Genomic DNA, 115,343 nt, shown 5'->3' with positions numbered 1-115,343 from the left:
ACTGCCGACCCTTTTACATGCTCCGGCAGTTGCAGCATGACTTTACCGCCAGCGACCTGTTCAAAAGTCTTCATTCACTCCTCACCGGCTGCAAGCCGATTCTTTCGCAAGACCACAAACACAGTGTCTCAGGTCTCGCGAGCATCGTTAAAACCGGCGAGAGCTTGGCTCTTCGCGAAGGCCCAAGTGGAGGGGATGCGCAGCCGCGACATCGATGTAGATGCAGCAAGCCATATGCACGTAGCAAGGGCAGCTCTGAAGGGAACAGCAATTCAGATTACGCCTCTATGTTCGTGCTTCATCGAGTTTTGCCGGCAGCTTGGTGCCATGAACGCGGTCAGAGAAGACAAGCACGCCATCTCGTCGATCTACGCGGCTTGGTCACTCTAAGTTCTCATAGCGAAGACGGATCTACTTTCTACGATCGACCAGGCGATGGCGGCACTCAAAGAAGCTCGCAAGGAGCTTGCCTCAACATCACGAAAGAGAACTGTACCGACGCTGAGCAAGGGCACCCCGAAGAGGGCTGGAATCCAAGTATGTGTTGATCTGCACTACACCGCGGCTGACGAAGACTGGAAAAAATTTCCGTATAACCAGCTTTACATCCGAGCTTCGTGTGCATATTTGTAGCAAAAAGGGTTGAAGCGCTGTCATGACACCTAGTAGTTGTACTGCAAACTGCAAAGCGCTGCCTATGATTGAATCGATATCGATCACGACCGCTGAGTGCGCCTCCTCGCTGTCCTCGATCAAAATGAAACGCTGCGATGATGGCACCGTTCCAATCGTCGCATCATTTATGCGGTCCCACCAGCAAGGAACTTCAGAAATGTCTCGATGGGGGTTGATCAGAGAGCATCCTATGTCCTTCCCGCGGATGCCGGTGAGAAGTCCACCGCTCTTCTGGCTAAGTATTGGCGTCAGCGTTGGCTAACCAAGAGAAGCGACAGTGGTTCAGTGCTTGCGAACCTGGCCACGAATCGGCTGTCATAATCGATCCTGCATGGCGCCCAGATCGTCCTTCCTGACGATTCTAGTCACCTCCGCGCGAACGGGATATCTGATCAACGACACTGAAGCAAATCCCCAAAAGTGACATAACTGCACCGGCGGTCCTACCAGTAGCAGACTTCGAGCGGGTATATACGCGTCGGGCATGGGGCATAGAAAGTAATAAGGCCAAAGGCAATGTCATTGAAGAAGATGATTGTGATCGCGGCCAGGCGAACCCACAAAGGAGTTCCTAGCTTCAATATCGCACTGAAGATGCTGGCGAAGAACACCAAGACTTTGAGATCGGCAAAGTTCGTGGAGAAGCCGCGCCGGAAAGCCTGGCGGGAACTGGAATGCACCTCCACTGCGTTGGTGGCGCGTATGGCCATCGGCACTCGAGCATAGCGGTAGGAGTGAACTCCGATATATAGGAGGTAAAGCCCTCTGCCCATTTCGAGCGCACGATAAAGCCAAGCGACCCTTGCCAGAAGAGCGCCCATGCCAAAGACCGCTGCAATAGCCCAGACAAGAACCCCGTGCCTAGGCCCAAAACGTGAAGAAGCGTTACCCGTCGTGGATTGCATGTCGATGTTTGGATGACGGACACGAAGGCGGGCCCAGGACTGGCCACTGCCAGAAGGTGACACCGCGAGTGTGAGGAGTGCCAGAAGATCTACCCAAGGTTCTCCTAAACCGATAGAACGGGCTTGCGTTTGATCGGCGCGGCAAAGGAAGCCGGCTAGATCTCACGAGTGATGAACCTAGCCAACATTGATGGTTCCTTTGCGCAGAAGAACGTTGCCGTAGGGACGCTTCTCGCCCGTGATGACGATGGCGTATGCACCTTTCGCACGGTCCTTGAAGTCCGCCGAAGATATTGGAACAAGCTTCATGCCGGCATCTTCCAAATCGACGATTGCCTGTTGAAATTCCAGGAAGATGGGTTGTTCGTTCATGGGGTCAGACTTGGCGATCATTCGCCAGCAGCCTTCAGGGTCTTTCCGTTCAAGTGGCAGGACCGAGAGAACAGCCCGTAACGCTGCAGGCGCAGAGATACCGTCCATCCGAATGATGTTCGGCTGCCCTGCATCCGACGCATAATTTGCGTCCACAATAGCAATCTCGTGGCGGTGTCCCATGGAACTCAACACGTGCAGGAGCTGCGGGGAGAGAAGTGAGTCGATTCCTTTAAGCATGATTTCTCCTTAATCCTGTCATACGCTCAGCCTTCTCCACGTTCGAGAAGGGAGCAAAGCTGGTCGAACACTCCCGGGGCACCGGCAATAACCCGATTCCCTTTCAGCAAGGCATCACCAACGAGGTAAGCGTTCACCTTGCCTCCGGCTGCTTCAATGATCGCTATGGCACCCAGGCAGTCCCAGGAATGCATGTGCGGCTCTACGTGCCCTAGGAGACGACCAGCCCCGACGTATACCAGTGACAACGCTCCAGATCCACTACGATAAAACATGCCATTTCCAGCCAGGAGTTTCGTCAGGGAGTCAAAAAGGAAGCTATGCGGAGATCGAGGCGAAAAGCCGATGCTGACCAGACCCGCGGAGAAATCAGTGCCCGTACTAGGCCGGATGGGAACATCGTTGACGTAGGCTGGGAAACCTTTGCCTCCGGTGAACAGCTCGTCGTGCGGAGGATTATAGATAAGGCCAAATTGGAGAACCCCGCTCCATACGAATGCAATCGAGACGCACCAGTTTGGCATTCCGGAGAGAAAGGGCTGCGTTCCATCAATTGGGTCAATGACCCAGGTGCCGCTTGCGTGATTGAGATCCGTCAACCCGCTCTCCTCACCGAAGAACGCGTCATCCGGAAAGTGCATGGCGAACTTCTCACGGATGAGCTTCTCCGTGTTCACGTCAGCCTCGCTGACCAGATCGTGCGAGCCCTTGCTCTTGACTGTAAGTTTCCCGATTTCGCGGAAGTAGTCGTTGGCAAGAGTACCCGCTTCCCGAATGACTTGTCGGGCCATGTCGAAGCGCTGGCTGATTGCTGCATTTGGGGCTAAGGACGGCACCAGGTTGGACATCAAAAACTCTCTTTCTAAAAAACGCACCCTGAGACGGTCATGAAGTGACGAACACTGTGCGTCTGTTGGTATCAAGTAGGTGGTACGAACCCCCACTCTTCTTTAAGAGGTCAGAACAATTGATCCAGTCACCGTCCGCGCTGCAAGTGCTTCGTGGGCTCGGTTGGCTTCGGCGAGCGAGAAAGTCGAGATTTCGATTTCACCGAAAACATTGGATTCAAGCGCTTGGAATAAATCTGACGAAGCGAGCTCCAGAATGTGACGATTGTGAATCACCTGGGCTGTACTGTACTTCGTGAAGGTAATCGACCGCGACGCGAGTAGCTCTTTGTCGACCGCAATGGAGCCGGATGCATTGCCGATGTGAACGATCGCAGCTCCATCACGGAGAGTCTCAACAGATTTTGCGAAATTCGGTCCTCCAACCAACTCGAAGCTGACGTCCACGCCCCGACCTTGCGTAAGGTGAGCCACCTTCGAAACCCATTTCGGATCGTTCGCATCGAGTACATGGGGGATACCCCGTTGAGTCAGGGCTGCTGCTTTGGAGGGAGATCCTACGAGAGCGATTACGAGGGCACCCAGTGCCTTTGCCCAAGTGGCCACCAGTAGCCCAACGCCTCCTGCGGCTCCGTTAACGAGGACGGTCTCACCCGGAACAACTTGATGGATCTGCTTCACCGCTGACCATGCTGTGAGACCTTTGGCCATCAGTGCTGCTGCCGTAATGGCGGAAACGGACTGAGGAAGTCGCACAAGCAGATCTGCCTGCACGAGACGCTGATCGGTGTAGGCACCGGGCGCGAACCAATATGCCACACGATCACCCACGTTGAAGCCACGCGTGGCCTCACCAATGGCCTCGACAATACCTGCGCCCTCAACACCCATGTCAAAGGGCAGCGGCATCTTGATCGTTCCGTCGCGAAACATTGTGTCGACGAAGTTGACGCCGCTTGCTTCTTGTTTGATTCGGATCTGCGAAGGGCCCGGTGCTGAGACTTCAACTTCTTCGTAATGCATAACGGAAGGTGGACCCTGTTCAAAGATGCGTACGCGGTGTGCCATGGAGAACTCCTAAATACAAGGTGATCGTGCGAAGAAGCGCTACGAGGAAGAATGGTGTGACAACAAAGAAGTCGATACGCTACGGGAGCGCAAGAACGCTCTACGCGATCTGTCCGCCATCCACGTTGAGCGTTGCGCCGGTGATGTACGTCGCGTCCGGTCCCGCCAGGAAGGCGACTGCAGCCGCGATTTCCGCAGGTTGGCCATAGCGCCCGAGAGCGGTCATTCCCTTCAGAACGTCCGCAAACGGGCCTGCATCCGGGTTCATCTCCGTCTCGATCGCACCCGGCTGAATCACGTTCACCGTAATGCCACGCGAACCAAGGTCCCTTGCCCAACCTCGCGTGTAGGCCGCGACCGCTGCTTTGCCGCCCACGTAATCCGCCAGACCCGGAAAGGCGATGTGCGTAGCCCCAGTCGTACCGATGGAGATGATACGGCCGCCCTGTGCGAGCAAAGGGGCCCCGGCTCGCACCGCGGCGACCACACCGCCGACGTTGATCCGGTTCTGGCGGTCGAGTGCCTCCGTGTCCGCTGCGGGATCGTCGACCTTGCCGGCAACAAAGACACCGGCACTATTGACCAGAACGTCCAAGTGGCCAAATTCCTTGTGGGTCGCCTTAACTAGCTCCGCTACTTGAGCAGGGTCGCCTTGGTCCGCCTGAAAGGCAATCGCCTTCACTCCCGTTGCTTTCAGCTTCTCGACGAGAGCTTGTGCTCGTTCGCTCGACTTCTCATAACTGATCGCAACATCTGCACCTTCGAAAGCCAGCCGTTCCGCGATCGCCGCCCCGATGCCCCTTGATCCGCCCGTAACCAACGCCGCTTTACCTGCCAATCGCTTTTGCATTTTGCTGCTCCTGTTACCTCGTGTCGTCGTTGCCGTTGCATGCTTCCGATCCAAGCTGCGTGAGGAAGGGAAAATCTAGTCAGCTATCAGCGCTTGGGTACCTGGCGACCACCCGCCGATCTGCTGCATCAGCTTCAGCAGATTGCCCACACCCCAGTGATCTGTGATTTGCCCGTTCTGCACGCGCATCACGTCTACTGTCTCGAAATCAATCTTGCGGTGCGTGGGAGCGACGCCAAGAAAGTCCCCTTCGTGCGTACCGTGGTAGGTCTTGTAGGTCGTCACGGTGTCGCCATCCGCAAGCTGCCAGTGAATCACCGCATGAAAGTCTGGAAATGCCTCCCGCAAGTATCCATACAATTTGCGGACTCCAGCTTTGTCCGGCGTCGTTCCCGGCTGTGTCGTGTGATCTACAAAGCCATCAGCGAACAGCTCGTCGAAGACATCGAACTTGCCTTGACCCTGCACTTCATCCGTGTTCCGCCGTATCACGGCTTTCGCCGCTTCTGATATTGCATTCCCAGTCATCACCATCTCCTTATTCCAGCCAGGTATTCAGGCTTCGTGCGTGACGCGGGACTGGAAGAGACCCGCGAAGGCCAATCGGGCATTAAAAAAAGTGAGCGGCCACAGGACCACAACGATGAGGGACCGAGGCAGGCCGCTGTGATCCATACACGCGTTTAGCGGAATCTTCAAAGGCATATCGATATCGACTCTATCGTTTCCGATATAATGGATGCTGCATGTACTGGGTGAGGATTCAGAAAAGATGAGAAGTAAACCTTCAACGCCGCTTCACACCTGGCTAGTCTGGATGCTTGCGAGCCGCTCGGTCGGATCGTATGCGTTAGGCAAGATTGAGGAGGCTGGACTAGGCGAATCCGATTTCCGGGTGCTGGAAGTGCTACTGCACAAGGGGCCGACTCCTGTGAACACAATCGGACCGAAGGTCAATCTCAATCCTGGTTCGGTCAGTGTCGCGGTGGATCGACTGTACAAGAAGGGCTTGGTGAGCCGGGTTGAGGATACTCACGACAGGCGTGTTCGCATCGTTTCCCTTACAGAAGTGGGAGCGGCACTCATAAAGCCGATCTTTCAAAGTCATATCAAGGTGATGGATGAAGTCTTTTCAGAACTAGAGCCTTCAGAGTTGGGAACTCTGGAAGCTCTGCTGCGACGTGTCGGAAAACATGCACAGAAACTACGCTCAGGGCATAACCGGGGTTGATCGTGTCGGCCCGGAAGTGTGGGCCACTCGCCCGGACACATCAAATGATGTTCATTGTCTCGGTGGGGTATACCTCACCGAGACAGTGAACAGCCTCCCTCCGAATCCCGTATCGGAAGGGTTGAAAACTCCTTTGTGGCACGACTAATGGCGCGGGTCAAAGAGCTTAGTGTTACGAGAAGAGCGGCGAAATCGGCTAGAGCTGAGAAAGCGGTGAAGCCGACTAAGTCCGCAAGGTCGGCTTAGGCGGGAAGTCCGCTCAACCTGCAAAAGGGCAGTGCGTCGAGTACATCCGCGTGAGCACTCTGGATCAGCGAGAAGATCGAAGGTTCTACGTACACGATGAGCGGCCGAAGTTTCTGAGGGTGCTCCGGAGAGAGCAGCACCCTCAGAGCTAGGAACAAGCTGCGCTCAAGTTTGTAGCTTCCACGCCGGTGGAAAAGAATGTGCCGATTTCTCGAATGTGGAGCTTATCGCGATTGGAGCGAGCAAGGGCCGGTTAGAGCACGTGGGGACGGCCGTGTGGCGGCCTGAACCCGAGACCCAGCTCGGATGGTAGAGAAAAGTGGAAAGATCGCGCACGACGCCTGATCGAGACCTGGGCGGTAGCAAACACAGAACAGGAGTGTAAACAGCCATTCCAGTTGATCTCGAGGGTAGTTGTTGCATGACTACCTCAGGTCAACTTGCGATTTTCCAGCCTTAGAACTGAGCAAAATGGATCAGCTTGCATGGCACGCTCATGCGACGCTTTTCGAAGAGCGCAGGTCCGGATCAAATGGAGAGCTCCTCCCACCATCAAATCTCCCGCACAAGAGACGAGGAACCATCAATGCTGACGCAAGATGAGGCAGTAGAAAGCGAAGCAAGTCCCTCGCGGAACGAACCCACCACAGAAGTCGTCGCGACTGATCGACCACCTCTCTTTGGCTTTGATGTGAGCTTGTCTACCGCTATTGCTTCTGACGGTATAGTCCGACCAAAGTCCGTTAGCATCACGGGGCCGCTCACGCGGGATCTGTTGGATAAGATGAACCGGTATTGGAGGGCGGCCAACTACCTCTGCATAGGCCAGATCTATCTCCACCGCAATCCTCTCCTGCGTGAACCGCTCAGTGCAGACCACATCAAACCCCGGCTGCTCGGGCACTGGGGAACCTCACCAGCCCAAAACATGCTTTACATCCACCTGAACCGCCTGATCAAAGAGCGTGACGCGAACGTCATCTACATCGCTGGTCCCGGGCATGGTGGACCATCTCTGAATGCAAGCTCTTACCTCGAAGGTTCATATACCGAGGTTCATCCGGAGATCACAACCGACGAGAACGGCATGCGTCTTCTCTTTAGGAAGTTCTCGACACCCGGTGGGGTCCCAAGCCACTGCGGACCGCACGTCCCGAATTCAATGCATGAAGGCGGCGAGCTTGGTTATTCGCTTGTACATGCCTTTGGGGCAGCCTTTGACAATCCCGATCTCATTGTTGCCTGCGTGATCGGTGATGGAGAATCCGAGACCTGCCCGCTTGAAGGAAGCTGGAAAGGTGTTAACTTCCTCAATCCCGTTCGGGACGGTGCCGTACTTCCCATTCTCCATCTGAATGGCTTCAAGATCTCTGGTCCGACGGTGCAGGCACGAACCAGCGATTCGGATCTGAAGGCGCTCTACACGGGACGCGGTTACAAGCCTTTTTTTGTGGAAGGTGATGATCCCGAGACGGTTCATCAGCGTCTGGCCGCCGTTCTGGACGACTGTTACGAGGAGATCCGTGCGATTCAGCAGGAAGCGCGAAAGAGTGGGTTCAAGAAGCAGCCGGTATGGCCCATGATCGTGATGCGGACGCCCAAGGGCTGGACCTGCCCCAAAGAGGTGGATGGCGTGCCGATCGAAGGAACGTTCCGAGCCCATCAGGTCCCGCTCGCAACCGTTCGCGAGAATCCTGAACATCTCAAGATCCTCGAAGCCTGGATGAAGAGCTACAAGTCTGAAGAGCTATTCGATGAAAACGGGACCTTGATTAAAGAACTGGCGGAACTCGCACCCTTGGGGAACCGTAGAATGGGCGGCAATCCGCATGTGAACGGCGGACGCCTTCTGACGGCGCTCGATCTCCCGAATTACTCGGATTATGCCCTAGAAATCCCCGGACCCGGCGAGGTGATAGCGGAAGCACCCAGGAAACTAGGCGACTACTTTGCAGATGTATTCCGCATGAATCCGGAAAACTTCCGCATGTTCTGTCCCGATGAGACAGATTCGAACCGTCTCGGTTCAGTGCTTCAGGCCACCAAACGCTGCTTCATGGCCGAGACTGTCTCCATCGACGACGAACTCAGCCCAGACGGTCGACTTATGGAGGTGCTCAGTGAACACCTCTGCCAGGGATGGCTAGAGGGCTATCTGCTCACCGGCCGGCATGGCATGTGGTCGTCCTACGAAGCCTTTGCACAGGTGGTCGATTCCATGCTCACCCAGCACGCCAAGTGGCTGGAGCAGTGCAACGAGTTTCCGTGGCGCCGTCCGCTGGCTTCGCTTAACGTGCTGCTTACAAGCCATGCATGGCGCAACGATCACAACGGATTCAGCCATCAGGCGACCGGTTTCGTGGACAACGCGTTAGCTCGTCGGAAAGAGACGATCCGCGTTTACTATCCGCCAGACAGCAACTGTCTTCTGAGCGTCTTCGACCATTGCATGCGCAGCCGAAACTACGTCAACATCGTCACCTGCGGCAAGCAGCCTCAGCTTCAGTGGCTGAACATCGATGAGGCCCGTGAACACTGTTCGCGGGGTGCATCCACCTGGAAGTTCGCCACCAACGATATCGGTGAGCCCGACGTTGTGCTCGCGTGCGCGGGTGATGTCCCGACTATAGAGACCTGTGCCGCGTCATGGCTGCTGCAGAAGTACATCCCAGGCATAAAGGTACGGGTCGTCAATGTGGTCGACCTCACCTCACTCATGATGCCCGACGATCATCCACACGGCATGGACAACATGAGTTTCAACGCTTTATTCACAGAAACGGCCCATGTCGTCTTCGCCTTCCATAACAATCGGTGGCTCATCCACAGCATGGTGCATGGGCGGGCAAATGAAGGTCGTTTCCACGTGCGTGGTTACATGGACCGCGGAACTACCACCACGCCGTTCGATATGGTTGTTCTCAATGAGATGAGCCGTTATCACCTTGCAATCGAGGCCTTAAAGCACGTTCCTCGCTTGCGTTTGGAGGCGTCGGACGTGATTGATCTGTTCACCCGGAAGCTCTTTGAGCACGATGCCTACATTCGACAGCACCTTGAGGACATGCCGGAGATCAGAAATTGGCATTGGACATCGAATTTTATCGATCCAACAACTCCGCCCGCGCTCGCTAAGGGGCATCCTCGTGCAGGTCTATTTACAAACAGCTAGCCAGGTGCTCACCACTTGCCAGGCAGGTACTCGATGAAAGCTGCCGTTTACGATCCAAAGCTCAAGACACCGGGCCATCTGGTTGCCATCGTAGACGTTCCCGCACCGGAGGTGACACCCGGGCATGTACTTCTTCGGGTGCTTGCTTGTGGCGTTTGTCGGACTGACCTGCACATCGTCGAGGGTGACCTGCCCTCACTGTCTCCAACGATCATTCCTGGACACCAGATTGTGGGAGAGATCGTAGGCGGAGCTACTGACCGAAGTCCCCACGGAACACGAGTCGGGGTTTCTTGGGTGGGTGGCGTGGATGGTTCTTGTTGGTATTGCCTGAACGGTATGGAGAATCTTTGTGACCATCCTGTCTTTACGGGATACACCGTAAACGGGGGCTATGCTGATTTCGTATCCGTTCGGGAGGACTTTACCTTTGCATTGCCGGACGGGTTGAGCGAGGCGGAGGTAGCCCCGCTGCTTTGTGCGGGGATCATCGGCTTTCGGAGTTTACGTGTTGCGGGAGTGAAAGCAGGTGAGGCAGTCGGGCTTTTTGGCTTCGGCAGCTCAGCAGCCCTGGCGATCCGGCTCCTGCGATTTTGGAAGTGTCGGGTATACGTAGTAACTAGAGGGAAAGCACACCGAGACGCCGCTGCAGCGTTGGGTGCGACCTGGGTGGGAGACGAAGATGAAGTTCCTCCCGCGCTGCTGGATCGGGCGATTACTTTTGCTCTCAGTGGCAAAGTTGTAATCAGTGCCCTGAGCTGTCTTCGGAAGGGTGGTGTTCTTGCCGTAAACGCGATCCATCTGGACCACATGCCGGCTTTCGACTACGACACGCTTCTGTGGGGAGAGAGGCAGATCCGCAGTGTTGCGAATATGACTCGCGAGGATGCGCGCGACTTCATTGAACTTGCTCAGCAGCTCCAGTTTCGGCCGCAGGTAACGATCTTCTCGCTCAAGGATGCGAACAAAGCACTCCTGGCACTAAAGAACGAGGATGAATCTGGTTCGATCGTAATCGTTCCTTAGTCTCCGTCCGAGATGAGAACCTGCTCCATGAGAGCAGCGAGAGACTCTTGGTCTGTAGGACCGTCGTACCGCTCTCCGTTGAGAAAGAAGCTTGGCGTTCCGTTGACGCCACTCCGAATACCACCGGCAAAATCGGCATCGATTCTCTTCTTTGTCATGTCGCTCGAACGCGCTCGTTTGAGGTCCGAGCCTGACAAATCGAGCTTCAGGATCAGAGCCTCGAACAAACCATCGTCCAAGCTCTCCTGATTTTCGAAGAGTAGATCATGCATCTCCCAGAACCTACCCCGACTTCCAGCGAACTCCGCCACCTCGGCCGCAGGCTGTGCCCATGGGTGGATCTCCCGCAATGGAAAGTTACGGAAGACGAAAGACATCTGGCTGCCAAAATGAGCTTGCAAACGCTTGATGATTGTCTGAACTTCACCGCATGCCGGGCATTCATAGTCGCCATATTCGACGAGACTGCACGCTGCATCCGGGTTGCCCTGAATGTGATCATGTTTCGTGACGGCAATGGAAAGCTTGCTCATAGTTCTCCTATTTCGGTAGTTCTTCGAGCGCTTTCAGGATGCCATCCGCACCTGGATTCACGGCTACTGGAGAGCAATAGCTCCATGTGATAAGACCGTCCTTGTCAAGTACAAAAAGAGCGCGTTCGCAAACCCCGTCAGCTTCCCGGTAAGCCCCATAGGCGCGGGCCGTCAGGCCCTTCGGTTCGAAATCGGAGAGTAAGGGAAAGTGCAGATGCTTATGCTTGGCGAAGGCATCATGGCACCATGCACCATCAACTGAAATGGCGACAAGCTCGGCGTCATACGTGCGCAACTCGGGTAAGATCTCGTTGAAGACGCTGAGTTCGTCCCCGCATATCGGGCTCCAGTCAGCGGGATAGAACGCAAGCACAACAGGCTTTCCCCGTAGTTCGCTTAGTGAAAGCTTCTGGTCCGGTGTGACATGAAGACTGAAGTTCGGTGCTTTAGTTCCAGCCGTGAGGATGGGCATATGTCTCCATTGCGTGTGTTCTGCGTCCGTGAACCGCAAACCGCGGGGCCCGCGTCTATCTGTTCGCTCTAAACGACAACGATCATATGCCGCTTTGCAATGGCTTCGATCTCGGGTGCAGTTAAAGCTGACAGGTCGGCGTTCTCCGTGGCAATGACGTGCCTTGAGATGTCTGGGTGGTTTTCTCTCAAGTACCCCTCGAGATGGTCCACGGCGCTGCTTGTGCCAGTTCCATGTCCTATCAGGACAATCTCGTTCGCTGGCAGGAGCTCTTTCGCGACTTCCTCATAGAACGACTTCTCCTCCGGGACACGCTCTCCTTTATAGTGGGCTTCCTTCTTGTGAACTAGGTGATGGTGAAAGCCGAACGGATCGTAGGGCCGCACAGTCTCCTCCGCTTCTGGAACTTTCGCACTCTTGTCCTGGTAAACATGCGCTGCGTGGTGATGGATGACCACCACCATCCGACAGGGCTGCTGAGCTTCACTACGCGACAGGGTCGGACCAGCCTCCCGCAGGAACTGTCTTAACCGTGCGACTTCTTCGACCCCTAGCTCGTGCGCGTGTGGAGGTGTGAAAAAGGCTCGTTGAGAACCCACTGTGAAGACGAACTCGTCGCTGTCGTGAGGCTCCACAGCGCCCAGCTGTCCGATGAGATTGATAGTGTCATGCCAGCTCACATTTCGAGGCAGCTTGCCGGTGAGAAGGTTTGTGTGGAGCTGATCAAGATTATGGTGGAGATGTGTACTCATATCCTCAGCATGGCCCTTGCGGCAAGTCAAAGCTGTATCCCTTTGCTCATCTATCGTCGTGATTACGTGATGCTGAGACGCCTAAAGATCGGCACCTTCAGGAAGTTCAGAACGAAAAAGAAGAGTGTGGCTGCCAGGAGCTCTGAGGCTAGAACGGAAAGTGAGAGGGAGGACATCTCGATGCCTCGATTGGCAAGAACCGAGATGAACAACATATCCGCTGCTGACGACATCACGAGCCACTTCGTTGGCAGAAGTCCCCAGACATGTTGCCGGTCACGCACCGCGTATGTGATTGCCTGGCTCCCATAGACGATGGCGATCACGCAGAACGTACGCAGGTGATGGATGTCCAGGTGCATTCTGTACTTGCCCACAGCAAGGGTGGCTACGCAAAACGCAAAAAAACCAAGTCCGAAGAGAGCTCCTGCTGCCGTAATCTTTCCGATATCCCAGGAGTTCGGGGTTCCGGAGGGTCTCACACGATCTGTTGCGAATGCCATGGAGAGGAAGTCGCCCGTGATCATGACGATTACCATGAGCAGCGGAGTGATGACAGCCTGCCCGGTCATCAGGAGACCGATGGCCAAGAACAGAAGCTGCGCAATCTTCTTAGTCGTGGATCTTAGCGTGTAGCTCAGGATGCGTTGGAAGATGACTCTCCCGGTCTTAATGGAGGCCACGATGCCGCTAAGTCCCGCCTCCGTAAGCACCACTCCTGCGGCTGACTTCGCAACGTCCGTAGCGGTGGAAACCGCAATCCCGATCTGCGCCTGTCGCAGTGCCGGCGCGTCGTTTGCTCCGTCACCACACATGCCGACCGTACGTCCAGCTTTCTGGAATGCCTGAACGAGTTCGAACTTGCCCTCAGGGAGAATACTCGCGAAGATGGAATAGTCTTCTGGCTTGACGCTTCCTGGAATTGGGCCAGCCGGGCAGGTAGGGCCATGGAGTCCAACCTCGCCCGCGACGATGGCCGCTGTTTCCGGTGCGTCGCCGGTGACCATCACCGTTCGCACCCCAAGAGTCTTCAGTTCGGAGATGAGGGACGCTGAATCTTCGCGCGGCGGATCGCTCAAGGCGACTAGGCCTGCTAGCCTCAAAGCGTCAGGTGGACCAAACGCTACCGCCAGCACTCGAAACCCTTTCTTCTCGAGCCCATCCGCGGCGGCCGCTGCCTCGGTATCGGGCGCGGCCAGAGCAGCGACCGTGCCGAACGCGCCTTTGACGATCTGCACGGCTTTCCCATGGGCGTCGGTCGCGCGTGCCCCCGAGGTCTTTCTGGCAGGATCGAAGGGTGTAAAGCTCACCAGTCTGGGATCATCGGAGGCTGGTTTCTTATCGGATGCGGCACGGATCGCAGCGTCGACCGAGTCTTGCCCACCTACAGAACTCGCGAGGGCCGCAAGCCCAAGGACCTGCTCTTCACGGAAGCCATTGAGTAAAAAGACGCTTGTGACAGAAAGCTGATTGGCTGTGAGCGTACCGGTCTTGTCCACACACAACACATCGATCGTTCCGGCCTCATCCACGGCCGACAAGCGCGTTGGCAAGACACCTAGCTTTGCGAGGTCGCGTGCCCCTATGGCTGAAGAGAGCGTGAAGGTGGCCGGCAGCCCTACCGGGATAGCTGCCAGGACGGCAGTGAGGAAAAGCGGGATGATCTCACTCCAGGGCATCGAGTGCGCGAGAGCATAGGCACCCATCAGAAGGATCACCGCACCGTTGAAATAGGCGAGGTTTCGCACGATCTTCAGGACAGCCTTCTGCTGAGAGCTGACGACGTGAGCCGTCCGCACCAGCTCGGCTGTCTGCCCGAACTTGGTTCGAGTACCCGTTGCTGTCACCCTGGCTGTGGCTTCTCCTCGCTTAACGAGTGCGCCAGAGAACGTATTTGCCCCGGCACCAGCTTCCACTGGTAGAGATTCACCCGTCAGCATGGATTGATCCAGCAGAACCGAACCGTCGAGGATATATACGTCCGCTGCGACCACCCCGCCGAGCGAGAGTTTGACCCGATCTCCGACAACCAACTGTGTCGCAGGGATGAGTTTCCATACACCGTCACGTTGGACCGAGGCGTTGAGCGCCAGCCGGGACTTCAGCGCATTGAGTGTCGCCTGCGCGCGGCCTTCCTGCACAAATGCCAACACGGCATTGAATACGAGCAGCGCTCCGATGATTCCTGCCTCTACATACTTGTGCAGCACAAGTTGCAAAACCATCGAGGCTTCAAGGAGCCAGGGAACGGGAGCCCAGAATTTCGAAAGAGCATTGCGAAGTAAGTGCACCGAAGTATCGGGCATAGCATTCGGTCCGTCATGGTTGAGCACAGCGGCGGCATTTGTACTGGATAGTCCTGTATCCGTCTCATCAGCACCTGGCGAACAGATGGCTGCGCTCTCTTTTTCGACGGCCGGTGAAGCGTCTAGGGTGTCGCTGCTTGCCATGGGCTCCTTTGTGCGGGCTTCCTGATGAAGCGCAGCCGCGCATCGACGTGAAGGCACGTTCTTCGAGCTTTGCATTCATGTCCTGGCATTACTGTGTCATTTTGCACATTCCTGCGGGGAGGAACGGTTGAGCTGACGGCCGATTGTGCAGCGCGTTTGAACGCTGATTTGCCAGCGCAAGGTAAGTATTCTGCTCGTTCTTCCAGGCCTAAAAGGCCGCTACCCCTGAGCAAATCTGACCAATTTGAAATGACTGGCAGTGGAATACTCCAGCCAAGGCCATCACTCTGGCTGAGATCTTGTCTGCCTCATGCTCGCATCTCCGCACAAACTTCTTGTGCCTTCGACTGTGAAGTGCGCCGCTCGCTATTCAACTTCCGAAGTTAGGACACAACTCCCACCTCGCAGGAACTGGAGATTTCATCATGGCTACAGAGCTCATCGAAGAGACAACACCGAATGGATTTGCTCAGCCGATTCGCGGCACAGAAGGTGCACCAATCCTTGGACCGTCGAATCATCAACGGGAAGCGCAGAGCCCTGGACGTCTGACGCCTCCGATAACAGATCACGGTTCTGTCCCTAACCTGAAATGGACGTTCGCCGACAGTCACAACAAGCTTGAAGAAGGTGGCTGGGCGCGCCAAACAACGATTCGTGAGATGTCGGTAGCGGTGGAACTCGCCTGCGTGAACATGCGGCTTGAGGCCGGCGTGATTCGGGAAATGCACTGGCACAAACCCGCCGAATGGGGCTTCATGATCAAAGGCAACGCACGTGTGACGTGCGTTGATGAAGAGGGCAAAACGTACCAGGCTGACTGCACTGAAGGTGATATCTGGAACTTTCCTTCGGGCATTCCGCATTCGATCCAAGGCCTCGCCGGCGAAGGATGTGAGTTCCTGCTCGTGTTCGACGATGGTGCTTTCAATGAAGAGGAGACGTTTCTTGTGACCGACTTTCTCGCCCATATTCCGAAGTCGGTGCTGGCGAAGAATTTCGGTGTTCAGGAGAGCGCGTTTGCCAACATCCCCAAGGCTGAGAAGTACATCTTCCGAGCGGACATTCCAGGCCCTCTTTCGCAGGATCGGGTCGTTGGTGCGGGTCCTACACCAGTGATCTACACGCATAAAATGAGCTCTCAAGAGCCGATCAAGTCGAACAACGGATCTGTGCGCGTCACCGATTCCAGGAACTTTCCCGCGGCCTCCACCATCTCCGCAGCTCTGGTCGAAGTCGAGCCGGGTGGGATGCGTGAGCTTCATTGGCACAGAACTTCGGATGAGCTGCAGTACTTCCTTGAGGGTCAGGGCAGGATGACGGTGTATCTGTCCAACACCAATGCCGGGACTTTTGACTATCAGGCGGGCGATGTTGGGTACGTTCCGCGGGTCACTCCGCATTATGTTGAGAACACCGGCACGACGACACTTCGCTACCTTGAGGTGTGGAAGACTGACAAGTTCTCCGACCTGTCCCTCGCCCAGTGGTTGGCTTTTACTCCCTATGAATTGGTCCGCGCGCATCTCCAGATCGAAAAGTCTGTTCTGGATCGTGTTTCGACAACCAAGACACCAGTTGTAGGACCTCGGTAAGAATGTCGCCATCTGGCCGGTTCAAACCGAACCGGCCAGATGGACTGTTTTGTTTGCAATTCTCATTCCTGTAGATCAGAGAGGGTCACTATGTCTGGAACAATCACTGCCGACTATCCGATTCAAACGCTCATCGCGGATCGATGGAGCCCGTTTGCCTTTGACGATCGCCCTGTGGGCCATCTAGACCTTCTTGCGCTGCTTGAAGCGGCTCGCTGGTCTGCTTCGGCCGCCAACGAACAGCCGTGGTCCTATCTGATTGCAACCCGTGACGAACCGGAGGAGCATGCGCGTCTCCTTTCGTGTGTCGAGGATGTCAACATGCCCTGGGCAAAGTTTGCACCGGTGCTGATGCTCGGCTGCGCTCGCCTGACTCTGGAGCACAGCGGCCAGCCTTACGCCACAGCTGAGCATGATTTAGGGCTTGCGTCTGCCAACCTCGTGTTCGAGGCTACTGCTCGGGGCCTGGGAGTTCATCAGATGATCCATATCCATCGTGAACGCGCCCGTCAGCTCTACCAGATCCCAGAAGGGGTAAAACCGGTCGCTGGACTGGCAATCGGGTATGCAGGTGCGGATGGACGGCTTTCGGAATCTTTCCAGAAGGAAGATCAGGTCCGGCGCCTTCGCAAGCCCCTCGAGAGCTTCGTCTTTAGCGGCAGTTGGTCCGAGATTGCGCCTTTGTTGAAGAATCTACGGACTGCCCTGTGAGCCTTCCGGTGGTCGCGGTACCTCTTTCTGTTGTGAGGAGGCAGGGTTGGCGGGCAGCTAGTCGTGGATTGATTTGCGGCTACGTAGACTCGTACACCCTGCTGACCTTCGGGTTGTACACGTCCTTCATGAGTGGCAACACAATCGCGACGGGGATGAATGGCGGACAAGCAAAGTATGCGGCTGCCTCTCACGCTCTTCTGCCGATACCCTTCTTCGTGCTTGGGGCAACTCTCGGATTTCTCATGCAAAAAGCCAAGAGCCAGCAGCAGAACTCGCGGGTCTCAATGTGCGTCGCGGCCTTGCTGCTCCTCGAGGTGGCTGCAGCCATTGGAGCGGCATCCCTCTCGGTCTGCGTCATGATCCTGAGTTGCGCCATGGGAATGATGAACACTACGGTGTCTCAGGTCGGCGGCCAATCGGTCAACCTGGGCTTTGTGACGGGCGATCTCAAGAACCTTGGAGAGCACGTGGCGAACATCGTTTACGGCGCGCCCGTGGCACAGTCACAGGGTTCGTGGGACACTCACTGGCGCCGCATATTCTTGCTTGGGGGCATCTGGACATGCTTCCTTGTTGGCGCGATCGGAGGGGCCGCAATGGCTACGCGAGTCCATGTCTGGACCCTTATGTTGCCTGCCCTCTTTCTTGTTCTTCTTGTTGTGACGGAGCGTTCTGCTGGTTCCCCAGCTGTTGTAGCTCCTCAAATCCTGGGCGGTCACCTTGAGGCGTGACCCTCGGAAGTCTTCCAGAGCCAAGATCGGAGACCAGCCCGGGTCGCTGCTGGCGATGTTGCTTTTTCGCAGCGAATGTAACATCAGGGACAGCTCACGCTCGAACGTATGTGGAACGCCCCAAGAATGCGGTTAAAGCGCTGACTCTTCAGCAATCAGATGTTCCTCGTTGGCTGACCTTCGACGAACCCTAAGCAGGCTTCTCCCTTCTAACTCGGGAAGACGCTTTCTTGACAGCCTTTGTCTTGTTTCGCCTATCGCCGAGAAGCGGAGCACTGATAGCGTTCGCGCCCGGTCGCTGATCGTGAAGAACAATGTTGAGCAGAGATTTATGGACATGGATGCGCCCGTTGTATTTGATAAAGCCCATCTTGCGAAACCTGTTCATGAAGAAGCTGACACGGGAACGCGTAGTGCCGATCATGTCTGCAAGCGTTTCCTGGGTGATGCGTGGAATCACGGTCTCCGGCTGGCCCGCTTGTCCAAAATCCGCCATCAAAAGCAAAATTCTGGCCAGGCGTCTTTCACTCGAATTGAAGAGCTGGTCAACGAGATCGGCTTGTGTTCGCATGGAGCGCGTTAGCAGGAAGGCGACGAAGATGTCTGAAAAATCATGTTCATCGTGAACGACACGCATCATCTCGTCCCGCTCGATCTTGAGCACAGAACAAGCCGTGATTGCCGTCGCAGTGGACATATGCAAACCAGCTATCGCGGTAACGGATTCCTCGCCAACGAAGTCACCGGCAGCGAGCATCGTGATAGTCGCTTCTTTTCCTGCTTTGGAGACGACCGTTAGTTTGGCGCGACCTTTTTGAAGATAAAAGACAGAATCAGCCGCACTGCCCTGAGAGAAAAGCGTTCCCTTAGGCTTGATCTGAACAATCCGTCGGCCCAGTCCTGAGCTGGCCAGGAACGCTGCGGCATTGAAGGTATCTGTGCTTCTATGCGGCATTCTGGTCCCTTTCGGTCTATGAGACCGCCCGGGAAGACCTCATTTGTTTAAGCGAGGGCAGCGCGCGTGACCCATTGCTAATGAATCATAGCAATGTTAGGCAGCCGACGCACCGGGTCTGCCTCTTCTCGCTACCTTGCAGCGCCTTTCTTCCTGCAAGCCCACGCCGGGAACCGGCGCGATCAATACGTATAAACGATCTCAGGAGAGAGTTTGGAAGGGGCGAGCACTTCTGGGTGGGACCCGATTCCTCGATACGGCAGGAACATCTGGAAGACTGTTCCGGATGCTCCTTGGCGCTGCGAGCTCCGCACCTTCAACTTGCCATGGTGCCGCTCGACAATGTCGGAGCTGATCCAAAGTCCAAGGCCTGTGCCGCCTATGCCCTTGGTAGTGTAGAAAGCCTTGTACATGTCTCTCAGAGTCTCAGCGTTCATGCCCGTGCCATTATCCGCTACTGTGAATAAGATGCCGTGGCTTCCGTTCTTCCATCCAGTCGCTTCTCGACTCCGAACAATCAATAGCCCGCCATTTATCTGCATGGCGTAGATCGCATTACCTACGAGATGGCTGAGAACCTGACGTATCTCACTTTCCATGCACATAAGCGGGCGGCTTGGACGCTCTTGCAAACTGGTGACGACCCGAGCATTCCGTGCGTGAGATTGATACAAGTCAAGAATAGGCTCCAACATCTCAGTCGAGCTTGTTGCCTGGGCATTTGTCGATTGCCGGGAGAACCGCAGGGATTGTTCAGTGATCAGCTTTACCCGTCGCAGTTCTTTATCTGCCTGCGCAAGCTGCTTCTTGGTGTCCTGCGAGCATTCAGTACGCTCCGCTATGTAGATCAAGTTCATCACAGAGGACAACGGGTTGTTGATTTCGTGAGCAATAGAGGAGGCCAGTCGGCCAACGGCAGCAAGCTTTTCAGTCTCGCGCAGAGCGTTTTCCAGTTCCACACGAGTAGTAACATCCGTTTGGATCCCGACGTAGTGTGTCAATTTACCTTCTTCATCAAAGATCGGGGACAGGGATAGTTCGTTCCAAAATGGCGTGCCGTCTTTGCGGAAATTCTTCAGCACTGCGGTGCCCTTGCGTCGGCTCGACAGCGCATCTCGAACAATAGCTAGAGCAGGTTGGTTTCGCTCTTCTCCTTCTAAAAAGCGGCAGTTGCGCCCTTGTACTTCCTCTCGGCTATACCCGGTCATGGCTTCAAAAGCAGGGTTGACATATATGATCGGCAGATCGGGCAATGTTGCATTCGCGACCGAGATGCCAGCTGTGACAGAACGAAAGATGCGACGGTTTAGTCGAAGTTCTCGCCAGGCAGCGTGATAACGCCTCTGAGAGGCACAATGTGAATACATGACGATCGCTAAATGATTTGCCGTCTCCTCCGGTGTCATGGGGAAGCGAAGAATCCCGTCGTAATTGCAATCGGTCAGAGTGTCTTTTGATCGTTGTGCATCGCCACGTTTAAGAAGGGCGATGATAGCCGGACTGAAACCATCGCCATCTGACTCGCGACCTTCGAACTCAGCTACCAAGCGCTCCGCAACGGCATGGTCAGCGACAATCAGCTCGAACGTGTTTAGCTTTTGCGAAGCACCTGGTTCTGGACAAACGATAGTCGGCGAGAGACCCATTTGGATCGAAGCCGCTACAACGTGCTGCCGGTCCGCTAGATCTGCGATACAGATGGCAGACCCGGTTTTCTCATTTGATGTCTTCGGCTCTGATGCATACGTGTCTGCTAATTTCATCGTCCGAGTCAACCCCTTCAGGTACTGACGACCCATGACCCATTCTGCGCCGCGTCACAATACAAAAACTGAGCAAAATGGTACTTCCGTCGTGCAGCTTGCTAGGCGGCCGAGCTTCTTTGATTGCATGTCACCTCTCCAGAGGGAGTGCCATTCGTTTGCTAGGGGTGCTCCGGAAGGGTAGTCTAAATGGCTCTACTGAAGTAACAATCGCGGTCAACATGAGCTGGACGAACGGCATACAGTCGGACGAGCGTGGATGGGCAGGGTTCCACCGCCAGCTATGCTGGCCGGACAAGCATGGAAGGGGAAGCGGAAGTGTCGGATTCTGAACGCGCATGGTTGACTATGCCCGAAGCATCTCACGCTGGGCTAGCTGGCGGATCCTAGCCGTGCGTGGACCTGGTGGTCAATGCTGATTCGCTACTTGCCAGCTTCGCCGGGAAGGGTCTGGCCGTCATCGGCCCCCAACCCTGGAGGATGGTCCAACTCCATCAACTGCGCTCGGACGTGGTTCATAGAACGAAGAAGGCAACGCTTGCGGTAAACATGAGTGCCGTCGCGCACCAGCCCAGAGCTTTCATGACACCGACGACTGTAAGCTCGCCCATAATGCGGGGATTACCTGAGATGAGCATCACCGCTGCCATCACTGGAGCCGCCAGGATACCGTTGACAACAGCACTCCAGTAGAGAGCCTTCACAGGGTCGAGCGAGGTGAAGTTGATTGCTGCACCGAGCATCGTGGCGATGGCGATGGCGGCGTAAAAGGATTTCGCTTCCAACAACTGGCGAGAGAGCCCTTCCTGCCAGCCAAAGGTTTCGGCTAGTGCGTAAGCTCCAGAGCCGGCTAGAACTGGTACCGCCAGCAATCCAGTCCCGATGATCCCGGCCGCAAATATGGTGAAAGCAAACCGGCCGGCAAGAGGACGCAATGCTTCAGCGGCCTGGGAGGATGTTTGGATACTTGTGACACCGCTGGCGTGCAGCGTAGCAGCAGTTGCATAAATGATGAAAATCGCGATGATGTTCGAAGCGCTCATCCCTGCAATCGTGTCGCCTTGAATTCGCCGAAACGCGGAGGGTGCCTCCATCGGGATTAGACATAGCGGTTGCGCATCGGTTCGGGATTGTTCCTGAACCTCCAGCGAAGATTGCCAGAAGAATAAGTAAGGGCTAATGGTCGTTCCGAGTACAGCAACCAAGGCCATCGCGCCTGCCTTCGTCCATTCGAGATGCGGCACGAGGGTTGCCAATAAGGCTGAACGCCAGGGAAGGTGCACGGAAAAAGCCACAGCTACATAGGTAAAGAGGGACAATGTCAACCACTTCAACAAGCGTGCATAGCGTACATAGCTGATGAAGATCTCGGCAATGACACAGACGATGCCAAAGCCCACCGTGTAGAGCCGCGGATTTCCTCCGCACAACAGTTGAAGCGCACTGCCCATTGCTCCAAGGTCGGCGGCGAGATTCACGATGTTAGCGATCATTAGCAGGAGCACGACAGATCGAACGAGCCATGGGGAGTAGTGGAGGCGCAAATTGTGTGCAATCCCACGCCCACTCACGCAGCCGATACGCCCGCTGATCTCCTGGATGACCACCATGAATGGAAGACTGAACAGCATGGTCCAAGCCAGGTTGTACCCAAATTGGGCGCCAACTTGGCTATAGGTCGCAATTCCGGCAGGGTCGTCATCGGCTGCTCCCGTGATGATTCCGGGGCCAAGTTGTCGAAGGATGCTGGAAGGCCGGGGCGGCTTGCTTGTGATGTCCATCTCAGGCGACCTCAGGACAGCATCCTCGCGTACCGCTTTTGCTGCAAGCGGTACGGGTACGACCCACCCGCATAATCGCGGGGCTTTTCAGGATTGGTCGAATTGTGTCGTTCGGTACCAGAACTCATCTGACCGACCATTCGGACTGCCTTCCTGCTGCCAAAGGATGTACGCCCGCGCGCGGCACTGTTCCTCGCGTGCTTCATTCCAAAACTCGTTCGAACGATCGTCCGGCTGGCCGCTCAGCACCCACTTCCGATAGGCCTCCGCTCTTACCTCCTGGTCTAAGCTGGCCTTTGTTTGCGATGTACTGGGCACCCCGTCCCCATAGGGCTCCAAAGCACCGCCCTGGCTGACATGCATGCGCGTCGTCAATCCGGCCAACTCCGCTGTCGGTACCAAACGTCCGTATTGGGCTGCTTCAAGCGCCTTTGCCTCGAATGCCGCTTCAGATGCGGTCGTGCTCAGAGTGATCGGATAGGTATGAACGGGGTTCCCGTTCTCATTGACAACATCTACTAAACGCTCAGTCATAGAAAACCTCTTGCCGGCGATGTCGCCAGCCATCTACATATTGGCTGTTCGTGTGAGCTAAACCTGTGCTGTTTAGACCACTGCGGAGTCCTAGATGTAGCCTGCAAGGTACCATTACAGGTTTGCAGCCGGACGACTTCTGACCTTGGAGGAATCCATGAGACAACGAAGAGAATAAAGGGGTCAACGTTCGTCCTAACTTCTTCTAGTGGGGATTGTGATCTCCAAGGCGAGCCAGCACTCATGGGTGTCGTTATCAGCCATTCTTGCCAGTGCTGCCCGGAGACCCCAACGACATGTGGGCCCCCCTCAGTACAAGGACAGGTACATCTTCGTCAGGCATAGTGTTCAGCGATGGAGAGGGTGTTTCCGTCCGGATCTTGAAACCAGACGATTTTGGCGCGACCGGGAGCGTGCCAGATCCCGCGTTCGTCCTGCTCCATGCCGGGGTAGCGGCGGAACTGGACGCCCTTAGCCATGAGTTTATCCACGACATCCTCGAGGCCTTGGACCTCCCAACCAAAGATGGTGAACTCTACGGGTTGATGCTTTGCTCCCACGCGCACAACCCGCAGATCGGTACCCGGGTCGGGGCCGACGCGAAAGACAAGGGCGAACGGCTCGTCCGCAATGAAGCGAAGCTCCAGCGCGCCTTCATAGAAAGCGCGTGCGGCTTCAGTGTTAGCGGAAGGTATAAATCCCGTTGGAACAGCGTGGGTGAGGGGCATGCACGCCAGCATACAAGTATTTGCGAGCTTTGTTGCGCCATTGGAGATCCAGCTGATCTCCGGTGAGACGCCACCTCTACTTCAGTCCCGCAAAACGGGCCTTCCGGCGATCGGAACGTGTCAAACCGTGTCGACTGGTGAGGTGATGAGAGATCCGCTGTTACTTGGCTTGACTGCACTGAACCGCCAGCCCACCGGGCCCCATAGAAGGATAGGACCTTTCAGGGTGATCTCGGTAGCTCCTTCGTCGCGCAGTTGCCTGAGGTACGTTCTGGCATGGCGTATGTCGAAGATGAGGATCTGACCGCCGGGACGGAGCACGCGCCACGCTTCAGAGATTGCCTGGCGTCTGCCTGCTGCATCAGGAATGTTGTGAATCGTCGTCATGGACAAGACGACTTCGAAGAGCGCGTCTGGATAGGGCAGCTTGCGGGCGTCGCCAGTGTCGATGGTAAGACGATCGGAAACACCGGCTGCGGCTGCGTTGATGAGAATGGCTTCCGGCCCGTTGCCGCTCAGGTCTTCAGCCTGCCAGATGTCAACACCGTGAACGGAACCGTGTGGCACGCGCCGCGCCGCCTCGACGGAAACCAGGCCACGACCACAACCAACATCGAGAACCATCTCATCGCCACGCCAGCGTCGCTCGCCGACAAGGCTCCGCATCACCCCCTTCTTGAGCCACAGGCTGGAGGCAAGCATCCATGCGCAGGCCGCAAGAAGACTGAGACCGGACGGCCAGAACATGTGGAGCACCGCCGAACCGGGAACACCCCGGGGGAGAACCCCGCCGACCAGGAACGCACCCCCTATGATGCCGAGATTGCGAACGACCCTTGGCGCGTCAATGCCGTAATCTTCGCGATCTGCCACTCCAACACCTCGTTAAAGCCGCATCCAGAATAAGCCCAGCCTGGTTCAGGCCGATGGACCCTTCCGACTAAGGCATTCACGCCAGGGCCCTGTGACGCGGCTCCCGCTCAAACTTAGCGCCCGCCACCCCGCGAAACAGCGTTCTCGGCAACATGCCCTGATTCGGCCACCCACATACCGGGCGGATCGCCAAAAACTTGAACGTTCTTATTGCCATGCAGGAGCTCAGCACACCTGCATCCTGCAGGCGAGCAATGCTCATAGCTGTAGTCTCAATCCTACCTTGGTCAGGAAAGCGGAAGCAGCGAGGATGGCAAGGGTGAAAAAGAGAGTCACGCAAACTCCAGGCACTCCCTGATGCAAGTGGCTCCCGAAGTAGCCAAATCCAACCAAAAGCGTAGCGAAGTAGTAGAGGTCCGGCAATAAATAGGTAAGAAGGGTGTTCGTCCCTGCTGGCTTCAGCCAGGTTGCCCACCGCTGGCGGCCACGTACGTCACAGACCCAATGCAGCAGCATGAAGAGCATGATAGCTGCAGCTATGGTGTAAAGACACCAGGTGGGTGTGGCTCGGATTTTTGAAATGCCAAGCGGAGAGAGAACGATACCCACCACGAGAGTAGCGAAGGCTAGTGCTGATGCTCGGAGGTTCTTTGATCGCACCGTTCGCCCCTGTTCGAAGAAGAGATTGGAAGTAAAAATCCCCGCGAAAATGAGCGATACCGAAGAACCGTTTCCAAATGGCCAAAGATAATTCGGCAGATGCAACAGGCTAGTGTCGTGGTGTGCGGTGCAATATGCACACCAGACTGTGGCGAATACAAACCAAAAGAGAGGGGACCACTTCCACCTGCGTGTCGGTACATAGAGCACACTGGACGCAAAGTAGGCATACCCTATGAGTCCGAGTATCTCCGGGTAGCTGCCATCCACCCACAGAACGTGACCATGAGCATCAACGCGGCGGTAGACAGCAAACACCGAGACCAGAACACAAGCCCCGCATATACGGGCTGCGCTTACCCAGATCCTGTATTTCGCTTCACGCGCAGGCGCAATCCCCAGCAAGACTCCCCCAAGAAGACCGAGCAAACCCCATGCAGCCGAGCTCAGCGGCATATGTGCTCTGTCTGCACTCGCAGCATTGGCAAGGATCAGACCAAGGCTGATCAAGCCTGCACTACGGGCCACAATATGTTGCCAAAGTGCCAGGTGAGATGGCCTCCGGCGCAGGCGCTGATCGATGGCGAGGGGCATTGACATGCCTACGAGAAAAAGGAAGAAGGGGAAGACCATGTCGACGTAGGTCATGCGGTTTTCCCAGCCATGCGCATGGTGCGTCCACCAAGGCATGCCCTCGACCCCGTCCAGGTCGTTCACAAAGACCATCACCATCATCGTGAGCCCGCGAAGGATATCGATGGAGGCGATTCTATGTTTCGTAGGACATTCAACGTTCAGGTCCTTGGGCTGTGTGATTGCAGAAGCATTCATCCTGGTCCATCTTTCATTGACGCCAATACTATGAACATCCCCGGACGCCGCGGCCCGCGATTTGACTTGCAGCGCAGTGCATGGCATCCGATAATCGCAGAGATCTCTTGCTGTTGGGGGTAAATTAACATTCTTTCAAAAGTCTGTCTCCTTGCTTGTCTTGCACTTCCGATAAGTGCCAGTGCAGAATTGCGCGTGCTCGTCGATCAGCTTGGCTATGACGTCGACGCGACAAAGATTGCATTGCTTGAAGGTTCGAGCGCAGATGCGACGCATCTTACTGCGAGTGCCGGGTTTGAGATTGTAGATGTGGCCAGCAGCAAGACCATCTTTACAGGTGTGAGCGTACCCGCCTCGAAGGTCTTCGACTGGGGCGACCGCGTGTTTTGGAAGTTGGATTTCTCTGGCCTCACGACTCCTGGCCACTATCGTCTTATCCTGCGGTCGCGAGGCAAAGTAGTCAGCACCTGCGAGTTCGCAATCGACAGGAACCTGCTTGAGCGAAGCACATTGTCAAATGTCCTGTTTTACTTCAAAGGGCAACGTGCAACGGGAGCGTTTGATCGTGCAGACAGCCACCTGAAGAATCCTGAGGGCGCGGGGTTTGTGGACGTTCGAGGAGGATGGTACGACGCCACGGGCGACTATGGGATCCACTTCTCGCATCAGAACCCGACCTCGTACTTCAATCCACAGCAAGTTCCTCTGGTGGCATGGTCTCTTCTCTCAAGCTATCGCCTGCTGGAGGGAAGAAATGATGACGATCTCAGCGAGTACGAGCGAAGGCTTCTTGATGAAGGTCTATTCGGCGCAGACTTCATCACGCGGATGAAGCGGCCTCAAGGCTCATTCTTTGAGTCCATTTCGGCACCGGGCGCGCACAAGCTGGCAGCGGATCGTGAGATAGGGAACCCAAACTGGCGCACGCAGATCAAGACGAATGCCGGCGCCTCTACCACGAGCATCGGAGCAGCGGAAGGACCCTATGCATACGAGACCAGCTTTCGGTCCGGGGGTGGCGTAGCGATTGCGGCCCTGGCTCTTGCCAGCACCATGCCAGAGCACGGAGAGTTCAGCGGTCTACAGTACCTTGAAGCAGCAGAGACGGCTTTCTCCTTCCTCCAGGCACACAACAAAGAGGTGCTCAATGACGGGCACGAGAACATCCTGGACGACTACTGTGCGCTGTTGGCAGCGACCGAACTCTTCAAAGCGACAGGGAAGCAGGAGTATCGCACCGCTGCGGACGATCGTGCCGCGCGGCTGATGAGCCGGCTAACGATACATGGCCAGTTCTCAAACTACTGGAGGGCAGACGACACACAGCGCCCATTTTTTCATCCGGCCGACGCCGGCATGCCTGTGGTCACTCTTCTGCGATATGCCGCGGAAGTAGCAAGCCCGCCCCAGAAGACGAAGGTGCTTGAAGCGGTGCGGAAGTCGCTCGACTTCGAACTGCGATTAACAGACGCGGTAAACAACCCGTTCGGCTATGCACGGCAGCTGGTTAGCATGAAAGACAAAACAGTGCGCGCGGCATTCTTTTTCCCGCACGACACAGAAGCCGCGCCTTGGTGGCAGGGCGAGAACGCGCGACTCGCTTCCATGGCAAGTGCAGCAAGACTCGCTGCGCCGTTTTATCAAGACGATCCAAAATTCCAGCGTCAGCTTGAGGTTTACGCATGGAATCAACTTCACTGGATCCTTGGGCGAAATCCTTTTGACAGCAGCATGCTCATTGGGAGTGGAGAGCGCAACGCCCCTTACATGTTCTTTCGCTCCTACAAGTACACGAGTGCTCCGGGGGCGATCATCAATGGGGTAACGGCGGCCAGCGACAATGAAGACGGGATCGCCTTCAACGAGGGTTTCGCTGTCACCGGTAAAGATGAGGACTGGCGATGGACCGAAGAGTGGCTACCGCACGCAGCATGGTACTTGTATGCGGTAAGCCTGCCACATAGTGCCTCTGGCAAATGAGCTTAGCGCTCGCCTCTGACCTGACGTTTGTTCAGCGAAATCAAGGCCGAGCCGGGGGCTCCCGTAATTTATGCATCCGCGCCGGGAGCGCTACTTCCCCCATGTGGTTTGTGGCCGAGCTGCAACCTCAGCAGTTCCCCTTGCACTGTATCGCAAAGCTGCAAGTTGAATTCGACACCACCACCAAATATGCACAGGGCGTGTTGAGTACCGCGGCTAGGTTGTGAATGGCCATAGCATGTGCTTGCGCGGTCTGCTGTAGCAGCTGCTGGGGAGGTCGCGATCCGCTGTCGCCTCAGCAAAGATCTCGCTTGCTAACAGGTCACCTGGCAACCGTCGGTCAGCGGTTGGAGCCATCGGCCGGCAATCCTTCTCCACCCATCATTGCCTCAGAGTCCCGGGGGCCCGACTTAAGGTGGGTGCAGTGGATGCAGCACCGGGGAATCGTCCAGCCCTCGCGCGTAGTGAGTTCGTCGAGAAGATGCTCCGGCTCGGGTTGCTGGCCTAAAGCCTTGATTAATCACGAGAACGTCGCGGCAGCGAAAGCAGGGGTAGGCCGCAAAGTCATGTCGAGGTTCTATGGCTGAGGGTGCTGGTGGTAATCAGATTGACCACCCTCGGGGAGGAAGGAGAATTTGTCTCGCTCGATGCGCCCGGCAGAGGCGACACTCCATTTGAGCGCAGAAGTGAGCGTACATCCAGCTTTGTGAAACAGCGTGGGCCAAAATTCGCGGCATATACGTTGCCATTCTCAGCGTCGATCGCCAGTGCATAAGGATTTCGGCCGCCCGGTACCGTAGACACCACAGAGTTCGTCTGCTCGTTGATGAAGCTGACCGTGTTGCTGTGGGTATTTGCAACTGCAACTAGACCGCGGATGCTGTCTACCGCAATGGCTTGGGGTCCTGCCCCTACCTGGACAGTGGCTACCCACTTGCCGCTTGCACCATCGATGACCGTCACGTTGTTGTCGACGCAGTTCGCAACGTACACGAAGCCAGTACGTTCGTCCACACCGGCAGCACACGGCATCGCGCCCGTAGCTATGGTCATCTCAGCACCTGATCTTTCATCGATGCGGAGGAGAGCTTTGTCCTGTGCCTCCGTCGCGTAGATGAGTTCACGGCGCGAGTCGGAGGCAAGCGCCCAAAGATGCATGGTTGCCGGTATCTGTCTTACGTTGCCAGTTTCCACGCTGAAAGCCTGTAGGGTGGAACTTTCGTAACTCAGTAAGAATAACTCATGGCGATCTGGATCGACCAGCAACGCGTCCTTCGATCCGAGGGGAAGCGGGGTCGTTTGATTCGACGCCTCATCGAACGATGTGATGAAGTTGCTGTAGGTGTTTGCCACGAACACCTTGTGCAAGCTGGTATCGATGGCTATGGCGTAGGGGATCCTGCCAGCAGCAATGGTCGAAACTACCATGTCCCGCACCCCGTCGATGACGCTCACCGTATTGCTTGCCGTGTTCAAGACAAAGATCTTATTTGTTCCCGAGTCGATAGCTATCGCATTCGGCGATTTGCCTACCTTGATCACGCGTACAGTGGCTGATGATCCGTCCACTACATCGACAAGGTCCTTCGTCTGGTCGACAGCGTACATCTTGTGCGTCACAGGATTTACCGCCAGTGCTTTCGGAGAGATCAGCATGCTTTCAGCCGGGACGACCCCGGGCAATGGCTGAGCATAGGAGAGCAAGCTGGCACAGGTGAGTACTCCTAGCCCAGCCGCTATAGACCCGCAGCTGATACGGCTTGTCACGGGCCGACAAAGAGAGAGCTCCATTGCTTTTCCTCGCCACACACTTGTGCCTATCCCGACAGAAAGACAGCAGAATCAATGTGCAGACTTCCTAATGTTTAGTTACTATACTCCTCAGCCTCGCCTTTGCGGTCAGCATTCAAGGAGAGCGTCTAGGTCATGCATTGCGATCGGAAAGGCATTCCACTGCGATCACATTACCCACGCTGGTTGAAGCACGTGTCATGGTCCGTGTTGGCGCTCTCATGCGGCTGTCCCCAGATCGTCGCGCAAAACTCTATCAACTCACAGCCTTCAGTTGCGCCTAAGTTTCGCATCCTTGCGCTTGCTGAACGGGGCGGCGTGCATGCACCCTACGTCGACGCTGCGAAGGTCTGGCTTGCGCAGGAAGCTGGCAAGGATGGATTTGCAATTGACTACATCCAGGACACAACCAAAATCGACGATGCATTCCTGGCGCACTATCAACTCCTGATCCAGCTGAATTACCCTCCCTATGACTGGACGCCCACTGCGATGAGGGCGTTTGAATCATACATCGACGAGGGTAAAGGTGGATGGATCGGCTTTCACCATGCCACGTTGCTGGGGTATTTTGACGGCTTTGATCTCTGGAGCTGGTTTTCGAACTTCATGGGTGGTATTCAGTTCACGAACTACATCGCGACTTTTGCGAGCGCGAAGGTGGTGGTCGAGGATCCATCTAGCCCGGTGATGGCAGGTCTCGGCTCATCCTTCTCGATTGACGATGAAGAGTGGTACACGTACGACAAGAGTCCCCGTCCAAACGTGCATGTGCTTGCCAGCGTTGCGGAATCGACCTATCTACCGCGATCCGATCTGAAGATGGGAGACCATCCCGTGGTTTGGACCAACAATCATGTCAAGGCTCGGAACGTGTATATCTTCATGGGGCACCATGCTGAGCTGTTTCAAGATCAGGCTTACACCACTCTCTTCCACAACGCGATTCTTTGGACCGCGCGTCAATGAAAGCTATTTCGCGGATCGCGTTGATAGCTGCGTTAGCCTTGTGCGCATTCGCCATGCAGGCCCAGCAGGTCTCTCCATTTCACGTGCTCGCCTTCTACGGTACGGAGGTCGAAGCCGACCACGTCGCCTTTGCGAAGCAAGCCATCTTGTTCTTCCAGGCTCTGGCGCTAAAGGACAAATTTGATTTCGAGACGACCACAAGCTTTAACGATCTGAACGCCGAAAAGCTAAGCCACTATCAACTCATTCTCTGGCTCGATGACATACCTTCTGACCCGGCGCAGCGAGCAGCCTTTCAGCAGTACGCGGAGCATGGTGGGGCCTGGTTAGGATTTCACATCGCTGGATACAACGATGATGGGACTCACTGGCCCTGGTTCGTGCAGTTTCTCGGCGGTTCCATCTTCCTCACGAACAGTTGGCCACCTCTACCCGCAAACCTCGCAGTCGAAAACAAGCGTAGTCCAGTAACCCGATCGCTTCCGGGCAGCTTTCTTTCTCCCGCAAACGAGTGGTACATCTGGAAGCCCGATCCGCGCGAGAACAAGGATGTGCAGGTGCTCGTTTCTCTTAAAGCATCCAACTACCCGCTCGGCTGGAAAGACACGCTGGTCGGTGGTGACCTTCCAGTCGTATGGACAAATACCAGGTACCACATGCTCTACATAAACATGGGGCATGGTGACAAAATCTTCACGAGCGCCATTCAGAACCGGCTCTTTGAAAATGCACTACTCTGGTTTCGATCCGGAAGGCCAAAGCAGCTCCCATGACAATCCTGCATGGCCCCTTGGGGCGCCCGCCGATGCTCCGCCATACGAACGCAGTGCGCATCCTCCATCTTCTGCGCGACGCCGGTGCTTGTTCTAAAGCAGACTTGGTACGCGCTTCGGGACTGAGTGCACCAACCGTGGCGAACGTTGTCGCTTATCTGCAAGCAGCCGACCTGATCAAAGCGGCCGGCGAAGGGGAGTCGAGTGGTGGTAGACCGCCAGACCTCATCCGCTTCAAGGCGGAACGGGGATGTGTTGCCGCAGTCGATATTTCTGTCACTTCCATAACCATTCTTCTTGCCGATCTCGATGGTGAGTTGCAAGCCACCGAAGAGGTGCTCCTCGAAGGTCAATCCACCACGCCGAAGCATATCTGCGCGCTTATCGGCAGGCATGTTCGTCGCATGCTGCGTGCGCAGACGTATCCTGATGCGGAACTCGTTGGCGTCACTGTCGGAGTACCGGCCATCACAAACGTAATGGAGGGTGTCGTACTGGCCATAAGTCCGCTCGATGGATGGCACGATGTCCCGCTTCGCTCCATGCTCGAGAAGATCTTTTCCTGCTCGGTCCTTGTTGAGAACGACACAAACCTAGCAGCGCAAGGAGAGCGCTATCGGGGAGCGGCACTAGGCGAGGAGAACTTTGTCTACATCTCAATCGGGCATGGCGTAGGCGCTGGCATCATGCTAGCCGGACGTATTCATCATGGCACCCACTGGTCCGCCGGCGAGATCGGCTACCTGCGTGTGCCGAATGTTTCTGCCAGACACACGTTAATACGTGAGTTCGGCGAGTTGGAGAAGCTCATCGGCAGCGGCGGTATAGAGGCAAGCTGGCGTGAGATGAAGCTGGCGGGCGGTGCTGCAACGAAGAAGTTAAAAGCTGCTGCCATTCTTGATCTCGCCGCGCGCAATGATGAAGATGCCCGAAGAATCGTCGAAGCCCGGGCCGAGCTCGTCGCCGACCTGATCTTGAACGTTTCGCTCATCCTCAACCCAGGCCTGGTCATCCTGGGAGGCGACATAGGCAGCCATCCCGTCTTGATCGAGGCAGTGCGGACAGGGTTGGTCGCGAATGAATTCGCGGCACCACGCATAGCCCCTGGGCAGCTTGCTCGTAACGCGGTGCTCTGGGGAGGCGTCGAACTCTCGCTGAATGCAGGCCTTGCAACACTCATCGAATCGGCGGCTGCCAACACGCACGAAGCCTCGTAAGGCTCGCTCATCCTTTGACTATCAATCTGTGTCGATCGTAGCAACCAGCGGGTGTTCGTATGGTTTACACCTCAAGTTCACTCGCGCTGGCCGCAGTAGCACTCTTCGTGCACCCCGATCCGGGTGAAGCGCCAGACGGCCTTGTCTCGCTCCCAGCGCAGATGATCGCCAGGCGTCCACTCCAGAAACCGGATCCGGGCAAAGATCTCCGGGCGTACCCAGAGGCAGCTCTTCATCTTGGCTGCAGCGCGTCCCTGGCCCCATCGGGTCTACCAGGGAAGTTGCTGGTCGAGATGAAAGAAGGTTCCAGTAGGACCGTCGGCGTCGAGCAGAGCGGCCTGCACGCTGGTCTTTGCGCCGTCTTCGATACTCATCGGAGCGAGATCGGTTCCGAGTTCCGTCTTCACCCAACCAGGGAGGATCGAGTTCACTTTGATGTTGGTGTCGGCAAGCTCCTGCGAGAGATGGATCGTGAACATGTTGAGTGCTGATTTCGAGGCGTTGTAGGCGAAGCGTTTCGTGTAGGCAAGCATCGGATCGCGATTCGCCTGCATGGTGAGCGACCCGGTCGTGCTCGAAACATTTACGATCCGTCCCGCATCGCTCTTCCTGATAAGAGGGAGCAGGTCATGCGTCAGCAGAAGCACGGCGAAGACGTTGGTGTTGAATACATCCTGCAGCTCCTTTTCCGGCGTGTCACTGGTCAGCTTCGCGAGGAGCGTCCCTTCCGGCGCACCCAGCGCTGCGTTGTTGATCAGGATGTCCAGGTGCCCGAACTCGTCTCCGATGTGCTTGGCTGCTTCGGACCGATCAGAGGCTTTGGTCACGTCCAGCTGGATCGGATGGACACCCCTCACGCCGCCGGCTTCCAACTTCGCTGCTGCTTCCTGAGCGGACGACAGAGTGCGTGCCGCAAGGAAGACCTCAATACCTTGCACCGCCAGTTGACGGACGGTCTCAAGACCGATTCCACGGTTCGCACCTGTGACAAGAGCCACTTTCTTCGTTTGCGACATTTCGTTTCTCCTGTAGAACTGGGTTGCCTGCGCGCTTGGTTGAGGAGGCTGGCTGCTGGGAGAACCCAGCAGCCGATGCCTTAGATCGCCTCGTTCGCGGCTGTCGCGATGACAGCCGCCACCGCTTCGGGTTGTGAAATGTAGATCGCGTGGGAGCCGGTAAGCTCCGTCACCTTGCTCTTGCTTCGCTGGTACATAAAGCGCTGGAGGTCCGGATTCAGCGAGCGGTCCTCGGTGGAAACGATGGCGTAGCTGGGCTTATCGTGCCAGGCGGCTACCGAAACCGGGGTTTGCAGGCATTCGACCGCGATGAACATCTGCGAATCCGCCATGAAGTCGGTGTCTTCTTTCGAGAGATCGGCCGCGAAATCTTCCTGATAGTGGGCCGCGTCGAGGTACGCATAACCGTCTGTTGTGAACGCAACAGCCTGGCTTGCAGCGGGTCTGGACGTGAGGAGCTCGAACGGGGCTTCTCCGGCGTCTGGCTGCAGGGCGGCGACATAGACCAGGGCCTTCACCTTGGGGTCGTTTCCGGTCTCGGTGATCAGCGCGCCTCCGTAGCTGTGTCCGACAAGGATGACGGGGCCGGTCTGAAGATCGAGGACGCGGCGGACCGCAGCGATATCCGCGGCGCGGCTCGTCAACGGCTGGCTCGCGAGGCTCACGTGGAAGCCCTGCCGCTTGAGGATGTCGTAGACAGCCCGGAATCCCGAAGCGTCTGCGAGGGCGCCGTGCACAAGGACGATGTTCTTTACCGGCGTCGCTGAGGTGGAGGTTGCAGCCAGATCGGCCGAAGGGAGGGAGGACGTATTGTTTGCCATGGTGATTACCTTTCATGCTTGCAAGGTGTGCTACATCGTTGAGGTTTCGGTGAAGGGTCTTTCACTCTGCTGTTTCTAAGCGTTTCACCAATGTAGGCGTTGCATACTATGTTTACAACGTGTACTTCTACAACGTACTCATCACGGCGTCGCTTCCTCTTGCAGCCGCCGTGAAGGAGTGAAGGCAATCACTGCTGACTGCGAACGGTGGCCCTGATCGCCTGAGCCAACGTGGTGGTGGAGTGCCCAAGGAGCCGTGACAGATCGCTCGATGAGCTATCGAAGGCTCCCTGCTGCGCTTTCACATCGGCATCCACCACAACCTCGACGATCATCGGGGGAAGCCCCAGGCCTGACAGCAGCGAACGGTAGGCGTCCGGGTCGAGGTCGTTGTAGGGGATCTGCTTTCCTGTCTGTTCGGACAGCTCGGACGCAAACTCACTCATCGTGAACGAGGTATCGCCGGCCAGTTCGTAGGTGCGGTTAAGCTCTCCGGCTCCGGTCAGCACGGCCACCGCTGCTCCTGCATAGTCCGCTCTGGACGCCGAGGCGAAGCGTCCCTCTTTCGCGCTTCCTACCAGAACGCCGTGCTGGAGAGCAGGTTCAACCATGCCCATGTGGTTTTCGAGGTACCAGGCGTTCCGGAGCAGAGCATATGTCAGACCAGAACCAGCCAGATACTCCTCCGTCGCGAGGTGTTCAGGGGCGAGCACATGGCCTGAGGTGTCCGCCTTCAACATGCTGGTGTAGGCGACAAACGAGACGCCGGATCTCTTTGCGGCATCGATGACGGTCCTATGCTGCCGCAGGCGCTGGCCAGGCATGACCGCCGAAATGAGCAAGAGCTTGTCCGCTCCGCGTAGCGCAACTTCGAGGCTCTCCGGCCGGTCGTAGTCCGCTTCGCGGACCTGCACACCGGCCTGCTGGAATGCGGTTGCAGTCTCAGGATTACGGACGATGGCGACGATGTCTGCAGCAGGAACCTTCTTCAGAAGCCCTTCGATGACGAGCTTGCCCAGCTGCCCATTTGCTCCGGTAACGGCGATCATGATGTTCTCCTTAGCGGTTAATGTTTAGGTGTGAGGAATATCGTTACAACGACTATTGGGACGAGAAAACTACTGCCGGATGGTCTCCAGCACATCGATCAGCTCCAACAGCCTCTCCTTTCCAGGCTTCTCCATCGTCGAAGTCATGGCCTTCACAATCGGTCCATCGGCAGCATGCAGGTGCTCCAGACCCGCGGCCGAAATCGTCACGATCAGGACGCGGCGATCCTGTTCACTGCGACGGCGTTCGACGTAGCCCCTCTTCTCCAGGCGGTCCAGCAGACGAGTGACATCAGGATCCCGAACGATCATGCGCTCGGCCAGCTGGGAGCAGGTCACGCCTGCGGCTCCCGCTCCCCGTAGGATACGGAGCACGTTGTACTGGGTAAACGTAAGATCGAGGGGCTTGAGAGCTGTGTTCAGCCTCTCATACAGCATCTCCGACGTGCGGAGGATGTTGAGCCCCGCTTCGCCCTCGACCGAAGGGAAGTTGCGAGTTTGCTTGATGTCTCGTGCCAGCCCGGTCACCATGAGGAGACTATAGCGCACAACGATTGTCGTTGCAAGGAATAATCTCAAGATTATTTTCTGCCGAGTAGTTGCAGCGTCCGGGCGAGCAGGGAGGGTCGTCGTATAAGCATCACTTGGTTTAATGAACCAGCAAGTCCTCATACTTCAGTTGACAAGCTGAGGACCGCTGGCGCTCAACTGACCTTCTCACCGCGACATTTATCAGGAGCAATGATCGGCCTACACTTCAACAGAATCGTCTACACCCAGTAACGAGTCGAATATTGTTCCGAGCATTGCCCTGATCTTGCGGGCGGTAAAAGCCTCTGGCTCCAAGTGAGACTCGAGCACAAGCGCAGCAACTATACCGCCAAGTGCTTTGGCGGGCGTTCGCTTGGCCTTACCGAAAACTTTCAACAACGCTTGCTCTACGCTGACCTCAAGATTGCTTTCAGCTTCGAGGAGCCGCTCCCGTACCTTTCGATGACGGGTCATGAACAGTTTGGCTTCGAGGATGAGAAGCGCCCACTCCCTGTCCACGGCCAGACCAATGTAAAACGACCTGAAGGCGAGGATCTTAGCCTCGCGGGTGGGTGCTTGGCTCAACGCATTGCTGAGGCTGGCATGTAACGTGGCCGCCTTTTCGAGAGCCAGGGCCAGAAACAAGTCTTCCTTGCTCTTGAAGTGGGCGTAGAGCGCTCCCTTGCTGAAGCCTGCTGCTTCCGCAATCTCTGCTAATAGAGCGCTTTCGTACCCTCTTCGTGCGAAGACCTTCTCCGCGGCGCGTAACAGGCACTCCCGTGTGATTGCTGTCCTGTCCTGAATCTTGCGTGGCTTGCGAGCAATCATTCTGCTTATGATAAATAAAATCGGTCCACCGGTATATATTTGATCGGGAGCAAACACGCATTCAGGCTTGGAGATGAAGAGGTATATGGGCAAGCTTTCCGGAAAAATTGCATTAGTGACGGGGGCATCCAAAGGAATCGGTCAGAGCATTGCGAGACTTCTGGGTGCTGAAGGGGCCACCGTTGTTGTGAATTACGCAACGAGCCGCGAGGGTGCGGAACAGACAGTGGCCGAAATCACTAGCGCAGGTGGGGAAGCATGGCTGATGCAAGGCGACTTCTCAAACCACGAGGACATTACACGCACTTTCGCAGAGATCAGGCGGAGACACGGACGTTTGCACGTGCTCGTAAACAATGCGGGCATTGCTGGATTCGGGCCACTTGAGCAAGTGACGGGCGAGGAGTTTCACAGGCTTTTTAACCTGAACGTTCTCGGCTTGGTCTTATCGATGCAGGCTGCCGTCCCGCTGATGGTTGAGGGCGGCTCTGTCATCAACATCGGCTCACTGGGTGGGTCGATGCCCTCGGCGTATGGGTCGATCTACTCGGCTACGAAAGGTGCGGTCAACAACCTCTCCATCTCCTTATCCAAAGAGCTTGGGCCAAAACAAATACGGGTCAATGCGCTCAACCCTGGACTGACAATAACGGAAGGCTTACAAGCCTCGGGCTTTATGCAAGGGGAACGTTACGAAGCTGCTATCAAAGCGACACCACTCGGGCGAGCAGGACAACCGGACGATATAGCCAGAATCGCGGTGTTTCTAGCGTCTGATGACGCCTTTTGGGTCACTGGCCAAGTCATCCAGGCCGCGGGTGGAATTACGCTGTAGTAACGAGTCGCCTTGTCGAAAGTGACATGTCTAAGCGGCAGTTACACGCTGACTATACAGAATCCTAAGTATCAGGCGGATAGGAATGGCGCTGCCACGCCTGGGAAGGCATGTTTTAGGTTCAGGCTTCGGTACCTCGTGGTCTTCAACCATGCTCACGGCAGAAGGTACGTTGCGTTCGCCAGAGGCACACCCAGCTTCCCATCGCCCTTCCGATAATCCGATGTCCCCATTTCCTGCACCCTTTTGGTCGAGTGCGTGCGAGTGCGCGGTAGTCACAACCTGATCTGAATAGCAGCTTTGTCTCTTAGCTCCCCAGTTTTATTGTTCAGACAACAGTGTTGGCACACACACTTCAGAGTTCCCTGTGAATGCACAGGATTACCGTCGAGCGGAAGTGGCGTCCCGGATCAGAGCAGTCCCTAACGGGCCAGCCCCGCTGTACGTGTCGCTCAACGGAACTGCAGAATCAACGGTGATTCTGCCTATGCTGTCTGCGGCGAATGCTCTCTCGGCCTGAGCGAGCACCGGGGTGCCGGTATAGCTACGTGCGGTGCACTCTGTGGTCAGCCGGAACGTATGAACGGTTGCGATTCACCAGGCCGCTTCAGCAGACGTGGCGAGTCACCGTCAAGCACGGTGGAGCTCACGAGCGGAGCGATCGTGGCCTGGGCTTCAGCTCTCCTGAGGGCGAGAGGAAACAGGAACGCCAGAGCACAGCCGAGGAATACGGTCTGGAACCGAGTCATGCGTCAACCCTATCCAGAGAATCCGGTCTGCTTAACGGGGGGCATGCTTCTCCACATGCGCGCGGTACACGCGGGCGCAGGCACGCAGAAGCGCCTTCATCGGCACGGCTCCACTTGCCGGTTCGGCCAGCAGTAGTTCGCCCTGGCGCTTGTGGCCCGGCCGGAAATACCAGCGTGCAAGCAGCGCCTGGTGGTCGCATAATTCCTGCCGGCCATGCTCCGCGGCGCGGTCCTTGTCGAGCGTGTGCCTGTGCGCGGCCAGCGCATCAAGCGAAGCCAGTGCTGCCTGCAGGCGGTCATCCGGGGATTGCGGCGGCGCCGGATCTGCCGCGGAACCTCCCTGCGCCTCGGTGCTCCCTCGCGCGCTCCATTCCAGCACGCCGCGTGCTCCAGCGCTCGCCAGCGGAACAGCCGCAAACGCTGCAGGGTGCGCGAAGAGGGAGCTGGAGCCCGACTGCTCATTAGGCAGGCGCATGCCCAGAACCGAAAAAGCCACAGGTCCGGTAAACAGGCTGTTCTCGAGCAGGTAAAGCGAAACTTCGTCGGGCACGGCACTGGGCTGCACCAGCACGCCTCGCTGCACCTGGAGCGCCCGGGCAATCTCGGGAGCGAGCGCAGCCACGGCTTCGGCCTTAGTGTGGCGTGTGTGCGCGGCAGCAGCTGCTTCGAAGTCCAGCGCTTCGCTTGCACGGTCCCGCTCCGTGGCGAGCGTTGCCAGCAGGCTCGCGCCGCCTGTGCGCAGAAAGGCATGCACTGCGGCCGCTTCGTCGGCGTACCGCTCGTCGGAGCAGCCGCCGTAGCAGGGCGCCAGGCATTTCTTCATCTCGGAGTAGATGCAGCCGGGAAATGCCGGATCAGGATCCAGGTCCTGAAAGCAGCGCCGCAGGAGATAGAGGTCCAGCACCTGCTCGAGGTATCGCTCCGCGGCGTTGCGCGACGGAAACGGCCCGAACAGGTCAGCGGCGGCATCGAGCGAAAGGCTGTTGGTGATCCAGCAACGGGGATAGCGATTGCGCATGCCCACGCGCACAAAAAATGGGGTGGTGAGGTGAAGCCGTTTGCGGGCGCGCTCACCAAAAGCTGCCAGGGACGCCTGGTAGAGCAGCAGCTGCGCGGTGAACTCCGAAGCGGTCTCGGTCCAGGCGACGCGACGCACCAGCCCTGCAAGCTGCAGGCGCTTGCTCTGCGCCGGCGACGGCGTGAGCAGCCGATGCAGTCTCCGGCGCAGGTCGCTGGTCCGGTTCAGGTACGGCTCGCCCGAAGGCCCGCGCAGGGCAAACACGGCGGCAGCGGCTGGCACTGCGGCCAGCGCAGCCTGCGGATCGTTCGGGTCGAAGTTGATTTCCTGGGTAAACAGCATGCAGGTGCCGGTGGACGCTCTCTGCACCTAGCCTACTGGAGGGTCGCGGGACTGTCTTGCCTTGGGGACCGCGCTTCAAACGAACACAGGCGCCTGCGCCTGAAATGGAAAAGGCGCCCGATTCGGGCCGCCTTCAAGAGAGTCAAAGTTATCAGCGTATCGCGTGAGCTAGAACGACGCTGCGATTCGTGCTGCGCCAAACTGTTCCGCCTGCTTCGCCTTGGCGACAACGTCGCCCATGCCGAAGAACTCGTGGGTGGTGCCGGTGTACAGCTGGTAAACCACCTGGTTCCCTGCAGCCTGCAGCTTGGCCGCGTAGGCCTGTCCGTCGCTGAGCAGCGGATCCTCCTGCGCGGCAAGGATCGTGGTTGGCGGTAGGTTGCTCAGGTTGGCGTTAATAGGGGCGACGCCAGGATCATTGGCTTCCGCAGGATTGGTGACGTAGTTGCTGAAGTAGTACGTCAGCAGCGATGTGTTGAGCGGCAGATTGGCGCTGGTGTACAGAAGGTCCGATGCCTGGCTGGTATTGCTGCTGGTGACGGGATAGACCAGCAGTTCGTGCGTTGGCTTCTGCAGGCCGTTGTCACGGGCCGCAATCGCAACTTCGGTCGCCAGGTTGCCGCCGGCGCTTTCGCCTGCGACCGCTACCTTGGTGGCGATCCCGTTATATGTGCCGATGTTCCGGGTGATCCAGGTATAGGAATCGATCGCATCATGCAGTGCGGCCGGGTACGGCGCTTCCGGTGCCTTGCGGTATTCGACTGAGACAACAATGGCATTCGCATACTTGCTCAAGGCGCGCGCGCTGGCGTCGTAAGTGTCGATAGTCGCGATTACGAAGCCACCGCCATGGAAGTACGTAATCACCGGGAACGGACCTGTGCCAGCAGGCGTATAGATGCGGACCGGGATGGCATTGCCATCTCGGCCTGGGATCTGCACACCATCCACAACCTTGCCAAGAGCCAGGGGCGCCGTGGCGCGATCGAAACCGCGGGACAGGGCCTTGGCGGCGTCTTCGGGCGAGAACTGCTGACGGGCATCGGCCGGCATCAGATCGAGGTCGGCGGTGCCACGCAGGGCTTGATCGTAGAAGAGGATGACGGACGCCATGTCCTGGTCAAGCTGGCTGAGTAACTGGGTGTCGGTAGGCGGGGCGGTCTGGGCGTGAGCAGCAAACTGGGAGAAAACGAAGACTGGGGCAGCAAGCAGGAGCTTGGTCGTCAGGGAGCGTGCAGCGAACATGGATCACTTCCTCGTCGCCTGCTTTCGAGATGCACTGTGCGCAGGCAATCGAGATTTTTGATGCGTAGTTGCAGGCAGCGCTCATCTGGGAAGAGCGCTGCCGCAATACGAATTTGATCCTATGAGCCGGCGATCGTCAGTCCATCAATGCGCAGAGTCGGGCACGCCGTGCTGGAGCGGAACTCCAAATCATTGCCGATCGCAGTGATGTTCATGAATATTTCCTTCAGATTGCCAGCGATGGTGAACTCCTGCACCGGGTAGGCCAGCTGGCCATTCTCGATCCAGATTCCCGAGGCGCCGCGCGAGTAATCGCCTGTCACCATGTTGATACCGCGCCCGAGGAATTCTGTCACATAAAGCCCGTTCGGGATCTCTGCCAGGATCTGCTCGGGCGTCTGGGTGCCGGCCGGTAGGTACAGGTTGTGCGTGCTGATGCCCGGATTACCCGCCAAGCCCCGTGAAGCGGACCCCGTGCTGGGCAGGTTGAGTTTGCGGCCCGTGTAGGTGTTGAGCAGCCAAGAACGCAGGATGCCGTCTTCGATCAGCACCGTCCGGCGGGTGGGCAGCCCTTCGCCGTCAAAGTTGCTCGAGCCGAACAGGCCCGGCAGGGTGCCGTCGTTGATCACCGTAACGCCCCGCGCCGCCACCTGCTCGCCCAACTTGCCGGTAAAGAAGGAAGCGCCGCGATAGATGGCGTCTCCATTCGCTGCATCCGCCATCGCTCCAAGGATGGAGCGCGCCATCTCGGGAGGAAACACGATCGGTACGCGCTGGGTCGAGACGCGCCGCCCATCCAGCCGCCGGATTGTGCGCCGCGCTGCTTCCGCGCCGACCTGTTCCGGGGACTCAAGCTTCGCCATGGTGCGCGCGCTGGAACTCCAGCCGTCACGCTGCATCTCGCCATTCGCCCCGGTCGCAATGGGCGCAGCGTACAGGCCGCAGTACGACGAGCGCGATGCGCCCACAAAGCCGCGCGAGTTGGCCAGCACCCGAAGGTTGGTGGCTGCGGAAAAGCTGCCGCCATCACTGTTGGTGATGCGCGGGTCCGCCGCCAGTGCCGCTGCTTCCACGCGCCGCGCGTACTCGATGCGCTCCGTGTCGGGCAGGGAATACACATCCTGGTGGTAGAGCTCGAGCTCCGCCTCGAGCGTCCCGAATGCCCCGGGCTCTGGCAGGCCCTGCACCGGGTCCGGTGAGGAGATGCGCGCCAGGGCGATGGCGCCGGCCACCAGGTGCGCAATGCCGTCCGGGGTGAAGTCGCTCGATGAGGTGCTGCCCACCCGCTGTCCCTCGGGGGATGCCAGGAAGACGCGCAGTCCCATGCCGCGCGAGCCCGAGTCTTTCAGCGTCTCAAGTTCACCCATGCGCACCTGCGCGTCGAACTCGTCGCCCTCGCGGACCACCACCTCGGCATCCGTGGCGCCCGCCCGGACGGCCTGCGCAACGATCGACTCTGCCTGCTCGGCAAGCTGTGCTGCGTACGCCGGGATACTCTTTGTTGCTGTTGCCATGTCTGCTCCTGCTTTTGCGTGTCGCTGTGACCCATGGAGGGCGTTTGCCCTGGAGCCAATTGCTGGAGCTAGTTGCCGGTGCCGCCAACGGTCATGCGGTCGAGCTTGATGGTCGGCATGCCCACGCCGACTGGCACCCACTGGCCCTGCTTGCCGCAGTTGCCGACGCCTTCATCGAGCGCCAGGTCGTGGCCCACCATTGAGACGTACTTGAGCGCATCCGGACCGTTGCCGATCAGCGTTGCGTCGCGTACCGGCGAGGTGATTTCGCCGTCCTCTATCAGGTAGGCTTCCGACGCCGAGAACACGAACTTGCCGCTGGTGATATCGACCGAGCCGCCGCCGAAGTTCACCGCGTACAGGCCCTTGCGCACGGAGCGCACGATGTCCGCCGGCTCATCCTGCCCGGCCAGCATGTAGGTATTGGTCATACGCGGCATGGGCATCTGCTGGTAGCTTTCGCGACGGCCGTTGCCGGTGTTGGCGGTGCCCATCAGCTTGGCGCTGAGCTTGTCGTTCATGTACCCGCGCAGAATGCCGTTCTCGATCAGGACGTTTTCGCGCGAATCCGCTCCTTCATCATCGACGTGGATGGAACCCCGTTTTGATGGGATCGTTCCGTTATCGACCACCGTTACCTTATCGCTGGCGACGCGCTGGCCGATCAGGCCCGAAAAAGCCGAAGTCTTTTTACGGTTGAAGTCCGCCTCCAGACCATGGCCGACCGCCTCGTGCAGCAGCACGCCGGGCCAGCCGGGCCCGAGCACCACTTCCATATCTCCGGCCGGTGCAGCCACTGCGTTGAGCTGCAGAATCGCCTGCCGTGCTGCATCGCCGGCGAAATATTCGGGTGTCTTCAGGTCGTTGAAGTAGGCAATCTCGACCCGTCCGCCACCGCCCGCGGTGCCGCGCGCGATCTTGTCGCCATCCTTGGCGAGCACGAAAACATTGATGCGCATCAGCGGCTGCACATCGCTGGCATAGGTCCCGTCCGAGGCCGCGATCAGGATGCGTCGCACCTCGTCCGCGTACGAAGCGCGCACCTCGGTGATCCGGGCGTCGTAGGCGCGGGCGGCTTTGTCGGCACGCATCACGAGCGCGAGTTTGTCGCTTAGTTCAGGGTCCAGGTCCGCGGCTGGCGTGGGGTAGAGCTTCGGACGAGGCGTCTCGGGCAGGCTTGCCTTGAAGCCCACAACAGACTGCTTGGCCGGGCCGCTTGCGATCAGGGCAGCGGTTCGCGCCGCGCGCAGCAACCGGTCCGCCGTAAGCTCGTCGGTATACGCATAGCCGGTGCGCTCGCCGGAAAGAACGCGGATGCCGCAGCCGGCGCTGACCCCCTGCGAGGCGGACTTGACCATGGACTCGTCAATGCCGAGCGAGGTGGAGGCGACCGACTCGAAGTAGAGTTCGGCATACTCGCCGCCGGCTGAAAGAGCCTCACCCAGGCAGCGTTCCATCAGCGTGTCAGTGATGCCAAACTTGTCCGAAAAGAAGGAGCGTTGCTGTGCCGCCGGTTCTGATGCTTCTGTCTTGACTGTCATAGAGGATTTCGTTTCCTGAGCGTTAGATGGCTCCGGGAGTCTCACGATTCTAGGGGAGCGGCCCGGTGTGGTCCACCGCCGAGGGTACCTGCGGGTACAACGACCACAGTGAAATAAACGGCAGGGGTGTGTAGTGCTTGCTACTATAGGTCGCATGAAGAAGCTTTTTGTTCTTTCGCTCGCCCTGATCTTTTCTGCATCCGCATTTGCAGCCGCCCCACACCATCACCGTCACCACCGCCACATCCACCACCGCTAAACCACTGAACTTTACCCGGAGAGGTTGAGCCGAGTGTGTAGTCTTCGGGCTATGTGTGCTCAACCTGCTTCGCCCCATTCGCTGGAAGCGCTGTGCTACCCGATCGGCCACGCGGATCCTGATCCGCATTTCGAGGCACTTCCCGGTGCACTCGCGGCTATCCGCACGCTTCCCCACGATCTCGCCTCGGCCCTCGCTGGGCTCTCCGACCCACAACTGGATACCCCCTATCGCGAAGGCGGCTGGACCCTGCGCCAGCTTGCGCATCATGTGGCCGACTCTCACATGAACGCTTTTGTGCGCTTCAAGCTCGCATTGACCGAGGACTGGCCCACCATCAAGCCGTACCAGGAGAAGCTCTGGGCAGCGACCGCGGAGTGTGCCGGGCCTGTTCAAGAGCCGCTCAGCCTGCTCGTCCCGCTGCATGCGCGCTGGAGCGCGCTGCTGGCCGCGTTGACGGCTGCCCAGTGGGAGCGCGGGTACGTGCACCCCGAGGATGGCCGGGTGCCCCTCCTGCGCGCTGCGCACCTGTATGCCTGGCACGGACGCCACCACACCGCCCACGTACTTGCGTTACGCAGCCGCATGGGCTGGGAGCCTGCTCCCGAATAGGGAATGCCGGCCGAAAATACGGGCACGAGTACCCAAGTACCATTGCCGCCCGGTCGGCAAGGATCGATGCTGGACGCACCTTGCCGACCCCCCACTCACTTTCTGCCCGGGCCTTTGCGCATCCGGGAGCGCCGCACCTGTCGGGTTTCGCTTCGCTGGTCGCACCGGAGGCGCTGGCCGCCTCGCTGGAGCGCTTCCTGACCGACCATCCACGAGCCTGCGTGGTCGAGGAGGGCGTCGTCCTGTTCGATATGTCCACCTCTCGCTGGACGCTCGAGACAAGCGGTGGCCGTTGCGTGCTGCAGTTGTGGAACGAGGAGCGCAACCTGGTGCGCACCGTGATCGGACTGCAGGAACGCCGGGCAGCCCTGCGCCTTGAGGTGCGGCGCTTTGGGCAGACCAAGCCCAAGGTGCTGCGCTTGGTGCCGGATCGCGACCAACGCACCCCGACGGCGCGCGACGCCACCCGCAGGCACTACGTGTCGCTGCTGGCCCGGGTGCTTGGCCGTGCCTTCCCGGAGCTGCGCCAGGGCGATACCTCATCCTCTGCCGACCTTGAGAACTCGTTTGGACCCGCGTACGTGCGCGCCCAGTTGCAGCGTGCGCAGACTGCCTGGGCCGTGGTGGCGATCAATGCGGAGGAGACGCAGACCGCCGTGGATGGCGTGCTGGCGGTAGCGGTGCTGTGGCTGGACCAGTGTCGACAACGCGCCGCCGGCAGGTACGTGATGGCCGGGGTCCGCATCGTGGTGCCCACCGGCATGTGTGGCACGGTGCGCGAGCGGATCGCGTGGTTGCACCCTGGCCTCGCGAAATGGGAACTCTATGAACTGGACGAGCAGCGCGAGGAATTGTGCCGCGTGGAGGAAGCAGAGTCGGGCAACCTGCGTGCTCACCTGGTGCCCGCTTTCGAGCCGGCGGCCGCGCTGGCCCGCATGCAGCCCGCGATCGACCAGGTACTCGCGTTACTGGCGCCGGCCGAGCGGGGGCGCGTGGAAGTGCTGCCCCGCTCGCCCATTGAGATCTCGTTCCGCCTGCACGGACTCGAGTTTGCAAAAATCCGCCACGGGGTGAGTGCCACCTCGTTTTCGCGGGAAGACCACATCAGCTTTGGCGCGGGTGCGAGTGAAACACCCCTGAACCCCGATACGGAGCCGATGCTGCGGGCCCTGCTGGAGCGGCTCTTCGAATCAAGACACCCCGGCGGCAGCGTGCGTGACCCGCTGTTTCGCATGCAGCCCGAGCGCTGGCTCGAGTCGGTTCTGCGCACGGACCTGTCAGAGCTTGACTCGTCGTTGCGCCGCGAGCCGGTCTATACCCAGGTGCCGGCGCTCGCCTCGGCAGACCGGGGAATGCTAGACCTGCTTGCCGTCACCCGCGACGGCCGGCTGGCTGTGCTCGAACTCAAGGCAAGCGAAGACCTCCACATGCCGTTGCAAGGGCTGGACTACTGGATGCGGGTGCGGGCGCTGCACCAGGCAGGCGAGATTGCCCGCGCCGGCTACTTCGCCGGCGTGGAGCTTTCCCCGGAACCGCCGCTGCTGTACTTCGTGGTGCCAGCCCTGCGCGTGCACTCCACCGTGGACACGCTGCTGCAGCAGCTTTCACCCGAGATCGAATGGCGGCTGCTGGCGCTGGATGAAAAGTGGCGGCGAAAACGAGCGGTGATCTTCAGAAAAACCGGGGGAAGCGGCAAGGCGTGGTCGCGGGTACTGGCAGGCAGCGACCCGAACTCGTTACCCACCTAGCCACGCAGACCGCCGGGGGCGGTTGAATTGCTAGTGGCAGCCCCAGCCGTGGGTTGTAAACGGAGCCGTCTCGCCCGAATCGACCGCCTCGGGCGGAGGCGGAACAAAGCTGGCAGCGACGCGCGGCTCGAAAAACCGCTCCACCGCATCGAGGATCACGGGACCGGTCTTGGCTTCGTAAATGGCCTTGCGCAGCGCGGCACCGCCGGGCACTCCATGGGTAAACCATGAAGCGAACTGCTTCATCTTGCCCTGGGCTTCGCGCTGCTCGGTCATCTCGCCGTCGGCGTTCTCGCCCAGCAGCATGCCGAAGTACGAGCGAATCAGGCGGTAGCGATCCAGTTCGGTCGGTTGGTCGTACCGGCCGGTCGCGGTGTACTGCGCGATCTGGCGGAAGATCCAAGGATTGGCAGGCGCGGCACGCCCGATCATCACCGCATCGCAGCGGGTCTGCGCCACCATGGCCGCGGCGTCTTCGGGGGTGCGGATGTCGCCGTTGCCGATCACCGGGATGGACACGGCGTCCTTGACGGCGGCGATCCACTCCCAGCGCGCCTGGCCGGCGTAGCCGTCTTCGCGTGTGCGCGCGTGCAGCGCGACGGCCTGCAGCCCGGACTCCTGCGCAAGCCGCGCAAGCTCCACGCACACGATGTTTTTGTCATTCCAGCCCATGCGGATCTTCACGGTGAAGGGAATCGTCACCGCCGTCCGCACCTGCCGGAAGATCTCGGCGATCAGCGGCAGATCGCGCAAGAGGCCGGAGCCGCCATTGCAGGCAACGACGCGCTTGGCCGGGCAGCCCAGGTTCAGGTCGACGGTGTCGAAGCCCGTGTCCTCAACAATGCGTGCGGCCTCGGCCAGCGTCTGCGGGTTGGAGCCGAAGATCTGCGCGGCAATGGGGTGCTCATCCTCGTAGAAGGTGAGGTAACGCTTGCGCTTGGACTCCCGCATACGCGCAAGGCCATCCGCCGAGGTGAACTCGGTCATGAGCAGGCCACAGCCGGACTGCTGGTTCGTGACCGTGGTTTCCACATCTCCGTCGAGCGTGGTGGCGTGCGCGGTGAAAAGGCTGCTGTTGCGGATGAACCGGCGGAAGATGGTGTCGGTAACGCCCACCATGGGAGCGAGCACCGTGGCCGGAGCAACCGCGACATTGCCAATCGCAAAAGACGGAGGCACCCGCGCTTCCGCGGGCATTGCGAACACCTTCGGGTTGTCCCAGTCCTTTTTCATCGACTCACGCTGCAGCTGTTTGCAAGAGAAAAGCCCCCGCGAAGACGCGGAGGCTTCGGACCTGCTGTGCGCTTAGGAGTTGCTGGACTGCTGGCTGTCGCTCTTGGCGAACTTGCGACGGAAGCGCTCGATACGACCTGCAGTATCGATCATCTTCTGCTTGCCGGTGAAGAAGGGGTGGCATGCCGAGCAGATTTCCACGCGGATATCGCCCTTGTGGGTGGAACGTGTCTGGAACTCGGTGCCGCACGCACACTTCACGTTGATTTCGCTGTAGCTGGGATGAATCCCTTGTTTCGCCATGACTGTTTTAGACCTTTCCTGCAATCCGTCCATGGTATCGCGGTCGCCCAACGATAGCAATTGAGAGTGCTCGGTATAGGATGCCCTACCCGCGGGGTTCGATGCAAACGTAGCGAGGACCCGCCTGCCCGTATTTGCCATACTAGGAGCATGAGCGAGTTGGCGGAGTGCCCCCTGTGTGCCGGGATGGGAATGCGAGTGATCGCAAAAGAAGACGGCGGCCGGGTGGCGGAGCCATGCGACTGCCAGCACCAGAGAAAGATGTACTCCCTGCTGCGACGGGCGCGTATTCCGCAGCGCTACGCGACCTGCACGCTGGACAACTTTCAGCGTACGGCCGAGACCGCCCAGGCGTTTGTGCGAGTGGACGGCTTTGTCAACAGCTATCCCGGCGCCGCCGATGGCACAGGCATCCTGTTTACCGGCACGGTCGGCCTTGGTAAAACCCACCTCGCGGTGGCGATCCTTCAGAAGTTGACGCTTGAGAAGGGCATTCCATCCCTGTTCTGCGACTACCGCGAACTGCTCAAGCAGATCACCAACTCTTACAACAGCAAGGTCGACGTGACGGAGTTGGAGATCCTGAAGCCGGTCTTTGAGACCGAGGTGCTGGTGCTCGATGAACTGGGTGCGGCCAAGCCGACGGACTGGGTCTGGGATACGGTTGCGCTGATCCTGAACACGCGCTACAACGACAAGCGCACCACGATCATTACGACGAACTACCCGAACCAGCGGGCCGGCAGCCTGGCCGCCACGGGAGAGGCACCGGCGCGTCACGCGATGCGTGAGGAAACGCTGGGCGACCGCATCGGGGAACGCATGTGGTCGCGACTGCAGGAGATGTGCGTGCCGGTGGAGATGAAGGGGCCGGATTACCGGCTGGGCGCGAAGCGGGCGCGGTTCAGTTAAAGAAGCAGCAGGCGTATGAGCAGGGCTAAACGGCGGCGGTCAGCAGGACGAGCAGGGCTGCTGCGGCGATAGCAATCTTGTAGGGCCACTCACCCGCTTGTCCGGGGAGTGAGGAAAGAGCAGCAAGGGACGTCGGCATGGGCAGGCTCCGGCGAGAACAACAGTGAAGAAGGGAGGTGGACAGAAAGTGCTGCACTAACATGGACGCATCTTGCCCCTTCCTGGATGATTTCATTTTGAAAAAATGTGCGGTACGTGACTTTGGAGAGGCCTTGAGATGCAACTCGTGGCGCCCGACCGAGGTTCTGCCTCCACACGCGTACCGCGGTGGCAGAACGGCTTCTTCGCAGCGCAGCCAAGGCAGGACAGAGTGCAGGCGTGCGACGGTACGAGGCAGCGGTACGATAAGCGCATGAGCGATTCCGGGAGAGACCCGCAGTTTGCCATACAGCCGCCACCCGAGCCGGGTTCCCAGTCTGGAACAGGCGGGACTGGTGCCACACGCCATGCGCCTGTGTTTACAGGCGGAAGTGCCTTGCAGCAGCGGGAGCCGCGCTCCTGGAAACCGGCGCTGATTGCTGTCGCGGTGGTGTTGCTGATCGCGGCGGGGCTTTTATTGCTGGGCCACAGGAACACCGCAGAAACGAACCCGGGCGGCGCTGCGCTGGCCCCACCCGCCGCTTACGCGAGCTCCCTGCCGATCACCGGCATCCAGATGAGCGACTCTTCCAACCTTTCCGGCGGCAAAGAGATGTACATCGACGGAACGATCACAAATCATGGCGCGGGCACGGTGCGCGCGGTGACCGTGCAGATCGGCTTCAAGGATGTGGCCGGGCAGCTCGCCGGCAAGGAAACCCTGCCGCTGAACCTGGTGCGCTTTCGCGAGCCTTATGTGGACACGGTGCCGGTAAGCGCCGCCCCGATCAAGTCGGGCGAGGCGAGGGCATTCCGCCTGATCTTCGACACAACCCCTGGCTCCTGGGATGGGGCATACCCGGAGATTCGTGTGATCGCGGTCTCCGTGCAGTAGAAGCAGAATCACTGGGGTGGCTGGATCGAATCGGAGCACTAAGTTGTGCAAGCAGCAGAGAACGGCGTAAGAATTACGTCTAAGCTGCAAGACGGGCGGCCGATTTCCCTAGATTCACGGCTTCCGGTTCTTGTGACCTGCAAACGCCGTATCATGCAGGTCGTTCAAAATGCAGGGGTTGGCCATGGAGAATGGCGGGAAGCGTTCCAGGGGCATGGCATGTTGGAGTTTGGCATGTCAGATGCAATACACAGGATGCATCCAGACGTTTCTCAGGGCGCATACCTGCCCGGATGTTGATGTACGAGATTGTTCCGGATAGAGGCGAGATAGATGAAGCACTCGAGAATCATGCTTTCGGCCACGGCTGCGCTGCTGCTTGGCAGCTCCGCTGCGTTGCCGATGATGGCCCAGACCTCTGCTCCCCAGGGGACCAGTACAGGTACGACGCAGAGTGGAACCGCCACCGGTTCCGCAAGTGCAAACGGGATGGACCCGGCCAACAACAATACCTATGCGACCGGCCAGCCGCTTGCTACGCAGTCGAAGGAAGGTTTTTGGGGTCACCTGAACCCGTTCGCCCGCAAAAAGTGGGTGAAGCGCCAGCTCGACCCCGTCAAGGGTCGCCTGAACGAGCTGGATCAGCTGCAGGCCAAGAACAGCCGCGACATCCAGGCACTGGACGCCAAGACTGCGGCCGGCATTCACCAGGCGCAGTCCACCGCGGACCAGGCCAGCCAGACCGCCTCCTCGGCGAACACCACCGCCGGCCAGGCACAGCAGCTGGCGCAGCAGGCCAGCTCGCAGACCAGCCAGATCAACAGCACCGTTTCGGGGCTCGACCAGTACAGCAAGGTTTCGGATACGGAACTCCTGTTCCGCCCGGGCCAGACCACGCTGAATGCGCGTGCGCGTGAGGCGCTGGACCAGGTGGCCACGCAGTTGCAGGGGCAGAAGGGCTATGTTGTAGAGGTGGCGGGCTACTCGCACCTGCGCGGGCAGGCCGGACTGACCAGCTCGCAGCACATGTCAGATGCTGTGGTGCGCTACCTCGTGGAGCAGCACCAGGTGCCGGTCTACAAGATTCACCAGATCGCGCTCGGCAATGCCAAGTTGCAGGATGCCTCGGGCGCGCCACTGGCGCCTGCCGGCAATGCGGTGCGGGTCAGCGTGATGCAGAACAGTTTAGCGGCCGCGGGGGGTGCGCCTGCCGGCACGGCTCCTGCTGCTTCCAACAACGGCTCGGTGCAGTAAGCACCAGCGGTGGAAGCCCGCGCAAAGCTCTCGACCAACGAGAGAACCAAGGCAGATTGGCCCCTCCACAAGAGGGGCCGTTTTTTGTTTGAACGGCTTGCTGCTGGCTGGCTTTCTTCGGGACGTGTGTTCGTTTCAGCTTGAGACGGGGCGTGCGCTATCGCCTGGGCGCGTGCTCGTGCAGGGCCAGCAGTGTCTCCAACAGCGGCTTGAGCAGGTCGAGTCGCAGGGCGTTGGCGCCGTCGGACTTCGCCTCGGTTGGGTTGTCGTGCACCTCGAGAAAGATGCCGTCGATGCCGGCAGCAACCGCGGCGCGGGCTAGCAGCGGAATGAACTCGGGCTGGCCGCCGGAGACGCCGTTCGCGGCGGAGGGCATCTGCACCGAGTGGGTGCCGTCGAAGACCACCGGAGCCAGCCGGCGCATGATGCCGAGAGCACGCATATCGACGACGAGGTTGCCGTAGCCGAAGGTGGTGCCACGCTCGGTGAGCGAGATGCGGGTGTTGCCCGTGGTCAGGATCTTGCCGACGGCATGCTCCATGTCGGAGGGTGCCACGAACTGGCCCTTTTTCACGTTGATGGCGCGGCCGGTCTTGCCGGCGGCGACGAGCAGATCGGTCTGGCGGCACAGAAAGGCCGGGATCTGCAGCACGTCGGCGCCCTCGGCGGCAATCTCGCAATGCGCGGGCTCGTGGACGTCGGTCAGGACGGGCAGGCCGGTCGACTCGGCAATGGTGCGGAGAATGCGCGTGCCTTCACGCAGGCCGGGACCACGAAAGCTGCTCACGGACGTGCGGTTGGCCTTGTCGTAGGACGCTTTGAAGATGTACGGGATGCCAAGGTCCGCGGTGATGCGCTGGATGCTCTCGGCCATGTGGCGGGCGTGCTGTTCGCTCTCGATGACGCAGGGGCCGCCGATCAGAAACAACCGGCCGGCGCCGACAGGGACATTGCCAATTTCGAAGTCTTCAATCACACGGTAATTGGAACATAAAGCAGACCAGCAAGGCGGCTGGCGGCCGCGGGGCGGAGGCGGTTCCGAAATGGTGCGACTGCCACGCTGCCAGAGCAGATGCTGCTTTGCCTGCTGCCGGCCGGCTTGCTAGACTACGTCCGATTTCGAAGTGGACTTTCATTCTCTGGCAAGCGGGAGTCAGCGATGGTTGGTCGAGGGAACATGCGGATGCGCGGGGTGCTGGCCACGGTGCTTGCCGGGTGCATGCTTGCGGGTGCAGGGGCGTTTGCGCAGGCGAATGGCAGGGTCTTTCCGCCGGTTGTGCTGGCTGCGAAAACGGTCGTGATCCTGAACGACACGCACACGATGACGGTTGAGGATGGCGCTACGGCGGCGCTGAAGCAATGGGGGCGTCTGCAGGTGATCGACCATGTGGATGCAGCAGACATCGTGCTGCACTTTTCAAAAGCGAGCACTCACGACACGAGCAACAGCCAGACCCGGGACCCCAAGGATAATTCGCAGAGTTACGGTTTCAGTGTCAGCAGTTCCACGGATGTGAAGATGACAGCCACGGCGAAGGGTGGGTTCGCGGAGTTCTACTCGACCTCTACGGGCGATGGGAAGCAGAAGGCCGGGCGGGAGTGTGCACAGTCGTTCATCGAGGCATTCCAGGATGCCCAGCGCTTGAAGCGTTGAGCGGGCAGGCGCCGCTGCGCACCGGAGATAAGGCATGATGGCTGGCCGTTCCTGGATAGTTGGTGGCGGCGAAGTAGGTCGCAGGCTGCTCGGGCCAGGGCTGCTGCTCGCAGCGCTGCTTTCTTCTCGTGCGACGGCCGCATATGCCCAGGCACCGGCGAACGTAGCCCCGGGATGCGGCCCGGGCGATGCAAGTTTTGACGTGCAGGATGGCAAGTCCGGAGGGCAGGAGACAGGACCACCGGCCGGCAAGGCGGTTGTCTACATCATTGGCTACTTCAACTCCGCCGCAACGAAAGCCACCCCGACGATCCGCGTCGGGATGGATGGTGCGTGGATTGGGGCCACCCGGCACAATTCGTATGTGCGGGAAGAGATCGAGACAGGCACGCACCATTACTGCGCGCAGTGGCAGTCCAGGCTCAAGAGCCTTTCCAGCCAGACCTCTCTCTACAACTTTGTAGCCGACCCCGGGCGGGTCTACTACCTGCGGGCGGCCGCGCACTCCGACGCCGGCGTTGGCGGCATCACATTTCCCTACCTTGCATTGGAGCCGGTCTCCGAAGACGAAGGCCGGCTGCTGCTGAGTGAATCGGTGCCTGCTGTAAGTACTGCGAAATAGCAGGGGGCGCCGCTTTACAGCGGCACTGCCTGCTCATCCACTTTTTCCGCCTCAAGCACGCGCTGCCGGTTGCGGTAGCTGGCTTCCACAAACGCTGAGAACAGGGGGTGCGGCTCAAGCGGCTTGGACTTGAACTCGGGGTGAAACTGGCAGCCAACGAAGTAGGGGTGATCGGGGATCTCGACGATCTCCACGTAGGTCGCATCGGGGGTGGTCCCGGTGATGCGCAGGCCTCCGCCCGTAAGCACGGCTTCGTACTCCCGGTTGAACTCATACCGGTGACGGTGGCGCTCGGAGATCTCGGTCGTGCCATAGGCCTGCGCGGACAGGGAGTCAGGAGCCATCACACAGTCCCATGCACCCAGGCGCATGGTGCCGCCCATTTCTTCGACGCCGGTCAACTCGCGCAGCTTGTAGATGACGCGGTGCGGCGTCGCTGGGTCGAACTCGCTGGAGTTGGCGCCGGCCAGCCCGCACACGTTGCGTGCGTACTCAATGCAGGCGGTCTGCATGCCGAGGCAGATGCCGAAGTAGGGAACTTTCTCTTCGCGGGCGTAGCGGATGGCGTTGAGCATGCCTTCAATGCCACGCTTGCCGAAGCCGCCGGGCACGAGAATACCGTCGAAGCCCCGGAGCTGCTGCGCATAGCTGGGCGTTTCGAGGCCCTCGGCTTCGATCCAGGTCACGCGCAGGCGCAGCTTGTGACCAAGCGCACCATGCGTCAGTGCTTCCTTGAGGGACTTGTAGCTGTCCTCGTACTCCACATATTTGCCGACGACGGCGATGGAGACTTCGTCCTGCGGGTGATAGGCATGCTCGAGCAGCTCGGTCCAGCGGCTCAGGTCCGCAGGCCGGGTCGTGAGGTGCAGATACTTCAGGATGAGCTGGTCCACCCCTTCTTCCGCGAAGTTGAGGGGACCTCGTAGATGGAGTCCACGTCGCGTGCGCCGATCACTGCCTTTTCTTCCAGGTTGCAGAACAGCGCGATCTTGCTCTTGATGTCATGCGAGAGCGGGCGGTCCGAGCGGCACAGCAGGATGTCGGGCTGGATGCCGATTGAGAGCATCTCTTTTACGGAGTGCTGCGTGGGCTTGGTCTTGAGCTCCTGCGCGGCAGCGATCCAGGGCACCAGCGTGACGTGCACGAAGACGGTGTTTTCGCGGCCGAGCTCCTGGCGCATCTGGCGGATGGCCTCGAGGAAGGGAAGCGACTCGATATCGCCGACGGTGCCCCCGATTTCGACGATGGTGACATCGCAGGCACCCGCGCCGCTGCTCGAGTGATCAGCCCGGCCCGCGACCTTGCGCATCGCGTTCTTGAGCTCATTGGTGACGTGCGGGATCACCTGCACGGTCTTGCCCAGGTAGTCGCCGCGGCGCTCCTTGGTGATGATCTGCTCGTAGATGCGGCCGGTGGTGAGGTTGTTATCGCGCGTGAGCCGGGCATGGGTGAAGCGTTCATAGTGGCCGAGATCGAGGTCGGTTTCGGCGCCGTCGTCGGTCACGAAGACCTCGCCATGCTGAAATGGCGACATGGTGCCGGGGTCGACGTTCAGGTACGGATCAAACTTCATCAGGTTGACGCGCAGTCCGCGACTCTCAAGCAGGCAGCCAATGGAGGCTGCGGCAAGACCTTTACCCAGCGAGGAAACCACACCGCCGGTTACGAATATGTACTTTGCTGACAAGAGAAGCCTCCCGGATTGAACGCATCGGTGCTGTACGGGTTTGTACGGCGAAAGAGCGGGTAGGTACGATCTAGTATCGCAGACGGTTTCCAGAGTGCAAAGCACTGGAGCTTCACAGACTCACCCCCACGAGTCCACAGGGTGTCGGAATGCAGGCCCCGAGGGGGCATTATCGAGCGCAATAGCAATGGCCTGGATCCCGGTACGTCCAGGGCCGGGAAGCGCCAGAAGAATGACGGCACGGTGTCGAGGCAGCCTGCAGACACAGCCGAGTACGCGCTGCCTGCGACGAGCCGGGCAGGCTTGGCGGGATTGACCCGCTGGGAACACTGGCGGCATACGAGTGCCCTGCTGGCTACCGTGGTGCTTGCCGCGTGCGCGATGGCTGCGTCGTGGTCGTCGCGGCACTGGCCACTGGTGAACGACGCGGCGCTGATGCACTACGTGGTGCTGCTGATGCAGGCAGGCATGACTCCATATCGCGATATCGGCGACATCAACCTGCCCGGGGCCTACGTGCCGGAGTGGATCTCGACGCTGCTGGCCCGCACGCTCGGGCTATGCCTGGCCTCGGTGTGGCGACTGATGGATCTTGCAGCGGTCGTGCTTGCAGGGCTGGCGATGCTGAGGATCGCAGGGCGCAGTCGCTGGTTTGCCGGGGTCTTTGCGGGCACTTTGTTTGCCCTGTACCACGGGCGCGACGGGATCGGCCAGGCCGGGCAGCGGGACCTGTGGCTGACTATGCTGCTGTTGTGGGCGGTTGCCGTGCTGCACTCTGCGTGGCCCGAGACACACAACAGAACGACAGGGCGATGGCAGGGCAAGATCTTCGGCTTCGGACTGCTGGTCGGGGCGGCCACAATGATCAAGCCGTTCGAGGCGATGTTCCTTGTGTGCCTGCTGCCGTGGCTCGCCCGTGCGGCCGGGGGCCCTGCTGGCGGCACAGCGCTGTTCCGGGGGCGAGCACTGGGCATGGCGGCTGCCGGGTTCTCGTTGCCGCTGTTGCTGGCAGGATGCTTCCTCGCACACTGGGGTGCACTGGGTGCCCTTGCCTTTGTATTGCGCGTCGATCTGCCTTACCACGTGCTGCTGGCGCGGGTTCCATTCTGGCAATTGCTGCGAGCAAGCAGCATTGCGTCGGTGGCCAAGCTTGAGCTGCTGCTCGTTGCCTGCTGGGTAGCCTGCAGGATTGCCGGCCGCGTGCAACTATCCGGGATACTCTCTGGCAGCCGGCCGGGAGATCTGCATCGCAGGCCGGGATTCCCGAAGCCTGGATCGAGCAGGGACCGTGCCTGCGAGCGTACCCTGCTGCTCGCTGTGCTGCTGGGGCTGGTTTCGTTCGTCGCGCAGGGCAAGGGCTTCCCCTACCAGCGTTACCCCTTTGTTGCCTTTCTGCTGCTGTACAGCGGGCTCCAGTTTACGGCGGCTGTTCGCAGCAACCGCCAGCTGCCAAGGGCGCTTGGGGTGGCTGGTTTCGGCTTCGGGGTGCTGCTCATGGCGCCTTCGTATCTCCGGGCGGTGGAAAAGGCGCAGTGGTCCACGCCGACAATCGCGGCCATGGAACAGGCGCTGTTGCGTGAAGCAGGACCGCAGGGTGTGCGTGCCCTCGACGGTGAGGTGCAGTGCCTCGACCTGATTACCGGCTGCACGGATGCCCTGCTGCACCTGGGCGCGCGCGAGGCGACCGGTACGGTCTACGACGAGTTCCTGTTTCCGCAGGCGCTCGCCGGGAGCCGCGGCGAGACGCTGCCGCCGCCAGGCGACCTCCCTGCAGCAGTGCTGCACGGTCAGCAGCAGTTCCGTGAGGCGCTCGAGGCGCATCCTCCAAGGGATCTGATCATCACGGAGTGGCTGTTTCCACAAGGGCCTGGGCGCTATCGCAAGCTGGAGCTGTGGCCCTGGTTCCACGCGTACCTGGCCGCCCACTATCGTTTGGCAGAGCAGCACGATTTCGTCCGGGCGGAAAACGGGCCAATGGGCTTCCGCCTGTATGTGCGACGCGACGAAACTTTCCGGTAGGGTAGGGAGATTATGCGTGCCTTGCTTGCCGTTGTCGCCGCGTGTCTTGCCCTGCTGCCCGCCATGGGTGGGGCACAGGATGCGCCGGGCCGCCAGAGACTGATTTTGAAAGATGGCAGCTACCAGGTGGTGGTGCGCTACGAGGTCAAGGGTGACCGCGTGCGCTTCCTGTCGGCCGAGCGCGGCGAAGGCTGGGAAGAGCTGCCGCAGTCGCTGGTGGACTGGGACGCGACCGCGCGCTACAACCACGAGCACGCTCCCCAGGCCACGCCGGACCCAAACAGCCCAGCCGCGCAAGAGGCAGCGGAGCTGGATCGGCAGGCAGCCGCGCAGCGCGCCGAGGAAGCGGGCCGGCAGCCGGAGGTGGCGCCGGGGTTGCGCTTGCCGGACGAAAGCGGAGTGTGGGCGCTGGACTCGTACAACAACGAGCCCCGGCTGGTGCGGATCCGCCAAAGTGACGGCGACCTGAACCTGGACATGGGGCACAGCGTCAAGGGTGCGGCAATTTCGCAGGGCGGCGCGCGCGACCTGATCCGTTTACAGGGGTACAAGGCCGTGGTGTCGTTCCACGTGGCGCGCCCCGTGTTCTTTATCGCGGTGGATACCCGCAGCCAGGCGCCAGCCCGGGAAGACGCGATGGTCGTGGATACGCATGGTGCCTCGTCGGAGAAGACGGGCAAAAGCGACCCGCAGGCATCGCCAGAGAACAGCTACGCGCTGGTGCGTTTGCGCGTCGGCAAAAATGAGCGGGCGGCTTCGGCCCTGCAACTGCGCGGGCTTGGTACGGGTGGCGAAGCTGACGGAAGCGCCGAGATCGTAGCCACGGAGCGCAGGCTGCTCCCCGGCGGCCACTGGATGCAGGTGGAGCCCCGCAGCGACCTGAACCTGGGGCAGTACAGCCTGATCGAGTTGCTCCCCGGCGGCGGATTCAACCAGGATGGATGGGACTTCGGTGTGAACCCCATGGCGCCCGACAACAAGGGCGGCTTTTCGCCGGTGCAAAAGGAAGAGGCCCCGTAACTCGCTGCGCCGCGCCCCGGTGCTGATTTATCTGGTCAGCATGGGTTCAAGGTAGGGCAGCACGTTGAGCGCCACGTGTTCATACCCCGCACTGTTGGGATGGATGTAGTCGGAACTCATAAGGCCGGCGACGCCATACACGTTGTTGAGCAGGGAGGGCACCAGCGCCACATTGTTTGCGGCAGCAACGCTGCTGTAGATCGGGTTGAACTGCGCCACGTAGGCTGCACCCGCCTGCAGGTTGGGCGGCATGACCACGCCTGCAACCAGCACGCGAATGTGGGCCTGCTGGAGCGACGCAATGATCGTGTTGAGGTTGGCAACGATGCCGGGAATGGGCTTGTCGTAGATCGCGTCATTGGCGCCGAGTTCGAGCACCACGATGTCGGGGTGCGCCGCGAGTACCGCACCGATGCGGCGCAAGCCATCCTCCGTGGTATCCCCCGCAACGCCCTGGTTGATGATCGTCGCGCGGTAGCCCTGAGCCTGCAGGTCGCGGCCGAGAAAGTCCGGATACGTGCTGCCGGGAACGCTGCCGGTACCGGCAGTCAGGCTGTCGCCGAAGAAAACAATGGTCGCTGGCGCGGCTGCCTGGACGGAACAGGCCGTGCACCAGGCCAGAAGCGCAGCAAGGGGCTTGAGAATAGCCGTGGCCTTGAAAGATGTGCGGGGCATCGTGCGCCCATAGTATCGGAACACCGCACCCGGGGAGGCTGATTGCAGCACACATTTGAGGATCGGGAGTAACTTCCCAGCCTGGCGGCGCGATGAAACTCTCTAACAATGTCTGCTGCGAACAATGTCCGCAAGACGGGTCGACTTCTCTACACTGGAAGCCCAGAGGCTTTCTCATGAGCAGTTTGTTTCCGATTGTGGCGCCAGCGATCAAGCCTGAATCGAACGACTCCGGACTTTCGGCTGCCGCTCAGGCCGCCGAGGAAGAGAAAAACCGTATGCGGCGGTACTTCCAAAAGCCCGGCTCGCAATCGGAGCTGAGCGCCGTCGCGGAGCAGGAGCCGGTCTGCCTCTACCTTGAGACCACCAATCGTTGCAACCTGCTGTGTACCACCTGCCCGCGCACCTATGAGCAACTGGAGCCCGAGGCCGATATGCCCTGGGAGCTGTTCACCTCGCTGATTGACCAGTACCCCAGGATTGCGCGCGTGGTGCTGCACGGTATCGGCGAGCCGATGCTGGTCAAAGACATCGCGCAGCGCGTGCGCTACCTGAAAGATCGCAACATCTACGTACTGTTCAACACCAATGGAACGCTGCTGAACGACGCCAACGGTCGTGCCTTGATCGAGGCAGGGCTGGACGAACTGCGGGTCTCGCTCGATGCGGCCGAGTCGGCGATGTTCCAGATGGTGCGCGGCAAGGACTTTTTCGACAGGATCGTGTCGAACGTGCGGAACTTCACACACCTGCAGCGCGAGCTTGGAGCGCCGCGGCCGCGCGTCAGCCTGTGGCTGACGGGTTTGCGCGAGACGGTGAGCCAACTGCCCAACTTTGTGCGCCTGGCGCACTCCATTGGCGTCACCGAGGTGTACCTGCAGCGGCTGGTGTTCTTTGACGACCCCATGAGCGAGCAGTCGCTGGCGCGCGCCGAGTCCGCGCTGTTTGAGCACACCAGCGAGGATGAGCACGCGATGATTCGCGAAGCAGAGACGATCGCCCGGGAATTGGGCGTGCTGTTTTCGGCTTCGGGCGCGACAGATCCCGGTGAATCGATCCGGATGCAGCGCACCGATAATCCCTGGTCCCTGTGCCGACGCCCCTGGTCGCTGATGTACATCACGGCGAACGGGCGAGTGTTGCCATGCTGCATCGCGCCCTTCAGCATGAAGGGATACGGGAGCTTTACGCTGGGTGATGCAACGCAGCATTCCCTGCGGGAGATCTGGAACGGCCCGGCATACCAGCAGTTCCGCGAAGGATTGCTGACCTCCTCGCCACCACCCGCCTGCGTCAATTGCGGGCTGCGGTGGAGTCTGTAAGTACGGACGGCGTGCTTACTCGTAACCTCCATCGCTGTTCCGCCACTGGATACGCAGCGGGTAAGCAACGTCGCGGCGATACACTGGGACCGGTGAACGATCGGGCGCACCGGATGCAAACAAGGGCTGCGCCGAGCTGCCAGAGAGCGACAGCCCGGAGACGGATTGCTGATTCTGGCCGGGCCGAATCGTTTCGGCGCGAGTGTTTGCCTCCTGTGAAGCGCGCTCCACGCAGGCTTGCGTCGAGGCGCTGTTTGCCGCATCAGATAAACAGATCGGATAATTGCACGCGGGCCAGGGTCCATGTGCCAACGCATTGAATCTGCACCCTGTTTTGCCTTGCTCCTCGCGCTTCTACCCGCCTATGGCCACGACCTTTCCCGACATCCCGACCGTTGTACCCGCGGCGCTGGCAGGCGCATTTGCCGCTGCACGGCCCAAGCTGATCGACAAATTCGGGCGGCAGATTACGGATCTGCGGATGTCGGTGACGGACCGCTGTAATTACCGCTGCGTGTACTGCCGCACCGGGGAAGAGAGCTTTACCCCCATCGAGCTACCCATGGCGGACTACCTGCGGATGGTGCGGGTATTTGCCTCGCTGGGCATCGAAAAGGTACGTCTGACAGGTGGCGAGCCGCTGCTGCGGCGCGGGCTCGTGGACCTGGTGCGGGAGCTCTCCGAGGTTCGGACCAGCACGGGGCAGCCCCTGGACCTGGCTATCACCACCAACGGGCACCTGCTCGAAAAGCTGGCCCAACCACTCAAGGATGCCGGGTTGAACCGGGTGACCGTGAGCATGGACGCGGTGGAGCCGGAGACGTTTGCCCGTATCACCCGGGTGCCGGGTTCGTTTGCCCATGTGTTGCGCGGCGTGCGCGCCGCGCGGGAAGCAGGTCTCGGCCCGGTAAAGATCAACTGCGTGCTGCTGCGGGGCTTCAACGATCACCAGATCGTCCCGTTCGCCGAGTTCTCGCGTTCCGAGAACGTGATCGTACGCTTTATCGAGTTCATGCCTCTCGAGGAAGACCGCATCTGGGCGCCGGATACGGTGGTGCCGCTCACCGAGCTGCTCGAGCGGCTCAGCGTGTTCCGCCCACTGGTGGCACTGCCCGCGAACAACCCAAGTGAGACGGCGCGCCGCTACACTTTCGACGATGGCATGGGCGAGATCGGCGTCATCGCACCGGTATCACAGGCTTTCTGTGGGGCCTGCTCGCGGGTGCGCCTGACATCCGATGGCAAGATTCGCACCTGCCTCTTTTCGCACTTCGATCACGACCTGCATGGGATTCTGCGGCGGGGTGGTTCGGACGACGACCTCGCTGCGTTCATCGAGGCGACGATCCAGAAGAAGGAAGCGCGGCACCACATCGGCGAGGCGGGCTTTCTGCAGCCGGGCCGGACCATGGTGCATATCGGCGGCTAGCCGGCCAGTTTCGTGATCGAGCCGTCGCACCGCGCCCTGCCTGCCTGCATGCAAGAATGAAACATCCACATGACCATGCTCCGTTCCACGTTTATCTCTCTTTCGCGCAATCAGCCGCTTCGCCGCTTTTCCGAGGCTTCGGCGGCTGGCCGCCGTATCTCGTCGCGTTTTGTAGCCGGGCTTGAGATAGAAGATGTTTTAAAGGCCACTGCCGCGCTGAACCGGGATGGCATCGCGGCGACGCTCGACAGCCTGGGCGAGAATGTGCACACACCGGAAGAAGCGAAGCGCTCTGCCGCGATCTACCACCAGCTGCTCGATGCCATTGGTGAGCGTGGCCTCAACGCCAATGCCAGCGTCAAGCTGACGCAGATGGGCATGGACCTGAGTCCCGGTCTGGCAGAGCAGATCGTGGGTTCGCTGGTGGAGCATGCACAGCGGGTCGGTACGTTTCTGCGGGTCGACATGGAGGGCAGCACCTACACGCAGGCGACACTCGACCTGGTGTCCCGTCTTCACCGGCAGTACCCGGGCAGCATCGGCGTCGTGATCCAGGCGTACCTGCGGCGCTCCACGGAAGACGTGGCGCGGCTGATCGAAGAGGGCATCCGGGTGCGGCTCTGCAAGGGCGCTTACCAGGAGCCGGCAACGCTGGCATTCCCCGACAAGGCCGATGTGGACGCCAACTATGTGCGCCTCACGACCACGCTGCTTGCCAGCGGGCTGTACCACGGTATCGCCACGCACGACCCCCGGATGATCGACGCCACGCGCAGGATCGTGGCCGAGCAGGGACTGGCGAAGCAAAGCTTCGAGTTCCAGATGCTGTACGGGGTGCGTCGAGACCTGCAGCGCTCGCTGGTGGCCGAGGGCTACAACATGCGCGTGTACGTGCCGTTCGGCCACGAGTGGTATCCGTACTTTATGCGCCGCCTGGCAGAGCGGCCGGCCAATGTGCTATTCCTGGCCAAGAACTTCTTCCGCAGCTAGAGCGTGGCCCCTGCTAGAGCGTGGCCTCTGGTGGAGGCCGCAAAGCTAACGCGGCCTTTACGGCTGGTAAGGCTCGATCGAAAGCAGGTTGCCGAGGACCTCGCGCTCCTGCGGGGAGTACTCGGCCTGGAATCGCGCCGAGTTCAGCGCATTCGCTCTCTGGTCCTCTGGCAGGTTGCGCAGATCGTGGAAGGCATCACGCACCGCGCGGCGGCGGTCCGGGTTCATCTGGCTCAGCATCTGGCTGGCGCCGCGAATGCGCTGCTGCCGCTCCACGGGCAGCGCCATGAAGCGTTCGTTCCGCTCCATGACGCGCTGGCGCTGGGCCGGCGGCTCCAGGTCAAGATGGTGCAGCCGCTCGATCAGCTGCTGCTGCTGGGCTGCTGGAAGGTGCGCGAAGCCGGGTTCGCTGCGCAGGGCGTTCTCCTGCTCGTTCGGCGGCAGGGCCTGATGCTGTGCGAACCACTGCGGCAGATGCTGACCGGGCATCATGCGGCCACCAGTGCGCGGGTCGACACGCAGCCCCTGCATGGACTGAGGAGCGCGCTGCTCGGGCCTGCCCTGCTGCTGCGCACAGAGCGATGCAGTGGCAAAAGCAGTGGCGAAGAAAAGCACGAGGAGCGGCCGCGCGATGCATGCGGCTGCCGACCTCGTCCCGCCATTTTCTCTGCTTGTCTCGCGCTGCTTCATCATTCCTTTTGTGGCTGCTGCATCTCCGGGCGCCGTGCGGGGAGATCTACTGCTGGGTAGTGGTATCAGGCTCGTCCAGCGCGGAAAGCTGCTGAAACACCTGGGCATTTTCGTTCAATGATTGCAGATCGCGCACGGTATTGGACGCCTGTACTCCTTGTGCGGGCCTGTTGCTCGTCTGGCTGGCCAGGTCGAGCCATGTGCCGCCCCCGACCGCGAGCACCAGCCCAAGGGCTGCTACCCCGGCCGCAGGGCGGAGCGCCCTGTTGCTGAGCAGCAGGCGGGTAACAAACCGCTCACGGAACCCGGCCCATCCTCGTGCCGGGCGCGCCTGCTCCTCGCGCAGCAGTGCGCCCATGCGTGCATTCCAGTAAGGCGAAGGCTCGGGCGCCTCCCAGGTGTCGAGCAGCTGCATTGTCTGCTGCAGCGAGCCCAGTTCCGCGGAGCAGGACACGCACGTGTCCAGGTGTGCACGCACCGGGGCCGGAACAGCAGCTGGATCGAAGAGCAGGTCAGGCATGGCGGCCACAACGCTGGGGCAGTCCATTGCTAAACCGCCGGCGCGGGGGCTTTCGTTTCCGGGCTGCTTTCTTCCCTGACTGGTCATGTGGTACCTCCTCAGACGTATTCCTTCAACTGTTCCCGCAACGTCTGATAGGCGCGGAACAGCAGTGACTTGGTAGCGGACTCGGAAAGCTTGAGCACAGCGCCGATCTCGCGATAATCCATTTCCTGGTACTTGTGCATCAACACGGCTTCCCGCTGACGCTCGGGCAGGCTCATGACCTTCTGCCGGATCCCCAGCATGCGCTCGGAGCGCAGCAGGTTCTGCTCTGCGGTCAGCCGACTGTCCGCCACGTCCGGTGTGGTGCCTGTATCCGCGTCCGGCTGATCGAGATAGACGTTCTGCGCAGCCTTCTCGTGCTTGTGGTCGCGCGCGTAGTTTACCCCGAGGTTGGTTGCAATCCGGTACAGCCAGGTCGTGAATTTGGCTTCCGCGCGGTAGCTTTCCCGCGACCGGTACACCCGCAGAAAAACCTCCTGCGCCAGCTCTTCCGCGACTGCCTGGTTTCCGCACATGCGGAACATGTAGTAGATGATCTGCTTGCGGTACTTCTCGATCAGGTACGTAAACCCCGAGTCGTCGCCCTCGCGGACACGCAGCATGATGGCAGCGTCGGAGCTGTCGTCCGCTGCCTGCGGAACGCCCAATGTCCCCGCACCCGGCGGGAGCACTGCTGCCCAGTCTCGACCATAGGTTGCGCTCGCCATGTTCTCGTGAACCCCGTCCGCGTCCAAAGGTTGCGCGTCCGGATCCGGTTCTTTCGCGGAGAACGGCTCGTTTCCGGAACAGAAGTCGGGGCCTGCTTCCAGGGCTGGGTCGAGGTCTGTCTCTGTGCCTGGTGCATCCTCACGCTGGTCGCAGGCCGACCCTGCAGCGTCTTCCGGGTGCTGCCCGCTTCCCTCCGGAGCACGGTTGCCCACCGGCTCCGCGCGCCTTTTGGCAGGACCCGGCCCCTCCGGGCGGGAGGCAGAGGCTGCCTTGCGCGCATCTGCGTGGAGGGGATCAGCTGAGTCCATGGGCACCCTGCATATTGTACGCGGGGCATAGAGCCGGCTGGGCTCCGGCACAGCCAGCCACGTGGGCAGGGGGAGGCCGGCAGTTCATACCGCCTGCCTCAGTCGATGGGCCCAGCATAGCCGGTCCTGCGAACAAGCCCGTGCAAGTCAATGTCCGCCCGCCAGCGAAGCCTGGGCAAGCCAGGGCTGGCAGGCCCCTGCTTTGAGTCCGGGCCTTCCCGGTGGTATGCTCTGAAAAGTCGCAGCGCGCCCCGCCCGGGGCTGAAGCGCGATCTTTTTTGTCGGGCGCATAACTCAGCGGTAGAGTGCCACCTTCACACGGTGGAAGTCCAAGGTTCAAGTCCTTGTGCGCCCACCATTAAATCAACAACTTGCGGATGCAGAGCCGGAATCTGGGAACAGATTGGGAACAGGAACAGCGCCTGTCCATGAATCCGGTGTGAAGGTTGATGCAAGTTCAAGCTGGGCTGCGCGAACGACAGCAGGGATGGGCTGAACATAAACGTCCATCGTCATAGCACTGGTGGCGTGGCGAAGGGACTCTTGAACTGTCTTGACGTCTGCTCCCGAAGCCTTCAGTAGTGTGGCGAACGTGTGACGGAAAGTATGCCAGCTCACATGCTTCTCGATTCCGGCAACTTTCAAGGCAGGCCGGACATGGTCTTCCATAACGGAATTGCCCCAAAGTGGAATATTCCCTCCTGCCTTGATCGAAGCGAAGATCCAATCCATCCCGCCCCGGTAAGGAGAGTTCTGCCGCAGCGCCTGTAATGCCCTGCAGACATCAGGCGTGATGGATACAGGTCGGCGGCTGGCGGCATTCTTCATCGGCGTTATCGAGCCTTTGACTACACTTCGTGTTAGAAGCAGAGCCAAGTTCTTGACATCGAGATCCTGCCACTGAAGGCCGCGCAGCTCAGAGAACCTCAAGCCGGTAGAAGCAAGCAAGTAGACCATGGCCCGATATGGGTCTTCTAAAACGCACAGTAGTCGCTTAATTTCATCTGCCGTGAGGATCTGGGGGCTTTTCCGCCGGGTAGCAGACTGGCGAACGCCGCTACCTTTAACCAGCCCGATGATTGGGTTTGCGTCTACTAGGCCGTGCCGTATGCCGTGGTTGTAGACAACGCTCATTACGTTGCGCAGCTTCGCCTTGCTGCTGTTTGCTAGTGGCAGGGAACGTAGCCACGCTTCCACATCTGGTGCTCTCAAGCTGGCTGCAAGCTCTGTCCCCCATCGCGGCACGATGTGATTCTTAAGGCAGTCCCTATATACGTCGCAGGTGTGATCTGTCTTGTTGCTCCTCTCCATTCCAAGTTCGAGCGCGGCGTAGTGCTTCACAAGCTGGCCCAAGGTGAGCGGCTTGCTGGAAGACTTTGCGCTATTGATCTGAAGATTCATAGCCTGCACAGCCTTTTGCGCTTGGGATTTGGATCTAAGTTCACTGCAAGGGCCGACGATGATCTTCTTCTGGACGGGTGCGCCTGCTGGAGAGGCTTGCCGCCAGCGGTAAATCCAGACGTCGCCATGTTTACGCGGCTCCTTTGTAAGCGAGCCGACTTGGAACGATTCACGCGTGAGTTTCATTTAACCTCCTGATTCACGCGAGCGGACTGGCTTGAAAACGAGTCTACGGTAAGCAGCAGGGCATGGTTCAAGTCTGAGGATCGAAATCGCCAGAACTTACCACACTTGTAGCCGGGGATTTTCCCTTCCCGTGCCCAGCGGAGAACAGTACGCTCTTTTATGTGAAAGCTTTCTGCTACATCTTTCGCGCTGATCAGCGGTTCGAACAGAGCAGGGTCAGCTTGGGCAAAGAGGAACTCAATAACCGCAGGTTCGGGAGATACGGGGATAGTGTGCATGTCTCTTCCTTCAGGTTGCATATGTGCAACCACTGGTGAATGGTTCGCGCTGCTCTACAGCCGATCGCACGGGAGCGCGTACGTGTGCAAGAAGAAAACGAGAGGCGCAATGTTGCGAGCGGACCCCAGGCTCAGGGAATCGCGCGATGAGCCTAGAAGGAGCCTTTACGTGCGACTATGAGGGTGTTGTTAGCGCAAAGCCGATTGTTTCTGGCTAGCGACTTGGCTACAGTGATTCGAATATTCGGTGCAGCTCTGCCGAAGGTCGCTTTAGTGCATATGTGCATTGGTCAGAACTGGAAGCGAACCCATCCGGAACAACTCGCTCGGGGTTACAAGAGGCGGTCCGGCATAGCTTAGCGGAGGCTGGACGCAAGCACTTTAGGATGTCGCCTTTTGCTAGCTATTCTCGGCTTTGGCTTTCTTCTTCTCCGAGGACGTCTTGGCCTGTCGTCACCGGTACACTTCAGCAACCCTTTGCTCTGGAAGCGAGGCACGAAGCGCAGACAATTTAGTGCTTCGAGCGTCAAAGCGGGGTGGCGATACAGCTCGGCGATATCGTCGGAGGACGTCTTGACGATGTAGTTCGCCCATGCAGTTGGGTTATCTACAGGCTCTAGGTGGTTCATCTGAGCGAAGTCGCAAAGAATAGCATTAGCGGCACGCTGCAGATTGTCCAGCGACTCGTCGCAGAGCAGCAGGCCATGCAGGTGGGGATTGAAGTGCCCGGGATAGATTCCAAGCTCCAAGGCTATGAACCAGTGAGCTGCCTCAACAGAAGTAAAAATCTCTCGGGTACGTCGCTGGAGTTCACGAATCTTCGCGCGTAGCTCTGTAGTATTGCAAAGTGGCTGAATGAGGGTGACGGTAAACGCCACCAGTCGCTCGGATGTAGTTTTCCTGAGCACTCGATGAAGAGCGGCACGCTGGCATCTCCTTGTCTTGTGTAGACAGCAAGGACAGAGGCTGTTCGAGCATGGGCAGCGACGATCTCGCAAGTGAGACGCGATCTTATTCAACTGGTATAGCTCTACGTAATTCAATTCACGCAGACGGCTATACCCACAATTCATGCGGAGAGATTCTCTAAGGTTTAAGAGGGAAGGGGTCGCAAGAATAAGCTAGCTCCGTAGACTGGAAAGTGACTGCTAAATAGTCTATGTCCAGAGCATAGCGCGACGCTTGGAACGATAGTAGTCTTGACTTGCTAGAAGGTCAACTCGGAAGGCAAAAAAGCTCATGTGGAAATGTCGACAAGCTGTGGAAATCAAGATTTCAGCTGCCACCTAGTTTTCAGGCGTGGGTCGGTTGCGCAAACGCTAACAGACAGCAGGGCCTGTAGCGTTGCCATATGAAATAACAGTCAAGCCTTCAACTTTCGATATCTTGCTATTTGCAAGATAGGGGTGTAGGTGTCATAGCTCTGAGCCTTTTGCTCTAGCTCGATGTAGGAGGCGTATGGCGACAGATGAACTGAGCCTACTTAAGTCGCTGGAGCGAGGAGAGATCTCTCCCTTTTACCAGCCTTTAAGAGAATTGAGGACGGGGCAGCTCGTCGGTTTTGAACTGCTTGCCCGCTGGGAGCATCCAGAGCGAGGTTTAATGCTTCCATCTGAGTTCATCCCGGCCGCTGAACATGCTGGTCTTCTCACCCAACTCACCGAGCAAATCCTAGCAAAGGCATTTCAGGCCGTCGCTGTGTTCCCTGGATCGTTCATCTTGACTGTAAATATCTCCCCCAAACAGCTGCTCGACCGAGATCTTGTTCCTCGACTCCTGCAAATAGGACAGCGACATAACTTCCCTTTCAGCCGCCTCGCGATCGAAATTACCGAAACAGCACTCATCGAGAACCTAGATCACGTACAAGCCATTTCGCTCGAACTTAAAGCCTTGGGCTGCAATATCTACTTGGATGATTTTGGCACCGGCTATTCAAGCTTTGCGCATCTTCAAACTCTGCCGTTTGACGGGCTTAAAATCGACCGGAGCTTCATCAAGAGCATCGCGAAAGTAAGACAGGATCGAAAGATCGTCGCTGCTCTGATCGGACTGGGACAGAGTCTCGGAATCACAGCGATTGCCGAAGGAGTGGAGACGGAGGAGCAGGCTAGTATGTTGCAGTATCTAGGCTGTGACGTAGTGCAAGGGTACTTGTATGGCAAGCCCGAACCCGCGAAGCACATCCGCAGCTTTATCGATGCTGCTTATCCTCGCGCCCTTCCGGGAGTTGCTCTGCAGGGTAGTGACCTAAATCTATCTAGCCTTGAGTCTCTTCCTATCGAGCGGGTCGCACAACTACAAGCGATATACGATGGCGCTCCCGTTGGTCTCTGCTACCTCAGCAAGAATCTTCGTTACGTAAGCGTGAACCGAAAGTTGGCAGAGATCGATGGAACTACCATATTGGCCATGCTCGGTCGAAGTGTGGCGTCAGTCTTTCCGCAGTGGTTCCCGATTTACGAGCCTTTTCTTCGCCGCGCTCTCCAAGGTGAATCGTTACATGACTGCGAATTGTCACGCCCTTCCCGTATCGAAGGTGAATCTAACCAATTCATTCTTTTTTCGTGTGAACCCGCCAGAGATGAAGCGCGCGAGATCATCGGTCTCAGTATTGCCGTCTTGGACATTACGGAGCGAAAGCGAAAAGAAATAGAACTTGTTGAGAGCGAGCAGCTTGCCCGCGCTCTCCTCGACTTGAATCCTGAGACACCGTGGGTTATGGATGGCGCTGGGAACATTCTTGATTTTGGGAGCAAGTGGGAGGAGCTGACGGGCTTCTCGCGTGAGGCCGTACTTAATCTCGGCTACTTGAACACGTTGCTGGACGAAGATCGGGCCAGAGTGCTCTTGCTTACGGAAAGTGCCTTATCGACAGGTTCTCCGATCGATTACGAATGCCGTGCCCGACGAGCTGACGGGACTTGGTTGTGGATACGGGTGCGAGGCAAAGCTGTTATGGACGAGAGCGGCAAGGTATGGCGCTACTACGGGAGCACCGAGGTGATCGACGAACTCAAGAGGCTTCGGGAAGCTGTGTCGATCAAGACAAGCCACGGTGGTGTTCCTTCCACTCAGATCACCTAACTGGCGGCCGCGTTCCGTTATTCAAGTTCGGACATTCTTCGAATTATCGAAGAAGCCCCCGTTCCTGGGTGTGGGTCGATGCACATATGCACTTCACCAGCGAATGGCCCCCAAGAACCTCAGGGGAGAACGCACCTATCCTAGCCCGAGGAAGGCCATTCTAAGAGCGGCTCATATTTTTCCAGCACCCCCTCCTAAACTGAAGCTGATTGGGTGACCCTACCGTGCAAAGAATCGCTGCGGGCATGACTGGATCGTCCCTTAGGACAGATCAGGCCATGTACTGTCCAATCTGGGTATAGGCTGCCTTGACATGCCGCAGCGGCGTTAAAAGCGTAGAATCAGGATCAATTTCGCGCTGACTTGACGTATCTGACCGATGGTCTTAGAGTCTGATCATACACTTGGGGGCAGTATGAGCGGGCAAATGATCGGTTATCGGCGAGTATCAACGGTGGAGCAAAATACGGCGCGTCAGCTAGACGGGCAAACCTGCGATGAGATCTTCGAGGACAAGGCCTCAGGGAAGGACGCCGGGCGGCCAGAATTGCGCAGGATGATGCAGCACGCTCGCAAGGGCGATGTGGTGCTTGTGCACTCGATGGATCGATTGGCGCGCAACGTGGATGACCTTCGAAAGATCGTCTCTGAGCTAAATACCAAAGGCGTGGAAGTGCGCTTCCTGAAAGAGGCTCTGAGCTTCACCGGGCAGCAGAACCCCATGAGCGAGATGATGTTGTCGATTCTTGGGGCAGTCGCTCAGTTCGAGCGGAGCATGATCCTTGAGAGGCAACGTGAAGGCGTGGCGATTGCAAAGGCGGCTGGCAAGTACAGGGGCGGCGTCGCAAAGCTCAAGTCTGAGCAGGTAGAAAAGCTGAAAGCGCTCTTAGCTGGCGGGATGCCCAAGGCAAGAGCCGCCCGGGAGTTCGGGATCACTCGTCAGACGCTCTACAGCTACATCGCAGTTGAAAGAGCTACTAAGGCTAATTGAGCGTCGGCTGCTGGACTCTCCTCTCGTGCGATTGGGGTTTCAATGCTAAAGATGCATGTAGAGCTTGCGTGGGAGCTTTTGCGGGGAGCGTTTGGGGACTCCTTCGGGGATCTGGGGACTAATCCACTCGGCTGGGCCATCACAATTTTGTCTCCCTTTCTGCTGCTCACTCTGAAGTTCAGGAGAGAGTCAGAGAAAGCGAGCTTCGGCTCCTTTATCAAGGATCGAAAGCTTGAGTTGAAAGATTTCGCGTTAGCTTACTTGCTTCTTTGGGGAGGGGTGCTGATCTTCGAGGTGTTTTGGAGTCAGCCTTCCAAAGTTTGGAAGCAAGCCGCAACGACTCACCCAGCTCCAACGAGCCGCACCCCACTGCCTCCTGACGGTGAGTGGTACCAAGGCGTGGATCATCAGCCGATCTCCGCTACCTTCAACTCTCCAAAGGGCTTTTCAGGACGGCAGCTGCGCTTACCGTATCCACCAGCCGATCTGGAGACTACGGTTTATTACAACGGAATCGCACAACGTCGCGCACTCGATTACAGCCTAGCGGGCGAGATGGTTCTTCTGCACTTTGCTGTTCCTTTGGGCGACTCGATCATGATTAGTTACCGTCATTACTGAATGCAAATTAGAAATGCTTGCGCCTGCACTACACTTTGGAGGCATAAACCAATGGAAATTATTCGGTCCACATCGTTGCTCAATCGGCGGGGCGCGAGTGACCTAATTTACGCTGATCAATTAAAACAGATGTAGCCCGCGTCTACGTAGCAGGCTCGCCTGTCTGAGGTATCCTCTTCGCTTCAAGCAATAATGCTTCAACTGTTGAACGGTCATCGTAAAGACTTTCTAGTATCCGCTGCAGGTAAGCGTGAGCTTTGGTAACCTCTTCATCGGTGACTAGTCGCCATTCGTCGTGCAGCACATCATTACCGAGAACACGAATCTCCTCGTGCGCGCGCCTCTGCAATGCTCTGGTGATCACACCATCTTCAGTTGCTGCATCGATACGCTTCTGAAGGTCATTCATCCGTGGAAAGTTCTCTCTGGTGTAGCCACTCGCCTTGAGAGCCTTCTCAAGCGTCGACCTGAAGAGGGCAGATGCTGCACGGTTGCACTGAATCGACACGCACTTTTCCGCTTCTCTAAATTCAGCTTCAATCTCTGGCGGAACGTCGGGTGGCAATGGCAATGATTCTATAGCTTGCGGCAGGAAGTCCACCAACAGTGGACCTGATGAAAATGAATCGTCAACGATCGTGGCTAGGCTACCGCGATGACAGCTTACGCATTGACCTGTCACATAGACAGTCTTAGCAAAGACGTCTTTTCCATATTTGACAGGCTTGACTCTGCTGACCTCTTCCCGCGGTTGGAAGATGGTATCTGCCCTGCAGTCTGGGCATCGAGTGGTGACAGCATAATTTTCGGAGTTCGAAAGACGTGCAGTCATAATGATGCGAGTATAGATGGCCGAGTCGAAGAGAAACCGTGACTGTCTGAACTGCTGCGCCTCGCCTATTCTTCTCCAAGGCTCCTGTTCCAACAAGCCGATATGGGTCTACTTGAGCTGCCCTTGACTCGGTGTAGTGTTCGAAGCAGGCTTGCTGAGATCAGCCAAATCTACAACCGTGAACACAATGCGCGAGTAGGCTTCCGCTTCTTTGTCGCCAGTTTGTGGCGCGCCGCTGACTAGATCTGCTGTAGAGATTGAAACGTGCCCCACTTGTATGTTGATTCCATCTGTGCTGGCTAGCAGGCAGTCTCCAACTTCTCGCAATCCCAAGCCTGTCGCCTGAACTCGGACCTTCCAGAAATCGGCTTGCTCAGCCTGGACTGTCAAAGTGAAATATGGGCCGAGTTTTGGGTTGGGAATCGATGCGAGGACGTATGAAGCCACATTGAATTTCCATTGCCCATCTGGTGATTTGCAGTTGAGAGTGGCAAGGGAAGTCGCATTTAGACGTTGGGCCGAGCACAACATGAGAGCTGCACCGACAAAGAACTGTTTAAACATCTTTGCTGCTCCCGATTGAATTTTTATCAGTCTAGCGCTGAGCGCTGTCTTGCGGAATGAGTTCACCCCATTTATTGCATGTGCTCCAGTGAGGGCCAGTCCACTCGGTGCAGTTGGGAACAATTCGGGAACGATAGCGAGAACTCAGGGTGATTTTGCAGGCCTGAAAGGGTCGCTACTGTAGGCTAAGTTGTTGATAACACATGAGAGTAGATGATTCACACGGTGGAAGTCCAAGGTTCAAGTCCTTGTGCGCCCACCATAATCAACACATTTAAAGCGCTTTACGAAAGCGTCGTTATTCTCGTGGCATTGCGTACGCCATGCATGCGTTCATGACAAGGATTGCTCCCTTTGCGCGCAGCCCGTGTTCTCGGTTGCTCCCAATGAAACCGGCTTGACGGCAACGCCGCTGCCCCGCTGTTGAGCCCGAAGGTGAGATCGCTGGCAGCGCCATTGCAGCGCGACTATGTTCCCGACAGGAAGTTAACGTGCGAGACGCAGCAAGCGCGATCTCCCGGCATCACCCCGGAACGAGAACGACGATCTTACCGCCCGCTTTGTTTTCCTCCATAAGCCGGTGCGCCTCGACGATCTCGTCGATCTGGAAGACGCGGCCTATCTGAAGCTTCAAGCTACCTGCGGCAATCTGTTGGGCGAGCTCCTCGAGTGGAGTGCGCATGAAATCCTTTGAATCGCCGGCATACGAAGTGAGACAAACAGCGGTTGGAATGCTCTCCATCGGCGCGAAGCTCTCGAAGGCCCACTGATTCCCAACGATGCCGGTCATGCAGACGACTCCGCCTTCGCAAGCGCAACCAAGAGAGTCCTTCAATGTACTGGTACCGATGAGTTCCAGCACTTTATCCACTCCGTCCGCATATATGTTCCGCACATCATCGGCTACCACGCCACTGTCCAGAAACACGTGGTCCGCTCCTGCAGAACGAAGCGCGTCGATGCGATCAGGGTTTCGCGTGGTGGATGCTACCTGGGCTCCAAGACGCTTTGCAATCGCGGTGGCAGCTAAACCCACAGACGTGGTGCCACCTCGCACAAGTAAGCTCTCACCCTTCTGCAATCGCAATGAGCGGAAAAGAGAACCCCACGCCGTCTCCAGCATCTCCGGCATTGCTCCCAACGTGGTCCAATCCAGGCTGGTACGGATGACCTGCACCTGGTTGGCGGGAACGCAGGTGTACTCGGCATAGCCTCCGTCAAACGCACGCCCCAGACCCCCCATCGCCGTCGCCACGACCTCGCCCTGCTTGAACACTCCCCCGGGGGCTTCCTGTACAACTCCAACGGCCTCGATGCCGAGCACACGCGGAAACCTGACGCTCGGCGAATGTCCCTGCCTGGTGAACAATTCGGATCGGTTCAACCCAAACGCTTTTACTCGGATCAGCACTTCGCCGGGTTTCGGCGTTGGGATGGGTATGTGCTCAATGTTTAAAACCTCTGGACCACCTGCTTTGCGGATCACGACTGCTTTCATATCCGGCATGGGTTTTCTCCTGAATACGTTAGGCGCGAGGCGGGTTGGTCGTCGAGAAGCAGTAGCGGGCGATCTTCCATTGGCCTTCGACCTTCTGCAGGACGAATAGTTCCTGATTCGCTTCAGCGGAAGACCCCCCGGTTGCGTTTACCAGAACAGTGCCTGCGGAGTTGGTGCGAGCAAAGGCCCACTCCGAGGAAACCGCGTGAACCTCTTCTATTTTGAATTTGACGGTGAGCTGAATCGTGCCGAAGACAGCTCTGTAAGCCTGTCGTACGGCATCGACTCCCACGCTGGATGGAAAATGCTGTGGCATAAAGATGCCATCAGCGGCATAGAGCTTCATCACTGCTTCCGTATCGGACTGGTTGAGTGCCTGTTCGTACTCCTCGAGCAAGGTTGTGATTGCCTGTATGTCACTCATCGGTTTACCCCCCGAAGGTGAATCTAGCGTTGACCCGTCTGTTGCGGTAGTGGCATAGTGCGGCATTCACCATTCCAGTTTTGGGATAATCCGCGGATGACTGATCTGAACTCTCTGGTGGCTTTCGCTCGTGTTGTCGAAGCCGGCAGCTTCGCTGAGGCTGCGCGTCGAATGAAGATGCCGACTTCAACGCTGAGTCGCCGTATTGCAGAACTGGAGAATCAACTTGGTGTCCGCCTGCTGGATCGCTCGACCCGGCGACTCAGGCTGACCGATGTCGGCGCCGAATTGCTGGAGCATGCCGAGCGAGGGGCACAGGTCAGTGATGCAGTGGCGAGCATTGCTTCGAACTATGGATCAACGGTCTCGGGCACACTCCGGCTTTCTGCTCCTCCGAGCATCTCGGACTCTTTCCTGGCCCCCCTGATCATCGGGTTCCAGGCTCGGTATACAGACGTCCGAGTGCAGGTGCTGATCGCCGAACGAGCCGTCGATCACATCGCCGACGGCGTAGATCTCGTTGTCCGCATCGGACAGTTGAGCGATTCGGCCCTTGTAGGACGCAAGCTCATCAGCTATCGCCATCAATTACTCGCGACGCCGGACTACCTGAAGAGGTTCCCTCCCATTCGGCATCCGGAAGACCTCGCTCAACATCGGCTCCTGTCGTTTGCTCGCTGGAAACCCCGTGACCGCTGGATCTTCGAACACGTTGATGGCAAACAGAAGGAAACACTGTTCTTCGAGCCCTACCTTTCCATGAACGATTATGCGGGGCTTGCTCCTGTGATCCTGCAGGGTGTGGGCATCGGAGAACTTCCCCCGATCGTTCTACCCGGCCTGTCGCGCAAAACATCTTTCATCGAAGTGATGCCGAAATGGCGTTTCCGCACGTTTGATCTCTGGCTCCTTCACCTGAACCATCGGCACCTGTCGCAGGCGGTGCGGGCATTCCGGGACTTCGCGATCGAGAGCTCGCCAGCGCTCTTTCCCAACCTCCCTCGGTGACGATGAGGTCCTCGGAACCGCGCTTCTTGTTCCCTGAACTTGAGGACCCATTGGGCAGCTACGACGCGGAGCAATATGTCGCACTTCCAGGCGGGCGCAATCTCGTTGGCAGCAAGTGCGCGAAAGAAATAGCAGGGACAAGAGAACACATTTCTGCAACTTGCCTGTGTCTCACAAAGCATTCCCTGCGCAGTGAGCGGAAGGATCGTTCCCTGCACAAGAACAAACCACGGTAAGCCGGACAGCAGGCAAAAGAAGAGCCCGTCTATGCAGACGGGCTCTTCGTGGGGCGCGCCTTTTGCGGACTAAGTGCTTTTCACATTGCCGTTCAACCCCTTCGGGAAGAACCCGCCCGAAAGCACGCCGGTCATGCCGGGTGCCGCGTACACGATCTGCAGCACCTCGGAAGCATTGCGTGCCGTGTTCAAACCTGTCACCACGCTGGTGTTGAAGATGGTATTGCTGCCCAGCACCGGGGGCCGGTCGTACTTGTCCACTGCGGGAGAGGTAATGCCCTTGGAAATGCAGAACTGTCGCAGGGCGGCCTCGTGCTGTCCCTCGGCGCTGTGAATGCGCGCCGCATACTCAACCGCGAGTATGTTGGAAGCCAGGTACTGCACGCCGCCCTCATAAGCGCTGGTGCCGACGGTCTCCAACTGTCGCGCCAGTGCCAGGAAGCTTGCGTCGTCGGTAGGTGCGCCCAGCGCCGCAAGGTTGAGAGCCGGGGCATCCACCGGGGTGAGGCCAAAGTACGACATGCCCGCGCGTAGAAACTGCACGTGTGCCAGTTCGTCAGCGGCCAGTTGGGTGGCGAGCGCCGCCACGTTCGGGTCCGTGAACTTGACCTGCGCCCCGCCCGTGATCGTGCCCGGGTTGGCCCCGAGGTTTGCGCTTGGGATGCCAGCGCCCGTTGTGATGTAGGAGTAAAACGACGCTTCAAAATACTCGAGGTTGAGCGCGAAGTTCAGCACATCCTCGATCGAAGGTGCCGGTCCTGCTTCCGGATCCACCCCGATCAGCCCGCCGCAACCGGCCAGCCCGAGTGTGCCCACAGCGCCTGCGGAAACGCCGGCGACCTGCAGAAAACGCCGCCTGTTCAGAGTGCCTGCGATGATTCCATCCTGCTTTACCTGTTCTGCCTGGTTCAACATGTATCTCTCTCCGTTGCCTGGTTCCTGCTGCTTTTTCTGGTGACCGCAGTCGCCTTGGCGCTGCATGCATGGGCGTGGCTGCGCTAGGTCGACTTGACGTTGCCGTTCAGCCCCTTGGGGAAGAAACCGCCGGCGGTAATGCCCGCAGGGGGCGTCGTGGTGGAAGCGGTAGATACCCCGTACACAATGCCCAGCACCTGCGCGGGCGTGCGCACCGGCCCAAGCGCCGGACCGGTTGAGAGCGCGTTGGTTGGCGTCAGGGTGAAGTAGGTGTTCGGCACCACGGGCGGATAATCCAGCGCGTCCACGGGTGGTGAGGTCACGCCGAGCGCGTCGCACAGAAAGTTGACACCACCAAGATGCTGCGATTCAGTACCGAGGATCTGTGCCGCGCCGGTAAGTACAAACGGATTTGAAACCAGGTACTGTGCGCCGCCCGTATAAGCACTGGTCCCCACCGCGGTGAACTGCCGTGTCACCGCAAGCAGCTGCGTCACGTTGGTGATCGACATCTTGCCACCCAGCGTGTAATCGATCTCCGGCTGATTGATCGGCGTGCCGCCCAACTGGAAGATCAACGCACGAAGCAGAGTGATGTGGTGCGTCTCATCAATCGCCAGGTTCTGGAACGTTGCCAGCGTCTGCGGGTTTAGCCCCAGGGTGGAACCGCTGGGGGCGCCCAGCACAGGCGCGCCGCCGCCATCTCCAACGCTGATTGGGTCACTGCCCGAGGCAGCGATGTACAAGTTGGCCTCGAGATACTCGAGGTTGAGCGCGAAATTAAGTACGTCCACAATGGATGGGCCTGTCGCTGCCTGCGCGCGCGCACTGGGCGGCGCACTGAGAAGACCAGCCGTTGCAGCTACTGCCCCCAACGCGGTCAGGGACGAGAAGAACCGGCGACGATCGAGATGCGCAACAGCTTTGTCCATCTCGAGGATGGCGAGGTCCGAGCGATATTCTTCCTCGGTCACTTTTATGGAAGGGCAGAGCGGAGACACAACAAGTTTCTTGGGCACGGGCGGAGCTCCTGAAATGATGGTGCGTTGAACTGCTGGTCTGGTGGTCCCGCACGCGTGAAGCCAGGACTCCAGGGTCGGTACACGGCAAAGATGCTCCCTGCACGTGAACAACCGCTACCTCTGGGCAAGCTTGCTATTGATGTAGTGAAGAAGGAGAACCAGTACAGATCGAATCTGGAAAACTTTGCCACTCGTTTTCTTCGTCGCATCCACACGGCGGGTACAAATGCAGAAGCCACAGTCGGATGACTTAGAGCACCAAGGGTTACACTAGGCTGTCGGGTAACGCGCAAAATGAGCCTTCAGTAACAGTGGCGTAACAGGAAGCTTGAATTTCGCGCGTGCTGGACCGACGGGCTAAGAGCGCGCAACGATCCACACGACGAGACACTCGGCGGACAACATTTCGACAGAACGCGGTTCACAGAACCAAACGCCTGGCTTCGCCATCGAAAGAACGAGAATGATCAACCCCATCAAGTCTGGCTTTGTTTGGACTGCTGCTCTTCTGCTTCTATCTTCCTGCTGTCAACTTTCCGCACAAACACGGCGACACGAACGTGCCGATTCCTCAGCGGCTGCTATCGCGTCTATCAACTGCTATGTCCCGGGAGATCGAATGGAACTCCGGCTATGGGAGGGTCGTGCACCCGGGGCAGCGGGAGAAGACCCATGCAGGGATATCCCGTTTCTGCGCGTATTCCCAGCGTTGGGGGGCTCGTCTGCCGCGCCTGCCGTTCTTCTCATTCCCGGTGGCGGGTACGACCGACTCACCGATGCCAGGGAGCAGGCCCCAGTCGCAGCGTACCTGTCGCAAACCTTGCACATCACGACATTTGTGCTGTACTACCGGCTTGCGCAACCAGATGGAACCTATCGCTACCCTGTGCCCATGTGGGACGGGCAGCGTGCTCTAAAGCTTGTCCGTGCACGCGCAGCCGGTCTCGGCGTCGATCCGCAACGCATCGCGCTGCTCGGCTTCTCTGCGGGCGGACATCTGGCGAGTACGCTTGCCCTGCACTCAGCGACTGACTTTGGCCTGCCTGTCCATGACGCCATAGATGCGGAGGAAGGACGCCCAAATCTTTTGGCGCTGGGCTACCCGGTCATCTCGATGGACCCGGTCAGCGTCCCACCATCCGGTTCTTATCGAAACCTCCTGCGCGACTACGAAGGACCGGAACTGAAGCATCTGCAGACATACCTTTCCGGCGAGGAAAATGTAACTTCGCACACGCCACCAGTCTTTCTCTTCGAAAGCATGGACGACGCAAAAATAAGTCCGCAGAACAGTGTGCTGTTCGTATCAGCGTTGAAGGCGAAGGGCATTCCGGTTGAGGCACATCTGTTCACGCATGGTGAACATGGTGCTGGTCTGGCCATCGGCATACCCGAGGAGAGCGCGTGGCCGGCGATGTTTCAGCAGTGGCTGATCAGCCAACACTTCGTCGCGCGGTGAACGCTGCCTTGAGCTGGTACCACCCGGGCGCGCTGCACTCCGCCGGGCATGAGGATGGGTGGGGCCTCCGACCATCCAAACACCGCGCGGCTAGTCATCATGGACTAATTCAGGGTACGAAGGCCGATCGTACCCGTTCCTTATGCAACCACATAGGGTCACGCACGCACTGCCGTGACGCCGATGCCGCGCCATACTTCCAGCGCGTCCTTACCGCGACCCTCGTTGTGTTAGCTGCCGGATCAGGTCCACCTCATGCTGCCGGTACGGAGTGTCATCCTGCCGAAACACCTCGTGGAACCAGACTGTAGGCTGAACCAGCACATACGGCCTCTGCCATGAGTCCCACGGCAGATAAGTCTGCGTCTTTCCAGCGACCAGGCCCCAGTTGATCGCGGCCACGTGGTACTGCTTTGCGACTGGCAGAGAGCCGTCAAAGGTGCTGCCTGCGCCTCGGGCCATGTATTCGGTGCAAAGCAGGGGTCTGCCGGTCGACTGCAGCTCCTGTATGCGGCTCTCGAAAACCTCGGGCCATCCGTAATCGTGAAAAGAAATCACATCCGATTCCTCTAACTGGATCCTGGTGGTCGCGCTTTCCTTTGCGGGGTCGTGCCAGTCTCCCACCCACAGCGGGCTTGTGAGCGGCTGGCTGGGGTGCACACTCCGCGCCCAGGTAAAGGCCTTCGGCAGGAGCTCATCGACGCGCTTGACCTTGGCGGCAACATCGTCGGCTGTGTCGCCGCCCTGGTTATCCGGCTCGTTCCAGATGTCCCAGGCGAGTACACGTTGATCCTGTGCGAAAGTGCCCACCACGCCCTCCACGTACGCCGCCAGTTTCGGCTCTACGTGTGTGTCGAGCAGGCGCTGCTTACCGGGACTTTGCACCCACCCTGAATTGTGAATACCCGGGATCGGGGGATGTTGTGGCCCGGGCTTCGGATTTGTTTCCCAGCAGGAGTCGAACAACACCAACATGGGTCGAATATGGTGCCGGGCAGCGATGGAAAGGAACTGCGACAAGCGGGCCTTGAATCCCTCCGGGTCGGCTTCCCAAAGCTGATCCTGCAGGAAAACACGAACGGTGTTCATCCCGATCGACTCTGCCATTCCCAGCTCTTTGTCGTTGAGTGCGGGGTTGAACGTCGCTGCCTGGAACATCTCGAACTGATTGATCGCGTCCGATGGAATGTAGTTTGCCCCGACGAGCCAGGGCTGACTGGCATACCACTGGTTTGCACGCTCCGGGCTCCAACGATCCGCGAGCATAGTCGCGGCAGCATGCAGGTGCACGGCGCTCAGCAGGCAAATCAGCAGGCAGCCGGCAACGCGTGAAATAGTCATCCCGATTCCTCTCTTCTGGCCGTGCTTTGGCAATGAGCGGCCAGGTTATCTCCTGGTCGGCAGAGCGGCCGACAAGCATCGATCCGCTACTGTGGTGATGCTCTGGATCCAGGCGTTTGCGTGAGCAAGAGTACGCTATCAGGTGGCCGGCTCCATGAGCACGCTGGGAGCGCAGAGAAGCCTCGAGACAGTGCGGCACCCGGCTGCTGCCAAGGGCAGGGAGGCGGGCTTGGTGTGTGAAGCATTGCAGATACTTCACGCGGTTCCAAGACCCTAGGTATGAAGAAGTTCTGGCTTAAAGATTTCTTCAATCGTGAACAGGCGGTTTGTAATGCCTTGCTCGTGCTGGTAGCGGAGCAAGGCTTCCAGCGCGGTTTGGTTTGCTTTGATGCCGTAAGGCCACCAGTCGCGGCCAAGCAGCGCCTTGTCCTCTTCCAGAAGGTGGCTGAACCATGGAAGCATGGTCCCCATGTTGTTGAAGATGTGGCCGTGTCCATACTCCTAGACGGCCGCCTCTTTCGCGTCGCAAAACCTTTGTAGACAGCCTGCGCGAGTGCCGGATGCTGTGCCAGCACGTCTTTGCGGATCACGACGGTATGCATGATGGTGCGCAGCAGCGCTAGCGTTCGGGATCTTGTGCCGCCCATGGTACATGGCCTCACTCCCTCGTTGCTCGCTTCTGCATGGGGTACTTGCGAGCAACGACACGATCCGCCGAATCGCCAGCGTTGCCCGGGCGGCTACGCTGATCTTTGTGCGCGAGGTGCTGCTTGCAGATTTGCGTCACCAGCAAACGGAACCAGGCCTGCATTGGCTCACGCTGAAGGCGGGGATGCCACACGCTTGCGTACTGAAAAGTGGGGAGTTCCGCAGGGGCTTGCACAATGTGCAGATCGGCCTGTTCGCACGCTAGCCGCGCCAGCCGAAGCGGTGTCGTGAGCAGAAGGTCCGAATGCAGCAGCACCTGGATCGCCGGCAACAAAAAAGGCAGACGGAGCGACACGGTTCGCCTGAGACCTAACTCGGCCAGCGCCCGGTCGATCAGATTCTGCTGATTAGGCTCCGTCTCCACGGAAATGTGCCGGCAATGCATAAAGCGAGCCAGGCTCAGCGACTTCGTGGTGGCAACTAGGCGCTTGCCAGAAAGACAGACAAAACGCTCCTGAAAAAGCGTTTCGATGCAGTAGCCCTGTGGCACGGCGAGTGGACTGAACACGAGATCGACTTTTGCCGCACCCAGGTCCTCGTACGAGCGCTCGTGCCAGGGAACGACTTCAATCGCGAGGCCTGGTGCCTGACGAGCGCATGCAGCGATCAGATGCGGCAGCACCACCGCGGCCGCATAGTCCGTCATGGCGAGCCGCATACGTCCACTCGTGGTCTCGGGAAAAAAAGCGTCTCCTCTCCAGAACTGCTCGAGGCGCGGCACCAGCAGGGCTAACTCCTGCAGCAGGTCTTCTGCTCTCGGCGTCAGTTCGTACTGGCCTCCGGATCTTACAAGAAGGTCATCCCGCAGCGCTTCGCGTAAACGTTCCAAGGCGCGGCTCATTGCAGACTGTGTCAGATGGATGCGCTTTGCCGCGCGTGTCACGTTCCGCTCTTCAAGCAGCGCGTGAAGGGGCACCAGGAGGTTGAGGTCAATTCCACGCAGATGCACCGTGCTCATGGAGGCCATTCTAACAATGCATGGTGTGGATGGGCTGCAGGCGACATCTACTGAGACTGAGAGGAATCAACATGCCTTTGAACGAGTACATCACCCTGGGCCGTTCCGGGTTGCGCGTGAGTCCCTTCTGCCTCGGTGGAATGACCTTTGGCAATGATCTGGGTTGGGGTGCAGACGTAGACGAGTCCAACGCCGTGCTGTCTCACTATTTTGAGGCGGGCGGCAACTTCATCGACACAGCCAACAGCTACACGCGGGGCCATTCCGAAGCGATCATTGGCGACTACTTCGCACAGAAGCGCGCACAGCGTGATCGCGTGGTGCTTGCAACCAAGTTCTTCTTCAACTTATTCGCCGGCGATCCGAATGGCGGAGGCGCCGGACGCAAGGCGATCGTGGCTCAGTGCGAAGAGTCGCTGCGCCGCCTCAAGACTGATTACATCGACCTGTACTACCTGCATAACTGGGACAGGTTTACTCCGGTGGACGAGACCATGCGTGCACTCGACGATCTGGTCACCGCAGGCAAGGTGCGCTACCTCGGCTTCTCGGACGCACCCGCATGGAAGGTGGCGCAGGCGCAAATGCTCGCGCACTTTCGCGGCTGGGCGCCGCTGATCGCGCTGCAGGTCGAGTACTCCCTGATGGAGCGCACGGTCGAGGGCGAATTAGTACCTATGGCAGACGAGCTTGGCCTGGGCGTTCTGCCGTGGAGTCCGCTCAAGATGGGTGCTTTGTCCGGCAGGTACACGCGCACAAACGGCCAGAAGATGCAGGGCTATCGCGGGACCTTTGTCGGGGAGCTGACTGAAAGGCAGCTGGACATCATCGATGCGGCCGAAGAGATTGCCAACGAAGTCAGCAGCGATGTGCCCACCGTCGCTTTGGCCTGGGTACAGCGGCGACCGGGCGTAGCCAGCACCGTGCTGGGCGCTCGCACAGTGGAGCATCTCCAGGCAAACTTGCGAGCACTCGACTTGGTACTGACGCCAGACCAGGTGCGCAGGCTGGATGCTGTGTCCAGGCCTGCACTTAACTTTCCGGCGGAGTTCAACGCTAACCTGTCCCCCAACTTTGCGCATGCAGGCACGACCGTGAACGGCATCCGCAGCAAACTGGTGGGCAACGTTCCGAAGGACGATTCAGAGCGCTGGTAGCAGCAGCCGAGGAGGTCCGGGCAAAGCATGCGAAACTGCCCAACGTGCATGCGATCCAGACGAAGAAGGCTGCTGCTGCTTAAAACGTCCAAGGTCGAACGCTGAGTGCATCGGGTGGGAAGGACGAGGGCGCTGCGCCAAGCTCGCGATTCGGCGTGTCCGACATGGTCAGCTCCAGCGTGCCGCCCTGCGCGATGTCGGCATGACGAAACCACACGGCGTTCAACGGCCTTCCATTAAGAAGGATGCCCTGCACATACTTGTTTGCCCGGGATGCGTTGTGCGCAACGATCACAAACTCCTTGCCGTTTTCGAGGTGGAGTGTGACCTTCCGGAAGACAGGGCTTGCGATGTCATAGGTTGGAATGCCCGGGGTCACGGGATAAAAACCCATCATTGAGAACACCACAAAGGCGCTCATGCCGCCACCGTCCTCATCGCCTGGAATGCCCTGCAAAGTGTCGGTAAAGAACGCGTCCAGGAGCATGCGGATGCGCTCCTGTGTTTTCCACGGCGCGCCCAGCCGATCGTAGATGTACGGGATGGCAAAGCTTGGCTCGTTGCCCATCGAAAACTGACCCACCATCGATGTGGAATCGGGGAACTTCGACTGGAATTCGTAGCGCGAATGATCAAGGGGCTCGCGAAAGAGTTGATCAAGGTTTGCCTCGGCCTTACCGGTGCCCCCCATCATCTCGATCAACCCGGCGTAGTCATGGCCAACATCCCAAGTGTAGGTGTACGCGTTGTTTTCGTCGTAGTAATCCCGTCCGCCCATGCCCCCACCGAACTTGGGATCGAGCGGTTCAATCCAGCGGCCGGCATCATCCTTCGGCCACATCAAACCCTTCTCTGGCCGAAAAAGATTCTTGTAGTTTGCGGCGCGGGTCAGGAAGGTCCGCTCGTCGTCGGGCTTGTTGAGCACGCCTGCAAGGTGCGCGATCGACCAGTCGTCGAAGCTGTTGCCGAGCGTTACCGGCACCGGCTGGCGCTTCTCAAACGGGTGCACCTGCGGATAGGTTTCTTGCTCGCCGGGACGTAATGCCGGCATGTAGCCGTGCGCCGCATAGAAATCATCGAGCGGAGTCTTCGGCCCGAGTCGCCAGGGCAGCAGCGTGCTGTCCAGTGATCGCTTGCGCACGCCCTCATACGCCGTCGGCAGGTCGAAGTTGTGGATGCCTTTGAACCACGCATCTGCGAACCAGGGCGCGGCATGGTTGCCGTTCATGCAGGCCACCGGCCCAGAGACGTTCGCAAACGTGGGCATGATGCCACCCTGCTGATACATGCGCACGTAGGACTGCAGCTTGTCCGCTTCCATGGACGGATGAAGCAGCGTCTGCAGCGGCTCCAGCGCGCGGAACGTGTCCCATAACCAGTTGTCTACGTAGAAGGGGCGTGCGTCGGTGTGGACGCGGTGGTCGAAGCCGCTGTAGTACCTGCCGTCCTCGGTGATGTTGATCATGCGCTCGGAACTGCGGTACAGCGCGGTGTAAAAGACGCGGCGTTGCGCTTCTGTTCCGCCTTCCACGGTGATGCGGCCGAGCGTGTCATTCCAGCGAGACTTCGCCGCGGCCTTGATCGCCGCAAAGTCATTGGACGGCATTTCATGCTGAAGGTTCTGCTTTGCCTGGTCGGTGCTGATGAATGAGATCGCGTAGCGGAACTCCAGGGCGCCGGCCTTGGCCGAGAGCTTCAGACTCGTGTTCGCTCCATTCTGCTCGTGCGCAGCCGAGACCGGTTCGCTCCACACGCCGTACACGTACGCCTTCATCCCGTTGAACTGTTCTTCGCCGCGGATGATATTGCCGTCGGCGAGAGACAGGTCGCCGGCGATGTGAGTGGCAAGCACCAGCGAGGCCTCGCCCGTCGGAAAGGTGAACCGGAAATAGCCACATCGCTCGGTCGCGGTGAACTCCGTGGTGACGCCGGACGTGCGAAACCGGGTCGAGTAGAAGTAAGGAGTTGTGACCTCCTGGTCGTACGCAGCCGGGGCGCCGTTCCCAGGCATGATGCTGAAAAGCGCGTCGCCGCGATGAGCGTTGATGGTCAGAGGGAATGCCTGGATGCGGCCGTCGAGCGCGTCCTCACGCAGCGGGTACATTCTCACCATGCTGTTGGGCAGGTACACCGCCGGCCGGGTAGGCGCGAGCAGGATGGCCACGTTGCCGATGGTTGGATCAACATACTCGACCTGGGCGAGCGCGCATGGTGTGGACAGTGCAAAGAGCAGCAGCAGGCTTTGTGCAATCGATCGGGGCAGGACGATCCTCATTCCTTTGTGACATCACAGGCGCAGTGTTACGGCTAAGTCCAATCTGTCACACCTGCTCCCCGGCGAACAAGACCGGCGCATGCGCCTGACGAAGATTACTCGCGGTGACGCCTGGCGGTGTCACCGAAAAGGAAAGCGCGAAGCTAGAAGGAGAGCTTGAGCGCTCCCTGCATCACGCGCGGAGCGATGGGCCCGATCGAGGTGATCTGTCCGAAGTTCGGGTCGGTCACTGTGTTGTCCGGCAGCCCGAAGTTCGGATGGTTGAAGGCGTTGAACATCTCCCAGCGAAATTGCAGGTCATACCGTTCGCCGACCGGCTTGAAGTTCTTCATCATCGCCATGTCCCACGAGTTCTGGCCGGGTCCGTTGAGCAGGTTCTTGCCGCTGTTGCCAAAGGTGCCCACAGCATTCGACGCGAACGCCGAGGGATTGACGTAGTGCGCGATCCACTGAGCCTTCGTTCCCTGATGGGCATTGACGCCTTGCCCGCTCACGACATCGGCGCGATCGCCGTACTGCAGCGACCCGGAGCTGTCTCCGCCATTGCCGCCGCTGATCGAGAACGGGTAACCGGACTGCGCGGTCCAGATGCCGCTGATCTCCCATGCCCCGGCGACGGTCTTGAGCAGGGCACTGCGTCCTGTAAGCGAAGGCGAGGTGTAGATAAAGTCCGACACGGACACGAGCGGAATGCTGAGCGACGAGATGCCGTAGTTGAAGCGCTTGTCGGCCGGGTCCTGGTACGGATCGGCGATTCCGCCGTGGTATGCCGTGTTTCCTGAGTCGCTCAAAGCAAGCGTCTTCGACCACGTGAAGTGGGTGTCCGCTTTCAAGCCGTGGAACACCTGGGTTGTCAGGCCGGCCTGCAGGGAGTGGTACGACGCTGTGCCTTCGTCGTTCATCTGCGAGATCGACTGGAAGTTCGCATTGGAGCGGTTGCCAAGTATGCCGGGATTCAGATCGAGCACCGTGGACTGGTGATAGGTCTGGCTACCGACATAGGCGAGATGCAGCGCGACCACGCGGCTTAACTGCTGCTCCACAGACGCGTTCCAGGTCTGCGTCACACCCAGCCGGAAGTTGGGCGCGAAGACTGCTCCGACCGCCGTGGGGTTGAGAAAGATCGCCTGGCTTGCGGGAACGTTGGGATTGGTTTCGAAGGAAGGGAAGGGGCTCTTGCCGCCAGTAGGCGCGAAGTTTGCCCAGGGGTTCTCAAACGAGATGGGGTTGGTCGCGGAGGCCGAGAAGTTGTAAAGAGGCGCGATCGGCGCCACGCCAATCACATGGTTGTAAAAGGACCAGGACAGCGGGGCGACAAAGATCCCGAAGCCTGCACGGACCACGGTGTTTGGATTCGCCTGGTAGGCAGCAGCCAGGCGGGGCTCGAAGTACGTGTTGCTGGATGGGCGAAGCGTGGAGCTGAGTCCCTTGTCCCCCGGAAAGATCAGGCCGGTGGGAGCATTGGGGTAGCGGACACTCTGCTGCCCAGGGACGAAGCCGGCGCCGCCATTGATCGAGGTCGCTGCCCAATCGGGCTCCCAGCGGAGCCCCGCCGTCAGCGTCAGGTTCTTGCTGGCGTGGTACTGGTCCTGCCCGTAGAGCGCGAACTGCACGCCACGTGTGGGCGAGTTCTGAAACGCACCCTGGGTAAAGCTGCCCACATCTCCCAGGAGGAAGTCAGCGTTGGCATATCCGGTGGCATAGCCGTTGAAGTCGACGATGGGCTGACCGGGATAATCGGTCATATTGTTTTCGTACTGGTGCGCAAACGTGCCGCCAAACTGGAGCGTGTGATTGCCAAGCGTCTTGATCACATCGTCCGAGAGCCACCACGTGGTTCTCGCTGTGGCGTTGGGCTGGGCGTTGGGTCCGCTGAAGTTTGCGTCCAGGTTCATCGTGAAGCAGCCAGCCGGGTCGGCCACGTTGATGTACTCCGAGAGGCAGAACGGGGTGCCCGCCTTGGTGAACACCTGGCTGCCGTCTGTCACGTTGAGGCTGATCCATGCTGCCGATACGGTGTTGACCAGGCTTGGCGTCGGGAGCCAGGTGTTGCTGATCTCTTCGTTGTAGAAGCGGCCGCCATTTGCCACGGCTGTCGCAAGAATGTTGCCGTTCACATTTACTGACGGGTCGTCGAAGTTGGTGATGAAGCTGCGAATGAAGAAGCGCATCTTGTCGGACATTGTGTAGTCGAGGCGTGCGGTGCCCTCGTTCAGTGAGCTGTCTACCGTGGGCCCGGAGAACGTCACCAGGCCAGATGCCGGATCCTGCCCGAGCGGGAGTGCCTGCTGGGCAATCTGGACCGCTGCGGGGCTGAACAACGCCGGGTTGACCTGGTTCTTCAAGCCGCCGACCGTGGTGAACGGTCCGTGAAGAGTGAGGGGCAGGGCGCTGAAGTCGCCTCGCAACATGGCGGCTGTCGGCGTGTAGGAGGTCTGCGTGGCTGAGGCCAGGCTCTTGCGGGTGCCCTGGTAGTTGGCGAAGATGAAGAGCTTGTCTTTCAGGATCGGTGCGCCGATGTAGCCGCCGAATTGGTTCTGCTTGAGACCATCGACGGCGCCGCTGAACCAGTTGGAGGCGTTGAGGTCGCCATTACGAATGAACTCGAAGATGCCGCCGTGGATGCTGTTGGTTCCGTAGTTGCTCTCGATGCTGATCACAGCCGACGGGGAGAAGCCGTACTGCACGCTGTAGTTGTTGGTGACGGCGCGAAAGGCGTGCGTGGCATCCGGGTTGGGGAATGGCGCCATCAGCAGGTCGTAGAAGTCCATGTTTGGCACGCCGTCGAGGAGCGCGTACGTGCTGCCTTGCTGTCCGCCATTGCTGGAGCCGCCTACCTCAGTGGGGAAGGCAGCACTGGTTGGCAGGGTGCCGGCAGGGGTATTCAGCACGTTGGTGACGCCTGGCGACAGGAAGATCAGCCCGGCCGGGTCACGCCCGTTGAGCGGCAGCTCCGTGATCGTGGTCTGGTCAATCACATTGCTGATCTCGGCGTTGACCGAGTTGAGCAGGATCTGCCCCGTGTTGACCGTGACGTTCTGTGAGGCGTGGCCGACCTGCAGCGTGAAGTCGAGGGAGGCTGCCTGCCCGACCGTCAGCGTGGTCACCTTGGTCAGCGTCTCGAAATCTTTGAAGGTGGCGGTGATGCGGTAGTTCCCGGGCGGCAGGGGTGCGAGCGAGTAAAGGCCCGAGGCCGATGTCACAACGGTCTGCTTGAGCGTCGTATCCGTGTTGAGCGCGGTCACAGTCACGCCGGGCACCACTGCGCCGCCCGGGTCGGCGATCACACCTTTTACACTTGCGCTGGTGCCCTGTGCGAACAAGGGCGTCGAAACGAGGCAAAGGCTCAAGGTCAGGACGCTAAGCCGCGGAGCCTCATGGAGGATGAACCGAAGCTTCTCTCGACTTGCGCCGTGGGATCGGGGATCTTGCTGGTTGCGCGCAGTACTCACTTGGTGCCTCCGAAAACGTGCCATGCAATCTTGTTCGTGTGTGTAGCCATGTTGGCCTCATGGCAGCCCGGTGCGCAAGGTTAGCCAGCGGCCTAACGTGCGCACAAGCTACTCATTCCAAACAGTTTGCTCTTTTGCCCAGATCCCTAACGGTAGAGACCGGCCTGCATGCGACCGCTTTGCAGGCCGCGAAGGCGATCCACGAGCCTGTTCCACCAGCCGCCTTTTTCATGCACAGAGCAGGTGGACAGGTGACTTTGCTGCGAGGTTCTCCTCGCTGGCGCAGCAGCTCGTTCCCGGGCGAGCGTGGTCCTCGCGAACTTGACACCTATTTTCTGGCGGCGTTTAAATCAAACCCGAAGGGGTTTCAAAAGCATTGGGGTATGTTGGGCTGAAACGCTGCGCCTCTGTTGCGGCTGCGACGCTTTGGCAATGACCGGAGCGGCCCTGCCGGTGAGCAGTTTTGAAGTTCTGCACGCACCTTGTCTGCGCGTGCCTTTACAGCCACGCTGCAAGTACCGATGCAGCGCGTGGCGCAATCATCTGCGGTGAGCGCTTGATGATGGAGTTTGCCGCCGGATGGAAAGGGTTCAGCGTTTGAAGCAGACACCATCCCGGACCCCTGTCAGTGCCGGTGAAGATGCTTTCTCCAGGATCATCGGGACCCCGGAAGCAGTTGCCGCTCTTCGAAAGCTCCTGGGAGAGATTACCGGTGGACCAGCTTTCAAAGGCAGCCAGCGAAGCGCACAGTTTCTCGAGTTTGTCATTGAACAGTCCATCGCCGGCAACTTCGATCAACTCAAAGAGCGACTGATCGGCATCCGGCTTTTCAAACGCGAACCGTCCTACGACACCGGCGATGACGCGATTGTGCGGGTTACGGCTTCAGATGTACGCAAGCGACTCCTGCAGCATTACGGCTGGTTTGGCACGGAGAGTTCGTTTCGCATCGAGCTTCCGCTCGGGTCGTACATCCCGCGCGTGAGCCGAAGCGACGCCTCCTCACATGGTCCTTCGTGGGTCGAGCCAACGCAACGGATGGAAGCGCACGCAAACCTTGCGACGACACCGGAGGAAAGCACGCGTGTGATTTCCACGGAGGTCGTTCAACCGCAGACCCCCGCGATCACCGCACCGTCTCACACGCCGTCACCCTGGCTTCTCGTTGCGTTCGCCGCAGCTTTACTCGGCGCGGTGTTTTGCGGCTGGTTTGTGGGCGCGAGAAACAGTGCTGATCGAACAGCCGCACCGCGCGTGCTGCCGTGGCCTGCCCTGTTTGACTCCTCGCGCTCGGCACATCTCATCACCAGTGACGCGAATATCGACACGGTCGAAGGAATCACGCATACCAACCTGTCTCTGTCTGACTATGCGAACCATAAGTACATCGCCCAGCCAAATGCACTGACGCCCGAACAGTTGAAGTTCTGCAGGGTTCTGCTGCTGGCAGATAGTTCCGCCGCTACGCCGGACCTGCCTATCACCGCAAAGGTCGCCCAGATCGCCCAGACGTTTTCAAAGAAGCTCGCTGTGCAGACAGCGAGGAGTTTTCAACTCGCCTTCCTGAGCAACAATGACAACTTCATCTTCCTGGGCAGTCCTCGATCGAACCCGTGGTTTTCAGCGGTTGCAAGCGCGCTGGACTTCCAGTTCGTGTTCAACCCGAAGATGGGCTCTGAGTTCATTCGCAACGCCCGCCCGCAGAAGTCCGAGCAGGTCGAGTACATTCCGAGTGCCAATGGCGGGGGCACGGGCTACTCCTACGCAATCATCGCCTTCGTGCAGAACCCGGATCAGAACGGCGAAGTCCTGCTGCTCGCAGGGGCTGATGGCGAAGCGACCGGAGCCGCAGGAGAGTTTGTCGCGGACTTGCCCCGGATGGCAGCGACGCTGCAGGCGTGTGGGCTCAAGGGTGCTGGCACCTCGCGGCACTTCGAAATCCTGCTGCAGACCGACACGATGGCCGGCGTCTCCCGGCGGACCAATGTCATCGCGTGCCACCTGCTCCCGGGTGGTGCTGCTGCCAGTACCTCGAATCTCGCCACGCACGCTGCAGCGGCTGAGAGCACTGGCTGGTAACACCTGTTCCTGTCAGGATGCTGACTCGCGACGCGGCTTCAGTGATTCCGGTTGTCGGCCGTACAGGGAAACCGGCAGCCGCTATTTGGCTACCCACGACCCTGCCTGGCAGACCCAGAGTGTGTGGGCTGCTGCCGGTGCCGTATCGGAGTAGAGCGAGCCGCTTGTGCAGGCATGCGCGGGTGCCGAGGGGCCACTCGTCCATGTCGGGTGAGTCAGGTGGGTCGACGAGATCGCCACTTCGTTCGTTTCGTGAGCCATGTCGTTTGCCCGCACCTGTTCAGCATCTTCTGCGCCTGCTCCGCCGGAATCGGCCGGAGTCGTGAAGCCTCCCGTGGTGCGCATGCCTGCATCGTTGTAACGGACCAGCTCGGCCCGCTTCCCGCTCTGCAGGCTGGCGGGCATACCGTTCCCACCAACGCCGCCTGCGGCCGCACGCGAGGAAGGACCAAACGCCTGGTTGTTCTTCACAACATCCCAGTTCGTTACGTTGTTCACATTGCCGGTGACGGGAGCGACACACGAATCATCCAGCTGTGTGCCATGCAAAGACACGGCGCCGCCCTTGACCGTCTGGTTCCAGGAGACGTTGCTATTCATCGGGTGATCCGCAGAGTACTGCGTTCCCCAACTCTCGATCTTGGAGATCGCGCTGCCCACTACGTTGATGTAGGAGGTCCGGGTAGCGGTCTTTGACGAAGCATATAACTCGCCGCCAAAGAGCGAAACGGCGCCATGCTGCACCTGCAGCATAGGGCCGCCATCCTGCTCGATGTGCGTTCCAAATGCCTGGAAGTCCACGCACTGTCCGGAGAGAGCAGGCTTTACCCCTTTGTAGAAAGGCTGCCCGGGTACGCCGCCTGTGTAGTCGATGGAACCGCCATGCATGCGGAACTCACCGCAGCCATCATTCAGGATCCCCGTGCTGTAGGAGTTGTTGATCTCCGTACCGAAAAAGGAGTAATCCTCGCCCGACCCGAACGTGGCGTTGATCGGGTACCAGATGCCATTGCCGTTGTTGTTGATGTCCCCGCCATGGAAAGAGTCGAGCGACGACAGACGGCCGATGAAGACGCCGTTCTGCCAGCCTTCGATATGCATGTTGTTGTAGGTCTGGTGCTGTGCGCCGTAGTTAGCCGGTGTTGCACCTGAGGGGTCTCCTCCCACGAGCAGGCCTGCCAGGCCATTGCTTGTGGTTGGACCGGCCGACAGGTTTGCGCCGCCAAAGAGCCACAGGTTATTGATGCCGCCTACAGCATTCGCGAGGGTAGCGGCTCCGCCTAGCACCGGGGAAGCCGAAATGATCCCGTATCCTTTGCCGGTGTAGCTCAGCTTTGCCCCGTTTCCTTCCAGCGTGACGCAGTTTGGCTTGATGATCGTAGTCGAGAATGTGTACGCGTTCTGCGGGATCTCGACCACTCCGCAATGCTGAACCGTGTCACCCGATGCCACGGCTGGCGTGGGCAGCGCAAGGATCGCGTTGTTTACTTGCGCGCCTATGTCAACGCCCGGCACCTTGGCAGCATTCACCGCAAGGTCCGCGTCCAAAGCGGACGATGCAGGACTGGGGGGCGGTTCGCTGCTGGCGATCGGTGTGGATGCGCGGGTCAGGGAGGCAAGTACAAAGGGAAGAGCCACCAGCAGACGAGAACGTTTCATACGATACCTGCTCCGAAGTAGCCGAGTTGGGTTCAAGTGTAAGGGCACTGCCTGCAATCACAATCAGGAACAACCAAGGGTGCCGGTAGCTTGGGCAGGTGCCGGGGCTCGCGGCGCGTGCCTTGGATGAAGGATTCGCGGGAGGGGAGGTGCGTGCTGGCGGTGGCAGCCGATGCACAGCATTTGCCGGCTATGCGCTAGAGCGGGACGTGCACCGATGGCTCTGTCCAGAATGTGTGGGCTGCGTGGCGGACGCGATGGGGCGGCTCACGGCGGTCTTTGCTGCTGTCTACTCGGGGAAGTTCAGGCGCACGCAGGAGCGGGAGGCGTCCTGCCGGCCCGAAATCTTGATAGGGCTGTCAACGGATCGGGACAGCGTGTCGCCACGCGCAAGCCTCCTCCGCGCGTGGAGCTATTCTTCCGAACCCATTCCGGCTTTAATCATGGAACCGACAACGCATGCACTGCACGCCATCATCATGGCAACACTCACTGCTACTAACATGGTCACCTCGGCGTCTGTGTGATGTTCCTCAGCTCTGTTACAAGCTTGCCCAAGTGTTACCACATGGCACCTATGGTCATCAATGGTAACCCGTACCCATTTTGCCCAAAATATACCTCGATACCACGAACACCCACCTTCGGGGAGTGAAGTCCTCCCCGGCTTCACGCTGCACTCCGTGGCCAGTCGAGGCATTGACCGGCCGCGCTGATGAGACACGATTCGAAAGCACGAGTTTGCCTGCGCCTTGCAGAATAAGCTGTCTAGAATCGATATCATGATCAGTTTCAATTCAAGCCGCAGGGTGTTTCTGGGCAACTTCGCATGGTCTATGGCTGGCCTATCCCTGGCGCCGGGCACTCTGTACGCGCAGAACCCAGCGCCATCTGAGGGTAAGGACGCGGCGGGCTCCCTGTCGGTGGCATCTGCCGGATCGTTTCGCGCCATGCTGGAAGGCCCGCTCAAGCTGGCCGCCGCACAGTGGCTGCACCTCGAACTCGGCAGTCACACGGAAGGGGCAGACGCTGTGGCGCATGCGCTCATCAACGGATCTCTGAGCGCTGACCTTTTCGTCTCGATCACGGCGTCCCCGGTGGTCACCGTGCTCCGGGCTGGGCGGGCGGAGATGGCGTACCCGGTGGCGCGCACGGAGCTCGTGTTGATCTGCAGCCCGAAAAGCCGGTTTGCTGCGCAGTTCGAGCAGGCCCGGCAGGGCCATGGGAACTGGTGGGAGCTGTTGCAGACTCCCGGGTTGCGCATCGCGCGCTCCAATCCTTCGGCTGACCCAAGCGGGCGTGCTTTTCTGTTTGCGTTGATGATTGCGGCGAAGAAGTACAACGTGCCGAACCTGGTTGAGACGGTGCTGGGCTCGCCGCTAAACCCCGCGCAGGTGCTCCCCGGGGCAATGGGCAGGCCCTGTTTGCGAGCGGGGACGTGGATGTGATGGCTGTTTACAGGAGCGGCCCCGCCAACAGCGGACAGCCGTTTCTTGCCTTGCCGGAGGATGTGAACCTGAGCCGGCAGAACGTTCGCAGTGAGCACCCCGAGATTTCGCTCGCTCTAAACGACAAGACGTTCTACCCGGAGCCGCTGGTGTTCTACGCCGCCTGCTTGAAGCAGGCGGCAAATCCAAAAGGGGCTTCAGACTTTCTTGCGCTGCTGCGTGGCGACGAAGGGCAGCGTATTCTGCGCGGCCACGGCTTCTACGCCCCGGGCGACGCCACACCGCTGCACGCTTGACCCGCACCTGCAGCGCCCGGTATGCGCGGCTGGCGAGGCGACGGACCTGCTTACCCGGGATGCGCGGAAGCCTAAGCAGTCGCCGCTTACCGGACCTCCGCGCTCAGCGGCAGGTCGCGCGACGAGCCGCCAGCCAGGATCGTGCGTACGCCGGCCGGCTTCTTCCACGCCTTGTCCTGCACAGACCAGTACTCGAACGCACGTGGTTTTACCTCGAGCGTGACGTCGCGCTCTTCGCCGGCCTTGAGTGAAACCCGGTCAAAAGCGGCGAGGGTTCTGGGTGCAAACTGCGCACCCTCGGGCCTGGTCGCCGGTGCTGCCAGGTAGACTTCGGGCACGGCGTCGCCCGCGAGGCTGCCGGCGTTTTTCACGTGGATCGTCACGGTCGCGCCACCATCAGCATTGGTCCTGGCTTTCAGCCCGGACAGCGCAAAGTGCGTGTAGGAAAGGCCATAGCCGAACGGGAACAGTGGCTCGATCTTCTGCTCGTCGAACCAGCGATACCCCACCAGCACTCCTTCCGAAAAGGTTGTTTTGCCATCGACGCCCTTGGCAGAGCGCTCCGGGTGTGCCGGCGAAGTGGCCGCATAGTCGCCCAGCTGCTTCGCCCACGTGATGGGAAGACGTCCCCCGGATTGCTTTGCCCCAGCAGTGTCTTGGCGGTTGCCCAGCCGCCTTCGTCGCCCGGCCACCACATCTCGAGCACCCCTTTGACCCGTGGAAGCCAGGGCATCGCGATGGGCTCGCTCGTATTCAGCACCACGATCGTGTTGGGATTGACCGCGGCGATGTCTTCAACCAACTGGTCCTGGTCGCCCGGCAGTGCAAAGGCCGGCTTGCCGCGGGTCCACAGAAACACCACGGCGGTCTTCGCGGCTTTCGCTGCTGCGATCGCCGCATCGTGATCGGCCTTGCGGCTCGCCGGTGTGCTCCAGCCGAGCCGAATCTGCACAGGCAGGTTCGAGGTGTCGAGGGTGGTCTTGACCTCTATCGCGTGTGCTCCGCTCGACAACTCCACGGCACGACGCACGTTGTCGAGGCCGTCAGTCGTTGGCAGGCCGTTATCCTGCGAGGCATGCTGCACATCGCCGTGCACCGTGCCTTTCACCGCACCCGTTCGTCCCACTTCCTTGCCGTCGATCGAGAGCACGCCGCGCGTGCCAAGGGCCTGCAGGTAGAGCCAGTACGAACCAGCCGAGGTCACGGTAAGCTGGCCTTTCCAGGTCACCTCGCTGTTCGCGGGCAGGGCGTTGCCGTTCTTCCTGGTGAAGTCAATCGAGGGGTCCGTAGTGGATTGTCCGCCTGCATCGGTGCGCAACAGCCCGGGTTTGCCGTCATGCGAGAACATCGTCGCGTCGATCGGCTTCCCCGTCATATCGTCCGCGACGGCAAAGGTCACCTTCGCGTCCGGCGCAAGCTTCTTCAGTGCTTCGAGCGGTCCCACCTGCCGCTCGGTCACGCCCGGCGAGCGCTCGCCGAAAGTCCCGATCGAGGCCACCTGCCCAGCTGTCGGCCCAATCAACGCGAGGCTCGCAAGATCGTCCCGCTTCAACGGCAGCACGCCACCCTCGTTCTTGAGCAGCACCGCTGCATCCTCGGCTGTCTTCTCGATAATGCGGCCATTGCCCTCAAAATCCTGCGGCGTCACATCGTGCTTCTGTTTGCCGTCGAGATAGCCGAAGCGGTCGATCTCGTACAGCACATAGCGCGCTGCCTGCGTGATTGTCGCTTCACTCACGACGCCGCTTTTGAGCACGTCTCGCATGATGCGCGGATCCGAGTCCTTCGGAAATGCTCCGAGATCCATGCCGCCGCCTTTCGGCTCCTCGGGGATGGTGCCGCCCAGCATGCCCGCAAGTGCTGCTTCGTTCGGCTTGGTGGGTGCGGCCGTGCGCGCCGGCGCGGTGCGAAAGTAGGTGTGCATCATGCCCGCGAACGGGCTATCGTCCGGCACCTCGCCGGGCATCTCCATCGACAGGCCATGGTTGATGAAGTCCACGTTGTGCACGGCGCCCCAGTCCGACGTGACGAAGCCCCTAAAGTGCAGTTCGTCGCGCAGGACCGTCTGCATGACATCGCTGTTACCGCAGGCAAAGGTGCCATTGAGCTTGTTGTACGAGCACATGATCGAAGCGACGCCAGCACGGATGGCAGCGTCGAACGGAGCGACATACACTTCGTGCAGCGTCTGCGGATCCACGTACACGTTGTAGCCGTCGGTGTCATAGCCGACGTAGTGCTTGGCCATCGACATGACGCCCTGCGCCTGCTCCCCGCGCACCTCGCCGGCTCCCATGACGCCGCTCAGGAAGGGGTCTTCGCCCAGCGTGTTGTAGGCCCTGGCAAAAGTGATGTCGCGATCGATGTTGATGAACGGCTGCAGCACCACGTCGATCCCGAGTGAGCGCGCCTCCTTGCCGATCGCTTCGCCATTCAGTTCGGCATCCCGCACGCTCCAGGTGGCGGCGACGCCCATCGTCGCGGTCTGCGCCTGACCCGCGATGCGCGTCAGCACCCCGGGAGGGCCGTCCGCCATGCGCAGCGTTGGAATGCCGAGGCGGGGGACGCCCGGCAGAAAGCCCGCCTGTCCCTGGCTTGTGGCATCGGGCTCCACTTCGCCACGGATGAGGCTCATCTTCTCCTCGAGCGTCATCTGCTGCAGCAGTTTCTCGATGCGTGCCTCGTTGGCGTTTTCAGGAGGAACGACCTGGGCCGCGAGAGGAAGTGCAGACACAACGGCAAAAATGCAGACAGACGCAAGCGATCGCATGATGACTCCAGGGCCCGCAGGGCACCGCTGATCGTACACAGGTGTGCCAAAGACAAGCCATCTGAAAACGGAAGCGTCTGGCCTGGTCTGGTCTGCAGGGCGCCCGAGCAGGCCCAATGCCTCGAAAGCAGTGCACCCCGGATTCCCCGGAAGAGGCACAACGCGGGAGCGTGCTTACCTCGGTGATGCGAAAGCGCGATGCCCGTCTGAACAGCGCGGCCGGGGGAGTTCTACTGGGTTCAGATTCGCGACAAAGTATCGCGAAAACTGGAGACGATATGAACTCACCTGAGAACGCGTGCATGTTGGAGGCCACCATGCCGGACGCCGTGCGGTCATGCTCTGTGTGGCTGCAGGAGCGTATGGTTCCACTCAACCAGCATTTTGGCGCTTCCGACGCCGTGGCCATTTTGGCCAAGACCATTACCGGCGACTCGTACCAGTTCCTGGTGGCTGCCACGGAGGACGGGATTGTGTGTGGAAGCCGCGCCGCGCAGCGGCCACCCACCTCCAACACGCACATCTGGCTCGGGTATGGACGAGTCATCGGCGATCGCACGGACCTGCGCCTGATTGATCCCGTGCCGTTTCACGGCTGGGGCGAGCACGCCGGCGTCATCGCGGAGATGATGCTCGCGGCCCGCGTCACGACCGAAGGCTGGGTATAAAGCAGGGCGCACGCGGCAGGCGGCGCTAGAAGCTGTAGCGCACGCCCGCCTCCACGCGCCGGCTGTTGTCTGCGCCATACGACTGTCCAAACAAAGGCGACCCCAGAACGCCGCCCTGCGCCGTCACATTCGTGTGGTTGAGCAGGTTGGAGGAACGCACGTTCACGGTAAGGGTCTGCTGCGGATCGACCTTGTGGTGCGATATTTTGAATGCGCGCTGTGCGTTGACGTCCATGTACACCGTCCACGGGAGCCGCGCAGCATTGCGAGGGAACACCCCGATGCCGCCGCTTGAAACCAGCGAACCATACCGGGTGGCGAATGCATTTGTGTCTCCGGCAGTTGCATATTGCGGGCGATCGTTGAAGTTGCCGTCGCCGTTGTTGTCAAAGCCGGTGGTGATGTTGTAGTGCGCACCGCTGGCGGCATGGATGTCGGTGCTGAATGCGACTTCGCCTGGAACGGTAAGCGAGCCGTTGCCGAAGAGCTGCCACACGCCCTGGCCCGAGCGATGCGCGAACTCGCCGGCATCCGTACGTGAGCTTTGGGGCGTAAAGAACTCGCTGTCGTCGTTGTCGTCCACGAGGTTGACGCGCACTCCGCCCGCGAAGAAGTTGAAGCGCTTCATCGCGTGCTGACTGACGCTGAAGAACTCCACATTGGCGCTGCCCTGCGCGCTGTTGTTCAACTGCAGTACGTTCAGATCCGGGGTGCCTGGGCGGGGCCCGGCAGGGTCGTTATTCAACGGTGAGTTGACGTTCTGCGTGCGCGGAGCATTCCACAGGCGCGCCTGGTAGTAGTCCATTGCCACGGTCCAGCCGTGCGGGAAGTCGTGCGAGCCGCCGCCGTTTGCAATGGAGAAGTTGATGTTGGCGAGGCGTGGGTTGACGGTGCGCAGCGAGTGAATGATGGTTGCGCCTCCACCGAGCGGATTATTGAAGTCGGGGTTATATACCGTGCTGGTGACACGCTGCACGCCGTCCATGCGCAGCAACTCCTGCTCGTCGTCGTAACCGTACTGCCCGGTAAACAGGCCGACATGCGCGTGCAGCTGCCAGGTCGCTTTCTTGTCCGGCGTCCACGCGACTCCAAGCCGTGGCGTCGCCCCGCTGTACACGCTGGGCTTGTTCTGAAGGTAGTAGCGGAAACCCATCGCAACCTGAACATTGGAGCGCAGCTTCCAGCTGTCCTGCACATACAGCGCAGCCCGGGTCTGGTTGAAGCTGACCGAGGGATTGCCCGCAACATTTGTGAACGCCGTGGCTGCTCCACCGGGCAGCCCCAGCAGGGCGCGCCGGTACTGCTCCAGGCCGGAGATGGTTTCGGTCTGCGCCGCAACAGGCTGTCCCTGCGCATTCAGCACCGGGGCCGTGCCTCCGCCAAAGGTGTAGCTGCCGTTGAAGTTCTGCGTGAGCTGGTCGTGCACGGCGGTGTTGCGGAACTGTACGCCGATTTTGAGCAGGTGCTTGCTGGTGCTCAACACTGCATCATCATCGACCTCCGTCGTAAGCTCGTGCAGCCTTTGTGCGCCCAGTGCAGCGCCGCCGCCCGTGAACGCGCCAGCCACCTGTACCTGCGGAGCAGCAGAGAGCGGCGAATCGCTTTCACCCTGCCAGTCAAGAGAGACCCGGGCTTCGTGCATCAACTTCGCGGAAGCCAGCGTGATGTTGCTGAGCTTGAGCTGGTGCTCGTACGTGTCGCTCGTATAGCCGGCTTCGGCGAGCGAGGTGCCGCCTACGCCCAGGTTTTCCAGGTGGTTGGTGTTGCCGCTATACGCGGCGACAAAGGTGTTGTGGTCGCCAAGCTGCCAGCCCAGTCGTGCCGTCGCCAGCCAGAGTGCCTGCGGGATCGGCACAGAGTTCACGGTATTGAGCTGGTTGCCCGCAGGGTCCAGCGTAACGGCGTTGACCACCGCGGTGTCATCGATTTCGCGATGCTCCAGCGTAAGCGCGAAGTCACTGCCCTGCTTGCGCACCGGCCCGCTCAGCTCGAACCCGTAACGCTGCTTGCCGAGCGCGCCCTTGCTCACTGAAAACGGATTGCGCGCATTCATCCACGAGCTGCCGTTGGTGGTGAACAACGCACCGTGATAGGCGCTCTGCCCGGGCTTTGTGTAGACCTCGACGCGACCACCTTCAAACGGAGGCTCGCGATACTCCGCGGAGTACATGTCGGGATTCACCTTGATGTATTCGATCGAGCTCTTGGGTGGAAGCTGCGTTTCGTTCTGAAATCCATCCACGGTGATCACCGTGCTCGCAGGGCTGGCGCCGGCCGAAGCTGCGAGTTGTTGTAACTCGCGCTTCAGGTCGTCAGGATCATCAGCGAGCGAGGCAAGGTCTTTCTGCGTCAGGGTGTGCTCAGCGCCGCTTGTTATTGCTGCATCCGGAGCCTGCGCGCCGACGTCGCTGACCTGCACGTCTGTCTGCACAGCTGCGACCTGCATCATCACCGCAAGCGTGGTCCTGGCTGGCGCTTCCACTGCGATCGTTGCATCGGCAAAGCCCTGTGCCGTGATGTGCACCTGGTGTGTGCCGCTAGGCACGCACGGGAACGTGAACTTACCCTGCTCATTGCTGGTGGAGGACTCTCCGGTCTCGAGCGACAAGGCCGCGCCGGCAATGACGAGGCCGCTGGAGTCGTGTATCTCTCCCTGTACGTTGGAGCCATGACAAGGAGCTTGTGCCTGGGCGTGTTCGCAGAATGTGGCAGCGGCAAGCACAAGGGTGAAGGTCACAAGATCTTTTGCGGAGTTCCTTGCATGCATGGTGAAGCACCTGATTCCGTAGTCTGTACCACCACATACGCGGGCAGAGGAAGCGCAGTTCCGTGAATTCTCAATGGCGACTGTTTGCGCGATGTTTATGTGGCGGTCCATCGATCAACCGCAGGTTCTCCCCAGTGATCCAGTTCCACAACATCGAGCGCCGGGCAGCAGTTCGCAGGCAAGGCGAGTGGTCGCGCTAAACTAGAGGCTCGTTGCCGACGACCGCTCTGCTTTTGTTCAAAGCAGGCAAGCCGTCGCAGAGGGACCTCGAGACGATGAGCACATTTGCCCCCGCACCCGCAGATTCCACAGCAGCTACCGCCGAGCCGAAGTTCGTCGGCACACCGCGCAAGGTCACCGCGCACCAGACCCAGAACGAGGCCCTGAGCTTTGAAAAGTCAGCGCCCGGCAAGCGTGGTTACAAGCTGGCGCCGCTGGACGTGCCGGCGGTCGACCCGAAGACCCTGCTTGGCGAGGCTGCCCGCACTGAGCCGGCCCTGCTTCCGGAGCTCAGCGAGATCGAGATCATCCGGCATTTCACGCGCATGTCCACGTGGAACTACGCCATCGACCTGGGCATGTACCCGCTTGGCTCCTGCACGATGAAGTACAACCCGCGCGTCAACGAGTTCGTGTCGCGGATCGAAGGCATCGCAGAAGCGCATCCCTACCAGCCCGAGTCGCTGTCACAGGGCGCGCTCTCCATCCTCAAGGACTTGGAGGGCTGCCTGCTCGAGATCACCGGCATGGACGCGATCACGCTGCAACCGGCTGCCGGCGCGCATGGTGAGTTCACCGGGATCCTGCTGGTGCGCGCGTACCACCAGTCCAAGGGCAATCCCCGCCGGACCGTGATCATCCCGGACTCTGCGCATGGAACCAACCCGGCCACGGCCGCGGTCTGCGGCTACGACGTCGTAAATCTGAAGTCGAACGCAGATGGCGGCGTCGACCTCGAAGCGCTGCGCGCGCTGGTCGACGAAGACACCGCCGCCCTGATGCTGACCAACCCGTCCACCATCGGCGTGTTCGAGAACGAGATCGCCGCGGTCGCCGAGATCCTGCATGCCAAGGGCGCCCTGCTCTACATGGACGGCGCCAACATGAACGCGCTGGTAGGCAAAACGCGTCCCGGGGACTTCGGGGTGGACGTGATGCACCTGAACCTGCACAAGACCTTCTCCACGCCGCATGGCGGGGGTGGTCCGGGGTCGGGTCCCGTGGCCTGCAAGGCCATCCTGGAGCCGTTCCTGCCGACCCCCGTGGTCCAGACTGATGGTGCCGGGATACACCACCTGGTCTACGACCGTCCGCAGTCAGTAGGCCGAGTGCGCATGTTCTACGGCAACTTTGGCATGTTTGTGCGCGCGCTGGCCTACATCCTCGCGAATGGCCCGGACGGTCTGCGCCAGACCACCGAGGACGCGGTGCTGAACGCGAACTACATCCGGGCGAAGCTGGAAGACCTGTACGACCTCCCGTACAAGACGCCGTCCATGCATGAGGTTGTGTTCTCGGACCGGCGTCAGACCCGGAACGGCATCAAGACGGGCGACATCGCCAAGCGGCTGATCGACTACGGCTTCCATCCGTACACCACCAGCTTCCCGCTGATCGTGCCGGGAGCGCTCATGATCGAGCCGACCGAGAGCGAATCGCGCGAAGAGCTGGATTTGTTTGTGGACGCCATGCGCCAGATCGCGCGCGAGGCAGAAGAGAACCCGGCCGTGATCCTGGCCGCGCCGCACTCCACGCGTATCTCTCGCCTCGATGAAACCGGGGCCGCGCGCAAGCCGATCCTGCGCTGGAAGGGGCCACCGGCTTCGACGCCGCTTACCCCGGACGACTCACCGGCGAGGGAGTGGTAGGTGGCGCGCAGTGTGTTTGAAGAGCGCCGCGAGGAACTGGAGCGGAGTGAGTTCATGCTGGGCGAGGAGCGCGGACGCCTGGCGGTTGCGCTCGACGTGCTGACCGATGCATTGATCCTGATCGGCCAGCACGGGGTTTACTGCGTGTCGAACCGCAACCCGTCCAAGCCAGCGCTGGATCTGCAGGCGGTACTCGCCGGGATCGACGGCGCCAAGGAACTGATCCAGTCCAGCATGGCACTGCTGGAACAGAAAGCGCGCGCGGAGCGGGCGTAGCCCGAGCGACCCGGCAGGGTATTCGGGCTACAGCCCGGCCGCGTGATCCTGGTCGCTCGCGAGGGGGCCGGATTCCGTAGTAAGCTGGAGCAGCGCACTCCCAGTGCCGCGCGCCCGTAGCTCAGCTGGATAGAGCGTCCGCCTCCGAAGCGGAAGGTCGCAAGTTCGAATCTTGCCGGGCGCACCAGATTTCTTCCGAACATCGTCTCTCGATGAGACATATTTCCTGCAAAAGTAACCAGCATCTGGAAAGAATGTTGGAAGTGCTTGATTGCCGGGATACTATGAATTCGCGTTTAGAGTCTCATAGGGTAGCCCAGTAGGTAAAATCTACTCACTCACCGTGCAGATAGCTGTGTGCCGGCGTACATGACAGAAAAGCTGGAGGACAGCTTCGCGATGGCGTTGGCATTGAGTGGACAGGATGATGTATCTCGAGGGCAATTGGCGGTACGGTTTGACAAGCGCATGGCTTTAAAAATCAAGCTGAGGGCGGCGAGAGAGAAGCTCGTCAACAACAGTTTTCTATTCACTGGCTGGCTTGTCGCGACGCTGCTTCCACCCAGTCGTTGGTACCGCGCTGTGCTGGCGATCTCCCGCTTTCTTGCGCGCAGCAGCAGTCGCTTCGCCCAATCATTGGATCATGCCTCGAGCGCTTCGCTGGACGCCCGGCTGCTGCATCGGTTTCTCGATATTCTTTCCAACTACAAGACCGCCTTTCACATCCCCATCGTGGTTGAAGGGAGGATGTGCTGCGGGAGTACGCCGCGGAGCCGGGCGGCTTTGTGTGCTGCTCTGCCCATATTCCTTTCGTCAAATTGTTCATCCCACTGGCCCGGCGTATGGCCGGCGAGACGCGCCAGTTGCGCGTGATCGCTCGCGAACCCGTAGGAGACAACGAGGTTTCTCTCTGGAACGACGAAAACGTCAAGGCGATCCGGACCGACCATGCGGTGCTGCTGCACACCCGCTCCCTCTTGCGCCAGAATGGCTGCCTGATTCTGGCTGTCGATAAGGAGCAGGGGGAGTTCATTTCGTCCAACATCTTCCGGTTTGTCGGCAAGATGCACTCGCGCATCCTGATGTGGTTTACGCAGCTCCAGCCCGACGGCAGCATCCTACTTCGGATCCTGCTGCCACCTGGCCCCTTGTGCCGGAATGAGAATGAAATTCGCGCCAATCTCGACTTCGTTGCGGAGAATGTCCGTCGCATTCTGCAGGGGGACCAAATGGAACAGCCGCGTGCGCGGGATGTGGCGCCGGCGACCATGGAAGGGGAGCGGAGCCGTGAAATCCACCGGATCCAGCTCTACTCGAATCTGCAGCTCGAGGCGCGGATAAAGCGCCTCGAAACTCTGCTGCAAGATGGCAATGCTTCGGTTATTCAGCGAGACATGCTGGAAGAGCGCCTCGGCTTGATGCGTGCCGAGATGGAAACCCGCGCAGGCGTGTAACTCCCTGCTGGTTCTCATCCGGGCATGCGCAGAAGCCGGCACCCGGTGCTGTGATTACCAAACCTGATTACTTACATCCTGATCCTAGTGCGCTCCCGGCCGCGCGACACCGATGCAAGCGCCTGAAACGGATCAGCCGCGCCCCGGTTTGTACTGTTTCGGAAAGCTACCGGCTGCCGATCCTTCTTCCGCCTGTATGCGCGCATGGATGCCGTCCCAGAAGAACAACCGCGCCCGGAGTGCTCCCAATGCTGCTTCCGTGGCCTCTTCCCAGTGCCAGGCGGTCGTGCAGAGCTGGCGAATCATCTGCAGGGCCATCGGTCCATGCTCATCGCCATCCATCTCGATATGCCGCTCGAGGTAGTAGCGGAAAGGTGCGATGCGGCCCGGCAGCGTTGCGTCCAGCTCACGCACAAATGCAGAGAACATGTCGGGAATCAGGTCTTCCCGGCCGAAGGTAAAGGCGGCCGCGACCTGGTGGGTCGCTCCATGGGTGAGCACCGCAAAGGTCGAGGCCACAAAATCCCGCGCTTCGAGGGGGGCTGCGGCCAGCGCTGCCGGTACTGTCTGCCCATTGCTCAGGGCTCGAAGAGCAGATCGCATGGGCTGTGTGTCCGCGCCGCAGCTCTCCATCGCGGCCAGGTACAGCTCGAAGTGGGAGATCGCCTTGCCCTGGTAGGTGTCACTTTCTTCGCCGAGCACGATCTCGTTGATCAGGCGTCGGCTTGCCGGGTCTGCCGAAGGCACCCAGGGAACCGTCACACAGGTAAGGCTGTTTTGCAGTGACTTCAGCAGAGACATGAAGTCCCACACGGCAAACACGTGGGATTCCATAAAAAGCTGCAGCTTCTGGAGGGAGCGAATGGAACCATACAGTGGATGCTGCGCCAGCAGTGTCTGCAGCGGCGCGATCGCTTCCATCAAAAGGGTCTCGCCCGGGCAGGACGCCACCGGCGGAAAGGCAGACTGGGTCATAGCCATCGTTTCAGCGTTGGGCGCACGCAGGGTAGGTGAGCCTGACAAACTGCGGGATCGAAGGACCGGCTGCCCGGCCCCCACCGCGCGCTACTTAGGCCAGCTCGTAGCCGGCGAAGAAATAGCCGATCTCGAAAGCAGCAGTTTCCGGTGCATCGGAACCGTGGATCGCATTCTCCTCAATCGAGGCTGCGAACTGCTTACGAATTGTGCCCTCTTCGGCATTAGCCGGGTTAGTGGCGCCCATCAGCTTGCGCAGATCAGCAATGGCGTTGTCTTTTTCAAGCACCATCGGGAAGATAGCGCCCGAAGACATGAACTCGCACAGGGAACCAAAGAACGGTCGGGCCGCATGCACATGGTAGAAGCCTTCTGCCTGCTGTTTCGAGATGGTGATTTTCTTGATGGCGACCAGCTTGAAACCGGCCTTTTCAATGGCGGCGAGGATCGCGGCAGCGTCGCCTTTGCGCACAGCGTCAGGCTTGAGGATGCTAAAAGTCCGTTCAGACACGGGTTGACTCTCCTAAATTCTCTTAATGTGTCTTGAGGCCGAGGCCGGACACTGTTATCCAGTGTAAAAGAAGCCAACGCCAAAAGGGCGCTCCTGGTAGCAGGAGCGCCGCTTCGTCCTTGAAGTGCACAGAAAGCTTAGATTGCCTGAGCGAGCTGAGGAAGCAGGCCCACGTGGCTGGTCTCATAGAGGGCGAGCAGTCTTTGGCGCATCAGGTAATACGCGGATGCGGCTTCCTGGAGCTGGAAGGGAACGGAAACCCAGTGCCGTCCCGTGAAGATCTGCGAGAACATGCCGAGCCGGATCTGCCGGAGAGCGGAGCGAAGCCTCAGGGCGTCTCGCCGCATACGCTCTGCAACAATCGCGCCTTCCTCCGTGTTCCACTGTGCTGCGTGGGCAGCCAGCGAGAGCAGCAGGTCAGCGTTGTTGCGCATACGGCGCAATCCAAGCTCCCCGCCGAGCAGGTGCCAGATCACTTCCGGTTCCATGGAGATCTGTCCCTTTTGCGGGTCCAGGTAATCGGTTGCGACGCAGTGAAGCCCGTCCACATCCATGGGTTCCATGGCAGACAGGATGTCCTCCCAGTTCCGGCCATCCAGCCGGATGGAGGAGCGTCGAGCATAAACGGCAGTGCCACCCATTGCCAGAATGGCCATCCCAAAACAAACGAGAGATGCAAGAGCATGCATAGAGAGCTGGTCTCCTCAGTGACCGACCTTGCCGAGATCGTATTGAACCTTTTCGTGTAAAGCAACAACATACTTTCGCAAAGTGGGCGAAATTGGCTGCCTTGCTGGCTCTTTGCGCCAAAGCGAGACAGTCCAGTAGCCGAGAGTTACGAGGTAGTTAAGGCTGCGGACATAATAGAGCGCTTTGTAGTACGGATGGGTCGGGCCCAGGTACGCGGAAAGTCCCTCCAGAGAGGCCAGCACCAGCGACCAGGCCATAAAGCCCTGTCCGACCGCCATGACATGGCTGCGCCAGGGCAGTCCGACCTCCTTTGCCGAGAGCATCATGGCCACCACGATCTCACACGCCAGCAGACTGGCAAACATCTCGGCCCGCAGCTCCAGCGCCGCCGGGCCGTGCACATTGTTGGGCTGCATCAGCAGGGTGGCGCCTGCCGCCAGCGAGGCGCCAGCAACGGCAGCCATGGAGAGAGCTTTAAAAGCCTCCCGATGCCAGACGCCGGCAGGGCGAAGCACCGCTCGTGCGATCTCGTAAAGGAGCCACATCTGAAGGCTGAAGCTGGCCAGGTCATAGGCCGTATAAGTGCGTACAAAAAGCAGCCGGCTGGCCACCGGATCGACGTTCCCAAACCAGATGCTCGCAAGTAGATCCAGAAGCGCGAACAGGAAAAGAGCCGGAAACACCTTCCAGCTCTTCCGAGCCCACATGGAAGCGCAAAGGCAAGCGTCAAGTACCCCGCCGCTGATGAGGATCGCTTTATCGAGGTCTAAAGCACCTTTAGTCACTCACCCCGCCTCTACGAACAGCCTACCAAGCCACCACAGTGGTGACTAGTGCTCTACGCGTTCATCGAACCCCAAGGATTGCGCACGGTGCCAGCAGGACCCTCTGTGACCGAACCCCAGGGATTGCGCACGGTGCCAGCAGGACCCTCTGCAACGGAACCCCAGGGATTGCGCACGGTGCCAGCAGGACCTTCAGCAACGGAACCCCAGGGATTGCGCACAGTACCAGCAGGACCTTCCGCGACGGATCCCCAGGGATTGCGCACGGTGCCAGCAGGACCCTCTGCGACGGAACCCCAGGGATTACGCACGGTGCCCGCGGGACCCTCTGCGATGGAACCCCAGGGGTTGCGCACGGTGCCAGCAGGACCTTCAGCGACGGAACCCCAGGGATTGCGCACTGTGCCAGCAGGACCCTCTGCGATGGAACCCCATGGATTGCGCACAGTACCAGCAGGACCCTCTGCGACCGAACCCCAGGGATTGCGCACGGTGCCAGCGGGTCCTTCTGCGACCGAACCCCAGGGATTGCGCACGGTGCCAGCAGGACCCTCTGCAACGGAACCCCAGGGATTGCGCACTGTGCCAGCAGGACCCTCTGCGATGGAACCCCATGGATTGCGCACAGTACCAGCAGGACCCTCTGCGACCGAACCCCAGGGATTGCGCACGGTGCCAGCGGGTCCTTCTGCGACCGAACCCCAGGGATTGCGCACGGTGCCAGCAGGACCCTCTGCAACGGAACCCCAAGGATTGCGCACGGTGCCAGCAGGACCCTCTGCAACGGAACCCCAGGGATTGCGCACGGTGCCAGCAGGACCTTCAGCGACGGAACCCCAGGGATTGCGCACTGTGCCAGCAGGACCCTCTGCGACCGAACCCCAGGGATTGCGCACGGTGCCAGCAGGACCCTCTGCGACGGAACCCCAGGGATTACGCACGGTGCCCGCGGGACCCTCTGCGATGGAACCCCAGGGGTTGCGCACGGTGCCAGCAGGACCTTCAGCGACGGAACCCCAGGGATTGCGCACTGTGCCAGCAGGACCCTCTGCGATGGAACCCCATGGATTGCACACAGTACCAGCAGGACCCTCTGCGACGGAACCCCAAGGGTTGCGGACGGTACCGGTGGGACCCTCCTGCGCTGCGATTACAACGAGGCGACCATCAAGATTGGCGGCAGGGGAGACGGACACTGCGGCGAGTGCGTTACTAGCCAGCAAAGGCATGGAGGCGAGCAGGAGTGACGAGAGGGCTGCAAAGTGTTTGACCGAGATCATCTGGTAGTTCTCCTAGAAAGGGTTTCTCTACGCAGGAGCCTAGCCGAGCTCGCTACTACACGAAAGGCTATTCGGCAAGTCGATGAGGCACTGTGGCATAACTTTTTATTTGTTACCATTAATGGTTACTATTGGCATCAAAACAGTTACCGAAACGACTGAGCGAGATGTAAGTAGCGTGCTTTCGTGCGGATAAAGTGAACTTTTGTAACGTCTCACCGCGCCTTCACAGTGTTGCAGGGGGTGGGGTGGCTGAAAAGGTTACCTTTTTGTGATGGGGTGGCCAAACCGATTACCTGCGAATCAATAGAAGCGCCCGCTCTTGAGACCAAAAAGGACGGGAGCCCGTCAGGGCTCCCGTCCTTTTTTCCATTGGAATTGGGTTTCTTTGGGTGCGGTTGGTTTTTAGGGGGACGGCGATCGAGCGGGCGAAGTCAGGGGCGCGCGTGTTTCAGCACGCGGGCTACTGTCTCGCCGATGGCGGCGGGGGATTCGACGACGTGGATGCCTGCCTCACGGAGCGCGTTCATCTTCTCGGCTGCGGTGCCCTGGCCCCCGGAGATGATGGCGCCGGCGTGGCCCATGCGGCGGCCCGGGGGCGCGGTCTGCCCGGCGATGAAGCCGACGACTGGCTTGCGCACGTGTTCCTTGACGTAGGCCGCGGCGGTCTCCTCGGCGGTACCGCCGATCTCGCCGATCAGGATGATGGCCTCGGTCTCGGGGTCTTCGTTGAGCATTTTCAAGGCGTCGGTGTGGGTGGTCCCGATGATGGGGTCGCCGCCGATGCCAATGGCGGTGGACTGGCCGATGCCGCGCTGGGTGAGCTGGTAGACGGCCTCGTAGGTGAGGGTGCCGGAGCGAGAGACGATGCCGACGGAGCCTTCCTTGTGGATGCGGCCGGGCATGATGCCGATCTTGGCCTTGCCGGGCGAGATGACGCCGGGGCAGTTGGGGCCGATCAGCACGGAGGGCGAATGCCGGAGCACGGACCAGACCTCGACCATGTCGTTGGTGGGAATGCCCTCGGTGATGCAGATGATCAACGGCAGTGCGGCGGCATTGGCCTCGAGGATGGCGTCAGCGGCAAACGGCGGCGGGACAAAGATGACGGTGGCGTTGGCGCCGGTTTCGCGCACGGCTTCCTCGACCGTATCGAAGACCGGCCATCCCTCGTGCGTGGTTCCGCCCTTGCCCGGAGTAACGCCGCCCACGACCCTGGTGCCGTACTCGGCACAGCCCTTGGCGTGGAAGGTGCCTTCTTTGCCGGTGATGCCCTGCACGATGAGGCGGGTGTTCTTGTCGACTAGCACTGCCATGGTTTGGTGCTCCTTCAGAAGATAGGTAGAGGCTTAAACTCGCCTGCGCGGTTCGCGGTCCCCTTCGGGACGTGTGTTTCGTGAGAGCCAAAGCTTCTCAGGTAGACCCGCCACGAAGTGGCCGCCTCGCGCGCAGGGGGTCTTGTGTCTTTCTGTCATAGCTCGCTCTTTGTGAGCTGGTGGATGCGCAGGTGAAGCAGTTCCGTCGCCGCCCGATCGATGGGCAGATGCGGGTAGGCGACGGGGACGAAGCGCAGCCAGGCCTGGTAGAGAGCCTGCCAGGCCTGCTGAGTGGCGGCGAGGCTTTTGGGGGTCGGGTCGAGGGCGGTTGCGTAAGGCTGCGGGGTGGCGTAGCGAGCCTGAGCCGAGGCAGCGGCTGCTTTCAACTGCTGCTCGGCCCGCAGACGATCGGCAGGGGTGGCGTGGGGCAGGTCGCCGGCGGCAAAGCGCGTCAGGTTGATGAGGAACTGCTCGCGTAGCTGCCCTTGGTCGAGCAACTGAAAGCCGGCAGAGCCAGTGCCGCCGCCGCCGGCGTACTCGCCTTTGCCGCGGGCATGCTCAAAGTCGCGCTCCGCGGCAAGGAGACCGGGCAGCATGGCTTGTGCCTGCGGGGGAAGCTGCGCGCGGAGTGCCTGAAGACGCTGGGTGCGGCCGACGTCGGCAAGACGTTGTGCGATGCCCTCACAGTAGCTGCCCATGGCGCCGGAGGTCGCGTCGTCGCAGAGGTCAAAAGGCTTCGTCGGCAGGAGCCTGCCGTCACGAAGTGCTTCGAGGCGGCTGACGCGCAGCTCAGTCTCCGCGGAAGCACTGTTGCCGGCGGCTTCGCAGGCGAACCGGACGGCGAGGGCGTAGTCCTGCTTCACGCCGTAGCCATTGGCATAGAGCATGCCGAGGGTGAGCGGGCCCTCCACAAATGCGTTGGTGGGCTGGGCGCGATGCCTGTAAGCGCAGCGCAGCGCGGCGGGGTAATCGGGTGCCTTGCCGAAGCCGTAGTAGTCCGTCGCCTCGTCGCAGGCTGGTGGCTCTGACCGGGAAGCAGCGGCAAGCACGGCAGCCTCTGGCGGCAGTGATGGCTGGACGGCGGCTTTGCAGATGGATTGATACTGCGGCTCCTCGGTGAGTACGGGGCCGCTACCGGCCTGCTGGAGCGGCTGGCCGGCAAACGCCACAGAGGGCGGCACAACCCGCGGAACAGCCAGCGGCGCGGCAAGCGGCACGGGGACGAGCAGGCCCCAGAGGCGGGAACCCGTTCGACTGCGCGCGTTGGAGCCGGCTGCCACGCTCTGCTCTCCTGTTGGCATCAGCAACCGAGCTGTGTTGCCAGGTCGTTGAAGTCGGTTGCGATGTAGGTGTAACGGGCGGTGGGTGCGGGGTCTTCGGTGGGGCGGTGGATGAATGCGGTTTGCAGGCCGTGGTTTTGCGCGGCCTGGAGGTCGTTGTTGTGTGCGGCGACCATGACGACCGAGGATGCCGGGGCTTTGAGCAGTTTGAGGGCGCCGAGATAAAGCGCGGGTGCGGGCTTGTAGGTCTGCCACTGGTCGGCGCCGAAGATGACGTCCCAGGGAAAGGCGCTTCGTTTCGCCATGTCCACAAGCTGGCGGGTGGTGCCGTTGGAGAGCGCGCCGAGGATGTGCCGCTGCCTGAGACGGGTGAGACCCTGCACGGTGTCGGGCCAGCCGTGCAGCAGGTGCCAGCCGTAGACCATGTGGTCGCGGTCGGCGTCGCTGAGGGTGTTGAGTGCGTACTTCGGCAGCAGGGTGTCGAGGGTTTCGCGGTGCAGTTCGTCGAAGTCGGCCCAGAGGCGCTGGCCGTCGCGGACGGGCGCGATGGCGGGCTGGTAAAGCGAGCGCCATTCGGTGACAAAGGCGGGCCAGTCCGCCCGGAGACCTGCGGCCGCGGCGATGGCGGCGCAGTGCTCCACCAGGCTGCTCTTCCAATCGGCAGTGGTGCCGAAGGTATCGAACAGCAGCGTTGTGGGAGCCGCCTTTCCGCCGGGCTGGAGCGGCGCGCCTTCCAGATAAGCCGGCTCGCTCAGTGGGCGGCTCCAGTGCTGATGCCGGTGCGGCGGGCGGCGGCGGCGACGACCTTCTGGGCGGCGTCGAGCATCGTGTCACCGACTTCAAAGGCGAGGCCGGAGTCCTTGAGGATCTGGCGGCCTTCTTCAACGTTGGTGCCCTCCAGGCGCAGGACGATGGGGACCTGGACGTCGAGGTTTTTGGCGGCCTGTACGACGCCCTGGGCGAGGGTGTCGACGCGCAGGATGCCGCCGAAGATGTTGATGAAGACGGCCTGGACGTTCTTGTCGGAGAGCAGGATGGAGAAGGCGTTCTCGATCTGCTGCTGGTTGGCGCCGCCGCCGACGTCGAGGAAGTTGGCCGGGCTACCGCCGGCGTACTGGATGATGTCCATGGTCGCCATGGCGAGACCCGCGCCGTTGACCATGCAGGCGATGTTGCCGTCGAGCTTGATGTAGTTGAGCGCGAACTTGGAGGCTTCGACTTCGAGAGGGTCTTCTTCAGCCAGGTCGCGGAGTTCTTTGAGGCCCTTCTGGCGGAACATGGCGTTGTCGTCGAAGGTGAGCTTGCAGTCGAGGGCGAGCAGCTTGTCGTCCTTGGTGGTGATGAAGGGGTTGATCTCGAGCAGCGTGGCGTCGGTGGCGACGAATACGTCGTAGAGGCCGCGCATGAACTTGACGGCGGCGGCGAGCTGGGTGGGCTTGAGGCCGAGGGCGAAGGCGAGCTCGCGGGCCTGGTAGGGCTGGAAGCCGACGGCTGGGTCGATGGAGACCTTGCGGATGGCGTCTGGGTCCTTGGCGGCGACTTCTTCAATCTCCATGCCACCGGCCTGCGAGGCCATGAAGACGAGGCGGGACTGGGCGCGGTCGAGCACGATGCCGAGGTAGAGCTCGCGATCGATGGCGGCTGTCTCCTCGATGAGCAGGCGCTGGACGCGCTGACCCGAGGGACCGGTCTGGTGGGTCACGAGCTGCATGCCGAGGATCTGCGAGGCATAGGTTTCGGCCTCGTCGAGGGTGCGCGCGACCTTGACGCCGCCACCCTTGCCGCGGCCGCCGGCGTGGATCTGCGCCTTGACCACGACGCCGGTGGCGCCGCCCAGCATGAGCCGCTTCGCGACTTCAAGCGCTTCTTCCAGAGTGTTGGCGACTTCGCCCTGGGGCACGGGGACGCCGTGCTCGCGGAGGATCTCTTTGGCTTGGTATTCGTGAATTTTCATGAGTTTAGGCGCTGCGGAGCCCTGGGGCTGCAGACGCACCCATAGTACAGCGAGGGTTTTGGGGTTGTCAGGGGTGGGCGGCGAGGCAAGGGCGCGGGCAGGGCAAACTGCCTGCGCGGCTGGCGGCCACTTCGTGGCGGGTGAACGGCAAAATGCGTGTTTGTGGAAAATGCGGATGTATAGATATGCGGGGTTTATGGGTCTGGTGCATATGTATGCATGGTGATACCTCGTATTACCGGACTTTTGAGAGGGGCGTTGCATATCTATGCATCGCGGTTTGTTGGCGTGTTGTTGGGGTGGTTCGTGTAAGGTGTGCGCCGCGTGCCTGGGCGCGGTGGATGGGCGCTTATGCGGGGCCTTGAGGGTTGTTTTGCGGGCACTGGCCGCGTTTGCGGTGATCTGGCGCGTTCCAAAAGGGGAACGAGGCCTTTTCCCATTCTGGGCCGAATTGCCCGGTTTGGGGATTGACAGGAGGAGGCGCGCTGCCGTGGTTCCCACGTCCCAGGGGCGAGACGTGGGGTGACAGGCATTGCTCAAGGGGGTTGAAAAGCGGCGTTGGGGCAGGCGTGGAAGCTGCGGGTGTCAGGCGTTGGCGGCTGCGGTGCGGGCCTCCGTGAGGGTGAGTGGGGAGCGCATGGATTCGGCCAGGGCGGCGATGGCAGAGTCTTTGCCGCAGCCGAGGATGGCGGCGACTTGCTGGTCCTTGACGTAGTAGGCGAGGAAGGCGGGGTCGGTGGTGGCGCTTCCGTCGGGGGCGGTGCCGAGTTCGCCGTCGATCTGGAGCTCGTCCCAGTCGCTCGCGTGACCGACGTAGCCGAAACGTTTGCCGAAGTGCGCGGTCCAGAAGAAGGGGACGCCGTGGAAGGGTTCGCGCTCGGGCGCGGGGAGCTCGAGAGGCGACGCGCCTAGGGCAAGGAGCATGGCGCCGGCAGCGGAGCGGCCGTGCTGCTGAGCGAGCCGCCAGTGCTCGATGCGCACGCCTTCGACGGAGGCGACGTCGCCGGCGACCCAGACATGGGGTGCGGCCTGGAGCGAAGGGGCCACGGGGATGCCGCCGTCTTGCTCAAGCGGCAGGCCGTGCGCGAAACCGGTGGCGGGCTGGACGCCGATGGCGACGAGGACGAGGTCGGCGGGGAGAGTTTCGCCGGATTTGAGCGTGACGGATTCGGCAGAGATGGACTGGGCGTCGGAGCTGGCCTTGAGGGTGACGCCCTTGCTCTTGTGGAGGGCTAGGATGGCGTTGGCGGCGTCGGGGCCAAACTTTTTGGCAAAGGGCTGCTCGCTCTGGGCGACCACGGTGACCTTGAGGCCGCGGGTGGTGAGGGCGGAGGCGGCCTCAAAGGCGATGAAGCTGTCGCCAATGAGCACGGCTGTTTTGCCTTCGGGCTGGCCGCCGAGCAGGGTGGCGATGTGCTCGACGTCTGCTACGTGGCGGATGGAGACGACATGGGGCAGATCTTCGCCGGGGATGCCGAGCGTTTTGGGTGTACCACCGGGGCGAACAAGGCGGCGTCGAACTGGAGCGCCTGGCCGGTGGAGGTGGTGAGGGTGCCGGCTGTGCCGTCCAGGGCGGTGACGCTGGCC

At 59.8% G+C, this 115,343-nt stretch carries 99 protein-coding genes, 2 tRNA genes and 2 pseudogenes (2 of these 103 only partly in view); 39 read left to right on the top strand and 64 right to left on the bottom strand.

Going from position 1 to position 115,343, the window contains the following annotated elements:
* The 7 genes from D1Y84_RS18860 to D1Y84_RS04430 all read right to left on the bottom strand — a co-directional run.
* Positions 1-38, bottom strand: partial view of a DUF1643 domain-containing protein gene (locus D1Y84_RS18860; protein WP_370245802.1) — the 5' portion only. It extends 817 nt beyond the left edge of the window; only the first 38 of its 855 coding nucleotides appear in the window; the start codon lies at positions 36-38; its stop codon lies off the left edge, out of view.
* Between the two features lie 1,080 nt (positions 39-1,118).
* Entirely contained in the window at positions 1,119-1,580 is a 462-nt protein-coding gene (locus D1Y84_RS04455) for a LysE family transporter (RefSeq protein WP_124847452.1), read from the bottom strand.
* Between the two features lie 177 nt (positions 1,581-1,757).
* The gene (locus tag D1Y84_RS04450) at positions 1,758-2,192 is read right to left on the bottom strand and encodes an RbsD/FucU family protein (protein ID WP_124847451.1); all 435 of its coding nucleotides are present in this window, start codon (positions 2,190-2,192) and stop codon (positions 1,758-1,760) included.
* A 26-nt stretch (positions 2,193-2,218) separates the two neighbouring features.
* Positions 2,219-3,040, bottom strand: coding sequence for an inositol monophosphatase (locus tag D1Y84_RS04445; protein WP_124847450.1), 822 nt, complete (start codon positions 3,038-3,040; stop codon positions 2,219-2,221).
* 102 nt (positions 3,041-3,142) lie between these two features.
* Positions 3,143-4,108 carry a quinone oxidoreductase gene (locus D1Y84_RS04440; RefSeq protein WP_124847449.1) on the bottom strand — a complete coding sequence of 322 codons (966 nt, stop codon included), beginning with the start codon at positions 4,106-4,108 and terminating at the stop codon, positions 3,143-3,145.
* Positions 4,109-4,208: 100 nt separating this feature from the next.
* The gene (locus tag D1Y84_RS04435) at positions 4,209-4,958 is read right to left on the bottom strand and encodes an SDR family NAD(P)-dependent oxidoreductase (protein WP_124847448.1); all 750 of its coding nucleotides are present in this window, start codon (positions 4,956-4,958) and stop codon (positions 4,209-4,211) included.
* Between the two features lie 75 nt (positions 4,959-5,033).
* On the bottom strand, positions 5,034-5,492 hold the full coding sequence (locus D1Y84_RS04430; protein ID WP_233581122.1) for an ester cyclase: 459 nt from the start codon (positions 5,490-5,492) through the stop codon (positions 5,034-5,036).
* Positions 5,493-5,697: 205 nt separating this feature from the next.
* Between D1Y84_RS04430 and D1Y84_RS04425 the strand changes: the two genes are divergently transcribed.
* The 3 genes from D1Y84_RS04425 to D1Y84_RS04415 all read left to right on the top strand — a co-directional run bounded on the left by D1Y84_RS04425 (position 5,698) and on the right by D1Y84_RS04415 (position 10,633).
* A complete protein-coding gene (locus D1Y84_RS04425) occupies positions 5,698-6,189 on the top strand; it encodes a MarR family winged helix-turn-helix transcriptional regulator (protein ID WP_233581120.1) in 492 nt (163 codons plus the stop codon).
* A gap of 832 nt (positions 6,190-7,021) precedes the next feature.
* Positions 7,022-9,607: a phosphoketolase gene (locus tag D1Y84_RS04420; RefSeq protein ID WP_124847447.1), complete on the top strand. Its 2,586-nt coding sequence runs from the start codon at positions 7,022-7,024 to the stop codon at positions 9,605-9,607.
* 33 nt (positions 9,608-9,640) lie between these two features.
* Entirely contained in the window at positions 9,641-10,633 is a 993-nt protein-coding gene (locus tag D1Y84_RS04415) for a zinc-binding alcohol dehydrogenase family protein (RefSeq protein WP_124847446.1), read from the top strand.
* Here D1Y84_RS04415 and D1Y84_RS04410 read toward each other — a convergent pair.
* The 4 genes from D1Y84_RS04410 to D1Y84_RS04395 form a co-directional block, all read right to left on the bottom strand.
* A complete protein-coding gene (locus D1Y84_RS04410) occupies positions 10,630-11,166 on the bottom strand; it encodes a DsbA family protein (protein WP_124847445.1) in 537 nt (178 codons plus the stop codon). The genes D1Y84_RS04415 and D1Y84_RS04410 overlap by 4 nt on opposite strands.
* A gap of 7 nt (positions 11,167-11,173) precedes the next feature.
* Entirely contained in the window at positions 11,174-11,638 is a 465-nt protein-coding gene (locus D1Y84_RS04405; RefSeq protein ID WP_124847444.1) for a redoxin domain-containing protein, read from the bottom strand.
* A 68-nt stretch (positions 11,639-11,706) separates the two neighbouring features.
* Positions 11,707-12,390 carry a hypothetical protein gene (locus D1Y84_RS04400; RefSeq protein ID WP_124847443.1) on the bottom strand — a complete coding sequence of 228 codons (684 nt, stop codon included), beginning with the start codon at positions 12,388-12,390 and terminating at the stop codon, positions 11,707-11,709.
* 62 nt (positions 12,391-12,452) lie between these two features.
* The gene (locus D1Y84_RS04395) at positions 12,453-14,840 is read right to left on the bottom strand and encodes an HAD-IC family P-type ATPase (protein WP_124847442.1); all 2,388 of its coding nucleotides are present in this window, start codon (positions 14,838-14,840) and stop codon (positions 12,453-12,455) included.
* Positions 14,841-15,265: 425 nt separating this feature from the next.
* Here D1Y84_RS04395 and D1Y84_RS04390 point away from each other — a divergent pair, with 425 nt between their 5' ends.
* From D1Y84_RS04390 to D1Y84_RS04380, 3 genes are all read left to right on the top strand, one after another.
* Positions 15,266-16,435, top strand: coding sequence for a cupin domain-containing protein (locus tag D1Y84_RS04390; RefSeq protein WP_124847441.1), 1,170 nt, complete (start codon positions 15,266-15,268; stop codon positions 16,433-16,435).
* Between the two features lie 90 nt (positions 16,436-16,525).
* On the top strand, positions 16,526-17,146 hold the full coding sequence (locus D1Y84_RS04385; protein WP_124847440.1) for a nitroreductase family protein: 621 nt from the start codon (positions 16,526-16,528) through the stop codon (positions 17,144-17,146).
* Positions 17,143-17,880, top strand: a complete 738-nt coding sequence (locus D1Y84_RS04380) for a YoaK family protein (RefSeq protein WP_124847439.1) — start codon at positions 17,143-17,145, stop codon at positions 17,878-17,880. Before D1Y84_RS04385 ends, D1Y84_RS04380 begins: the two co-directional genes overlap by 4 nt.
* Before the next feature lie 190 nt (positions 17,881-18,070).
* Here D1Y84_RS04380 and D1Y84_RS04375 read toward each other — a convergent pair whose 3' ends face one another.
* The 7 genes from D1Y84_RS04375 to D1Y84_RS04345 all read right to left on the bottom strand — a co-directional run bounded on the left by D1Y84_RS04375 (position 18,071) and on the right by D1Y84_RS04345 (position 26,005).
* Positions 18,071-18,835, bottom strand: a complete 765-nt coding sequence (locus D1Y84_RS04375) for a Crp/Fnr family transcriptional regulator (RefSeq protein ID WP_124847438.1) — start codon at positions 18,833-18,835, stop codon at positions 18,071-18,073.
* A 182-nt stretch (positions 18,836-19,017) separates the two neighbouring features.
* Positions 19,018-20,598: a nitrogen regulation protein NR(II) gene (locus tag D1Y84_RS04370; protein WP_124847437.1), complete on the bottom strand. Its 1,581-nt coding sequence runs from the start codon at positions 20,596-20,598 to the stop codon at positions 19,018-19,020.
* A gap of 515 nt (positions 20,599-21,113) precedes the next feature.
* Positions 21,114-22,379: an NRAMP family divalent metal transporter gene (locus D1Y84_RS04365; protein ID WP_124847436.1), complete on the bottom strand. Its 1,266-nt coding sequence runs from the start codon at positions 22,377-22,379 to the stop codon at positions 21,114-21,116.
* 87 nt (positions 22,380-22,466) lie between these two features.
* Positions 22,467-22,946: a DUF2934 domain-containing protein gene (locus D1Y84_RS04360; RefSeq protein WP_199726358.1), complete on the bottom strand. Its 480-nt coding sequence runs from the start codon at positions 22,944-22,946 to the stop codon at positions 22,467-22,469.
* A gap of 302 nt (positions 22,947-23,248) precedes the next feature.
* Entirely contained in the window at positions 23,249-23,641 is a 393-nt protein-coding gene (locus D1Y84_RS04355; protein WP_124847435.1) for a VOC family protein, read from the bottom strand.
* Between the two features lie 120 nt (positions 23,642-23,761).
* Positions 23,762-24,514 (bottom strand): class I SAM-dependent methyltransferase, encoded by a 753-nt coding sequence (locus tag D1Y84_RS04350; RefSeq protein ID WP_124847434.1) that lies wholly within the window; start codon positions 24,512-24,514, stop codon positions 23,762-23,764.
* A gap of 258 nt (positions 24,515-24,772) precedes the next feature.
* Complete coding sequence (locus D1Y84_RS04345) at positions 24,773-26,005, bottom strand: DUF5009 domain-containing protein (protein ID WP_124847433.1); 1,233 nt, start codon at positions 26,003-26,005, stop codon at positions 24,773-24,775.
* A gap of 195 nt (positions 26,006-26,200) precedes the next feature.
* Here D1Y84_RS04345 and D1Y84_RS04340 point away from each other — a divergent pair, with 195 nt between their 5' ends.
* Positions 26,201-27,985, top strand: coding sequence for a glycoside hydrolase family 9 protein (locus D1Y84_RS04340; protein WP_233581116.1), 1,785 nt, complete (start codon positions 26,201-26,203; stop codon positions 27,983-27,985).
* Between the two features lie 564 nt (positions 27,986-28,549).
* Here D1Y84_RS04340 and D1Y84_RS04335 read toward each other — a convergent pair.
* Complete coding sequence (locus D1Y84_RS04335; protein WP_158615316.1) at positions 28,550-29,641, bottom strand: YncE family protein; 1,092 nt, start codon at positions 29,639-29,641, stop codon at positions 28,550-28,552.
* Positions 29,642-29,911: 270 nt separating this feature from the next.
* Between D1Y84_RS04335 and D1Y84_RS04330 the strand changes: the two genes are divergently transcribed.
* The 3 genes from D1Y84_RS04330 to D1Y84_RS04320 are packed head-to-tail and all read left to right on the top strand — an operon-like array spanning position 29,912 to position 32,735.
* On the top strand, positions 29,912-30,745 hold the full coding sequence (locus D1Y84_RS04330) for a ThuA domain-containing protein (protein ID WP_124847430.1): 834 nt from the start codon (positions 29,912-29,914) through the stop codon (positions 30,743-30,745).
* Complete coding sequence (locus D1Y84_RS04325; RefSeq protein WP_199726357.1) at positions 30,742-31,518, top strand: ThuA domain-containing protein; 777 nt, start codon at positions 30,742-30,744, stop codon at positions 31,516-31,518. Before D1Y84_RS04330 ends, D1Y84_RS04325 begins: the two co-directional genes overlap by 4 nt.
* Positions 31,515-32,735 (top strand): ROK family transcriptional regulator, encoded by a 1,221-nt coding sequence (locus D1Y84_RS04320; RefSeq protein ID WP_124847429.1) that lies wholly within the window; start codon positions 31,515-31,517, stop codon positions 32,733-32,735. The genes D1Y84_RS04325 and D1Y84_RS04320 overlap by 4 nt, the downstream gene beginning before the upstream one ends.
* A gap of 77 nt (positions 32,736-32,812) precedes the next feature.
* Here the strand turns inward: D1Y84_RS04320 and D1Y84_RS17850 are convergent, their stop codons facing one another.
* From D1Y84_RS17850 to D1Y84_RS04295, 6 genes are all read right to left on the bottom strand, one after another.
* Positions 32,813-32,971, bottom strand: a complete 159-nt coding sequence (locus tag D1Y84_RS17850) for a hypothetical protein (RefSeq protein ID WP_158615315.1) — start codon at positions 32,969-32,971, stop codon at positions 32,813-32,815.
* A gap of 33 nt (positions 32,972-33,004) precedes the next feature.
* Positions 33,005-33,751, bottom strand: coding sequence for an SDR family oxidoreductase (locus tag D1Y84_RS04315; RefSeq protein ID WP_124847428.1), 747 nt, complete (start codon positions 33,749-33,751; stop codon positions 33,005-33,007).
* An 80-nt stretch (positions 33,752-33,831) separates the two neighbouring features.
* Positions 33,832-34,572 (bottom strand): alpha/beta hydrolase, encoded by a 741-nt coding sequence (locus D1Y84_RS04310; RefSeq protein ID WP_124847427.1) that lies wholly within the window; start codon positions 34,570-34,572, stop codon positions 33,832-33,834.
* Positions 34,573-34,760: 188 nt separating this feature from the next.
* Positions 34,761-35,621, bottom strand: coding sequence for an SDR family oxidoreductase (locus tag D1Y84_RS04305; protein ID WP_124847426.1), 861 nt, complete (start codon positions 35,619-35,621; stop codon positions 34,761-34,763).
* 69 nt (positions 35,622-35,690) lie between these two features.
* A complete protein-coding gene (locus D1Y84_RS04300) occupies positions 35,691-36,200 on the bottom strand; it encodes a MarR family winged helix-turn-helix transcriptional regulator (RefSeq protein ID WP_199726356.1) in 510 nt (169 codons plus the stop codon).
* A gap of 171 nt (positions 36,201-36,371) precedes the next feature.
* Complete coding sequence (locus D1Y84_RS04295) at positions 36,372-37,073, bottom strand: TetR/AcrR family transcriptional regulator (protein ID WP_124847425.1); 702 nt, start codon at positions 37,071-37,073, stop codon at positions 36,372-36,374.
* Here D1Y84_RS04295 and D1Y84_RS04290 point away from each other — a divergent pair.
* On the top strand, positions 37,066-37,815 hold the full coding sequence (locus tag D1Y84_RS04290) for an SDR family NAD(P)-dependent oxidoreductase (RefSeq protein WP_124847424.1): 750 nt from the start codon (positions 37,066-37,068) through the stop codon (positions 37,813-37,815). The two genes, D1Y84_RS04295 and D1Y84_RS04290, sit on opposite strands and share 8 nt — an antisense overlap.
* A 780-nt stretch (positions 37,816-38,595) precedes the next feature.
* Here D1Y84_RS04290 and D1Y84_RS04285 read toward each other — a convergent pair.
* From D1Y84_RS04285 to tldD, 4 genes are all read right to left on the bottom strand, one after another.
* On the bottom strand, positions 38,596-39,951 hold the full coding sequence (locus D1Y84_RS04285) for an excinuclease ABC subunit C (protein WP_124847423.1): 1,356 nt from the start codon (positions 39,949-39,951) through the stop codon (positions 38,596-38,598).
* A 141-nt stretch (positions 39,952-40,092) separates the two neighbouring features.
* The gene (locus tag D1Y84_RS04280; protein WP_124847422.1) at positions 40,093-41,169 is read right to left on the bottom strand and encodes an alpha/beta hydrolase; all 1,077 of its coding nucleotides are present in this window, start codon (positions 41,167-41,169) and stop codon (positions 40,093-40,095) included.
* Between the two features lie 119 nt (positions 41,170-41,288).
* The gene (locus tag D1Y84_RS04275) at positions 41,289-42,683 is read right to left on the bottom strand and encodes a TldD/PmbA family protein (protein ID WP_124847421.1); all 1,395 of its coding nucleotides are present in this window, start codon (positions 42,681-42,683) and stop codon (positions 41,289-41,291) included.
* A 68-nt stretch (positions 42,684-42,751) separates the two neighbouring features.
* Positions 42,752-44,224, bottom strand: coding sequence for a metalloprotease TldD (gene tldD / locus D1Y84_RS04270; protein ID WP_124847420.1), 1,473 nt, complete (start codon positions 44,222-44,224; stop codon positions 42,752-42,754).
* A gap of 310 nt (positions 44,225-44,534) precedes the next feature.
* Between tldD and D1Y84_RS04265 the strand changes: the two genes are divergently transcribed.
* Positions 44,535-45,095 (top strand): YfiT family bacillithiol transferase, encoded by a 561-nt coding sequence (locus tag D1Y84_RS04265; protein ID WP_124847419.1) that lies wholly within the window; start codon positions 44,535-44,537, stop codon positions 45,093-45,095.
* A gap of 80 nt (positions 45,096-45,175) precedes the next feature.
* Entirely contained in the window at positions 45,176-46,843 is a 1,668-nt protein-coding gene (locus D1Y84_RS04260) for a hypothetical protein (RefSeq protein ID WP_233581112.1), read from the top strand.
* Between the two features lie 30 nt (positions 46,844-46,873).
* On the opposite strand, the gene dusB is transcribed toward D1Y84_RS04260, so the two are convergent.
* Positions 46,874-48,076 carry a tRNA dihydrouridine synthase DusB gene (gene dusB / locus D1Y84_RS04255; protein WP_124847418.1) on the bottom strand — a complete coding sequence of 401 codons (1,203 nt, stop codon included), beginning with the start codon at positions 48,074-48,076 and terminating at the stop codon, positions 46,874-46,876.
* A 72-nt stretch (positions 48,077-48,148) separates the two neighbouring features.
* Positions 48,149-48,379 (bottom strand): 50S ribosomal protein L31, encoded by a 231-nt coding sequence (gene rpmE, locus D1Y84_RS04250; protein WP_124847417.1) that lies wholly within the window; start codon positions 48,377-48,379, stop codon positions 48,149-48,151.
* Positions 48,380-48,571: 192 nt separating this feature from the next.
* On the opposite strand from rpmE, the gene D1Y84_RS04245 reads away from it, so the two are divergent.
* The 3 genes from D1Y84_RS04245 to D1Y84_RS04235 all read left to right on the top strand — a co-directional run bounded on the left by D1Y84_RS04245 (position 48,572) and on the right by D1Y84_RS04235 (position 51,578).
* Positions 48,572-49,291, top strand: a complete 720-nt coding sequence (locus D1Y84_RS04245) for an ATP-binding protein (RefSeq protein WP_233581110.1) — start codon at positions 48,572-48,574, stop codon at positions 49,289-49,291.
* Between the two features lie 535 nt (positions 49,292-49,826).
* The gene (locus tag D1Y84_RS04240) at positions 49,827-50,324 is read left to right on the top strand and encodes a DUF2393 family protein (protein WP_158615314.1); all 498 of its coding nucleotides are present in this window, start codon (positions 49,827-49,829) and stop codon (positions 50,322-50,324) included.
* Between the two features lie 333 nt (positions 50,325-50,657).
* Positions 50,658-51,578 (top strand): OmpA family protein, encoded by a 921-nt coding sequence (locus D1Y84_RS04235; protein ID WP_124847414.1) that lies wholly within the window; start codon positions 50,658-50,660, stop codon positions 51,576-51,578.
* A gap of 157 nt (positions 51,579-51,735) precedes the next feature.
* Here D1Y84_RS04235 and kdsA read toward each other — a convergent pair whose 3' ends face one another.
* Positions 51,736-52,554, bottom strand: coding sequence for a 3-deoxy-8-phosphooctulonate synthase (gene kdsA / locus D1Y84_RS04230; protein WP_124847413.1), 819 nt, complete (start codon positions 52,552-52,554; stop codon positions 51,736-51,738).
* A gap of 183 nt (positions 52,555-52,737) precedes the next feature.
* On the opposite strand from kdsA, the gene D1Y84_RS04225 reads away from it, so the two are divergent.
* Together D1Y84_RS04225 and D1Y84_RS04220 are read left to right on the top strand one after the other, a co-directional pair.
* On the top strand, positions 52,738-53,232 hold the full coding sequence (locus D1Y84_RS04225; protein ID WP_124847412.1) for a hypothetical protein: 495 nt from the start codon (positions 52,738-52,740) through the stop codon (positions 53,230-53,232).
* Positions 53,233-53,266: 34 nt separating this feature from the next.
* Positions 53,267-53,854: a hypothetical protein gene (locus D1Y84_RS04220; RefSeq protein WP_124847411.1), complete on the top strand. Its 588-nt coding sequence runs from the start codon at positions 53,267-53,269 to the stop codon at positions 53,852-53,854.
* Positions 53,855-53,868: 14 nt separating this feature from the next.
* On the opposite strand, the pseudogene D1Y84_RS04215 reads toward D1Y84_RS04220, so the two are convergent.
* Positions 53,869-55,541, bottom strand: a pseudogene (locus D1Y84_RS04215) (CTP synthase).
* Positions 55,542-55,784: 243 nt separating this feature from the next.
* Between D1Y84_RS04215 and D1Y84_RS04210 the strand changes: the two are divergent.
* A complete protein-coding gene (locus D1Y84_RS04210) occupies positions 55,785-57,560 on the top strand; it encodes a hypothetical protein (RefSeq protein ID WP_148092683.1) in 1,776 nt (591 codons plus the stop codon).
* A 12-nt stretch (positions 57,561-57,572) separates the two neighbouring features.
* Positions 57,573-58,580, top strand: coding sequence for a hypothetical protein (locus D1Y84_RS04205; RefSeq protein WP_124847409.1), 1,008 nt, complete (start codon positions 57,573-57,575; stop codon positions 58,578-58,580).
* Between the two features lie 27 nt (positions 58,581-58,607).
* Here D1Y84_RS04205 and D1Y84_RS04200 read toward each other — a convergent pair whose 3' ends face one another.
* Positions 58,608-59,255 (bottom strand): arylesterase, encoded by a 648-nt coding sequence (locus tag D1Y84_RS04200; protein ID WP_124847408.1) that lies wholly within the window; start codon positions 59,253-59,255, stop codon positions 58,608-58,610.
* A gap of 176 nt (positions 59,256-59,431) precedes the next feature.
* Here D1Y84_RS04200 and D1Y84_RS04195 point away from each other — a divergent pair, with 176 nt between their 5' ends.
* The 3 genes from D1Y84_RS04195 to D1Y84_RS04185 all read left to right on the top strand — a co-directional run bounded on the left by D1Y84_RS04195 (position 59,432) and on the right by D1Y84_RS04185 (position 62,996).
* Positions 59,432-60,577, top strand: a complete 1,146-nt coding sequence (locus D1Y84_RS04195; RefSeq protein WP_124847407.1) for a radical SAM protein — start codon at positions 59,432-59,434, stop codon at positions 60,575-60,577.
* Positions 60,578-60,941: 364 nt separating this feature from the next.
* Positions 60,942-62,006, top strand: a complete 1,065-nt coding sequence (moaA, locus tag D1Y84_RS04190; protein WP_124847406.1) for a GTP 3',8-cyclase MoaA — start codon at positions 60,942-60,944, stop codon at positions 62,004-62,006.
* Positions 62,007-62,075: 69 nt separating this feature from the next.
* Positions 62,076-62,996 carry a proline dehydrogenase family protein gene (locus tag D1Y84_RS04185; protein ID WP_370245701.1) on the top strand — a complete coding sequence of 307 codons (921 nt, stop codon included), beginning with the start codon at positions 62,076-62,078 and terminating at the stop codon, positions 62,994-62,996.
* Positions 62,997-63,053: 57 nt separating this feature from the next.
* On the opposite strand, the gene D1Y84_RS04180 is transcribed toward D1Y84_RS04185, so the two are convergent.
* From D1Y84_RS04180 to D1Y84_RS04170, 3 genes are read right to left on the bottom strand one after another with little or no spacing between them, the layout of a single operon-like run.
* Positions 63,054-63,689: a DUF3106 domain-containing protein gene (locus tag D1Y84_RS04180; RefSeq protein ID WP_158615313.1), complete on the bottom strand. Its 636-nt coding sequence runs from the start codon at positions 63,687-63,689 to the stop codon at positions 63,054-63,056.
* Between the two features lie 43 nt (positions 63,690-63,732).
* The gene (locus D1Y84_RS04175) at positions 63,733-64,293 is read right to left on the bottom strand and encodes a hypothetical protein (protein ID WP_124847404.1); all 561 of its coding nucleotides are present in this window, start codon (positions 64,291-64,293) and stop codon (positions 63,733-63,735) included.
* An 11-nt stretch (positions 64,294-64,304) separates the two neighbouring features.
* Positions 64,305-65,267 carry an RNA polymerase sigma factor gene (locus tag D1Y84_RS04170; RefSeq protein WP_233581108.1) on the bottom strand — a complete coding sequence of 321 codons (963 nt, stop codon included), beginning with the start codon at positions 65,265-65,267 and terminating at the stop codon, positions 64,305-64,307.
* A gap of 283 nt (positions 65,268-65,550) precedes the next feature.
* Here D1Y84_RS04170 and D1Y84_RS04165 point away from each other — a divergent pair.
* Positions 65,551-65,625, top strand: a tRNA-Val gene (locus tag D1Y84_RS04165).
* A gap of 5 nt (positions 65,626-65,630) precedes the next feature.
* Here D1Y84_RS04165 and D1Y84_RS04160 read toward each other — a convergent pair.
* Positions 65,631-66,854 carry a site-specific integrase gene (locus D1Y84_RS04160; RefSeq protein ID WP_124847403.1) on the bottom strand — a complete coding sequence of 408 codons (1,224 nt, stop codon included), beginning with the start codon at positions 66,852-66,854 and terminating at the stop codon, positions 65,631-65,633.
* The gene (locus D1Y84_RS04155; protein WP_158615312.1) at positions 66,851-67,132 is read right to left on the bottom strand and encodes a helix-turn-helix domain-containing protein; all 282 of its coding nucleotides are present in this window, start codon (positions 67,130-67,132) and stop codon (positions 66,851-66,853) included. Before D1Y84_RS04155 ends, D1Y84_RS04160 begins: the two co-directional genes overlap by 4 nt.
* Before the next feature lie 1,458 nt (positions 67,133-68,590).
* Here D1Y84_RS04155 and D1Y84_RS04150 point away from each other — a divergent pair.
* The 3 genes from D1Y84_RS04150 to D1Y84_RS04140 all read left to right on the top strand — a co-directional run bounded on the left by D1Y84_RS04150 (position 68,591) and on the right by D1Y84_RS04140 (position 71,831).
* Positions 68,591-70,219 (top strand): EAL domain-containing protein, encoded by a 1,629-nt coding sequence (locus D1Y84_RS04150; RefSeq protein WP_124847401.1) that lies wholly within the window; start codon positions 68,591-68,593, stop codon positions 70,217-70,219.
* Positions 70,220-70,634: 415 nt separating this feature from the next.
* Positions 70,635-71,210 carry a recombinase family protein gene (locus D1Y84_RS04145; RefSeq protein ID WP_124847400.1) on the top strand — a complete coding sequence of 192 codons (576 nt, stop codon included), beginning with the start codon at positions 70,635-70,637 and terminating at the stop codon, positions 71,208-71,210.
* Between the two features lie 42 nt (positions 71,211-71,252).
* Positions 71,253-71,831 (top strand): hypothetical protein, encoded by a 579-nt coding sequence (locus D1Y84_RS04140; protein WP_158615311.1) that lies wholly within the window; start codon positions 71,253-71,255, stop codon positions 71,829-71,831.
* A gap of 142 nt (positions 71,832-71,973) precedes the next feature.
* Here D1Y84_RS04140 and D1Y84_RS04135 read toward each other — a convergent pair whose 3' ends face one another.
* The 4 genes from D1Y84_RS04135 to D1Y84_RS04120 all read right to left on the bottom strand — a co-directional run bounded on the left by D1Y84_RS04135 (position 71,974) and on the right by D1Y84_RS04120 (position 75,149).
* A complete protein-coding gene (locus tag D1Y84_RS04135) occupies positions 71,974-72,759 on the bottom strand; it encodes a DUF4145 domain-containing protein (RefSeq protein WP_124847398.1) in 786 nt (261 codons plus the stop codon).
* A gap of 12 nt (positions 72,760-72,771) precedes the next feature.
* A complete protein-coding gene (locus D1Y84_RS04130; protein ID WP_124847397.1) occupies positions 72,772-73,227 on the bottom strand; it encodes a hypothetical protein in 456 nt (151 codons plus the stop codon).
* A gap of 523 nt (positions 73,228-73,750) precedes the next feature.
* On the bottom strand, positions 73,751-74,734 hold the full coding sequence (locus D1Y84_RS04125) for a zinc-binding alcohol dehydrogenase family protein (RefSeq protein WP_124847396.1): 984 nt from the start codon (positions 74,732-74,734) through the stop codon (positions 73,751-73,753).
* 19 nt (positions 74,735-74,753) lie between these two features.
* Complete coding sequence (locus D1Y84_RS04120; protein WP_158615310.1) at positions 74,754-75,149, bottom strand: SgcJ/EcaC family oxidoreductase; 396 nt, start codon at positions 75,147-75,149, stop codon at positions 74,754-74,756.
* A gap of 96 nt (positions 75,150-75,245) precedes the next feature.
* On the opposite strand from D1Y84_RS04120, the gene D1Y84_RS04115 reads away from it, so the two are divergent.
* On the top strand, positions 75,246-76,157 hold the full coding sequence (locus tag D1Y84_RS04115) for a LysR family transcriptional regulator (protein ID WP_124847394.1): 912 nt from the start codon (positions 75,246-75,248) through the stop codon (positions 76,155-76,157).
* A 305-nt stretch (positions 76,158-76,462) separates the two neighbouring features.
* On the opposite strand, the gene D1Y84_RS04110 is transcribed toward D1Y84_RS04115, so the two are convergent.
* Together D1Y84_RS04110 and D1Y84_RS04105 are read right to left on the bottom strand one after the other, a co-directional pair.
* Complete coding sequence (locus tag D1Y84_RS04110) at positions 76,463-77,308, bottom strand: ferritin-like domain-containing protein (RefSeq protein ID WP_158615309.1); 846 nt, start codon at positions 77,306-77,308, stop codon at positions 76,463-76,465.
* An 83-nt stretch (positions 77,309-77,391) separates the two neighbouring features.
* Complete coding sequence (locus D1Y84_RS04105; RefSeq protein WP_124847392.1) at positions 77,392-78,327, bottom strand: ferritin-like domain-containing protein; 936 nt, start codon at positions 78,325-78,327, stop codon at positions 77,392-77,394.
* A 466-nt stretch (positions 78,328-78,793) separates the two neighbouring features.
* Here D1Y84_RS04105 and D1Y84_RS04100 point away from each other — a divergent pair, with 466 nt between their 5' ends.
* Positions 78,794-79,789, top strand: coding sequence for an alpha/beta hydrolase (locus D1Y84_RS04100; protein ID WP_124847391.1), 996 nt, complete (start codon positions 78,794-78,796; stop codon positions 79,787-79,789).
* A gap of 210 nt (positions 79,790-79,999) precedes the next feature.
* Here D1Y84_RS04100 and D1Y84_RS04095 read toward each other — a convergent pair whose 3' ends face one another.
* The 3 genes from D1Y84_RS04095 to D1Y84_RS04085 form a co-directional block, all read right to left on the bottom strand.
* Positions 80,000-81,130 (bottom strand): cellulase family glycosylhydrolase, encoded by a 1,131-nt coding sequence (locus D1Y84_RS04095; protein ID WP_124847390.1) that lies wholly within the window; start codon positions 81,128-81,130, stop codon positions 80,000-80,002.
* 273 nt (positions 81,131-81,403) lie between these two features.
* On the bottom strand, positions 81,404-81,592 hold the full coding sequence (locus D1Y84_RS04090; RefSeq protein WP_124847389.1) for a hypothetical protein: 189 nt from the start codon (positions 81,590-81,592) through the stop codon (positions 81,404-81,406).
* Positions 81,593-81,788: 196 nt separating this feature from the next.
* Entirely contained in the window at positions 81,789-82,796 is a 1,008-nt protein-coding gene (locus tag D1Y84_RS04085) for a LysR family transcriptional regulator (protein ID WP_158615308.1), read from the bottom strand.
* Between the two features lie 71 nt (positions 82,797-82,867).
* On the opposite strand from D1Y84_RS04085, the gene D1Y84_RS04080 reads away from it, so the two are divergent.
* Complete coding sequence (locus D1Y84_RS04080) at positions 82,868-83,953, top strand: aldo/keto reductase (RefSeq protein ID WP_124847387.1); 1,086 nt, start codon at positions 82,868-82,870, stop codon at positions 83,951-83,953.
* A 79-nt stretch (positions 83,954-84,032) separates the two neighbouring features.
* Here D1Y84_RS04080 and D1Y84_RS04075 read toward each other — a convergent pair whose 3' ends face one another.
* Positions 84,033-86,228 (bottom strand): GH92 family glycosyl hydrolase, encoded by a 2,196-nt coding sequence (locus D1Y84_RS04075; RefSeq protein WP_124847386.1) that lies wholly within the window; start codon positions 86,226-86,228, stop codon positions 84,033-84,035.
* A gap of 143 nt (positions 86,229-86,371) precedes the next feature.
* Complete coding sequence (locus D1Y84_RS04070; RefSeq protein WP_158615307.1) at positions 86,372-89,578, bottom strand: TonB-dependent receptor; 3,207 nt, start codon at positions 89,576-89,578, stop codon at positions 86,372-86,374.
* A gap of 699 nt (positions 89,579-90,277) precedes the next feature.
* On the opposite strand from D1Y84_RS04070, the gene D1Y84_RS04065 reads away from it, so the two are divergent.
* Positions 90,278-91,759, top strand: a complete 1,482-nt coding sequence (locus D1Y84_RS04065) for a hypothetical protein (RefSeq protein WP_124847384.1) — start codon at positions 90,278-90,280, stop codon at positions 91,757-91,759.
* A gap of 81 nt (positions 91,760-91,840) precedes the next feature.
* On the opposite strand, the gene D1Y84_RS04060 is transcribed toward D1Y84_RS04065, so the two are convergent.
* Positions 91,841-93,418 (bottom strand): hypothetical protein, encoded by a 1,578-nt coding sequence (locus D1Y84_RS04060; protein ID WP_124847383.1) that lies wholly within the window; start codon positions 93,416-93,418, stop codon positions 91,841-91,843.
* A gap of 782 nt (positions 93,419-94,200) precedes the next feature.
* Here D1Y84_RS04060 and D1Y84_RS18635 point away from each other — a divergent pair.
* Both D1Y84_RS18635 and D1Y84_RS18630 read left to right on the top strand, forming a co-directional pair.
* Positions 94,201-94,866: a substrate-binding domain-containing protein gene (locus D1Y84_RS18635; RefSeq protein ID WP_124847382.1), complete on the top strand. Its 666-nt coding sequence runs from the start codon at positions 94,201-94,203 to the stop codon at positions 94,864-94,866.
* A complete protein-coding gene (locus D1Y84_RS18630; RefSeq protein WP_124847381.1) occupies positions 94,866-95,162 on the top strand; it encodes a substrate-binding domain-containing protein in 297 nt (98 codons plus the stop codon). Before D1Y84_RS18635 ends, D1Y84_RS18630 begins: the two co-directional genes overlap by 1 nt.
* Before the next feature lie 86 nt (positions 95,163-95,248).
* Here D1Y84_RS18630 and D1Y84_RS18335 read toward each other — a convergent pair whose 3' ends face one another.
* Together D1Y84_RS18335 and D1Y84_RS04045 are read right to left on the bottom strand one after the other, a co-directional pair.
* On the bottom strand, positions 95,249-95,671 hold the full coding sequence (locus tag D1Y84_RS18335) for a fibronectin type III-like domain-contianing protein (RefSeq protein WP_233581100.1): 423 nt from the start codon (positions 95,669-95,671) through the stop codon (positions 95,249-95,251).
* Positions 95,578-97,932 (bottom strand): glycoside hydrolase family 3 protein, encoded by a 2,355-nt coding sequence (locus tag D1Y84_RS04045; RefSeq protein ID WP_233581098.1) that lies wholly within the window; start codon positions 97,930-97,932, stop codon positions 95,578-95,580. Before D1Y84_RS04045 ends, D1Y84_RS18335 begins: the two co-directional genes overlap by 94 nt.
* Positions 97,933-98,210: 278 nt before the next feature.
* On the opposite strand from D1Y84_RS04045, the gene D1Y84_RS04040 reads away from it, so the two are divergent.
* Entirely contained in the window at positions 98,211-98,600 is a 390-nt protein-coding gene (locus tag D1Y84_RS04040) for a hypothetical protein (protein ID WP_124847380.1), read from the top strand.
* A gap of 25 nt (positions 98,601-98,625) precedes the next feature.
* On the opposite strand, the gene D1Y84_RS04035 is transcribed toward D1Y84_RS04040, so the two are convergent.
* Complete coding sequence (locus tag D1Y84_RS04035) at positions 98,626-101,367, bottom strand: TonB-dependent receptor (protein WP_124847379.1); 2,742 nt, start codon at positions 101,365-101,367, stop codon at positions 98,626-98,628.
* Positions 101,368-101,642: 275 nt separating this feature from the next.
* Here D1Y84_RS04035 and gcvPB point away from each other — a divergent pair, with 275 nt between their 5' ends.
* From gcvPB to D1Y84_RS04010, 5 genes are all read left to right on the top strand, one after another.
* Positions 101,643-103,235, top strand: a complete 1,593-nt coding sequence (gene gcvPB / locus D1Y84_RS04030; RefSeq protein ID WP_124847378.1) for an aminomethyl-transferring glycine dehydrogenase subunit GcvPB — start codon at positions 101,643-101,645, stop codon at positions 103,233-103,235.
* Positions 103,236-103,511, top strand: a complete 276-nt coding sequence (locus D1Y84_RS04025; protein ID WP_233581096.1) for a hypothetical protein — start codon at positions 103,236-103,238, stop codon at positions 103,509-103,511. It abuts the gene before it with no gap.
* Between the two features lie 110 nt (positions 103,512-103,621).
* Positions 103,622-103,698 (top strand) — tRNA-Arg (locus D1Y84_RS04020).
* A 182-nt stretch (positions 103,699-103,880) separates the two neighbouring features.
* Positions 103,881-104,384, top strand: coding sequence for a hypothetical protein (locus tag D1Y84_RS04015; protein ID WP_124847377.1), 504 nt, complete (start codon positions 103,881-103,883; stop codon positions 104,382-104,384).
* Entirely contained in the window at positions 104,354-104,965 is a 612-nt protein-coding gene (locus tag D1Y84_RS04010; protein ID WP_124847376.1) for a hypothetical protein, read from the top strand. The genes D1Y84_RS04015 and D1Y84_RS04010 overlap by 31 nt, the downstream gene beginning before the upstream one ends.
* Before the next feature lie 132 nt (positions 104,966-105,097).
* Here D1Y84_RS04010 and D1Y84_RS04005 read toward each other — a convergent pair whose 3' ends face one another.
* From D1Y84_RS04005 to D1Y84_RS18330, 10 genes and pseudogenes are all read right to left on the bottom strand, one after another.
* On the bottom strand, positions 105,098-105,940 hold the full coding sequence (locus D1Y84_RS04005; protein ID WP_124847375.1) for a DUF3050 domain-containing protein: 843 nt from the start codon (positions 105,938-105,940) through the stop codon (positions 105,098-105,100).
* 94 nt (positions 105,941-106,034) lie between these two features.
* Positions 106,035-106,451, bottom strand: coding sequence for a nucleoside-diphosphate kinase (gene ndk, locus D1Y84_RS04000; protein WP_124847374.1), 417 nt, complete (start codon positions 106,449-106,451; stop codon positions 106,035-106,037).
* 137 nt (positions 106,452-106,588) lie between these two features.
* Positions 106,589-107,140, bottom strand: coding sequence for a hypothetical protein (locus D1Y84_RS03995; RefSeq protein WP_233581094.1), 552 nt, complete (start codon positions 107,138-107,140; stop codon positions 106,589-106,591).
* A 15-nt stretch (positions 107,141-107,155) separates the two neighbouring features.
* Complete coding sequence (locus tag D1Y84_RS03990; protein ID WP_124847373.1) at positions 107,156-107,926, bottom strand: hypothetical protein; 771 nt, start codon at positions 107,924-107,926, stop codon at positions 107,156-107,158.
* A 53-nt stretch (positions 107,927-107,979) separates the two neighbouring features.
* Entirely contained in the window at positions 107,980-109,206 is a 1,227-nt protein-coding gene (locus tag D1Y84_RS03985) for a hypothetical protein (RefSeq protein WP_124847372.1), read from the bottom strand.
* A 434-nt stretch (positions 109,207-109,640) separates the two neighbouring features.
* Positions 109,641-110,522 carry a succinate--CoA ligase subunit alpha gene (sucD, locus tag D1Y84_RS03980; RefSeq protein ID WP_124847371.1) on the bottom strand — a complete coding sequence of 294 codons (882 nt, stop codon included), beginning with the start codon at positions 110,520-110,522 and terminating at the stop codon, positions 109,641-109,643.
* Between the two features lie 155 nt (positions 110,523-110,677).
* The gene (locus D1Y84_RS03975; protein WP_124847370.1) at positions 110,678-111,802 is read right to left on the bottom strand and encodes a sel1 repeat family protein; all 1,125 of its coding nucleotides are present in this window, start codon (positions 111,800-111,802) and stop codon (positions 110,678-110,680) included.
* A 20-nt stretch (positions 111,803-111,822) separates the two neighbouring features.
* Positions 111,823-112,488 (bottom strand): haloacid dehalogenase type II, encoded by a 666-nt coding sequence (locus D1Y84_RS03970; RefSeq protein ID WP_255424374.1) that lies wholly within the window; start codon positions 112,486-112,488, stop codon positions 111,823-111,825.
* A gap of 65 nt (positions 112,489-112,553) precedes the next feature.
* Entirely contained in the window at positions 112,554-113,756 is a 1,203-nt protein-coding gene (gene sucC / locus D1Y84_RS03965; RefSeq protein WP_124847368.1) for an ADP-forming succinate--CoA ligase subunit beta, read from the bottom strand.
* A 585-nt stretch (positions 113,757-114,341) separates the two neighbouring features.
* A pseudogene (locus tag D1Y84_RS18330) lies at positions 114,342-115,343 on the bottom strand (NAD(P)/FAD-dependent oxidoreductase) (it continues 287 nt past the right edge of the window).

The organism is Acidipila sp. EB88 (assembly GCF_003858395.1).
Lineage (GTDB): Bacteria > Acidobacteriota > Terriglobia > Terriglobales > Acidobacteriaceae > EB88.
This window is presented reverse-complemented; position numbering and strand designations above follow the sequence as displayed.

Bases quoted from the DNA above. Each gene is read 5' to 3' on its own strand.
- D1Y84_RS04085 (WP_158615308.1), bottom strand. From the start codon at position 82,796: ATGAGCACGGTGCATCTGCGTGGAATTGACCTCAACCTCCTGGTGCCC.
- D1Y84_RS04015 (WP_124847377.1), top strand. From the start codon at position 103,881: ATGACAGAAAAGCTGGAGGACAGCTTCGCGATGGCGTTGGCATTGAGT.
- D1Y84_RS04435 (WP_124847448.1), bottom strand. From the start codon at position 4,958: ATGCAAAAGCGATTGGCAGGTAAAGCGGCGTTGGTTACGGGCGGATCA.
- D1Y84_RS04430 (WP_233581122.1), bottom strand. From the start codon at position 5,492: ATGGTGATGACTGGGAATGCAATATCAGAAGCGGCGAAAGCCGTGATA.
- D1Y84_RS03985 (WP_124847372.1), bottom strand. From the start codon at position 109,206: ATGATCTCGGTCAAACACTTTGCAGCCCTCTCGTCACTCCTGCTCGCC.
- D1Y84_RS03995 (WP_233581094.1), bottom strand. From the start codon at position 107,140: ATGCATGCTCTTGCATCTCTCGTTTGTTTTGGGATGGCCATTCTGGCA.
- D1Y84_RS04235 (WP_124847414.1), top strand. From the start codon at position 50,658: ATGAAGCACTCGAGAATCATGCTTTCGGCCACGGCTGCGCTGCTGCTT.
- D1Y84_RS04090 (WP_124847389.1), bottom strand. From the start codon at position 81,592: ATGCTTCCATGGTTCAGCCACCTTCTGGAAGAGGACAAGGCGCTGCTT.
- D1Y84_RS04450 (WP_124847451.1), bottom strand. From the start codon at position 2,192: ATGCTTAAAGGAATCGACTCACTTCTCTCCCCGCAGCTCCTGCACGTG.
- D1Y84_RS04110 (WP_158615309.1), bottom strand. From the start codon at position 77,308: ATGTTGAACCAGGCAGAACAGGTAAAGCAGGATGGAATCATCGCAGGC.
- D1Y84_RS04335 (WP_158615316.1), bottom strand. From the start codon at position 29,641: ATGCTGATCTCTCCGAAAGCACTGGCGGTAAATCCTGTGACGCACAAG.
- D1Y84_RS04200 (WP_124847408.1), bottom strand. From the start codon at position 59,255: ATGCCCCGCACATCTTTCAAGGCCACGGCTATTCTCAAGCCCCTTGCT.
- D1Y84_RS04125 (WP_124847396.1), bottom strand. From the start codon at position 74,734: ATGCCGGATATGAAAGCAGTCGTGATCCGCAAAGCAGGTGGTCCAGAG.
- D1Y84_RS04145 (WP_124847400.1), top strand. From the start codon at position 70,635: ATGAGCGGGCAAATGATCGGTTATCGGCGAGTATCAACGGTGGAGCAA.
- D1Y84_RS04440 (WP_124847449.1), bottom strand. From the start codon at position 4,108: ATGGCACACCGCGTACGCATCTTTGAACAGGGTCCACCTTCCGTTATG.
- D1Y84_RS04355 (WP_124847435.1), bottom strand. From the start codon at position 23,641: ATGCCCCTCACCCACGCTGTTCCAACGGGATTTATACCTTCCGCTAAC.
- D1Y84_RS04120 (WP_158615310.1), bottom strand. From the start codon at position 75,149: ATGAGTGACATACAGGCAATCACAACCTTGCTCGAGGAGTACGAACAG.
- D1Y84_RS04075 (WP_124847386.1), bottom strand. From the start codon at position 86,228: ATGAGGATCGTCCTGCCCCGATCGATTGCACAAAGCCTGCTGCTGCTC.
- D1Y84_RS04385 (WP_124847440.1), top strand. From the start codon at position 16,526: ATGTCTGGAACAATCACTGCCGACTATCCGATTCAAACGCTCATCGCG.
- D1Y84_RS04395 (WP_124847442.1), bottom strand. From the start codon at position 14,840: ATGGCAAGCAGCGACACCCTAGACGCTTCACCGGCCGTCGAAAAAGAG.
- D1Y84_RS04370 (WP_124847437.1), bottom strand. From the start codon at position 20,598: ATGAAATTAGCAGACACGTATGCATCAGAGCCGAAGACATCAAATGAG.
- D1Y84_RS18635 (WP_124847382.1), top strand. From the start codon at position 94,201: ATGATCAGTTTCAATTCAAGCCGCAGGGTGTTTCTGGGCAACTTCGCA.
- D1Y84_RS04220 (WP_124847411.1), top strand. From the start codon at position 53,267: ATGATGGCTGGCCGTTCCTGGATAGTTGGTGGCGGCGAAGTAGGTCGC.
- D1Y84_RS04150 (WP_124847401.1), top strand. From the start codon at position 68,591: ATGGCGACAGATGAACTGAGCCTACTTAAGTCGCTGGAGCGAGGAGAG.
- D1Y84_RS04375 (WP_124847438.1), bottom strand. From the start codon at position 18,835: ATGCCGCATAGAAGCACAGATACCTTCAATGCCGCAGCGTTCCTGGCC.
- D1Y84_RS04405 (WP_124847444.1), bottom strand. From the start codon at position 11,638: ATGCCCATCCTCACGGCTGGAACTAAAGCACCGAACTTCAGTCTTCAT.
- D1Y84_RS17850 (WP_158615315.1), bottom strand. From the start codon at position 32,971: ATGAAGAGCTGCCTCTGGGTACGCCCGGAGATCTTTGCCCGGATCCGG.
- D1Y84_RS04415 (WP_124847446.1), top strand. From the start codon at position 9,641: ATGAAAGCTGCCGTTTACGATCCAAAGCTCAAGACACCGGGCCATCTG.
- D1Y84_RS04140 (WP_158615311.1), top strand. From the start codon at position 71,253: ATGCTAAAGATGCATGTAGAGCTTGCGTGGGAGCTTTTGCGGGGAGCG.
- D1Y84_RS04290 (WP_124847424.1), top strand. From the start codon at position 37,066: ATGGGCAAGCTTTCCGGAAAAATTGCATTAGTGACGGGGGCATCCAAA.
- D1Y84_RS04155 (WP_158615312.1), bottom strand. From the start codon at position 67,132: ATGCACACTATCCCCGTATCTCCCGAACCTGCGGTTATTGAGTTCCTC.
- D1Y84_RS04390 (WP_124847441.1), top strand. From the start codon at position 15,266: ATGGCTACAGAGCTCATCGAAGAGACAACACCGAATGGATTTGCTCAG.
- D1Y84_RS04100 (WP_124847391.1), top strand. From the start codon at position 78,794: ATGATCAACCCCATCAAGTCTGGCTTTGTTTGGACTGCTGCTCTTCTG.
- D1Y84_RS04180 (WP_158615313.1), bottom strand. From the start codon at position 63,689: ATGATGAAGCAGCGCGAGACAAGCAGAGAAAATGGCGGGACGAGGTCG.
- D1Y84_RS04130 (WP_124847397.1), bottom strand. From the start codon at position 73,227: ATGTTTAAACAGTTCTTTGTCGGTGCAGCTCTCATGTTGTGCTCGGCC.
- gcvPB (WP_124847378.1), top strand. From the start codon at position 101,643: ATGAGCACATTTGCCCCCGCACCCGCAGATTCCACAGCAGCTACCGCC.
- D1Y84_RS04175 (WP_124847404.1), bottom strand. From the start codon at position 64,293: ATGACCAGTCAGGGAAGAAAGCAGCCCGGAAACGAAAGCCCCCGCGCC.
- D1Y84_RS04040 (WP_124847380.1), top strand. From the start codon at position 98,211: ATGAACTCACCTGAGAACGCGTGCATGTTGGAGGCCACCATGCCGGAC.
- D1Y84_RS04010 (WP_124847376.1), top strand. From the start codon at position 104,354: ATGGCCGGCGAGACGCGCCAGTTGCGCGTGATCGCTCGCGAACCCGTA.
- D1Y84_RS04195 (WP_124847407.1), top strand. From the start codon at position 59,432: ATGAGCAGTTTGTTTCCGATTGTGGCGCCAGCGATCAAGCCTGAATCG.
- sucC (WP_124847368.1), bottom strand. From the start codon at position 113,756: ATGAAAATTCACGAATACCAAGCCAAAGAGATCCTCCGCGAGCACGGC.
- D1Y84_RS18630 (WP_124847381.1), top strand. From the start codon at position 94,866: ATGGCTGTTTACAGGAGCGGCCCCGCCAACAGCGGACAGCCGTTTCTT.
- D1Y84_RS04060 (WP_124847383.1), bottom strand. From the start codon at position 93,418: ATGAAACGTTCTCGTCTGCTGGTGGCTCTTCCCTTTGTACTTGCCTCC.
- D1Y84_RS04185 (WP_370245701.1), top strand. From the start codon at position 62,076: ATGACCATGCTCCGTTCCACGTTTATCTCTCTTTCGCGCAATCAGCCG.
- D1Y84_RS04325 (WP_199726357.1), top strand. From the start codon at position 30,742: ATGAAAGCTATTTCGCGGATCGCGTTGATAGCTGCGTTAGCCTTGTGC.
- D1Y84_RS04410 (WP_124847445.1), bottom strand. From the start codon at position 11,166: ATGAGCAAGCTTTCCATTGCCGTCACGAAACATGATCACATTCAGGGC.
- D1Y84_RS04245 (WP_233581110.1), top strand. From the start codon at position 48,572: ATGCGAGTGATCGCAAAAGAAGACGGCGGCCGGGTGGCGGAGCCATGC.
- D1Y84_RS04305 (WP_124847426.1), bottom strand. From the start codon at position 35,621: ATGATCGCCGTTACCGGAGCAAATGGGCAGCTGGGCAAGCTCGTCATC.
- D1Y84_RS04005 (WP_124847375.1), bottom strand. From the start codon at position 105,940: ATGACCCAGTCTGCCTTTCCGCCGGTGGCGTCCTGCCCGGGCGAGACC.
- D1Y84_RS04275 (WP_124847421.1), bottom strand. From the start codon at position 42,683: ATGGCAACAGCAACAAAGAGTATCCCGGCGTACGCAGCACAGCTTGCC.
- D1Y84_RS04420 (WP_124847447.1), top strand. From the start codon at position 7,022: ATGCTGACGCAAGATGAGGCAGTAGAAAGCGAAGCAAGTCCCTCGCGG.
- D1Y84_RS04445 (WP_124847450.1), bottom strand. From the start codon at position 3,040: ATGTCCAACCTGGTGCCGTCCTTAGCCCCAAATGCAGCAATCAGCCAG.
- tldD (WP_124847420.1), bottom strand. From the start codon at position 44,224: ATGACAGTCAAGACAGAAGCATCAGAACCGGCGGCACAGCAACGCTCC.
- D1Y84_RS04345 (WP_124847433.1), bottom strand. From the start codon at position 26,005: ATGAATGCTTCTGCAATCACACAGCCCAAGGACCTGAACGTTGAATGT.
- moaA (WP_124847406.1), top strand. From the start codon at position 60,942: ATGGCCACGACCTTTCCCGACATCCCGACCGTTGTACCCGCGGCGCTG.
- dusB (WP_124847418.1), bottom strand. From the start codon at position 48,076: ATGAAAAAGGACTGGGACAACCCGAAGGTGTTCGCAATGCCCGCGGAA.
- D1Y84_RS04310 (WP_124847427.1), bottom strand. From the start codon at position 34,572: ATGGCAAACAATACGTCCTCCCTCCCTTCGGCCGATCTGGCTGCAACC.
- D1Y84_RS04080 (WP_124847387.1), top strand. From the start codon at position 82,868: ATGCCTTTGAACGAGTACATCACCCTGGGCCGTTCCGGGTTGCGCGTG.
- D1Y84_RS04425 (WP_233581120.1), top strand. From the start codon at position 5,698: ATGCTGCATGTACTGGGTGAGGATTCAGAAAAGATGAGAAGTAAACCT.
- D1Y84_RS04095 (WP_124847390.1), bottom strand. From the start codon at position 81,130: ATGACTATTTCACGCGTTGCCGGCTGCCTGCTGATTTGCCTGCTGAGC.
- D1Y84_RS04265 (WP_124847419.1), top strand. From the start codon at position 44,535: ATGTGTGCTCAACCTGCTTCGCCCCATTCGCTGGAAGCGCTGTGCTAC.
- D1Y84_RS04205 (WP_124847409.1), top strand. From the start codon at position 57,573: ATGCGTGCCTTGCTTGCCGTTGTCGCCGCGTGTCTTGCCCTGCTGCCC.
- D1Y84_RS04045 (WP_233581098.1), bottom strand. From the start codon at position 97,932: ATGCGATCGCTTGCGTCTGTCTGCATTTTTGCCGTTGTGTCTGCACTT.
- D1Y84_RS04225 (WP_124847412.1), top strand. From the start codon at position 52,738: ATGGTTGGTCGAGGGAACATGCGGATGCGCGGGGTGCTGGCCACGGTG.
- rpmE (WP_124847417.1), bottom strand. From the start codon at position 48,379: ATGGCGAAACAAGGGATTCATCCCAGCTACAGCGAAATCAACGTGAAG.
- D1Y84_RS04315 (WP_124847428.1), bottom strand. From the start codon at position 33,751: ATGTCGCAAACGAAGAAAGTGGCTCTTGTCACAGGTGCGAACCGTGGA.
- D1Y84_RS04280 (WP_124847422.1), bottom strand. From the start codon at position 41,169: ATGTTCGCTGCACGCTCCCTGACGACCAAGCTCCTGCTTGCTGCCCCA.
- D1Y84_RS04365 (WP_124847436.1), bottom strand. From the start codon at position 22,379: ATGGACATCACAAGCAAGCCGCCCCGGCCTTCCAGCATCCTTCGACAA.
- D1Y84_RS04455 (WP_124847452.1), bottom strand. From the start codon at position 1,580: ATGCAATCCACGACGGGTAACGCTTCTTCACGTTTTGGGCCTAGGCAC.
- D1Y84_RS04035 (WP_124847379.1), bottom strand. From the start codon at position 101,367: ATGCATGCAAGGAACTCCGCAAAAGATCTTGTGACCTTCACCCTTGTG.
- D1Y84_RS04320 (WP_124847429.1), top strand. From the start codon at position 31,515: ATGACAATCCTGCATGGCCCCTTGGGGCGCCCGCCGATGCTCCGCCAT.
- sucD (WP_124847371.1), bottom strand. From the start codon at position 110,522: ATGGCAGTGCTAGTCGACAAGAACACCCGCCTCATCGTGCAGGGCATC.
- D1Y84_RS04170 (WP_233581108.1), bottom strand. From the start codon at position 65,267: ATGGACTCAGCTGATCCCCTCCACGCAGATGCGCGCAAGGCAGCCTCT.
- D1Y84_RS04115 (WP_124847394.1), top strand. From the start codon at position 75,246: ATGACTGATCTGAACTCTCTGGTGGCTTTCGCTCGTGTTGTCGAAGCC.
- D1Y84_RS04160 (WP_124847403.1), bottom strand. From the start codon at position 66,854: ATGAAACTCACGCGTGAATCGTTCCAAGTCGGCTCGCTTACAAAGGAG.
- D1Y84_RS04330 (WP_124847430.1), top strand. From the start codon at position 29,912: ATGCATTGCGATCGGAAAGGCATTCCACTGCGATCACATTACCCACGC.
- D1Y84_RS04400 (WP_124847443.1), bottom strand. From the start codon at position 12,390: ATGAGTACACATCTCCACCATAATCTTGATCAGCTCCACACAAACCTT.
- D1Y84_RS04360 (WP_199726358.1), bottom strand. From the start codon at position 22,946: ATGGCTGGCGACATCGCCGGCAAGAGGTTTTCTATGACTGAGCGTTTA.